Source organism: Clostridium saccharoperbutylacetonicum N1-4(HMT), assembly GCF_000340885.1.
GTDB classification, from domain to species: Bacteria; Bacillota; Clostridia; order Clostridiales; family Clostridiaceae; genus Clostridium; species Clostridium saccharoperbutylacetonicum.
Map to the genome: position 1 here is coordinate 5,649,403 of NC_020291.1, position 113,098 is coordinate 5,762,500.

94 protein-coding genes, 2 rRNA genes, 2 pseudogenes and 1 other annotated feature (1 of these 99 cut by a window edge) are annotated in these 113,098 nt (G+C 29.8%); of the genes and pseudogenes, 19 read left to right on the forward strand and 79 right to left on the reverse strand.

Features of this window, described 5'->3' with window-relative positions:
• Positions 1–59: 59 nt before the first annotated feature.
• From tpiA to CSPA_RS24890, 11 genes are all read right to left on the reverse strand, one after another.
• Positions 60–806: a triose-phosphate isomerase gene (tpiA, locus tag CSPA_RS24840; RefSeq protein WP_015395169.1), complete on the reverse strand. Its 747-nt coding sequence runs from the start codon at positions 804–806 to the stop codon at positions 60–62.
• 154 nt (positions 807–960) lie between these two features.
• Entirely contained in the window at positions 961–2,136 is a 1,176-nt protein-coding gene (locus CSPA_RS24845) for a phosphoglycerate kinase (protein WP_015395170.1), read from the reverse strand.
• Between the two features lie 131 nt (positions 2,137–2,267).
• Positions 2,268–3,269, reverse strand: a complete 1,002-nt coding sequence (gap, locus tag CSPA_RS24850) for a type I glyceraldehyde-3-phosphate dehydrogenase (protein WP_015395171.1) — start codon at positions 3,267–3,269, stop codon at positions 2,268–2,270.
• 77 nt (positions 3,270–3,346) lie between these two features.
• Complete coding sequence (locus CSPA_RS24855; protein ID WP_077366232.1) at positions 3,347–4,408, reverse strand: sugar-binding transcriptional regulator; 1,062 nt, start codon at positions 4,406–4,408, stop codon at positions 3,347–3,349.
• 328 nt (positions 4,409–4,736) lie between these two features.
• Entirely contained in the window at positions 4,737–6,125 is a 1,389-nt protein-coding gene (gene rpoN, locus CSPA_RS24860; RefSeq protein WP_015395173.1) for an RNA polymerase factor sigma-54, read from the reverse strand.
• Positions 6,126–6,464: 339 nt separating this feature from the next.
• A complete protein-coding gene (locus tag CSPA_RS24865) occupies positions 6,465–7,301 on the reverse strand; it encodes a DegV family protein (RefSeq protein WP_015395174.1) in 837 nt (278 codons plus the stop codon).
• Between the two features lie 20 nt (positions 7,302–7,321).
• On the reverse strand, positions 7,322–7,783 hold the full coding sequence (locus CSPA_RS24870; RefSeq protein ID WP_015395175.1) for a tRNA (cytidine(34)-2'-O)-methyltransferase: 462 nt from the start codon (positions 7,781–7,783) through the stop codon (positions 7,322–7,324).
• Positions 7,784–7,945: 162 nt separating this feature from the next.
• Complete coding sequence (locus CSPA_RS24875; RefSeq protein WP_015395176.1) at positions 7,946–9,436, reverse strand: VanW family protein; 1,491 nt, start codon at positions 9,434–9,436, stop codon at positions 7,946–7,948.
• A 185-nt stretch (positions 9,437–9,621) separates the two neighbouring features.
• Complete coding sequence (locus CSPA_RS24880; protein WP_015395177.1) at positions 9,622–10,563, reverse strand: glycoside hydrolase family 25 protein; 942 nt, start codon at positions 10,561–10,563, stop codon at positions 9,622–9,624.
• A gap of 165 nt (positions 10,564–10,728) precedes the next feature.
• On the reverse strand, positions 10,729–11,901 hold the full coding sequence (locus CSPA_RS24885; protein ID WP_015395178.1) for an amidohydrolase: 1,173 nt from the start codon (positions 11,899–11,901) through the stop codon (positions 10,729–10,731).
• A gap of 590 nt (positions 11,902–12,491) precedes the next feature.
• Complete coding sequence (locus tag CSPA_RS24890; RefSeq protein WP_015395179.1) at positions 12,492–14,414, reverse strand: ABC-F family ATP-binding cassette domain-containing protein; 1,923 nt, start codon at positions 14,412–14,414, stop codon at positions 12,492–12,494.
• Positions 14,415–15,343: 929 nt separating this feature from the next.
• Between CSPA_RS24890 and CSPA_RS24895 the strand changes: the two genes are divergently transcribed.
• Complete coding sequence (locus tag CSPA_RS24895) at positions 15,344–15,967, forward strand: TetR/AcrR family transcriptional regulator (RefSeq protein WP_015395180.1); 624 nt, start codon at positions 15,344–15,346, stop codon at positions 15,965–15,967.
• 128 nt (positions 15,968–16,095) lie between these two features.
• On the opposite strand, the gene CSPA_RS24900 is transcribed toward CSPA_RS24895, so the two are convergent.
• Positions 16,096–16,548: a hypothetical protein gene (locus tag CSPA_RS24900; protein WP_015395181.1), complete on the reverse strand. Its 453-nt coding sequence runs from the start codon at positions 16,546–16,548 to the stop codon at positions 16,096–16,098.
• 158 nt (positions 16,549–16,706) lie between these two features.
• Between CSPA_RS24900 and CSPA_RS24905 the strand changes: the two genes are divergently transcribed.
• Entirely contained in the window at positions 16,707–18,011 is a 1,305-nt protein-coding gene (locus CSPA_RS24905) for an aminotransferase class V-fold PLP-dependent enzyme (RefSeq protein WP_015395182.1), read from the forward strand.
• Positions 18,012–18,178: 167 nt separating this feature from the next.
• Here the strand turns inward: CSPA_RS24905 and CSPA_RS24910 are convergent, their stop codons facing one another.
• The gene (locus tag CSPA_RS24910) at positions 18,179–19,396 is read right to left on the reverse strand and encodes a 6-phosphofructokinase (RefSeq protein WP_015395183.1); all 1,218 of its coding nucleotides are present in this window, start codon (positions 19,394–19,396) and stop codon (positions 18,179–18,181) included.
• Between the two features lie 577 nt (positions 19,397–19,973).
• Between CSPA_RS24910 and CSPA_RS24915 the strand changes: the two genes are divergently transcribed.
• Entirely contained in the window at positions 19,974–20,525 is a 552-nt protein-coding gene (locus tag CSPA_RS24915) for a manganese efflux pump MntP (protein WP_015395184.1), read from the forward strand.
• Between the two features lie 73 nt (positions 20,526–20,598).
• Positions 20,599–21,012 (forward strand): Fur family transcriptional regulator, encoded by a 414-nt coding sequence (locus tag CSPA_RS24920; RefSeq protein WP_015395185.1) that lies wholly within the window; start codon positions 20,599–20,601, stop codon positions 21,010–21,012.
• A gap of 75 nt (positions 21,013–21,087) precedes the next feature.
• On the opposite strand, the gene CSPA_RS24925 is transcribed toward CSPA_RS24920, so the two are convergent.
• From CSPA_RS24925 to cysK, 5 genes are all read right to left on the reverse strand, one after another.
• Positions 21,088–21,993: a D-alanine--D-alanine ligase gene (locus CSPA_RS24925; RefSeq protein WP_015395186.1), complete on the reverse strand. Its 906-nt coding sequence runs from the start codon at positions 21,991–21,993 to the stop codon at positions 21,088–21,090.
• A 461-nt stretch (positions 21,994–22,454) separates the two neighbouring features.
• A complete protein-coding gene (gene nth, locus CSPA_RS24930) occupies positions 22,455–23,081 on the reverse strand; it encodes an endonuclease III (RefSeq protein WP_026106316.1) in 627 nt (208 codons plus the stop codon).
• 17 nt (positions 23,082–23,098) lie between these two features.
• On the reverse strand, positions 23,099–23,803 hold the full coding sequence (locus tag CSPA_RS24935; protein WP_015395188.1) for a lysophospholipid acyltransferase family protein: 705 nt from the start codon (positions 23,801–23,803) through the stop codon (positions 23,099–23,101).
• Positions 23,804–24,005: 202 nt separating this feature from the next.
• Positions 24,006–24,593, reverse strand: a complete 588-nt coding sequence (gene epsC, locus CSPA_RS24940; RefSeq protein WP_015395189.1) for a serine O-acetyltransferase EpsC — start codon at positions 24,591–24,593, stop codon at positions 24,006–24,008.
• Positions 24,594–24,738: 145 nt separating this feature from the next.
• Entirely contained in the window at positions 24,739–25,650 is a 912-nt protein-coding gene (gene cysK / locus CSPA_RS24945; RefSeq protein ID WP_015395190.1) for a cysteine synthase A, read from the reverse strand.
• Between the two features lie 81 nt (positions 25,651–25,731).
• Positions 25,732–25,964 (reverse strand) — a binding site (T-box leader).
• Between the two features lie 214 nt (positions 25,965–26,178).
• On the opposite strand from cysK, the gene CSPA_RS24950 reads away from it, so the two are divergent.
• Positions 26,179–28,215, forward strand: coding sequence for a YgiQ family radical SAM protein (locus CSPA_RS24950; protein WP_015395191.1), 2,037 nt, complete (start codon positions 26,179–26,181; stop codon positions 28,213–28,215).
• Between the two features lie 128 nt (positions 28,216–28,343).
• Here CSPA_RS24950 and CSPA_RS24955 read toward each other — a convergent pair whose 3' ends face one another.
• From CSPA_RS24955 to CSPA_RS24965, 3 genes are all read right to left on the reverse strand, one after another.
• Positions 28,344–28,868 carry a GNAT family N-acetyltransferase gene (locus CSPA_RS24955; protein ID WP_015395192.1) on the reverse strand — a complete coding sequence of 175 codons (525 nt, stop codon included), beginning with the start codon at positions 28,866–28,868 and terminating at the stop codon, positions 28,344–28,346.
• Between the two features lie 223 nt (positions 28,869–29,091).
• Positions 29,092–29,748, reverse strand: a complete 657-nt coding sequence (locus tag CSPA_RS24960) for a hypothetical protein (protein ID WP_015395193.1) — start codon at positions 29,746–29,748, stop codon at positions 29,092–29,094.
• Between the two features lie 51 nt (positions 29,749–29,799).
• Positions 29,800–30,678, reverse strand: coding sequence for a YegS/Rv2252/BmrU family lipid kinase (locus tag CSPA_RS24965; RefSeq protein WP_015395194.1), 879 nt, complete (start codon positions 30,676–30,678; stop codon positions 29,800–29,802).
• Positions 30,679–31,052: 374 nt separating this feature from the next.
• Between CSPA_RS24965 and pssA the strand changes: the two genes are divergently transcribed.
• Positions 31,053–31,574: a CDP-diacylglycerol--serine O-phosphatidyltransferase gene (gene pssA / locus CSPA_RS24970; RefSeq protein ID WP_015395195.1), complete on the forward strand. Its 522-nt coding sequence runs from the start codon at positions 31,053–31,055 to the stop codon at positions 31,572–31,574.
• Between the two features lie 67 nt (positions 31,575–31,641).
• On the opposite strand, the gene CSPA_RS24975 is transcribed toward pssA, so the two are convergent.
• The 12 genes and pseudogenes from CSPA_RS24975 to CSPA_RS25020 form a co-directional block, all read right to left on the reverse strand.
• Positions 31,642–31,986, reverse strand: a complete 345-nt coding sequence (locus tag CSPA_RS24975) for a hypothetical protein (RefSeq protein WP_015395196.1) — start codon at positions 31,984–31,986, stop codon at positions 31,642–31,644.
• Between the two features lie 59 nt (positions 31,987–32,045).
• Positions 32,046–33,416, reverse strand: coding sequence for a SpoVR family protein (locus CSPA_RS24980; RefSeq protein ID WP_015395197.1), 1,371 nt, complete (start codon positions 33,414–33,416; stop codon positions 32,046–32,048).
• Positions 33,417–33,420: 4 nt separating this feature from the next.
• Positions 33,421–34,593 carry a sporulation protein YhbH gene (gene yhbH / locus CSPA_RS24985; RefSeq protein ID WP_015395198.1) on the reverse strand — a complete coding sequence of 391 codons (1,173 nt, stop codon included), beginning with the start codon at positions 34,591–34,593 and terminating at the stop codon, positions 33,421–33,423.
• Between the two features lie 8 nt (positions 34,594–34,601).
• A complete protein-coding gene (locus CSPA_RS24990; RefSeq protein ID WP_015395199.1) occupies positions 34,602–36,530 on the reverse strand; it encodes a PrkA family serine protein kinase in 1,929 nt (642 codons plus the stop codon).
• Positions 36,531–36,731: 201 nt separating this feature from the next.
• Positions 36,732–37,946: an EAL and HDOD domain-containing protein gene (locus CSPA_RS24995; protein WP_015395200.1), complete on the reverse strand. Its 1,215-nt coding sequence runs from the start codon at positions 37,944–37,946 to the stop codon at positions 36,732–36,734.
• Between the two features lie 273 nt (positions 37,947–38,219).
• On the reverse strand, positions 38,220–38,357 hold the full coding sequence (locus tag CSPA_RS30355; protein ID WP_015395201.1) for a CPC_1213 family protein: 138 nt from the start codon (positions 38,355–38,357) through the stop codon (positions 38,220–38,222).
• Positions 38,358–38,593: 236 nt separating this feature from the next.
• Positions 38,594–39,739 (reverse strand): RNA-guided endonuclease InsQ/TnpB family protein, encoded by a 1,146-nt coding sequence (locus CSPA_RS25000; protein ID WP_015395202.1) that lies wholly within the window; start codon positions 39,737–39,739, stop codon positions 38,594–38,596.
• Positions 39,717–40,041: pseudogene (locus tag CSPA_RS29620) on the reverse strand (MerR family DNA-binding transcriptional regulator). Before CSPA_RS29620 ends, CSPA_RS25000 begins: the two are co-directional and overlap by 23 nt.
• 69 nt (positions 40,042–40,110) lie before the next feature.
• Complete coding sequence (locus CSPA_RS25010) at positions 40,111–40,554, reverse strand: hypothetical protein (protein WP_015395204.1); 444 nt, start codon at positions 40,552–40,554, stop codon at positions 40,111–40,113.
• 179 nt (positions 40,555–40,733) lie between these two features.
• Positions 40,734–40,880, reverse strand: a complete 147-nt coding sequence (locus CSPA_RS30360; RefSeq protein ID WP_015395205.1) for a hypothetical protein — start codon at positions 40,878–40,880, stop codon at positions 40,734–40,736.
• A gap of 100 nt (positions 40,881–40,980) precedes the next feature.
• The gene (locus tag CSPA_RS25015; protein WP_015395206.1) at positions 40,981–41,655 is read right to left on the reverse strand and encodes an HAD family hydrolase; all 675 of its coding nucleotides are present in this window, start codon (positions 41,653–41,655) and stop codon (positions 40,981–40,983) included.
• Between the two features lie 45 nt (positions 41,656–41,700).
• Positions 41,701–42,318 carry a TetR/AcrR family transcriptional regulator gene (locus CSPA_RS25020; protein WP_015395207.1) on the reverse strand — a complete coding sequence of 206 codons (618 nt, stop codon included), beginning with the start codon at positions 42,316–42,318 and terminating at the stop codon, positions 41,701–41,703.
• A 176-nt stretch (positions 42,319–42,494) separates the two neighbouring features.
• Between CSPA_RS25020 and CSPA_RS25025 the strand changes: the two genes are divergently transcribed.
• Genes CSPA_RS25025 through CSPA_RS25040 form a run of 4 tightly spaced genes read left to right on the forward strand, consistent with a single transcriptional unit; the run spans position 42,495 to position 48,144 of the window.
• Positions 42,495–44,222 (forward strand): ABC transporter ATP-binding protein, encoded by a 1,728-nt coding sequence (locus tag CSPA_RS25025; RefSeq protein WP_015395208.1) that lies wholly within the window; start codon positions 42,495–42,497, stop codon positions 44,220–44,222.
• Positions 44,222–46,075 (forward strand): ABC transporter ATP-binding protein, encoded by a 1,854-nt coding sequence (locus CSPA_RS25030; protein ID WP_015395209.1) that lies wholly within the window; start codon positions 44,222–44,224, stop codon positions 46,073–46,075. The genes CSPA_RS25025 and CSPA_RS25030 overlap by 1 nt, the downstream gene beginning before the upstream one ends.
• 43 nt (positions 46,076–46,118) lie before the next feature.
• On the forward strand, positions 46,119–46,781 hold the full coding sequence (locus CSPA_RS25035) for an efflux RND transporter periplasmic adaptor subunit (RefSeq protein WP_015395210.1): 663 nt from the start codon (positions 46,119–46,121) through the stop codon (positions 46,779–46,781).
• Between the two features lie 34 nt (positions 46,782–46,815).
• Positions 46,816–48,144 (forward strand): efflux RND transporter periplasmic adaptor subunit, encoded by a 1,329-nt coding sequence (locus CSPA_RS25040; RefSeq protein ID WP_015395211.1) that lies wholly within the window; start codon positions 46,816–46,818, stop codon positions 48,142–48,144.
• Between the two features lie 211 nt (positions 48,145–48,355).
• On the opposite strand, the gene CSPA_RS25045 is transcribed toward CSPA_RS25040, so the two are convergent.
• Genes CSPA_RS25045 through CSPA_RS25055 form a run of 3 tightly spaced genes read right to left on the reverse strand, consistent with a single transcriptional unit; the run spans position 48,356 to position 51,608 of the window.
• Entirely contained in the window at positions 48,356–49,903 is a 1,548-nt protein-coding gene (locus tag CSPA_RS25045; protein WP_015395212.1) for a DHA2 family efflux MFS transporter permease subunit, read from the reverse strand.
• Positions 49,904–49,917: 14 nt separating this feature from the next.
• On the reverse strand, positions 49,918–50,571 hold the full coding sequence (locus CSPA_RS25050) for an HlyD family secretion protein (RefSeq protein WP_015395213.1): 654 nt from the start codon (positions 50,569–50,571) through the stop codon (positions 49,918–49,920).
• Between the two features lie 47 nt (positions 50,572–50,618).
• Entirely contained in the window at positions 50,619–51,608 is a 990-nt protein-coding gene (locus CSPA_RS25055) for an HlyD family secretion protein (RefSeq protein WP_015395214.1), read from the reverse strand.
• Between the two features lie 293 nt (positions 51,609–51,901).
• Between CSPA_RS25055 and CSPA_RS25060 the strand changes: the two genes are divergently transcribed.
• Positions 51,902–52,477 carry a TetR/AcrR family transcriptional regulator gene (locus CSPA_RS25060; RefSeq protein WP_015395215.1) on the forward strand — a complete coding sequence of 192 codons (576 nt, stop codon included), beginning with the start codon at positions 51,902–51,904 and terminating at the stop codon, positions 52,475–52,477.
• Between the two features lie 168 nt (positions 52,478–52,645).
• Here CSPA_RS25060 and CSPA_RS25065 read toward each other — a convergent pair whose 3' ends face one another.
• Positions 52,646–53,323 carry a peptidylprolyl isomerase gene (locus tag CSPA_RS25065; RefSeq protein WP_015395216.1) on the reverse strand — a complete coding sequence of 226 codons (678 nt, stop codon included), beginning with the start codon at positions 53,321–53,323 and terminating at the stop codon, positions 52,646–52,648.
• 372 nt (positions 53,324–53,695) lie between these two features.
• On the opposite strand from CSPA_RS25065, the gene CSPA_RS25070 reads away from it, so the two are divergent.
• Entirely contained in the window at positions 53,696–55,423 is a 1,728-nt protein-coding gene (locus tag CSPA_RS25070; RefSeq protein ID WP_015395217.1) for a methyl-accepting chemotaxis protein, read from the forward strand.
• Between the two features lie 81 nt (positions 55,424–55,504).
• On the opposite strand, the gene CSPA_RS25075 is transcribed toward CSPA_RS25070, so the two are convergent.
• From CSPA_RS25075 to CSPA_RS25100, 6 genes are all read right to left on the reverse strand, one after another.
• A complete protein-coding gene (locus tag CSPA_RS25075) occupies positions 55,505–56,485 on the reverse strand; it encodes a DUF5692 family protein (protein ID WP_015395218.1) in 981 nt (326 codons plus the stop codon).
• A 129-nt stretch (positions 56,486–56,614) separates the two neighbouring features.
• Complete coding sequence (locus CSPA_RS25080; RefSeq protein WP_015395219.1) at positions 56,615–57,181, reverse strand: TetR/AcrR family transcriptional regulator; 567 nt, start codon at positions 57,179–57,181, stop codon at positions 56,615–56,617.
• 64 nt (positions 57,182–57,245) lie between these two features.
• Positions 57,246–57,674 carry an HD domain-containing protein gene (locus tag CSPA_RS25085; RefSeq protein WP_015395220.1) on the reverse strand — a complete coding sequence of 143 codons (429 nt, stop codon included), beginning with the start codon at positions 57,672–57,674 and terminating at the stop codon, positions 57,246–57,248.
• A gap of 24 nt (positions 57,675–57,698) precedes the next feature.
• Entirely contained in the window at positions 57,699–57,986 is a 288-nt protein-coding gene (locus tag CSPA_RS25090) for a GNAT family N-acetyltransferase (protein ID WP_015395221.1), read from the reverse strand.
• Positions 57,987–58,659: 673 nt separating this feature from the next.
• Entirely contained in the window at positions 58,660–59,055 is a 396-nt protein-coding gene (locus tag CSPA_RS25095; protein ID WP_015395222.1) for a YmaF family protein, read from the reverse strand.
• 168 nt (positions 59,056–59,223) lie between these two features.
• A complete protein-coding gene (locus tag CSPA_RS25100; protein WP_015395223.1) occupies positions 59,224–60,156 on the reverse strand; it encodes a DUF2935 domain-containing protein in 933 nt (310 codons plus the stop codon).
• A gap of 203 nt (positions 60,157–60,359) precedes the next feature.
• On the opposite strand from CSPA_RS25100, the gene CSPA_RS25105 reads away from it, so the two are divergent.
• Positions 60,360–60,635: a metal-sensing transcriptional repressor gene (locus tag CSPA_RS25105; RefSeq protein WP_015395224.1), complete on the forward strand. Its 276-nt coding sequence runs from the start codon at positions 60,360–60,362 to the stop codon at positions 60,633–60,635.
• Positions 60,636–60,643: 8 nt separating this feature from the next.
• Complete coding sequence (locus tag CSPA_RS25110; RefSeq protein ID WP_015395225.1) at positions 60,644–62,509, forward strand: heavy metal translocating P-type ATPase; 1,866 nt, start codon at positions 60,644–60,646, stop codon at positions 62,507–62,509.
• 207 nt (positions 62,510–62,716) lie between these two features.
• On the opposite strand, the gene CSPA_RS25115 is transcribed toward CSPA_RS25110, so the two are convergent.
• The 9 genes from CSPA_RS25115 to CSPA_RS25150 all read right to left on the reverse strand — a co-directional run bounded on the left by CSPA_RS25115 (position 62,717) and on the right by CSPA_RS25150 (position 75,714).
• A complete protein-coding gene (locus tag CSPA_RS25115) occupies positions 62,717–63,571 on the reverse strand; it encodes a phage replisome organizer N-terminal domain-containing protein (protein ID WP_015395226.1) in 855 nt (284 codons plus the stop codon).
• Between the two features lie 483 nt (positions 63,572–64,054).
• Positions 64,055–66,070: an amylo-alpha-1,6-glucosidase gene (locus CSPA_RS25120; RefSeq protein ID WP_015395227.1), complete on the reverse strand. Its 2,016-nt coding sequence runs from the start codon at positions 66,068–66,070 to the stop codon at positions 64,055–64,057.
• A gap of 161 nt (positions 66,071–66,231) precedes the next feature.
• A complete protein-coding gene (locus CSPA_RS25125; RefSeq protein ID WP_015395228.1) occupies positions 66,232–67,992 on the reverse strand; it encodes a glycoside hydrolase family 13 protein in 1,761 nt (586 codons plus the stop codon).
• Positions 67,993–68,027: 35 nt separating this feature from the next.
• Entirely contained in the window at positions 68,028–68,204 is a 177-nt protein-coding gene (locus tag CSPA_RS29865; RefSeq protein ID WP_156875947.1) for a hypothetical protein, read from the reverse strand.
• A gap of 267 nt (positions 68,205–68,471) precedes the next feature.
• Positions 68,472–69,392 carry a sugar ABC transporter permease gene (locus CSPA_RS25130; protein ID WP_015395229.1) on the reverse strand — a complete coding sequence of 307 codons (921 nt, stop codon included), beginning with the start codon at positions 69,390–69,392 and terminating at the stop codon, positions 68,472–68,474.
• A gap of 1 nt (position 69,393) precedes the next feature.
• Complete coding sequence (locus CSPA_RS25135) at positions 69,394–70,326, reverse strand: carbohydrate ABC transporter permease (protein WP_015395230.1); 933 nt, start codon at positions 70,324–70,326, stop codon at positions 69,394–69,396.
• Between the two features lie 315 nt (positions 70,327–70,641).
• Positions 70,642–71,892 (reverse strand): glycoside hydrolase family 13 protein, encoded by a 1,251-nt coding sequence (locus tag CSPA_RS25140; protein ID WP_015395231.1) that lies wholly within the window; start codon positions 71,890–71,892, stop codon positions 70,642–70,644.
• Between the two features lie 192 nt (positions 71,893–72,084).
• Entirely contained in the window at positions 72,085–74,109 is a 2,025-nt protein-coding gene (locus CSPA_RS25145) for an alpha-amylase family glycosyl hydrolase (protein WP_015395232.1), read from the reverse strand.
• A 393-nt stretch (positions 74,110–74,502) separates the two neighbouring features.
• The gene (locus tag CSPA_RS25150) at positions 74,503–75,714 is read right to left on the reverse strand and encodes a sugar ABC transporter substrate-binding protein (RefSeq protein ID WP_015395233.1); all 1,212 of its coding nucleotides are present in this window, start codon (positions 75,712–75,714) and stop codon (positions 74,503–74,505) included.
• A 658-nt stretch (positions 75,715–76,372) separates the two neighbouring features.
• Between CSPA_RS25150 and CSPA_RS25155 the strand changes: the two genes are divergently transcribed.
• Entirely contained in the window at positions 76,373–77,398 is a 1,026-nt protein-coding gene (locus CSPA_RS25155) for a LacI family DNA-binding transcriptional regulator (RefSeq protein WP_015395234.1), read from the forward strand.
• Positions 77,399–77,949: 551 nt separating this feature from the next.
• Here CSPA_RS25155 and CSPA_RS25160 read toward each other — a convergent pair.
• Entirely contained in the window at positions 77,950–78,498 is a 549-nt protein-coding gene (locus tag CSPA_RS25160; RefSeq protein WP_026106313.1) for a TetR/AcrR family transcriptional regulator, read from the reverse strand.
• 162 nt (positions 78,499–78,660) lie between these two features.
• Between CSPA_RS25160 and CSPA_RS25165 the strand changes: the two genes are divergently transcribed.
• Complete coding sequence (locus tag CSPA_RS25165; protein WP_015395236.1) at positions 78,661–79,647, forward strand: NADP-dependent oxidoreductase; 987 nt, start codon at positions 78,661–78,663, stop codon at positions 79,645–79,647.
• Between the two features lie 386 nt (positions 79,648–80,033).
• Here CSPA_RS25165 and CSPA_RS25170 read toward each other — a convergent pair whose 3' ends face one another.
• The 7 genes and pseudogenes from CSPA_RS25170 to CSPA_RS25200 form a co-directional block, all read right to left on the reverse strand.
• Positions 80,034–80,225, reverse strand: a complete 192-nt coding sequence (locus tag CSPA_RS25170) for a YwbE family protein (RefSeq protein WP_015395237.1) — start codon at positions 80,223–80,225, stop codon at positions 80,034–80,036.
• Positions 80,226–80,352: 127 nt separating this feature from the next.
• Complete coding sequence (locus tag CSPA_RS25175; protein ID WP_015395238.1) at positions 80,353–80,811, reverse strand: recombinase family protein; 459 nt, start codon at positions 80,809–80,811, stop codon at positions 80,353–80,355.
• Positions 80,784–81,107, reverse strand: a pseudogene (locus CSPA_RS25180) (recombinase family protein); the annotation flags it as partial. The pseudogene CSPA_RS25180 and the gene CSPA_RS25175, both read right to left, overlap by 28 nt.
• 400 nt (positions 81,108–81,507) lie before the next feature.
• Positions 81,508–82,866, reverse strand: a complete 1,359-nt coding sequence (gene rlmD / locus CSPA_RS25185; RefSeq protein ID WP_015395240.1) for a 23S rRNA (uracil(1939)-C(5))-methyltransferase RlmD — start codon at positions 82,864–82,866, stop codon at positions 81,508–81,510.
• A gap of 177 nt (positions 82,867–83,043) precedes the next feature.
• Positions 83,044–83,448, reverse strand: coding sequence for an RDD family (locus tag CSPA_RS25190; protein ID WP_015395241.1), 405 nt, complete (start codon positions 83,446–83,448; stop codon positions 83,044–83,046).
• 19 nt (positions 83,449–83,467) lie between these two features.
• Positions 83,468–84,169, reverse strand: a complete 702-nt coding sequence (locus CSPA_RS25195) for a hypothetical protein (protein WP_015395242.1) — start codon at positions 84,167–84,169, stop codon at positions 83,468–83,470.
• Between the two features lie 245 nt (positions 84,170–84,414).
• Entirely contained in the window at positions 84,415–85,122 is a 708-nt protein-coding gene (locus CSPA_RS25200; RefSeq protein WP_015395243.1) for a helix-hairpin-helix domain-containing protein, read from the reverse strand.
• A 166-nt stretch (positions 85,123–85,288) separates the two neighbouring features.
• Between CSPA_RS25200 and CSPA_RS25205 the strand changes: the two genes are divergently transcribed.
• Positions 85,289–86,518: a D-alanyl-D-alanine carboxypeptidase family protein gene (locus CSPA_RS25205; RefSeq protein ID WP_015395244.1), complete on the forward strand. Its 1,230-nt coding sequence runs from the start codon at positions 85,289–85,291 to the stop codon at positions 86,516–86,518.
• A gap of 201 nt (positions 86,519–86,719) precedes the next feature.
• On the opposite strand, the gene asd is transcribed toward CSPA_RS25205, so the two are convergent.
• Positions 86,720–87,805 carry an aspartate-semialdehyde dehydrogenase gene (gene asd / locus CSPA_RS25210; RefSeq protein ID WP_015395245.1) on the reverse strand — a complete coding sequence of 362 codons (1,086 nt, stop codon included), beginning with the start codon at positions 87,803–87,805 and terminating at the stop codon, positions 86,720–86,722.
• 121 nt (positions 87,806–87,926) lie between these two features.
• On the opposite strand from asd, the gene CSPA_RS25215 reads away from it, so the two are divergent.
• Positions 87,927–88,823, forward strand: coding sequence for a LysR family transcriptional regulator (locus tag CSPA_RS25215; RefSeq protein WP_015395246.1), 897 nt, complete (start codon positions 87,927–87,929; stop codon positions 88,821–88,823).
• A gap of 82 nt (positions 88,824–88,905) precedes the next feature.
• On the opposite strand, the gene CSPA_RS25220 is transcribed toward CSPA_RS25215, so the two are convergent.
• The 11 genes from CSPA_RS25220 to rplU all read right to left on the reverse strand — a co-directional run bounded on the left by CSPA_RS25220 (position 88,906) and on the right by rplU (position 98,487).
• Positions 88,906–90,675 carry a sensor histidine kinase gene (locus tag CSPA_RS25220; RefSeq protein ID WP_015395247.1) on the reverse strand — a complete coding sequence of 590 codons (1,770 nt, stop codon included), beginning with the start codon at positions 90,673–90,675 and terminating at the stop codon, positions 88,906–88,908.
• Entirely contained in the window at positions 90,665–91,372 is a 708-nt protein-coding gene (locus CSPA_RS25225; protein WP_015395248.1) for a response regulator transcription factor, read from the reverse strand. Before CSPA_RS25225 ends, CSPA_RS25220 begins: the two co-directional genes overlap by 11 nt.
• A gap of 199 nt (positions 91,373–91,571) precedes the next feature.
• Positions 91,572–92,474 carry an RluA family pseudouridine synthase gene (locus CSPA_RS25230; RefSeq protein ID WP_015395249.1) on the reverse strand — a complete coding sequence of 301 codons (903 nt, stop codon included), beginning with the start codon at positions 92,472–92,474 and terminating at the stop codon, positions 91,572–91,574.
• 31 nt (positions 92,475–92,505) lie between these two features.
• On the reverse strand, positions 92,506–93,798 hold the full coding sequence (locus CSPA_RS25235; RefSeq protein WP_015395250.1) for an LCP family protein: 1,293 nt from the start codon (positions 93,796–93,798) through the stop codon (positions 92,506–92,508).
• Positions 93,799–93,848: 50 nt separating this feature from the next.
• Positions 93,849–94,427, reverse strand: coding sequence for a bis(5'-nucleosyl)-tetraphosphatase (symmetrical) YqeK (yqeK, locus tag CSPA_RS25240; protein ID WP_015395251.1), 579 nt, complete (start codon positions 94,425–94,427; stop codon positions 93,849–93,851).
• Between the two features lie 157 nt (positions 94,428–94,584).
• Positions 94,585–95,202: a nicotinate-nucleotide adenylyltransferase gene (gene nadD, locus CSPA_RS25245; RefSeq protein WP_015395252.1), complete on the reverse strand. Its 618-nt coding sequence runs from the start codon at positions 95,200–95,202 to the stop codon at positions 94,585–94,587.
• Between the two features lie 155 nt (positions 95,203–95,357).
• A complete protein-coding gene (gene yhbY / locus CSPA_RS25250) occupies positions 95,358–95,660 on the reverse strand; it encodes a ribosome assembly RNA-binding protein YhbY (RefSeq protein ID WP_015395253.1) in 303 nt (100 codons plus the stop codon).
• 196 nt (positions 95,661–95,856) lie between these two features.
• Positions 95,857–97,149 carry a GTPase ObgE gene (obgE, locus tag CSPA_RS25255; RefSeq protein WP_015395254.1) on the reverse strand — a complete coding sequence of 431 codons (1,293 nt, stop codon included), beginning with the start codon at positions 97,147–97,149 and terminating at the stop codon, positions 95,857–95,859.
• A gap of 331 nt (positions 97,150–97,480) precedes the next feature.
• A complete protein-coding gene (gene rpmA, locus CSPA_RS25260; RefSeq protein WP_015395255.1) occupies positions 97,481–97,780 on the reverse strand; it encodes a 50S ribosomal protein L27 in 300 nt (99 codons plus the stop codon).
• A 4-nt stretch (positions 97,781–97,784) separates the two neighbouring features.
• Complete coding sequence (locus tag CSPA_RS25265) at positions 97,785–98,171, reverse strand: ribosomal-processing cysteine protease Prp (RefSeq protein WP_015395256.1); 387 nt, start codon at positions 98,169–98,171, stop codon at positions 97,785–97,787.
• Between the two features lie 4 nt (positions 98,172–98,175).
• Complete coding sequence (rplU, locus tag CSPA_RS25270; RefSeq protein WP_015395257.1) at positions 98,176–98,487, reverse strand: 50S ribosomal protein L21; 312 nt, start codon at positions 98,485–98,487, stop codon at positions 98,176–98,178.
• A 457-nt stretch (positions 98,488–98,944) separates the two neighbouring features.
• Between rplU and CSPA_RS25275 the strand changes: the two genes are divergently transcribed.
• Positions 98,945–99,883, forward strand: a complete 939-nt coding sequence (locus tag CSPA_RS25275) for a lysozyme inhibitor LprI family protein (protein ID WP_015395258.1) — start codon at positions 98,945–98,947, stop codon at positions 99,881–99,883.
• Positions 99,884–100,525: 642 nt separating this feature from the next.
• On the opposite strand, the gene CSPA_RS25280 is transcribed toward CSPA_RS25275, so the two are convergent.
• The 7 genes from CSPA_RS25280 to CSPA_RS25310 all read right to left on the reverse strand — a co-directional run.
• Complete coding sequence (locus CSPA_RS25280; RefSeq protein ID WP_017810344.1) at positions 100,526–101,980, reverse strand: Rne/Rng family ribonuclease; 1,455 nt, start codon at positions 101,978–101,980, stop codon at positions 100,526–100,528.
• Positions 101,981–102,002: 22 nt separating this feature from the next.
• The gene (locus tag CSPA_RS25285) at positions 102,003–102,713 is read right to left on the reverse strand and encodes a TIGR03936 family radical SAM-associated protein (protein ID WP_015395261.1); all 711 of its coding nucleotides are present in this window, start codon (positions 102,711–102,713) and stop codon (positions 102,003–102,005) included.
• Complete coding sequence (locus CSPA_RS25290) at positions 102,697–104,553, reverse strand: TIGR03960 family B12-binding radical SAM protein (RefSeq protein ID WP_015395262.1); 1,857 nt, start codon at positions 104,551–104,553, stop codon at positions 102,697–102,699. Before CSPA_RS25290 ends, CSPA_RS25285 begins: the two co-directional genes overlap by 17 nt.
• A gap of 209 nt (positions 104,554–104,762) precedes the next feature.
• The gene (locus tag CSPA_RS25295; RefSeq protein WP_015395263.1) at positions 104,763–108,986 is read right to left on the reverse strand and encodes a DUF445 family protein; all 4,224 of its coding nucleotides are present in this window, start codon (positions 108,984–108,986) and stop codon (positions 104,763–104,765) included.
• Between the two features lie 194 nt (positions 108,987–109,180).
• Entirely contained in the window at positions 109,181–110,071 is an 891-nt protein-coding gene (locus CSPA_RS25300; RefSeq protein WP_015395264.1) for an AraC family transcriptional regulator, read from the reverse strand.
• A 228-nt stretch (positions 110,072–110,299) separates the two neighbouring features.
• A 5S ribosomal RNA gene (rrf, locus tag CSPA_RS25305) occupies positions 110,300–110,416 on the reverse strand.
• A gap of 107 nt (positions 110,417–110,523) precedes the next feature.
• Positions 110,524–113,098: ribosomal RNA gene (locus tag CSPA_RS25310) — 23S ribosomal RNA — on the reverse strand; it runs 335 nt beyond the window's last position.

Consider the following 113,098-nt stretch of genomic DNA (forward strand, 5'->3'; position numbering starts at 1 on the left):
TAGCATTAAAAGGACTATGAACCCATTGTTGTTCATAGTCCATATATTACACTAATATATTAATAGTTAACAATAGCAGAGAAATCAGCTGGTACTAAACTAGCTCCACCAACTAATGCTCCATCTATATCAGACATAGCCATTTGTGCTTTTATTGTATTTGGTTTAACTGATCCACCATATTGAATTCTTGTCTTTTCAGCAGCTTCTGTTCCATACATTTCAGCAACCATAGCTCTTATAGCTTTAATTGTTTCATTTGCTTGTTCATCTGTAGCAGTTTTTCCTGTTCCAATTGCCCAGATTGGTTCATAAGCTATAACAAGTCTTTCAACTTGGTCATTAGTTAATCCAGCTATATCAACTTTAATTTGAGCTTCAATAACTTGATTTGTAGTTCCATTTTCTCTTTGTTCTAATGATTCTCCACAACAAAGAATTGGAGTTATGTTATGTTCGAAAGCTTTTTTAACTTTCTTGTTTAAAGCTTCATCAGTTTCATTAAAGTATTCTCTTCTTTCACTGTGTCCTAAAACAACATATTCAACACCTAAAGTTTCTAACATGCTTGGAGAAACTTCTCCTGTGAAAGCTCCACTTTCTTCAAAGTGCATATTTTGTGCAGCTACCTTTATGTTTGATCCAGCTGCTGCTTTCTTTACAGCATCTAAGCATACAAAAGTAGGGCATACTACTACATCACATGAAGCATCTTTTACTAATGGTTTTAATTCTTCAACCATTTTAACTGCTTCTTCAACAGTTTTATTCATTTTCCAGTTACCTGCGATAATTGCTTTTCTCATCATATCCACCTCATAGTCAAAATTTTTAGAAGAAGCTTTGGCCAAAAGCTTCTTCAAATATAACTTTTTCTTTATGATATTTTTAGTAATTACTAAATTCTAATCTTTAAATAAGATATACTTATTTGTTCTATTACTAACAAACTATTTAAAATTAGTCATTTAATGCAGCAATTCCTGGTAATACTTTACCTTCTAAGAATTCTAATGATGCTCCACCACCAGTTGAGATGTGAGTCATCTTATCTCCAAAGCCTAAGATATTAACAGCTGCAGCTGAATCTCCACCACCGATTATAGTAGTTGCATCTGCATCCGCCATAGCTTTAGCTACTGCAATTGTTCCCTTGTTATAGTTTTCGAATTCAAATACTCCCATAGGTCCGTTCCAAATTACAGTTTTAGCATCCTTAATAGCATCAGCATATATAGCTTCTGTCTTTGGTCCGATATCTAATCCCATGTTTCCAGCTGGAATGTTTTGATCACCTGTAACTGTAGCTTCAACATCTTTGAATTCTGCAGCAACTCTATGGTCTACTGGCAATAAGAATTTAACACCCTTTTCTGCTGCCTTAGCAACCATTTCTTTAGCATAATCAAGTCTATCTGCTTCAACTAAAGAAGTTCCGATTTCATATCCTTGAGCTTTTAAGAATGTGTAAGCCATTCCACCACCAATGATGATTGTGTTAACTTTGTCTAAAAGATTGTTTATAACAGCAATCTTATCAGAAACCTTAGCTCCACCTAAAATAGCTACGAAAGGTCTTACTGGACTTTCAACTGCATCTCCTAAGAATTTTAATTCTTTTTGAATTAAATATCCACATACAGCAGTATCTAAGTATTCAGTTACTCCAACAGTTGAGCAGTGAGCTCTGTGAGCAGTACCAAATGCATCATTTACAAATACATCAGCTAATGAAGCTAATTCCTTAGAGAATGTTTCAATGTTCTTAGTTTCTTCTTTTCTGCATCTAGTGTTTTCTAATAAAACGATGTCTCCATCTTTCATTTCTGCAACTGCTTTTTTAGCGTTTTCACCAACAACTTCTTCATCTCTAGCAAAAACAACTTCTTTTCCTAGCATTTCAGTTAATCTTGTAGCAACTGGTGCTAATGATTTAGAAGCATCTTTTCCTAAATGTGAGCAAAGGATAACCTTTGCATTGTGTTCAACTAAATATTTAATTGTTGGAAGTGCTCCAACTAATCTATTTTCATCTGTTATAACACCATCTTTTAATGGTACGTTAAAATCACATCTTACTAATACTTTTTTACCGTTAACATCGATATCTTCAATTGTCTTCTTATTAAAATTCATGATTTTCACCTCTTAAAAAATATTTTCTGAGTATTTTAAAATAGTCTGGCTTTATAGCCTTATACTACAAAACCAGACTTATTCATTTCAACATAAATTTGCGCGTTATGTTTAAATTAGATCAATTCAAATTACTTTAAGTTAGCGAAGTATCCTAAAGTTCTGATTAATTGGTTAGTGTATGACATTTCGTTATCGTACCAAGCAGCTACTTTAACTAATTGTTCTCCATTAACTTCCATAACCTTAGTTTGAGTTCCATCGAATAATGATCCGAAGCTGCTTCCGATGATATCGCAAGAAACTATTTCGTCTTCAGTGTATCCGAAAGATTCAGTTGCAGCAGCTGCCATAGCAGCATTAATTTCATCTGCAGTAACTTTCTTAGATAAAGTACAAACTAATTCAGTTAATGAACCAGTGATTGTTGGAACTCTTTGAGCTCCTCCATCTAATTTTCCAGCTAATTCTGGGATAACTAATCCGATTGCTTTAGCAGCACCAGTTGAGTTAGGAATGATAGAAGCTGCAGCAGCTCTAGCTCTTCTTAAATCACCTTTTCTGTGTGGAGCATCTAAAGTATTTTGATCGTTAGTGTATGAGTGAATTGTAGTCATGAAACCTTTAGTTAATCCAAATTTATCACTTAATACTTTAGCCATTGGAGCTAAACAGTTAGTAGTACATGAAGCACCTGAAATAACTGTATCTTCTGCCTTTAAGATGTCGTGGTTTACATTGTAAACTACTGTTGGTAGATCATTTCCTGCTGGAGCTGAAATAACAACTCTCTTAGCACCTGCTGCAATATGAGCTGAAGCTGATTTCTTTGATGCAAAGAATCCTGTACATTCTAAAACGATATCTACTTTTAATTCTCCCCATGGTAAGTTTTCTGGCTTAGCATCAGCAGTAACTTTGATTTCTTTTCCGTTTACTACGAAAGCGCCTTCTTTAACTTCGATTTCTCCATCGAATCTTCCTTGAGCTGAATCATATTTGAATAAGTGTGCTAACATTTTAGCATCTGTTAAGTCATTGATTGCAACCACGTTAAATTCAGGGTTGTTAATCATTAATCTTAAAGCTAATCTTCCTATTCTTCCAAAACCATTAATTGCTACGTTTACCATATACAATTACCTCCTAATATAATGCTTTTTTTATTTTTATAAAAATAAATTTTTACAAACTAATTTAATAACTGAATTTAACCTTCTAGTATATTTATTATTCCTTCAGCGACTGCTTCATCTGTGACTAATACACCATCAACATCGTTATATTCAGTTGCAATAATAGATTCTATTTTATCTTTACCTCCAGCAACGGCAATATGTGTTTTAATTTTTCTTGCCTCGTTAATTTTTATGCCAATTGCAGTGGTTTCCGATATAATTTGAGAATCCTTATTGAAATAACATCCAAACGCTTCCCCAACAGCACCATTGTTAATTAAATTATCAATTTCTTGCTGCGGAACTCCTCTTTTTCTTGCCATTTGTACAGCATTACCAATTCCATAAATCAATACATCTGCTTTATGAATTGTATCTATTACAGCTTTTACGGCTTCTTCCTTAAGAACAGTATCTATTATATCTAAACTTAAGTTATCTGAGATATGAAGCATCTTATAAGTACCATTTAATTTTTTGGCTAAGGTAGCAGCCAAAGTACTTGCTTGGGTTTCAACTTTCTTGCCCATGCCACCTCTTGCTGGTACTACTTGAATTTTTGACAAATTTGTAATTTTAGGAAATGCTTCTACCACTTCTTTTAAAGTACTTCCTCCTGTTAACGCTATTATAGAATCATCTTTTAAGACATCTTTCACATAATTAGCACAGGCCTTCCCTAAATCTTTTAGAACTAGTGGATTTTCATCTACATTTCCAGGGACAATGATTACTTTTTTTAGTTTAAGAAAAGTTTCAATTTTCTTTTCAACTTCTGAAAGTCCTTTTATTTCATGAATAAAATCATTTAATTTATAAATAATATCTACGCCTTCACTTGTAACTGTCATTCCAGAAGTATTTATCTCAATTAATCCTTGTTCCTTTAAAAAACCTATTTCGGTTCTGACTATTCTCTCTCCAACATTTAAAATGTCAGCAAGAACTCTTCTTCCTATAGGTTGATTATGACAGATCGTTCTGAGTACGTTATACCTTTTCTCTAATGTATTTACAAGCTCAGGAACTATCTTTTTTTGTAATTCTAATATTTCCTGCAACTCAAACACTCCCTTGGTCACTACGTGTCCCATATTATTTCATTGTGTCCCACATATATTATTATAAAACACCTTTTCAAATTTTTAAAGCCTTTAAGTAAATTTTTTTTATAATATTTCAAAAAAAGCAAAAAAACTCTAACAAATTTAATAACTAGAAAGTTTTTTTGTAGCTTTCTACAATATTTCATAAATACACTAATCTATCATTAAATAAACGTTTTTCTTAGGCTAATAATAATATTTTATATCCATTATTATCTGTAAATTTCATAAAGCTTAAAATTTACAACCATAATAATTGAAAATTAGCTATTATGGTTGCTTAATATTATTTCATTATAACGTCAAAACTTTACTTCTATAATCTTTTTCTCATAGATGAAGATTTAATTCCTAACTCTTCTCTATATTTTGCAACTGTTCTACGTGAAATATTCATATTTTTTTCTGCTAACATAGAACTTATTGCTTGATCAGAAAGAGGTTTGCTCTTATTCTCCTCGTTTATAATTTCTTTTATTTCATTTTTTATTTTTATTGTTGCCATATCCTCATTATTATTTGAAGACATACCACTTTGGAACAAATCTTTTATTTTAATTGTTCCATAACTTGTCAATACGTACTTATCTCTAACAGCTCTACTCACTGTCGATTCATGAACATTGATTTTTTCAGCAACTTCTTTTAATGTTAAAGGTTTTATGTGCTGTTTTCCATGAATGAAAAATTCTTTTTGCTTATCAACAAGGCATTCTAATACTTTATATAAAGTATTTTTTCTTTGTTCTATAGACTTAATTAAAAACAATGCTTGATTAATTTTTTCCTTTACATATGCGTTTGTTTCTGAGTCTTTATTGTTTTGTAATACATCTTTGTAAGTCTTATTCACCATAAGGCGAGGTAACACACTTTCATTCATTAATATGAAGAATTCACCATCAACATTTTTCACTTCTGCATCGGGAATTATATAATTTACTTCTTCTCCTGTATAAAATCCTCTTGAAGGTTTAGGTTCAAGTCTCTTAATCAAGTCACCATATCTTTGAGCTTCTCTTGGTGATATATTAAGTGCCTTTCCAACTGCTTCATATTTATTTTCTGCAATATTCTCTAAATGATTTAAAATCATTTTCTCTATTATATTATCAAAAACATTAAGTTTTATACTTTGAATAAGAAGACATTCCTGAATGTTTCTAGCTCCTATTCCATAAGGCTCCAGACCTTGAACTACTGTTAATGCCTTTTCAACTATCTCTTCAGATATAGTTAATTCCTCTGCTAACTCTTTTGTAGATATTTCTAGATATCCCCTATAATCTAGAGATTCAATAATATACTTACATATGCTTAGAGTATATTGATCTATATCTGTTCCGACCAATTGCTCTTGTAAATATTCCTTTAATGACATCTTTTTTTCAATAAAATTAAGTGGCGAAACATCTTCATTAGAATAATTTGTCTCTGATCTATCTCTATAATTATCTGAATACAACTCTTCTGTTATTTTTTTTGCATCATATTCATTCCGTGTACTCATTTCATCGTTTATTACATCATCCTGCGAATTTACTTCTTCATTTATTTCTATAACTGGATTTTCTGAATACTCATTATCTATATATTCTCTTAAATCATGAAGGGACATCTGCAAAAGCTTTATAGATTGCTGCATATTTTGAGTTAATATCATTCTCTGTTCTTGAGTCATCTTCATGCCATAATCCAAATTCATATTTTGCCTCCTTATAAATTCTGTGTAATCCTTCGATTAAACGTATTCATTGCAATTAAATCTATATTATTATACACCTCATCAATATCATTAATATTTGAATTTTATGATATAATTTCATTAACAACTGTATTATACCATAAACTTTGTATTTTATAGGTATATTTTATTAAATTAATCACTTTCCTAAGTCTATCTTTTGTGTTTATTGAATTTTTTATAATAAAAAACATGTTAAATATTATTTATTTATGCTAATTTCAATTTAATCATACAAACTAAAATTAGCATAATAAAAAAATAAAAACATGTTATTTTAATATAATATATATAATTCCATTATTTAGTTAACAATACCAATCCACAACAACCCGGACCCGAATGTATAGATACCGTTGATCCCACTGGGCATTCGATATAATTTACCTTATTGCTATCCATATACTCTTTTAGTGCTTCCTTAACTTCAATATTATTTACATCTATTAATATAACTGGCACATCATCATCTAAGGTTGCATTTTCCAAATCACTAATAATCTTTTTAATTGCCTTTTTATTTCCTCTAATTTTATCTTTTACCGACATAATACCATCTTTAATCTCAAGAATTAATTTAATCCCAAGTACTCCACCAACTACACCAGTAGTTTTAGAAATCCTTCCACCTCTTACAAGATATTCTAAAGAATCAAAGTATACTGACAGCATAACTTTTGATTTAACATCATTTAATTCTTTCTCAATTTCAACAATATTAAAACCTTTTTCTCTGAGTTTAGCTGCTTTTAAAACCAAAATCCCAAGTGCTGCTGTAACATTTTGAGAATCCACAACAAATATGTCTTTACTCTCTAATGTATCTCTTGCAATACATGCTGATTGATAAGTTCCACTCATCACAGAAGACATATGAATTGAAATAATTTTATAGCCTTCTTCCAAATATTTTTTATAAGCTTCAATGAATCTATTTGGAGTCACTTGAGCTGTAGTAGGTAATACATTACTTTTTTCTATTTTTTCAAATACCTTATCTGGATTTATTTCAACACCATCTAAGTAACTCTCTTCACCAAAGTTTATTAGTAATGGTAAAACTTCTATATCATATTTTTCATAGACACCCTTTGACAAATCAGCTGTACTATCCGTTATGATTTTTATCTTTTCCATATTTCTCCATTCCTCTTCAATTATTTCATATTAGGAAATCCTATCTGCCTTAATGCTTCATAAGCAACTATAGCTACTGTATTGGATAAATTCAAACTTCTAGTACTTGATTTTATCATAGGAATTCTAAATCCAATGTTTTCTTTATGAACTTCTTCAGGAACACCACATGTTTCTCTTCCAAACATTATAAAATCGCCTTCTTGAAAGCATATCTCATCAAAATGAGCTTCTGCATGAGTAGTTGATAAATAAATTTTTTTATCCCCATACTTCTTCATAAAGTCATCATAACTTTCATGTATTTCTAGATCTAGATCCTTCCAATAATCCAAGCCTGCCCTTTTAACCTGCTTCTCATTTATTTCAAACCCTAATGGCTTTATCAAATGCAACTTACTGTTTGTAAGAACGCAAGTTCTTGCAATATTTCCTGTATTTTGAGGTATTTCAGGCTGGTATAAAACTATATTTAAATTCAAAATTTCACCTTCTCCTATTTTGTACAAATAATTTCATCGTTTCATATTAGAAAATTATACTATATGGTTTAAAACAAGTCAAAACTATTTAAAGCATACTCCACTAATATATCAAATTGATTTTCTTAGAAAATATGCTTTAAATTTATTAAGACTCAAACTTTATTGAGCTGGTTGTGCTACTGGTGGTGGAGCTATTGGCTGAACGTCTGCTGGTGGCGGAGTCGCTGCAGCTGAATTTGCTGCTGGCTGGGTTCCTTTTCTAACCACAATCCCTACACTTGCATAAGTATCTGTTGCAACAATTTCACGATTAACTTCCACTCCATTTTCATAAGTAATTTGGTAAGATCTTGCTTGATATCCAGTCATCCCTACCCCATCCTTAACTTCTTTTCCTTCTGGAAGAGTATTATCTGGAACGACCTTTGTTTCTGGCGGTATTGTTGCCAAAATTTCATTAGCCATGTCATATGTTTTTCCATTTAATGCACTAGAATCTCCATATATACTATATGTAACAACTTTACCTACAGTAGTACCTTGAATATAAATTGGGAAATCATAAACATTTTTAAACTTGTAATCCAAATATCCATAGGAAACTGTTGCATCAAGCCCAGGTTGTGCATACCCTACTGTCATCGAATGATTTGTTCTTTCAACTGATCTTAAATTAGCTTTCATTACAGCTCTATAAAGTGTAGTAGAAACTTGACATATTCCTCCACCAATTCCTGGTTCAACTTTATTTCCAACATAAGTTCCAGCTTCTTGATAGCCTCTTTCAACCGTTCTAGGTCCGACAACATCATTAAAACTGAATACTTCTCCTGGCATAACTACTGTCCCATTTATGGCTGAAGTTGCTATTTCTATGTTATTACTTCTACCAGGTGCTGATGAACCATAATTTGTAGAAAAAGTCCCCATTAAATTCTTTATTTTAGATAAATCTTCTTTAGTTATCTTTGGTTTAGTTATTTCCACATCCACATTAACAGGGTCTCCAGCGTCTAATTTACCATTAATATTTTCCTTTAATTTAGAATCTAAGTTCTCTAAATTTATTGTTTTTCCTTCTGTTTCCGGTTTTACAACAATATTATTTTTATCAATACTAACCGTAGCATCTTTAGGTGCTTGACCAACCTCATTTTGTAATTTTTTCTCATAAGTTTTTAATTTCTCTTCATCATAAGAAAATCCTAGTGAAATTTCATTTTTTGAATTTTCACCATTTTTTATAGTCATATACTTTTTGAAAAGCCCATTTTCTTTTCCAATGCTATAAGCTTGCTCTACTGTTCCGTCTATATCATATTTAGGAATAATATCAGAATAAATAAGTTCGTAATGTTTGTCCCCTATTTCTATATTTAACTTTTTCTTACCTATAGCAGTTTCAAAAGTTTCAATAAGCTTATTTTTTGCTTCTTCTTTTGTCATGCCTCCAAGATCTGTCCCTTGCACCATCACTCCTGGATATATCTTATTTTCCCATTCCTTAACTGTCCCCTTTGCAACTAAGTTAAACCCAACCAGTGCAGCAATCCCTATAACTGCAAGAGCTGATATAGCTAGCATTACCTTCTTCTTTGCATTAGATTTTCTTCTAGAAGATTTTGCTCTTTTTCCAGTCCGTTTTTCCACTCTCTATTCTCCTTTCGAGGAATTAAGTTTTAAGCATTAATTCATTTTAAAATACTTTTAAAAACTATAATATTAATTTACATTAATATCAATTTGTTACTAACTTCATTATTATATCATACACCAACTGTCATATGATAGTAATATTATCACGGTACAGTTGGATTTATGATATAATTTTTTCTTTACAAATTTACTTTTGATCGCGTCTTTGAGGTCTCTCCGTCATAATCAAAAGCTTCTATCGAAACCTCTATAGGCACATTCTTTTGAACTTTTATTTTATTTGCAGGTATTGTATAGCTTGTAGCTTTTTCATCAACAGTTCCAACCCATTCTCTATTAACAAATAAATTATATCCTAACAAATCTATATCATTGTTTCTATTCCATGATACTCTTATGTTTCTTCCTTCAAAGCTTGCTTTTAATCCTGCTACAGCATCTGGTTGAATCAATAAATCTATATTATCTGGTCCCCAATTTGCATCTAATGGATTATCAACCCCTTGTACTTTTTGACTTTCACTATATTGCCATATTCTCCATCTTGTCCATCCCCCAACATTTGGTGGAAACTTAGGATTAATAGGTATTGCTGTATACATAGCAATCCATAGTGGCATATTTTTCAAAGGATATCCACGCCCAGGTATATAAAAATTATCATACAATTCTATGAAATTTGTTCCTGTATAAATCATAAGTCTACGCCTAGTTTTTTGTTCAAATCTCTTTCTAAATCTATCAATCCAGTTAATTAATGTTTTTGTAGATATAGATTTATCTAATGGTGCTTCAACGTCTATTACTGGAAATAAATCTCCGTAATCTTTATTTCCGAACCCCTGTTGTAATGTGTTTATAAAATCGTCACACTGTCTATCTGCATCAGTCAAATCATAGGATGGTAATGAAAAATGATATGCTCCAACTGGTATCCCATAACTTCTACTCGCCTTTGCATACTCAATAAATCTCCTATCTACTCTAAATCTTCCAGTTGCAGATCCAGAAGCTCTCAAATATAAAAAATCTATAGTTGTGGCTAGTACATTAAATTGAACATTTTGGCTATACTCATTTATGTCTATTCCAAAAAGACTTTTAGGATTCTTGTCTTGCATATTTCCTCCAAAAAAAATACTTCCTTAATATAAATATTAATTCATATATAAAAAAGTACCTATCTTGTTATTATTTTTCATTAAATGATTATGGAAGAAATTCGCTAGGAATTTCAACCACTATTATTAATTATTTATCACTATTTTATTTATTATAAAAATATGCTAGTATTCATTTGCTGTATATACAACTTTCCCATTTATTATTGTATTTGTAACCTTTGATTTTATATCAAGAGGATCACCATCATATACAGCAAGATCTGCATCATAACCCACTTCTATTTTTCCAATTCTATCTTCACAATTTAATATTTCTGCGGCATTTATTGTGATTGCTTTTATTGCATCCTTAAAGGATAGCCCTCTTGCTAAAGTTATAGCAGCAACTGTCCTTAAACAATCAATTGAATTATAAGGATGATCTGTTATTAATGCAGTCTTTACACCTGCTTCCACCAATTCTACAATAGAACTATAATTCCTAGACTTTAATTCCATTTTTATTCTTGGAGTAAGTAATGGTCCATAAGCTACTGGAACCTTTTTTTCTTTTAAATAAGATTTCACCAAGTGTGCTTCTGTACCATGTTCAATTACCATTTTGCAAATATTAAATTCTTCTGCAATTCTTATAGCTGTAACAATATCATCTGCTCTATGAGCATGTACTCGCAACGGTATTCGTCCTTTTAACACAGGGATTACTGCTTCTAATCTTATGTCTCTTTCCTTAAGTTTATTATTTTCTTTGCGTATTATATAGTCTTCCGTTCTCATAAATAATTCTCGTATTAAAGCTGCTGCTCCCATTCTTGTTACTGGGCATTTATCATTTATACCATAGGTACTTAATGGATTTTCCCCCAATGATATTTTAAAACCAGCCGGATTTTTAATTGTCATTTTATCTATAATTGTTCCATATGTTTTCAAAACAACATTTCGCCCTCCAACCACATTATTACTTCCAGGGCCACTCATAACACAAGTTACTCCTGCTCTTACAGCATCTTTAAATGCAATATCAAAGGGATTAATCCCATCAATTCCATTTAGATGAGGCGTAACTGGATTTGAAGTCTCATTATTATCAATTCCGATTTTACCAGTACATTCTTCAATAATTCCAAGATGCGTATGGCAATCAATACATCCTGGCAATACTAATTTTTCATTTAAATTAATAATCTCTGCCTCTTCATAGTTATTCTCTAATTTTTCACCTAGTTCTATTATTTTACCATCTTTAATAGCAACATCTTTCATATTGTATTTATCTTGTTCTAAATCATACAAAACACCATTTTTAAGTATAGTAATTTTCACAAAAATCATCCTTTCGAGCAACCTTCGATTTTAATATTTATATTTAATATAAACATTTCCATAAAAAACATACATCGTTACTCATAAGTGCTATTTTTTATAGATATCCAAGTTGAAAACTAAACTTAGAATGTAATATATATGTATTATTGAGAAATTATAACCGTAACACTACAGTAAAAATCAGATACATTTTTCTGGAAGCAGGCATGTGAAATTGAGCTGATGATGGTTCTTAAGCAGAGAACCCAAATCTGTGATTTGGTGTGAATCGCTTACTCAGCGAACGAACGTGAGTCGAGTTTCCTCTATGGCTTGTTTCATTTTAAGCTTTTCCAAAAAGTAAGTGTCCAAATTTTATATTTGGAAACATGAACTTTCTCCTTGGAGCTTTTACATCTGGAGCACGCTGAAATGACGACAAGCCGTCATTTAGAACCTTCCAGCGAAAATTTCACTAGTCCTGTGGAAGATAAATGTATCTGATTTCGGTAATTGTTGCATAATTCTAATTCTCATTTTAGATATATTTGGTAATAAAAATTAAGGCAATAGGTTATAAATAACTTTTACCTTAATCTTAATATATAATATTATCTTTATTCCTCTGAAAGTTCTTCCCATTTTTCATATAGTTTCTCTATAGTTTCTTCAAGAACTTTTATTTCTTTATTTACTCTTTCACTTTCTGCGGGATTAGAATAAATCTCTTCCTTACAAAGCTCCTCTTGTAGCTTTCCAAGCTTCTCTTCATTTACACTTATGTCATTTTCTATAGTTTTAATTTCATTTTGCTTTGCTTTAGCTTCCTTATCTAATGCTTTCTTCTTTTTCTTTTCTTCATTTATTTGAGTTTTTGTTTTCCCTGCTGATATACCTTCATAAGCTTCAAATCTTTGTGGATTTTTTTTCTTTTCTATATAGTAACTATAATTTCCTAGGTATTCATTAACACCATTCTCTTGTAATTCTAAAATCCTGTGTATTACTTTATTTAAGAAATATCTATCATGAGAAATTACAATCAATGTTCCATCATAGCTCAATATTGAATCTTCAAGGGCTTCCCTAGATGGTATATCTAAATGGTTAGTGGGCTCATCTAAAAGAAGTAAATTGGATTTAGATAACATTAATTTTAACAAGTTTATCCTACACTTCTCTCCACCACTTAACTTATTTATTTCCTTAAATACGTCATCTCCTCTAAAAAGGAACGAACCAAGATATCCTCTAAGTTCACTTGTAGTTAATTCAGGAAAATCATCCCATACTTCATCTAAAATTGTCTTATCCATATTTAAATTAGATTGTTCTTGATCATAATAGCCGACATTAACATTTACGCCTAATACCTTAACCCCTGAATCACTTTTTATTTGATCCATTATTATCTTAAATAAAGTAGTTTTTCCACGTCCATTTTCTCCAATTAGTGCAATCTTTTCTCCTCTTTTTAAATCAAAAGACAAATCTGAGAATAATTTTTTATCACCATAACTTTTTGCTAACTTTTCAATATGAAGAACATCATATCCACTTTTAACGGATGCTTCAAATTTGATTTTAGATGCAGCTTTTTCCTTGTCAGGTGCATCTACAAGCTCCATTTTATCAAGAGCTTTTTCTCTACTTTCAGCAGCTTTAATACTTTTTTCTCTATTAAAAGATCTAAATTTTTCTATTATTGCTTCCTGTCTTTTAATTTCTGCTTGTTGTAAATTATATGCTTTTAGTTTTGCTTCATGATCCTTTTTCATTAATTCTAAAGCCTTAGTATAAGGTGCATTATAGCAATTTACATGTCCATTTATCACTTGATATGTAGCCGTTGTTACAGAATCCAAGAAAAATCTATCATGGGAAATTACTATTACAGTTCCTTTATATGTTTTTAAATATTCTTCTAACCACTCAATAGCTTCTAAATCTAAATGGTTAGTAGGCTCATCAAGTAATAAAATATCTGGATTCAATAACAATAGTTTACAAAGGGCTACTCTAGTTTTTTGACCTCCACTTAAAGTTGAAATTATTTTTTCAAAATCATCTTCTACAAATCCAAGACCTTTAACTACACGTGATATTTCTCCTTTATAAGTATACCCACCTCTATTTTGATATAAGTCCTGAGCTGTTCCATAATCTTTAATAATTTTTTCATGATATGAAGCATTTTTTTCATCATATGGTTCATTCATTTTTACTTCTAAATCTATAATTTTTTTCTCTAACCTTATTAGATCTTCAAAAACAAGAAGCATTTCATCATAAATTGTATTACTTGAATCTAATGCTAAATGTTGAGCTAGATAACCTAAAGACTTGTTTTTATCTATAAAAATTTCTCCATCATCTTGGGCTAATTCTTTAGAAAGTATTTTAAATAAAGTTGTTTTTCCTTCTCCATTTGAACCTATTATACCAACTTTATCTCCTTCATTTATTGAAAATGTTACATCTTTTAAAATTGTGCTTATTCCGTAACTTTTACCTATATTCTTACAACTTAATACAATCATTATTTATCCTCCAGTAATTTAACTGAAAATCCACAAACCTATCTAATCTTATTTAGTAAATTTTCTTTAATTCTATACGTTCTAATTAATATTTTATTCTTCAATTTTAGATATTCTGAAAAAGTAAAGTGCAAATCTTATATTTTGTTACATAAATTTTCACCTGTGGAACTTTTATTTTTCGTTCCCCAAACTTTCTCATTGAATCATTCATCATTAATTGATAATTAGAACAGATATATTATACTATTTAATCATTAGTATAGCAATTTTGATAAATATAGATATCCAAATTAATAATCAAGCTTATAAATGGAATATACATACATCATTGAGAAATTATAATCGTAACACTACACTAGAAATTAGATACATATTTGGGTAAGCGGCATATGAAATTAAGCTATGATGGTTATTAGTGGAATATTATTCCATTTTCTGCTTGTCATAAATTTACTTTAGGAACATGCAGAAATGGGTGCAACCTTCCACTTAGAACCTATATATATATCCAATTTAATAATCAAACTTATAAATTGAATATATATGTATTATTGAGAAATTATAATCATAACACTACACTAGAAATCAGATACATTTTTCTGGAAGCAGGCATGTGAAATTGAGCTGCTGATGGTTCTTAATGGGGGCTTGTTTCATTTCAGCTTGTCCAAAAGTGAATGTCCAAATTTTATATTTGGAAACATGAACTTTCTCCTTGGGGATTTTACATCTGGAACACGCTGAAATGATGGCAAGCCCACATTTAGAACCTTCCAGTGAAAATTTCACTAGTCCTGTGGAAGACAAATGTATTGGATTTCGGTAATTTTCGCGTAAGTCTAATTCTTACGTTGTGTATCTATAAAATTTGGATTATTCCTCAATTTGTTTTATAATAAAATGAAACTATTATTTGGAGGGAAAACATGACTTTAAAAAATGATGGAATAAATTTCATTCAAAAGAAAAAGCTATTAAAGGAAAAGGAATTACTTTCATCAGCTTATGATTTATTTACAAAAAACAGCATAGAGAAAACTTCAATAGATGATATAGCCAAAAATGCTGGAGTTGCAAAAGGAACTTTTTATTTATATTTTACTGATAAATATGATATTTTAAATAAAATAATTCTACAAAAAAGCAATGAAATCATAAAATGCGCATTGGATAAGACTAATTCCTTCGGGAGTAATGATTTTAGGGAAAGAACCTTATTTTTTATAGATTACATAATAAATTATTTAAAGCATAATGAATCTTTGCTAAAACTCATAAACAAAAATATTTCCTGGGGATTATATAGGAAAGCAATAATGAAACCAGAAGCATACAATGAAGTAAAAATGGTCCTTGATACTTTTACCAAAAACCTTGTAAATGAAGGAATGGAAATAGAAGAAGCTGAAATGACATTATTCATGATTTTTGAATTAGTTGGCAGCGTATGCTTTACAACTATCATCCTAAAGGAACCAACAGATATTGAAAGTATAAAGCCAGTATTATTCAAAAAGATTCTGGCTATGCTAAAAGTAGACATCAGTTAAAAGTGATAAGTGAAAAGCTTTGGATTTTTCTTTTCAGAACTTCTCTTCTTTCACTTTTAACTAATTCCTAATATTCACTACTAAAACAAATTTAACTATTTATGTTCAATATAAGCTAATTTCAAGTATCATTTATTATTACAGTATGATAATGTTAATCTAATTAATCTCTTAATAATTACCCTAGCTATTGGACGTGGAATTCTATAAGCATAAAGCGTTGCAAATATTCCTGGATGCTTTTGCTCAATTTTTAAATATATTTTATTTATATCATTTTCAGAGTTTACTCTTTCCAAATCTTCTGATTCATCCAAATCAAGATCAATATTTCTTAATATATCAAAAGTAGTTGGTACTGAATTTTCTGCAACATTTATACCAAAATCTTTTTTAAGAGAATCTTCTGGATCATCTGAGTAAGTACATAATTCTGGTAAACCATCTCTTGACGAGAATAAGTCTAAACTTCTATTATAATCATTCGAAAGTGATTTATCATAAATAAATGCTGGTGGAACAAATCTAATTTCACTGTCATCTGAGCTTACTTGAGACATATATTTCTTATCTGGATTCATTTATAATTCCCCCTTAAAAATATTATTTATCCTTTTAAATAATATGCATCCTAAATACATATAGTACATAATTTAATAGAGAAAGATATGAATTTTACTCCATTGTTCTGTGAACAATAAATATATTCTTAGAATAATATATATTGGAGGAGATGCATATGAAGATAAATTATGAGAACAACATTCAAGATTTATTTATTGGATTAGATGAAAAAGTATGTGATTCAAATGGTGATTGTATAGATGGTATAAACTTTGATAATGCTGCTACAACTCCGCCTCTTAAATCAAGTATTAAATATATAGAAGAATTAAGCAAGAATTATGCTTCTATCGGAAGAGGAACAGGACAAAAAGCAGAAATAACAACTAACTTATATAAGGAATCAAAAAATTTTTTAATGAAATTTTTTAATATAAAATCTATAGAAAAATATGTAGTTATTTATGTTAATAATTCAACTGAAGGAATAAACAAACTTGCAAATACTTTAAAAACAAAAGAAGATGAAATTGTATTAACCTCTAGAATGGAACATCACTCAAATGATTTACCCTGGAGAAAAAGAGGAAAAGTAGATTATATTGAAGTTGATAAAAAAGGAAGACTTAAGCTTGAAGAGTTAGAAGAAAAACTAAAGGTACACTGTGGAAAAATAAAATATGTATCTCTCACAGGAGCTTCTAATGTTACAGGCTATATAAATGATATTCATTTTATAGCTAAAATAGTTCATAAATACAATGCTAAGCTAATAGTTGATGGAGCACAGCTTGTACCTCACAAAAAAGTTAATATCAGTGGAGATTCAGATGATGAACAAATAGATTTTTTAGTTTTTTCCTCTCACAAAATTTATTCTCCTTTTGGCGTTGGTGTAATTATAGGCTTAAAAGAAGATTTTATAAATTCTGATCCAGATTATTTAGGTGGTGGAACTGTTGAATTAGTCCTAGATAATAAAATCAACTTTCTTCTTCCACCTGATAAAAATGAAGCTGGCACTCCAAATTTTATAGGAGTAATGAGTTTAATTAATTCCTTAAAATTTATAGATAATATTGGATATGATTATATTGAGGAACATGAAAAACAACTTCTACAGCATACAATTGAAGGGTTTAAAAGAATTCCTAATATAATAAACTACGGAGATACAGAAAATATATCTGATAGACTTGGTATTGCAACTTTTAACATTAATAATATGTATCATCATGATGTGGCAAATATTTTAGCAAAGAAGAAAGGAATTTCCGTAAGACATGGATGGTTTTGCGCTCATCCTTATTGTAGAAGGCTTATGAACGTAGGGGAAGATGAAGCTAAGGAATTCCTAGAAAATCCTGCAAAAAAAATGCTAGGAATGGTAAGGGTAAGCTTCGCACTATATAATTCAATAGGTGAAGTTGATTTATTTTTAAATGTGTTAGAAGACATTTCCCTAAGAAAAATCAAATAACTAATTGTCATCTATTAACTAATATCATGAAAACTAAGAATATGACTAACAGCTTTAAGTTAACCCTTACTTTAAAAATATTATTAGTTTTTTATCCGGGATGCAATAATAAATTTTTTTAATTATTACATCCCACTATAGTTATATTATATAGGAAGCTTTTTATATTATTGATTAAACACTTTATACTTTGGAAGATTACCCTCAAATGTTAATTTAGGAGACTTATTTATTAATGGTTCAAAATAAGCACATGCCTCTTCATTTATAAAATTTCCTTCCTTATTAATCCACTCTGTTGGGAAGTATCTTACATTATTTGCTACCTTTTCAGCTTCAACTAAGGAATAATATGCATTATATAATTCGTTATCTTCTCTATTAATGCTCACCATTTTTCCTGTTTCACCTTGAACTGCAAATTTTAAAGCTATTTTTCCTGCATTAAATGCTTCTGTTATATCTGTATCTGAGGCACAATGCATTGCACATCGCTGTAATACACTTAATTCTAGTGATTTAACTCTCTTAGTGATTCCTGCTTCAAGAATTAATCTTTTCAAATAATCTGAAACTCCTCCCAATTGAGCATGACCAAAATTATCCTGTGCTGAACAATTTAATTCTGAAATAAACTTACCGTCTTTATCTTTAATCCCCTCTGATACTACTATATATACCTTATTCTGCTCTTCAAATTTCTTTCTAACATCCTTTAAAAATTTATATCTATCAAAAGAAGCTTCTGGAAGATAAATGAAATCTGCAACAGGTTTATCATGTAATCTTGCAATACATGTTGAAGCTGCAAGCCATCCAGTATCTCTTCCCATTGTTTCTAATATAAATATCCCATTATTAATATATACAGAGGCATCTAAATATGTCTCAATTGCTGTTGTACCAATAAACTTTGCAGCACTTCCAAAACCTGGGGTATGATCTGTAAACATCAAATCATTATCAATAGTTTTAGGAATTCCCATAAATGTTATTCCGACATTATTTTTCTTTGCATATTTTGAAAGTTTAGCAATGGTATCCATTGAATCATTTCCACCAACATAAAAAAATGATGTTATATTATATTCTTTAAGAATTTCTATTAATCTTTCATATTCTTCACTAGAATTCTCTAAATCTTTTAATTTATATCTGCAAGACCCAAGACCAGAAGATGGAGTAAATCTAAAATGATTTATCTCTTCATCTGAAACTGCTGACAAATCAATTATGTTTCTATTTAATATCCCTTCAATACCATTTAATCCACCATATACTTTTTCAAAAGCTTTTGATTCCTTATTAGCATGTAAAAGTCCCACTACACTTGAATTAATTACTGCAGTTGGACCTCCTGATTGGGCTATTATACAATTTGACATAAATGTTCCTCCTTATTTGCTACACCAAATGTTTTAATTGTGATATACTATTTAACTATCGTTATACACTATTTAATAATATACAATAAAAAATGTATTAAATAAAGACTTTTTTTTATTTTTTTGCATATATTTAAAAAAAGTTAACTATATATATTGCAAAAAGAATTGTTCAACACTTAAAGATTTCCATTGGAAATCAATATTTAATGATCATTTATAATTGCAATATAGATGTCCAATTTAAAAGTTTAACTTATAAATGGAATATACATGCATCATTAAGAAATTATAATCGTAACACTACACTAGAAATTAGATACATATTTGTGCAAGCGGCATATGAAATTAAGCTGTGATGGTTATTAGTGGAAGGTTGTTCCACTTTCTGCTTGTCATAAATTTACTTTAGGAACATGCAGAAATGGGCGCAACCTTCCACTTAGAACCCATCCAGCGAAAATTTCATTAGTCCGCTGTAATAAATATGTGTTTAATTTCGGTTAGTTCCGCATATGTCTAGTTCTCGCTTTGGATATCTATATAAAATAGTCTATTATTTTAAGGAGAAGGTTAAATGAATTTATTTGATGTTACTTTAATAGGAATTGCACTTGCTATGGATGCTTTTGGCATAACTCTAGGAATTGGTTTAAATTCATTAATTAACAAAAAGCATAAATTGAAATTTATATTATCTTTTGCATTTTTTCAATTTTTACTTACATATCTAGGTGGAAGCTTAGGCTATTTATTCGATACTTATATTGCCACTATTCCTTCCATTGCTGGTGGTATAATAATGGGTATTGTAGGTATACTTATTATCGTAGATAGCTTTAAAGCAAAGGAAAATGAAATTTTAACGAAAAATAGCACTTGTGTAATTCTTGGATTATCTGTTAGTATAGATGCTTTAGTTATTGGTTTTACAGCATTTCATGAAATTGCAAGTAATTTATTGCTTTGCGTTGATTCCATTTTAATTGGATTAATAACCTTATTTATTTGCACCTTAGGATTTTTTATCTGCAGATATATTAAAAAGTTGAAATTTATAACTACATATGCTAATTTTTTCGCAGGAATTGTTCTTATATTTTTTGGTTTTAAAATGATATTTTTTTAGTTTTATATTTTTGAACAGCTATATTTATATGTGATATAATGTAATTAATATTTACTTGTTAGGAGATATAAAAATGGAACCAAATGAAATTCTAAAAAGGAATGGGATTAAAATCACCCAAGGAAGAGTTGAAATTTTAAATATTCTAACAAATTCTGAAAATAGCTTGTCTGCTGAAAAAATATATCATATTTACAGAAACAATAACATAAATATTAATTTAAGCACGGTCTACCGAACATTAGAATTATTCGAAGAAAAAGGACTTACAGAAAAGATAACTCTTAATGATGGAGTATTTTCATATAAATTAAAAAAAGAAACCCATAGACATCATTTGCAATGTGATATATGCCATAAAGAAGTTGAAATTCCATGCCCAATGCTTCAAATACAGGAAATGGTTCAAAATTCAACAGGCTTTACTTTAACAGATCATGATTTAGTTATGAAAGGTGTTTGTAAAGATTGTAAAAAGAAACTCTGATTAAATAAAACTTAAAGGTGATCTTTTATGTTGCAGTAACATAAAAGATCACCTTTTACTTTAAATTTTATCCTATTATCTTACTATTTTCATCGAATCTTGTATAATCATATCAATAAGCTTAGAAAAATCTATATTTAGTGCAGCTGCACTTTTAGGAATCAAACTATTTTTAGTCATTCCTGGAAGTGTATTTACTTCTAGTATATATGGAACTCCTTCTTCTGTAACTATCATATCTACTCTAGAATAAACCTCGCATTTCGATGCTTTATAGGTTGCTAGTGCCATCTTCTCAACTTCTTCATGTAGTTTTCTTTCTAACTCGACTACAACTTCCTGTGCTCCGCCATCCTCATATTTTGATGTAAAATCAAAAAATTCTGCATTTGGCCTTATAGCAATTACCGGAAACATCTTATCCCCATACACAGGACAAGTTATTTCATCACCTTTAATGAATTTTTCTATCATAACTTCATTGTCCCATTTAAAGGCTTCTTCTACACTTTTTTCTATATCTTTCTCTTCTTTTACAATAAATGTAGCTACACTTGATCCCCCATGAGTTGGCTTAACCACAACAGGATACCCTAATTTATTTATTTGATTATAATCTATAGAATCATTTTTCCTCAAATTAATCCATGGTGCAGTTCTAATTCCAGCAGCCACTAAAATAGACTTAGATACATCCTTATCCATACACATAGCACTGCTTAATGGTCCACATCCTGAATATGGTATTCCCAAAGTTTGAAGTACTGATTGAACAGTTCCATCCTCACCAAATTGACCATGTAATGCTAAAAGTGCAAAATCAATTTCTTTAGTTTTGTTTATAATATCTTCTTTTTTATCTATGACAATAGGTAATACCTCATATTTATTCTTATCTATATTTTCTATTATAGAATTTCCACTTTTTAATGATATTTCTCTTTCTGATGATATACCACCCATTATAACTCCAATTTTCATTGATTCCCTCCAAAAATAATTAATTCTAATTTATAATAAGATTATTTAGCTTACTTGCTAACTTATACTTTAATTTTAATAAATTAATTTTCAAAATAAAAGAACCACAAAGCCTTTTAATTTCACTCTATGTGGTTCACTTTAATACATAATTATTTACCTTCATATAGATATCCAAAGCGAGAATTAGACTTATGCAACAATTACTAAATCAGATACATTTATCTTCCACAGGACTAGTGAAATTTTCGCTGGAAGGTTCTAAGTGGAAGGTTGCACCCATTTCTGCATGTTCCTAAAGTAAATTTATGACAAGCAGAAATGAAACAACCTTCCACTAATAACCATCATCAGCTCAATTTCACATGCCTGCTTCCAGAAAAATGTATCTAATTTCTAGTGTAGTGTTACAATTATAATTTCTCGATAATGCATACATATTTCATTTATAAGTTTGAGTATTAATTTGGATATCTATACTTACATAATGTATTTAACGGACATTCACTACATTTCGGGTTTCTAGCAACGCAACATCTTCTTCCATGAAAAATTAAAAGATGATGCATTAAAGTCCATTCTTTTTTAGGTAGCTCTTTTTGTAGTTGTTTTTCCACCTCTAAAACATTATTTGAATTAGCCAAATCTAATCTATTAGATACTCGAAATACATGAGTATCTACTGCTATAGAGGGCACATTAAATGCATTTGAAAGTACAACATTTGCTGTCTTTCTTCCTGCACCTGCAAGAGATGTGATTTCTTCCATAGTTTTTGGAACTTCTCCATTAAATTTTTCTTTTAATTGATTAAACATTAATATTAAATTCTTGGACTTATTTCTATATAATCCTATTTGTTTTATACGTTCTTCAAGTTCATCATTTGTAATAGTTAAAAAAGCATCTAAATCTGGATAATCCTTAAATAAATCCTTTGTAACTTCATTTACTTTTTTATCAGTAGTTTGAGCAGACAATATTGTAGCTACAAGTAATTGGAGTGGTGTTTCATAGTTCAATTCACATTTTGCATCAGGATATGCTTTTTTTAAAATATCTACAATTTTTTTCGTCCTTGCCTTCATAACCATTTATAGTCTCCTTATTTATAAACTCCTCTATATCTTTCTGGTAGAAGATTTGCTATACCTCTCATTAAGATATCCATACATCTATTATCATATTCATGTTTATCTTCTTCTTTTTCTTTTTCAGGAAATACTATTTTATCACCTATATTTATAACAATATCTGCTTCATGCCACTTTTCAGAACCCATATTTCCATTTTCACTAATAGGAAGTAATATATCTGTACCCGACATGCCAATTGGAATTATTTCTGCTTTCGCCATTCTTGCAAAAAGTAAAATTCCTTTTCTTCCTTCAATCATAGCACCTGTCCTACTCCTAGTTCCTTCTGGAAATATCAAAATATCATTTCCAGCTTTAAGTGCTTTAACAACCTTAGTTATTGCTTCTTTATCAGCTGAGTTAGGCTTAATTGGTATATTTTTAACTATCTTAGTTCCTAATTGTGTTATTGGATCATCTGATAATTTTACACCTGCAACAAAATAAGGATCACTTTTTTCTTTTAATACACGCTCTAAAACTAATCCATCTGAATTGCTTAAGTGATTACATACAAATATTCTTGGCTTATTAACCTTATCAATCTTTTCCATTCCATTTATTTTTATATTCGCATATTTCTTTATATAATTATCAACTATTATATTGGCAATTTTTATTACAAAACTTTCTGGTAACATCTTAATTATAGCAACTGTAATTGGTGATAACATCTTTTCGACCTCTCTTCAAGTGCAAATATTTAATGATCAATTGTCAATGATCAATTGTCAACTTTCAATTATTATCAATATACATTATATATTTTTTAATATATCTATGCAAATGCCAATAAATATTTATATTTTTCAAAAGAAAAGGTGTGAAAATAAACCTTTATAGTTTCTCCTTTCACACCTCAATCTTCTCCATTATTTAAATAACCATTTCATTAAAAATCTTCTTCTTACGTCCTTTTATATCATTAATTTCAATTATAGTTGAAGTTGGAAATCTCTCTATATTTTTAGCTGCATTTCCTATTGCTGTAGCTTTAGGAGGAACATTTTTTACTACAACCGCATTAGCTCCTATTTTGGCTCCTTTTCCTATAGTAATAGGTCCAAGAACTTTGGCTCCTGTTCCTATTAACACATCATCTTCAACCGTTGGATGCCTTTTACCTTTATCTTTTCCAGTCCCACCTAATGTTACTCCATGATAAATAGTAACATTATCTCCAATCTCAGCTGTTTCACCGATTACTACTCCCATTCCATGATCTATAAATAGCCCCTTTCCTATTTGGGCTCCTGGATGAATTTCTATTCCAGTTGTAAATCTTGATAATTGAGAAAGCAATCTAGCTAAAAAGTATCTTTTTTTCAAATAAAGGAAATGAGCCATCCTATATGATATTAATGCATGAATGCATGGATATAATAACAGTACTTCTAATTTACTTTTAGCTGCTGGATCTTCCTTTAATACTCTTTCTAAATCATAATTTAGTTTCTTAAACACAGCTTATTCTCCTTTTTAGTAGTTTTTAATAAAGTCTTTCACAATCTAAAATCATTGATTGATAAATTCTTCTAAAACCCTAACTAAACTTCTACTCACGACTCTCATATTTATTATAGAGAATATTCTATTATATGTGAGTTAATTAATCATATAATCCCATTGATATATATTTTTCTCCACCATCTGGAGCAACAGCTAATACTTTTTTACCTTTTCCAAGTTTCTTTGCTACTTCTATAGCTGCGTATATTGCTGCTCCTGAAGATATTCCTACCAATATTCCTTCTTTTTCAGCTACTGCCTTTGCAGTGGTAAATGCATCTTCATCTTTTACGGGAATTATTTCATCGGTATAATCATTTTCATAAACACCTGGAACAAACCCTGCACCAATTCCTTGAATTTTGTGGCCACCTGGATTTCCCCCACTTAAAACTGGTGAATTAGCCGGTTCAACTGCAATTATTTTAATGTTAGAATTTTTCTTCTTTAAATTCTTCCCAACACCAACAATTGTTCCACCACTTCCAACTCCTGCTATAAATACATCTAGATCTGGTATATCCTTAAATATTTCTTCAGCTGTTGTTGCAAAATGTTTTTCTGGATTTGCAATATTTTCAAATTGTTGTGGAATAAAGAATCCATCTTCACTTCCTATTTCTATCGCCTTTTCTATGGCACCCTTCATTCCTTTTGCTCCTTCTGTTAATACAAGGTTTGCACCATACGCTTTGATTAAATCTCTTCTCTCTTTACTCATTGTTTCTGGCATTACAATTGTTACATTATAACCTTTTAATTTACCAATAAGAGCAAGTGCTATTCCAGTATTTCCACTTGTAGGCTCTACTATTGTTGCTCCTGGCTTCAATACTCCTTCTTTTTCAGCTTTTTCAATCATTCCAAGAGCTGCTCTATCTTTAACACTTCCACCTGGATTGAATTTTTCAAGCTTTACATATATATCTGCAATATTTTCATCCTTAATCAAATTACTAAGCTTCAAAATAGGTGTATTTCCAATCAATTGTAATACTCCATCATAAATCATATTAATATCCTCCTCAAATTTACATAATCCATATTGTTCATTTAGTAAAAAAATATAAAAAAACTCCATCTTCTATAAACATATAGAGACGAAGTAACATTCGCGGTTCCACTCTAATTGGATTTTTACTAATCCCACTCAATTCAAGCACTTAAATATGCTATATCACTATAACGGGTGAATCCGGAGAATCTTACTATATTCAGACTTCAACTCCAAAGGGCACTTCACACAAATTACTGCTAAAAAGTTCTCATCTCTCTTTTCTCTCTGTAAACTTCCTTTATGCTACTTTCCTTTTTCATAGTTTTTAATTCTTACTGTTTTGATAGGGTTTATATAATAATTATAGTCTATATAAAAAAAAAGTCAACATTTTTTGATTGCTTATCAATAAAATGATTAATTTTTTATTAGAAATTTCTCCAGAATTTTATCCTTAAATTATTTATTATTAATTTGTAATGTATCTATGGTTATGATAATATACATTAAGAATAAAATTTGTAGAATTGGAGTTATTAATATATGAAACTTTGCAAGGAATTTTTACCTATTAGTAGAGAGGACTTAGAAAAAAGAAAAATTGAACAGTTGGATTTTATTATTGTTTCCGGTGATGCTTATGTGGATCATCCCTCTTTTGGTACTGCTATAATAGGTAGAACCCTTGAAGCCCAAGGTTTTACTGTTGGTATTATAGCTCAGCCAAATTGGCATGACTGTGAAGATTTTAAGAGACTAGGTAAGCCCAAGTATGGCTTTTTAGTTAATTCAGGAAATATAGATTCAATGGTTAATCACTACACTGCTGCAAAGAGAATAAGACACGAAGATTTATACTCTCCTGGTGGTGAAGCTGGCCATAGACCCGATAGAGCACTTATTGTTTATTGTAATAGAATAAGAGAAGCCTACAAAGACACTGCTATAGCAATTGGTGGTATAGAAGCAAGTCTTAGACGTTTTGCTCACTATGACTACTGGGATAACAAAGTTAGGAGAAGTATTCTTGTAGATGCAAAATCTGATTTATTAATGTATGGTATGGGTGAAAAAACTATAATTCAAATTGCTGATTTATTAAGATATGGAGCTAATATTAAAAATGTCACTACTGTGCGTGGTACCTGTTACTTAACTAAAGACATTTCTAATATTAAAGATGCAGTTACAGTTCCTTCTTTTGAAGAAGTGTCTACTGATAAAAAAGCTTATGGAAAAGCTTATAAGTTAGAATACTATGAACAAGATTCTATAAATGGTAGAACTATAATTCAACAATATGGAGATAGATACTTAGTTCAAAACCCACCTCAAGAGGATTTAACTCAAGCTGAAATGGATATGACCTACGATTTACCGTATACAAGAACCTATCATCCAATATATGAAGCAAAAGGTGGGATTCCGGCAATAACAGAAGTTGAATTTTCAATAACAAGCCATAGAGGCTGCTTTGGTTCCTGTTCTTTCTGTGCCTTAACCTTTCACCAAGGAAGAGTTATTCAAAACAGAGGACAGGAATCAATTATTGAAGAAGCAAAACTATTAACAACTCTGCCCAACTTTAAAGGATATATACATGATGTTGGGGGACCTACTGCAAACTTTAGGCATAGAGCCTGCAAAAAGCAAATAGAGCATGGTACCTGTAAAAATAAGCAATGTATGTTCCCTAGTCCTTGTAAAAATTTAATAATAGATCATACTGAATATCTTTCATTATTAAAGAAAGTAAGAAAACTTCCTGGAATAAAAAAAGTTTTTGTCCGTTCCGGAATTAGATATGATTATCTTATACATGATAAAAATGATTCTTTCTTCAAAGAACTATGCGAACATCACATTAGTGGTCAATTAAAAGTTGCTCCTGAGCATGTTGTTCCAAGAGTATTAAATCAAATGGGTAAACCTACAAGAGATGTTTATGATAGATTTGTTAATAAGTATTTTCAAATAAATGAAAAGCTTGATAAGAAACAATTTTTAGTTCCTTATTTAATGTCTTCTCATCCTGGTTCAGATTTAAATGCTGCAATAGAACTTGCACAGTATATAAAGCAAATGGGATATACTCCAGAGCAGGTACAAGATTTCTATCCTACTCCTGGAAGTCTTTCAACTACAATTTATTATACTGGAGTTAATCCTCTAACTGGAGAAGAAGTTTATGTGCCAAAAACTCCAGAAGAAAAAGAAATGCAAAGAGCTTTAATTCAATTTGCTGTACCAAAAAATCACCAAAAAGTAAAAAAAGCTTTAGTTAAAGCTCATAGAGAAGATTTAATAGGTAATGGAAAAGATTGTTTGATAGGTCTTACTCCTGGTAAGCTTGGCTATCAAGGGAAGAATAAAAATACTAGTAAAACAAATAATAATTCTGATAAAAATAGTACTAGAACTTCAAATAAAAAATCAGATAGTATTAAAAATAGTAAATCTAAAAATGCATCAAGTATTCAAACAAGCAATTCAAAGAGTAATTTGAATAGAAATGATAGAACTACAAAGAGCCAAAATTCTTCGCATAAAAATGGAAATGGCAAAAAAAGAGTCCATTAGTTCAAAGATTTTGATTTAACTCTAAAACTAAAATAGCCCTCTTAGTAATTAGTATTTATAAAGGGCTATTTTACAATTTTCTGTTTATTTTTATTGATTCATAATATATCAATGATATGTGTTCATTCTTAAAATTGTTGTCCCATCTTCGCACTACTTAATGATGATAATTCATACAAACAGGCATTTAGATCATTTTCTATATTAATTTCTCGCATTAAATTAAATCCACATTCACTATATAATTGCTTTAAATATTCTCTATCACCATAACAATCAAGTCTAAGGTAGTTTTTACACTTTGATATTGAGTACTTTTTAATCCATTCTATTACATCTTTAGCGTACCCTTTTCCCGTATATCTATCTTTGATTACAAGTTTATGTATATAATATGCCGGATCACTATTTTCATTACTATTCCAAAATAAATAGTCATTATCTACTAATACAAATCCACCTACTACCTCTTTATTTTCCTGTACTATAAACATTTCGCAGTTGGTATACTTCTTTAAAAACTCATCCTTAGATAAATATTTAGGATTCCACATTGGTTTTCCAATTTTAATAAGCCAATTTGCTTTCTCACGTAATAATTCCAGTAATATTTCGATTTTATCTTCTTTAATTTCTTTTACACATAGATTCATTTATATTTTCTCCTTTTTGGGTATCAAGTCTTAATTTAACACCATAAATAGATTGTAACATAATTTGTAAATATCACATTATCAATTTTCAACTAACAAACTCAATAGCTTTTCTAAATTTATTCATATTTTTATTGAATCAAAAAAATAAGACTATAAATAAAATTACAGTCTTATTTTACCATTCACTTTTTACAATATGGTGACTAAAAATAATAATAAGTTATTTTTTTAAAGCCGTAGGTTTAAAGCTACTCAATACAAAATTCATAATCATTAAAAACAACATTTCCCCTATAACCGAATATGGGAAAATTTTAACTCCACCTAGAATAATAATATCTTCAATCATAACTATTGAAATTGCAATAATTATAAACCATATACCTTTTTTGTTAGCGTAAGGCCTATCTAACAAGATTACATTTAAAATAAGTAATATTCCAAGTAAAATTAAAGAAAATAAAAATAAATTTGTACTTTTATCTATTTCCAATATAAAACCATAGGAATAACTTACTTGTACAGTTACCTTTGATATATAAATTATTACTCCATAAATAACACTAACTAATGCTGCAATAACATAACTGCCTCCAAAATTTAAAGTTTCTGATCTCAGATATACATAGGTTATTGCAAGTACAATAAGTGGAATTGTTAAATGATTTAAAAATATTATTGATTTTAAATAATATGTTATATTACTGTTCTTAAGTATGCATAAAAGAAATAATGCTATATGTCTTAACAAAAATAATGTAACTACTATAGTTAAGTAAATTTTTATTTTCTTTGGTGAAACTTCTAAATTCTTTTTAATAATTGAAATTGCTAAAAAAATTATAAGTAACAAAAACAAATAATATGCAAAGTTCACAACGCCCTCTCCAATCCACAGTTCTGTTACTTATATTTATTATAATTTATCCTATTTTATACCTAAAAGTTTAATTCCACCTTTAATACATTGAATTCTTACAGGGAAATCTGGTCCTCTTTCTCCATCTATATCTGTAACAATATCTTCAGATGATTCAATGTATACATCATCTGTTCTAAAGTAAACAACCTTATCTGAATCTAAATGTTCTCCTCTTAAAAGCTTTATAAATAGAGGTAAAATTTCTATTACTTGTATTGCCTTAAATACTATTACATCTAGCTTTCCATCTGTAATCTCAGCTTCTGTAGCCAAATTAAGATTTCCAGCAGTTTTTCCATTAAAAACTAACAGCAAATACATTTCACCATCATATTCACATTCTTTTGAAGATACTTTTACTTTTAATTTTCTAAAGTTAGGAAGTTCCTCTATTCCCTTTAAATAATATGCTATTTTCCCCATTGTGTTTTTCAAGTTTTCATCTATTTTTTGAGATATATCAGTAAAAAGTCCTGAACTTGCTACATTTATGAAATACTTATCATTTATCTTACCAATATCTACAGCAACTGGTTTTGATTCTAATATTTGTTTACATGCTTCTTCAATATCTTTAGGCATGTTTATAAATTTTCCAAAGTCATTAGCTGTTCCAACTGGTAATATTCCTATTGGTATATTTATATCTTTGTTCTTCATAGCATTTACTACAGAATCAACAGTTCCATCACCACCAGCAACTAAAACATAGTTATAAGTTTCATCAATTATATCTAGGGCTTCTTCTAAATCTCTCCCTTTTTGAATTCTATATGGAACAATTGTTAAGCCTGCTTCCTGATGTAATCTAATAACATTATCCAGTTCACCTATTATGCTATTTTCTCCTGAGTATGGGTTGTATATGAATCTTACCTTTTTCATAAATAAACCTACCTCCACTAAATTTCTTAATTAATATTATATATATTGCAATTAACAATTTACAGTTTACAATTTACAGTTATGGTTGAAATCCTTACAGGATTTCTTGAATTAATAATGTGGAATTACTATTGCAGCATATATAATAAAATTAGTTTATTAATAATTATCTTATAAATCGAGTTATAATATTATTTCAAAAAAATTACACATATACTACTTATGTGCTAAATTTGATTATAGCATTCTACTAATTTAATGTCGATACAAAACACACTAAAATTTGCTAAAATTAATTTATGTCTTATATTATTTATATTTTTATGCTATAATAAATATTTGTAAGTATTTTTTATAATTTTAGGAGTGATATTATGAGGAAAAGTTGTATTCCTAATGTATTTACCTTTATTAATTTGTCTTGCGGAATTATATCTATATTATCAGCAATGAATGATAACTATCCATTAGCAGGTGCTTTTATCTTATTAGCTGGATTAGTTGATAGATATGATGGAAGAATAGCTCGTTTTTTAGATGTATCTAGTGATTTGGGAAAAGAATTGGATTCATTGGCTGACTTGGTTTCTTTTGGTGTAGCACCATCTATATTAGTATATATATTATTTAATCTTAATACCTTTGGTCCTAATGGATTATTAGGTTATATAGTTTTACTATTATTCCCAATCTGTGGTGCATATAGGTTGGCAAGATTTAATACTACTGATTTTGATGGTTCTTTTACAGGCGTTCCTATAACAATTGTAGGGTGTTTTATGGCACTTTTTTCATTACTTAACTTAAATACAAAAGCACCAGTTTATCTTGTTGTAATTTTAATGTTAATAGGTTCGTATTTAATGGTATCTAAACTTAAATTGAAGAAATTCTAAATATTAGATTTTTTCTTCAAAAAAACTCTGTCCTTAACCAGGCAGAGTTTTTTATTTTCTAATTATTCTACTCTTCTCTTTGAGAATTTTGAAAATTCAATTCATTATCTATCTCAGTAAATATCTTATCCTTTTCTGTGCTACTGATAATATAATCATTTTTAATATTACAGTATTTCAAATAAGATACCTCACACTTATCTAATGTATCTATTAATTTATCTATTAATTCTCCAACTTCTTCAACTCTATCCAACGCTTTTTTGACATCACTTTTTTTTGCCAAATTAATACCATATAGTTCTGACGCACTGGCTATAAGCAATCTATAGGAGTCTACATAGTTCTTCAATAATCCACTTATATTATCTATATCTTCATATTGCTTTTTTACTAAATCATCAAATTTCATAATTAATTCCTTATAAATTTATTACAATTTTGTTTTCTAGTTAGGTTCCTCTTTCTCTCCTAAGAAATGCTTATTTTCTTTTCTTGATTACAGGTTAAAATCACTTCCTGCTTATCAGTCGATTTTGTAATTAATGTAACATCATGCCCCCATAATTCTTGTATATATTTTAATGTTTCCTTTGCATAAGAAAGTTCTAGGGCCCTTCCATCAAAGACATTTTCTAAGGTTAACATGTGATTTTTCTTATTTAGATCCACAACTCTAATGTAAGGTATATTCCCCATGCCAGCTGTATAACTCAAGGTATCTCTTATTGTTTTCCATCCAATATCATCTGATATTTCTTCAATAACAACATCAAAAGTCCTTTCATTATACTGGAATAAATTTAGTTCTTCACACAATTCCTTTGTTAAATAGCGCCTTAAGAAAGAAGAATCTCTCTCAACTTCTCTTACCTCAAATATTTTTTCCTTTCCATATCTCTTTTCAATATCTTCAAATATTTTGAATCCTATATAATATGGATTTAATCCACCAATAGCAGGCGCTATTACATCATTATGCCTCTTTAAAAATTCAAGATGTAGTTCTTGAGGAAGTTCTAAATCCTTTAAAATATTATAATGTGTATAGCTTGCCCATCCTTCATTCATTACTTTAGTTTCAATTTGAGGCATAAAATATTCCGTTTCCCTTTTGACGATTCTCATGATAGTTTTCTGCCAATCTTCTAAGGGACCATATTCTAGTATAAATCCCATAATATCATCAACAGGTTCTAAAGGGATTTTATCCAAATCCGGCAAACTTATTTTGTTATTAGAATCTAGAATGCCTCTATTTTCTCTTTTATTTTCATAATCCTTTAATATATTATCTTTTATTTCGTCATTAGATAATTCCCTCACACCTATATTCCTTTTAGCTTGATATCTTATAGCATGAGCTGCATCTAATATTCTCTCTACCTCTGAGTATCCTATACTTGGATCATCAATATATTCTCTTATAATCTTAGAATCTAAATTAAACATTTCTAAGGTATATTTTGCATTAGTACCTTGCTTAAATAATCTATTATTTTTAAAGAAATCATTATGTCCATACACATGGGCCATTGTCAATATTTGCAGTAGCAAGGTATTATCTTTCATTAAGTATGCTAAGCAAGGATCTGAATTAATAACCATTTCATAAGGAAGACCAGTAAGATTGAAAGAATATAGTGTTTTATTTTTTTCATATGACTTTCCAAAACTCCAATGAGGATATCTTGACGGCATTCCAACATAAGCCTCATATCCTATCATCTCATTAAAATTTATCATTTCAAATTCCTGAGGATAAAAATCCAATCCATATTCTTTAACTTTTTTCTCAATTTTTTCATTCCAAATTTCAAGATCTCTAAAACTATACTCCACTTTCTTATTCCTCCTTTAACTCCTTCCTAAGCATAATCTTAAGTGCATCCCATAAATCCTTCTTTTCTTTAATAATTACAGACACAAAATTCGCATTGGTTATATCTTTTGTGAACTTATGATACATGGTTGTTGTATATGTTGATGGTAAAAGTTCTGCATATCCAAACATATTGCTGACTTCACATATGCTTTTAACTGCAACAATGGCTCTTTCATTGTCTTCTGACCAATTATCTCCATCACTTGCATATATACTATATATATTCCATGCTGCTGGAGGATATTTTTCTTCAATAACCTTTAATGCTTCATTAATTCCACTTGAAATATAAGTTCCTCCCGATTCTGATTTATGAAAAAATTCATATTCATCAACTCTTTTTGCAACAGTAGTATGATATATAAATTCAAAAGCTATATTGTTATACTTTCTCTTCAAAAAAGCAGCTAATACAAAAAAATATGATCTAGCTAAATATTTTTTAGTTACATCCATTGAACCTGATGCATCCATAATAAATATCATAACCGCATTACTATCTTTTTTAGGTTTTAATTTAACTCTATAATATCTTAAATCTTCTTCCCTAAATGGAAATCTCTCAATTTCTTCGTCAGATTCTAGTTCATGAAGTGCTCTTTTCTTTCCTTGCTTTCGTGCAATTTTTGACATTACAGTTTTCTTTTTTGCAAGTCTTGGTCTTATTCCATGCGTTTGATATCCTCTCTTTTTACCACTAGTTTCAGTAATTATTTCAGAGTACTTTTTTTGATCTAAATTTGGTAGATTTAAATCCTCTGATATATAATCCATCAACTCTTCGAGAGTGATTTCTGTTTCATAAACATCATCACCCTCTTCATTTCCTGCACCTTGATTTCCTTTAGCTAATTTTTTACTACCAGTTCCTAATTTATCACCTCTTTTTTCATCTCCAACTCCACTTGCAACGCCTTTAGAGTTTTTCCCATAGACAAATTGATATTCCTTAATTCCTTTAATAGGTATTTTAAATTTTTTATTTTTGCTCTCACCAACAATACTTTCTTCCGATAATATATCCCCTAAATTTTCTTTTATAGATTTTTCTACTAGTTGCCTATGTCTTCTTCTATCTTCTATGGATCTGTCGTGATCAATTTGATTGTTAGTATAATCTCTAAATATTGCCATAACTTAGCTTAATCTCTCCATAAATTATTAGCAGCATACTTCAAGATTACATCACAACAATGAAGACAATATCCATTTCTTTTCATTTCTTCAACCATAGAACCATATTTTTCTGCTTGTTCCTTATCTCTTACTTTTGACTTGGTAATAATTCTTGATAAATCTTTAACTGAGGCAGTTAATTTCTTTTCTATTGCTTCTTTTAATGGTTCATAAGATGTATAATCTAATTTTCCACCTTTTCTAACTATATAAAACATATACGAAGTTACATCTGATCTAAACCCTTTAGAAGATGCAGCATACACACCTATTTGCTCCTCTATACTCCTCATAAATTCTTCATCTGGATTGAGTTCTTCTCCAGTTGAAAGATCTTTTATCTTACTCTTATTAACAAAGGCTTCTGCATTATCTATATAATTATTGAATAAACTTTCAGCTTGTTCTCTAAAAGAATGAATAAATGCTTTTGTAATTTCTTTCTCAAGAATTTTATTATATTCTTTTCTTATATTATCTTGAATAAATCCTAAGTACTTTTTCTTATCATCTGTTGCAATATCAAGTTCTTTGACAGACTTTATCATGCTTTCCATTATACTAAGTGGATTTATACAATCATGCTCTGATTCTGAAAGTGCGTTATCTATTGCCTTTATAATGAATCTTGTACTTATTCCCTTCATTCCTTCATATTGTCCTGCTTCCTCTCTAAGCTCTCCAATATCAATTTTCTTTGTAGTTCCCTTTTCAACAATTTCTTCTCCGTTATATATTTTAAGCTTTGTCATAGAATCCACCTTCGCTGAAGGTGTTAATCTTGAAAGTATTGCAAACATTGCTGCCATTTCAATAGTATGCGGTGCAATATGCGCTTTAAAATTACTCTTCTTTAAAATCTTCTCATAAATTTTTACTTCTTCATCAAGTTCTAAACAATATGGTACTTCAACCTTAACTATTCTATCTAATATTGCCTCATTGGTATGATCAGATTTAAACTTATTCCATTCAGCTTCATTAGAATGTGCAACTATGACTCCATCAAAATAAATCATAGAGCCCTTACCAGGTGAAGGTATGGATTTTTCTTGAGTCGCAGTTATTATTGTATGAAGATATTCAACATCATTTTTAAATACCTCTATAAATTCTACAAGTCCACGATTACCAACATTAAAAGCTCCATTTAAAGAAAATATTCTTGGATCATCTTCTGAATATAAATCCATTTTGGAAATATCAACGGCCCCTGTTAAAATTGAAGTATCTTGATTATTAGGATCTACTGGTGGAACCACGCCTACCCCTTTTCTTGATCTTATAGAAAATTCTGTTCTTTCAACTGGGAAATCTTCATACATGCCTTTAAGTTCATTAATAAGCCTATACTTACATATAGGACAAAGATCACCTTCAATTTGAACTCCTAACATTTCTTGAAATTTTGGTCTTAAGTGTTTTGGAATCAAATGAAGAGGTTCCTCATGCATAGGGCATCCCTTAAGTGAATATACTGGTTCACAATCTTCTAATGCAGATTTTAAGCTTTCAACTATTGAAGATTTACCGGCTCCAACTGGACCAACAAGATATAAAACCTGTCTGGCTTCTTCTCCCTTCATAGCAGCAGATTTAAAATAACTAACAAGTTTCATAATGACTTTATCAATACCAAAAAAGTCCTCTTTAAAGAAACCATACCTTCTTATTAAATCATTCCCATAAATTTTTCTTACTCTTGGATTTTCATCAGCTTTTAATTCTTCTACACCTTTCTCAACTATCATTTCATAAATTCTTTTATGTGCAAGCCTAACCACCTCTGGATTTTCCTTAACTATATTTAAATAATTTAAGAAATTACCTTCAAATCTTTGGGTGTTATACTTATCTCTATCTGTCTCTATAAATTCCTTAAAATTTATACTCATAAACACTCCTCCTCCCTTATACCTAAAATATATTCAATTAATCAAAGACATTATGACTACTTTTTTTAAATACTTACTTTTTCAACATTTAATATATGAATTAAACTAGAAAATAAAATAAGACTATTGAAATAGTTACTCGTTTAACAACAGAGTTTTTTCAATAGTCTCTTTTTAATTAATATAAATTTAAATATAATTTTATTCATACTGTATGTTATCTACCCATGCGATAACATCAAAATATACTCCTGAAATCTGATTTATATCTGCCTCAATCTTCTCAGCATAAGCCTCAGAATCTTCCCACTCTCCTCTTCCAAAACTAACAGCTAGTTTCAGTATTGTATTTAGTTCATTTTCCTCACCAAGTAATGCATCTTTCACTTCATCAAATACATTTAAATCTTGTATAACTTTATCCATAGAACAATTTAAAATAGCATCCATAACAGAAAACATACCAGTCATATATGCTAGAAAAGCTTTTTGTTTATACTTGCTCATGTTGCATATAAGTTCACAAAATCTTGCTCTCTGCAGAGAAACTCTAATCAATTCCTCTGGATTTCTTTCTTTTAGGTCATGCAATAAAACAACATACAGCCATTTTACAATTTCTTTTTCTCCAAGAAATGCTATGGCATATTTAATCGATGTTATTTTATTTTTTATATAGTATGCAGAAGAATTAATAAGTTTAGTTAATTTATATGATAAACTTACATCTTGTAAAATCAGAGTTTCTAAATCTGCATAATTAAAATCTTTATCATTTATTAATTTCATAATTTTTAATGCTGTATTTTTGTTTGGTGAAACTGTTTGAGTAGATAAAATAACTGGTTTACTAAAATAATATCCTTGAAAATATGTGTATCCGAAATAGATTGCTTCATTATATTCCTCTACATTTTCAACTTTTTCAGCCAAAAACTTAATATTTTTATTTACTTCTAATAAATCAAATATTTTTTTTCTTTCAAAACCTTTAGTAATTAGGAAATCTACTTTTATTATATCAACTATTTCTACTAATTTTCTATATTTCTTATCATATACAAAATCATCTAATGCTAAAGTAAATCCTTTTTCCTTAAGCTTCTTACATGCATCTATAATCTCTTCAGTTGGTTCGACAGTTTCTAAAATTTCTATTACAACGTTCTCAGTGGGAAGGATTGTTGCTATTTCTTCCTTTATTAATTTTTCAGTAAAATTTATATAAGCTTTTTTATTATCTGTAACAGCCTTGAAATCGAATTCATAAAACGAATTTGCTATTACTTGCAGTGTTGCTTCATTCCCATCAACACTATTATAAGCATTTTCATAACCATTTCTAAATAATAATTCATAACCAATAACATTATTCTTTTTATCGAATATTGGTTGTCTCGCCATAAAAACATGCATATACGTCTTTCCCCCTCTCATAATCACCATGCTGCTGCAACTATTCCCTAATATTAATTTTATACATGAATACTTCTAAATTCAACATTTTTATATACATTAATATTATTAATTTGGATATCTATATATTCTTCAAAAAAATAAAAGAATTCTCAGCTATTAAGAGAATTCTTTTATTTTTTAACTACTATAAATTTTAGCCATAAAAACTTATATAAGTTTTTATTACTAATCATCTACTATATGATATTAAAGTATAAAATTTCAAATTTACTACTCAAAAGTCTTCGGAACAAATTCAGAATCCTTAGCTTTTGGTTCACCAAAAACTGCATTTACGCTTTCTGCTTGCGGATTATGATTTAAACTCTTATGTTTATTTGTATGTTTTCTTTTCATACTATTGTCCATTTTCATCACACTCCTACTATCATAGTTTCTATAATAGTATTTGTAATTGCTATTGTTTTATTCAGTTATTATTTTAACCGTTACATAAAATCTATTAAAATCTAATATTTAGAGATTTATTCCTTATTCAATGCAACCTGTTTTGTCAGAAGACTACTCCAGTTTGATATGTTGCTCCAAAGGCTTAAATTCCTGCGTAACGAACAGTACACATCAGCATTATCTTGAATGTGATACTATGCTGATTGTTTGTATCTTGAAAGATTTATTGATGCATTTTTATCTCTATCAATACTACTATTGCATGATGGGCAGATAAAAATCCTATCTTTAAGTTTTAAATCTTTCTTTATTTCTCCACAGCAAGAACAAGTTTTTCTTGAAGGATAAAACCTATCTGCTTTTAAAAACTCAATGCCATTAAATTTACTTTTGTATTCTAAAATACTAATAAACTTATGGAAACATTGTTCTTGTATAGCCTTTGATAAGTGTTTATTTTTAAGCATACCTTTTACATTTAAATCTTCAACAACTATTCTACTAGGCTTGGTTTTCACTATTGCAGTTGTTGTTTGATGAATATGATTTAAGCGTATATTTGAAAGCCTTCTTTGAATAAGTTTTATTTCTCTTTCCATTTTTTTTATATTATTAGTCTTAGTAAATTTATAACTGTTTTCACCTTCCTTTCCTATTTCAATTTTTGAATCTTCATATTTCCTTGAAACTTGTTTCTGCTTTCTTTTTAACTTCTTTTTTAATCTTTTGACTTCTTTAGTTTTATTGATATTTTTAAATGGTTTATCTATATTTGAAACTATTGCTAAATTTTTCAATCCCAAATCTATACCTATTGATATCTCTGTATTTTTTGATATAGGCTCCTCTTTTTCTATACCAACAGATATATACCAATACTTACCGTCAAAGCTTATTCTTGGATTTGTGTATTTAACACTAATTGGTATTTGCTCGGCTGTTTTAATCCATCCTACCTTTTCAATTAAAACCATTTTAAATTTAACTTTTAATTTTATATTGTCATTGTAAAATGATGGTTTAGATTTTCTTCGGCTCTTAAATTTTGGCTTATCTGAGAATCCTTTAAAAAATCTTTCAAAAGCTTCACAAGCATCTTTTACAGCCTGTTTTGCCACATTATTAGATACTTCATTAAGCCAATTAAGTTCTGATTTCTTTAGAATAGTTAACTCTTTTCTCAACCCTCCATCTTTTATAAACTTACCACCATTTTTATAGTTTTCTTCTTGTCTTGCTAAAGTCCAATTATATATAAATCTTGCAGTTCCAACAGATTGCCATAATCTTTGCTCTTGTTCTACATTTGGAATAATTCTAACTTTCTTCGCAAGTATCATTCTTAAGCAACTCCTTAATTATTTTCTTTGCCTTATTGGCTCTTTTTCCTTGTAATCTACAACTAAAAACTGTAATCGTCTTTTTGTTTATTACTTGATACTCTACAATATCCAATTACTTTTTTAGTTCTCTTAACAAGTGGCACTTGCAAAATTTTATTAATTTGTTATTCAGAATAATATCAGTGTCTACCTTCTGTTATATGATCTGGTTTTAATTTTCCTTCATTATCCCACAATCTTAAAGTTTGAATACTTTTCCCTACTAATTTTGATAATTGACCAATTGTATAATACTTCATGCTATCACCTCGTTATACATATTATGACAACATAAAGCTAATAATATTCAATATATTCTAGTATTTATTTTAAGACTGTTCATCCCCCTCTATAATTTGTATGACTTCATCTGCAGGTGCTTTTATTGAAAATATTATGTTTTCGTCTATCCTTAACTTACTTTCATTTTCATTGATTTTTGTTTGATTTATTGATAAATTATTAGGACGTATTTCTTTATACCTAGCACTTGCTACATCAATTATAAATTTTTTATTTTTAGCCCCTGTTATTTTCACAATAAGTCCATCTTCATTATTTTCAGTTTTAATTTTTATATCTATAATATTGTCCCCGTTTCCTCCACCACAACTTGTCTTTTTATCTTTTGGAACTTTTTCTATTATAGCTTCTCCTGTAATTGTCATCCAACCACCACTTAGATTTGACTTTATTAATACCTCTAATTTATATTTTTCTTCTATTTTTCTTAATGCTTCTCCTAATTCACATATATTTAACTCTAATGACATCTTCTTTCTCTCCTCACATTCCAATTTTCAATGCTCAATGCTCAATGCTCAATGCTCAATGCTCAATTTCATTTTTTAATATTCACGTTCATTCGTCAATTATTATAAAATTTTTTTTAATTTATAAAAGAGAATATATTAAACTAAGACAAACTTTTCTTAATATATTCTCCATATTACTATAGATGATCCTTTTCTTTGTGTGGAGGCGCTCCTATTTTTTTACCATCAATAATTCCTAGATCTGCATTTCCTTTCGGATCAACTTTTCTCCACTCTGCATTAGATTTAGGTCTATCTTTTTTTCTATTTTTATTATTATCCACTTGTATCACCTCATATGTTAGGGTGTACATTTTGAATTAATTTTATTCTTTTTATTACTTTATTAAATGCTTTATGTATGTCTCTTCCAAATATCAATAATCATTGAATATTGATATTTGATATTTGGGCGATGTATTCTTTAATTTCAAATAAATCCTTAAAACTCTTTTTGCAATATTTCAATATTTCCTCATCTGGCTTTTTTAAATCTTCAACATGTAATGCCAACATTTCAGCCTTATATGCAGCGTCAATGCCTGCAGAGGAATCCTCCACAACAGCACAATTTTCTGGAGCAATACCAATGCTTTGCGCTGCCTTTAAAAATATTTCTGGATTTGGTTTAGACTTTGTTATATCATCTCCGCAAATAACAGCATCAAATTCAGCTTCTATGTTAGCCATCTTTAACTGCATAATCATTCTATCTCTTTTAGCTGAAGTCGCAAGTGCTATTTTAAAATTATTATTTTTAAGAAATCCCAATATTTCTTTTGCGCCAGGCTTCATAGGAACCTTGCCTTCTTCTACTGCCTGTTTTAACATTTTATCTTTTTCCTTATACATTTCTAGTATAGGCAAATCTTGACCATACACTTCTTTAAATATTTTCATTACATTTTCTCGGCCACGCCCCATTACAGATGCATAAACTTCTTGTGTCATTGTATATCCATGCTTTTGAAATATCTCTATCCAGTGTTCTAAATAAATTCTTTCAGTATCAAATATTACTCCATCCATATCAAATAATACGGCTTTAATTTTTTTCATCTTGTTCCTCCTACCAATCCCCAATACTTTTGAAGCTTTATTAATCTAAAATATTCCTAATATATCATATTCTTTAACGCTTCTTAATTCTGGTGCAACATTAAACATCGATTCATACATATATCTTGCTGCTGTCTTAAAATCAAAACCGCCATTTTTAAGACTCCAGGTAACAGCTGTTGAATGAGTTATTTGTTTCAGTAATATAGCCAATACTTCTGGTTCTGCTTTATTTAAAAACTCTCCACTTTCTTGTCCTTTTCTTATTATCTCACATTCAACTTTAATCATTTCTTTTCTCTCTTCACTTATTTTAAAAGTTCCCACATCATCTTTTAAATTTTTTATAATTAATTGTTTCACAATATTTACACCTGAATTTTCAACAAAATCTAAAAAATTCTTATTTAAAAGCCATAATTGTTCAACATAAGAATCGGCAGTCAAAATTGTAGTAAGATCATAAGGAGTTACTTTACTTGGAATCTTATAATAGTCCCTTAAAAGTTCATCCTTAGATTTAAAGTAATAATAAAAGGTATGCTTGTTAATACCGCTTGCAGCACAAATTTCATTTAAAGTAACTGTTTCAAAAGTCTTCTCATTAAATAAATTAAGGGCAACTTCTCTTATTCGCTTCTTAGTTGAATTTTCATATTCCACAATATTTCACCTCCATCTCCAAGTCATTACAATTCAGGTCAATAGTATCAACTACTTTTTAATATGTCAACCTTGAATTATACTAACATTATATACTTTAACAACCGTATTTACAAACCTATTATACCGTAGTATCATAAAATCTATACAGTAGTTTAAAGAGGTGATGATTTTATATGACCAGATTAATGAAATACTTTGAACCCTATATTCTATTTATTCTACTTGCAGTTATGTTGTTATTTGGACAAGCAATTTGTGATCTTTCCTTGCCTGACTATATGTCTGACATTGTTAATAAAGGAATAGCTAATAATAATTCACTTTATATAATAAAAACAGGCTTTAAAATGATTGGAATATCTCTTGTAAGTGCAATCTTCAGTGTTGCTGTAGGTTTTTTTGCTGCTAAAGTTGCTGCTGGACTGTCTCAAACTTTAAGAATTGATTTATTCAAAAAAGTAGAAAGCTTTTCCAGTGCCGAATTCGATAAATTTTCAACATCTTCTCTTATAACCAGAACAACCAATGATATTACCCAAATACAAACCCTTATTGTTATGGTTATAAGAATTGTTTTTTATGCACCAATTCTAGGTATTGGTGGTGTTATACACGCACTAGCAAATAGTAAATCCATGTCGTGGATTGTTGTGCTTTCTATAGTGGTGCTTTTATGTATCATTTTAACTATGTTCGTTTTAGTAATGCCAAAATTCAAAATAGTTCAAAGCTTAATTGATAAGCTTAATTTAGTAGTTCGTGAAAATCTAGATGGTATGCTTGTAATTAGAGCTTTTAATACTCAAAAATTCGAAGAAAATAGATTTGATAAAGCTAATAAAAATTTAACAGATACTAATCTTTTTATTAATAGAGTCACCTCGGGGATGATGCCTGCTATGATGTTATTAATGAATTTAGTTACAGTTTTAATTGTTTGGGTTGGAGCTAAGCAGGTATCCGCTTTTAAGATGGATGTTGGAGAAATGATGGCATATATGCAATATGTTATGCAAATAATAATGGCATTTTTAATGATGGCAATGATGTTTATCATGATTCCAAGAGCTTCTGTTTCTGCAGCTCGTATTGCAGATGTTCTTGAAACAGACCCATCAATAAAAGATCCTATTTCTCCAGTAAATATTAAAGCTTCCTTAAAAGGGCTTATAGAATTTAAAAATGTCTGCTTTAGTTATCCTGGTGCAGAAGAAGATGTTCTTCATGATATTAATTTTATTGCAAAACCAGGTGAAACAACTGCTTTTATAGGTTCAACAGGAAGTGGTAAATCCTCTTTGGTTAATTTAATTCCAAGATTTTATGATGCAACCAAAGGTGAAGTTTTAATAGATGGTATTAATGTAAATGACTTATCTCTTTATGATTTAAGAAATAACTTAGGCTATGTACCACAAAAAGGAATTTTATTTTCTGGAACTATAAACAGCAACATTGCTTATGGTGGCAAAAACTCAACTGAAGCTGATATTTTAAAAGCAGCTGAAATAGCTCAAGCAATGGAATTTATAGATTCAAAAGAAGATCGATTTGAAACTTCAATAGCACAAGGTGGTAATAATGTTTCCGGTGGTCAAAAGCAACGTTTGTCAATTGCTCGTGCCTTGGTTAAAAAACCTCAAATATGTATTTTTGATGACAGTTTTTCAGCCTTAGATTTTAAAACAGATGCTGCCCTTAGAAGAGCAATAAAGAATGAAACTGGTTCAAGTACAGTTTTACTAGTAGCCCAAAGAATAAGCACAATAATGACTGCAGACCAAATAATAGTTTTAGATAAAGGTCATATTGTTGGGAAAGGTACACACAATGAACTTATGGAAACTTGTGAAGTCTATAAGGAAATTGCTTTATCTCAGCTTAGCAAGGAGGAATTATAATGAGTGAAAAAAAGCCAGCTTCACGTGGAAGAGGTCCTATGGGCATGGGCGGCGGTATGGGAGCAATGGCTGGAGGAGAAAAAGCAAAAAACTTTAAAAGTACAATGCTTACTTTATTTTCATATATGTCAGAATTCAAAGGAAGAATAATTGTAGTTATAATTTTTGCTATATTTTCATCTATTTTTTCCATTGTAGGACCTAAAATTCTAGGTAAAGCAACAACAAAACTTTTTGAAGGTTTAATTGCCTGGAGTATGGGTTTAAATCTTTTAACAGATTTCGATTATATAAGAAATTGCATTTTATTACTTGTATTTTTATATATTATTTCTTCAGTTTTTGCATATGTTCAAGCTTATATAATGTCTGGAGTATCCATGAAAATAACTTACAGATTCAGAAAAGATATTTCAGAAAAAATAAATAAGCTTCCATTAAAATATTTTGATACAAGAACTCATGGAGAAGTATTATCTAGAATAACTAATGATGTTGATACCTTAAGTCAAACTTTAAATCAAAGTTTAACTCAATTAATAACTTCTACAACAACTGTTATTGGTGTACTAGTAATGATGCTTAGCATAAGCCCTCTATTAACCCTTGTTGCATTTTTGACAATACCATTATCAGGTGGTCTCATTGTATCTGTTGCAAAGAAATCACAAAAGTATTTCAAAACTCAACAAGAATATATTGGACATATGAATGGACATATTGAAGAAATATATTCTGGTCACAATGTGGTTCAAGTATTCAATGGTGAAGAAGAGGCTATATCTAAATTCGAAAAATTAAATGAGGAAGTATATGATTCAGCTTGGAAATCTCAATTTCTTTCAGGAATGATGATGCCAATTATGACCTTTGTAGGTAATATTGGTTATGTTTTAGTCTGTATCTTAGGTGGATATTTGGCTGCTAAAAAAACCATAGATGTTGGTGATGTTCAAGCCTTTATTCAATATATACGTTCTTTTAATCAGCCAATTGCTCAATTAGCTAATATCTCCAATACTTTACAATCAACGGCTGCTGCTGCTGAACGTGTATTTGAATTTTTAGGTGAAGAAGAACAAACTCCTGAAGCTGAAAGTCCTATAAAACTTGATAAAGTAATTGGGAATGTTGAATTTAAAAATGTAAAATTTGGTTATAACGATGATAAAATCATTATTAATAATTTTTCTTCTATAATAAAAGCAGGACAAAAGGTTGCCATAGTTGGTCCTACTGGTGCTGGAAAATCTACAATAATAAAACTATTAATGCGTTTCTATGATATTAATTCTGGCGCAATTTTAGTTGATAATCATAATATTAATGATTTTACCAGAAATGATCTGCGAAGTATGTTTGGTATGGTACTTCAAGATACTTGGCTGTACAATGCAAGCATTTTAGATAATATTAAGTATGGAAATTTTGATGCTACTCATGAGCAGATAATTAAGGCTTCAAAGGCTGCTCATTGTGATGAATTTATACGAGCTCTACCTGATGGATATGACTTAATCCTAAATGAAGAAGCAAGCAATATATCTCAGGGACAAAAACAGCTTTTAACTATTGCTCGTACAATTCTAGCAGATCCTAAAATACTTATTTTAGATGAAGCAACAAGTTCTGTAGACACTAGAACAGAAGTCCTTATTCAAAAAGCAATGGATAATCTTATGTCTAATAGAACAAGCTTTGTAATTGCTCATAGATTATCGACTATAAAAAATGCCGATGTAATTCTAGTAATGAAGGATGGCGATATTATAGAGCAAGGTAATCATGAAACTTTACTTAAAGCCAATGGCTTCTATTCTGGACTTTATAAGAGTCAGTTTGAAAATAGTTAATCAATGATCATTTAACATTTCTAATATAAAGGAGAAGTGAGTTATGGAACAATCAAAGAAAGCTAAATTAAAAAAAGTTTTTTCTAAAAAAACACTTTATTCAATTATTATTGTACTTGTAATCCTTGCTGGTAGCGTAGGCTATTATTTTTATAGTAAAAGTATTAATTATTTCACTACTGATAATGCTAAAGTTACAGCAAAAATGTATCCAATTACTCCAGTGACTTCTGGAAAAATTTTAGAATGGAATGTAAGTGCTGGTGATTTAGTAAAGAAAGATGAAGTATTGGGGAGACAGGAAGTCTTACCATACATTACGTCTCCTATAGACGGCACTGTAGTAAAAAGTGATGCTATCAAAAACCAAACTGTTGCTGCAACAAACCAGCTTGCTGTGGTTGCTGATACAGCTAACATGTATATAGGCGTTAATGTTGAGGAAACAGATATAATGAAAATCAAGGTTGGACAACAAACAGAAGTTGAAATAGATGCCTACCCTGGTAAAACTTTTAAAGGCAAAGTAACTGACATAGACGATACAACACAAACTTACTTTTCAGCTTCAGCTACAAGTCTTACAACTAGTGGAACCTACACAAAAGTTACTCAGCTTATACCAATTAAAATAACTATCGATAATAATGAAAAACTGCCTATGACCTTAGGGATGAATGCAGTAGTTTCAATAAAACTCAGATAACTAATTCTAAATAATACGAAAGGATTGGATAGATATGAAGAAAGTAATTTTAGGTGCTTTATGTTTAATATGTACAAGTACATTATTAATAAGCTGCAATAATAATTCAGATATAGCCAATGTAACTATCACTAAAGTAAAAATGTCTAATTCAATAAGTGATAATACTTATACTGCAAATGTTGAATCTGGAGATAAAATTTCTATAATTCCAAGTGCCGCAGGTAAGATTCAAACAATAAATGTTGATGTTGGACAATCTGTAAAAAAAGGCGATACTCTTTTTACTATTGATAATACAGAATTAACCTATAAAGTAAATCAAGCGCAAGCAAACTATGATGCTGCTAATATAGCATATGACAAAACTGCTGGTGGTTCAGCTAAACAAGCTCAAAATGATGCTGCAACTGCTTTAGAAAAAGCAAAGAATGAGTTAAAGGATGCACAAAATCAATACCAAAATAATACTGCCATTGCTTCTGCTCAAACTGCTTATAATGATGCAAAAGCAAATTATGACCGTACTAATACCCTTTATCAAGCTGCCGCAGCTACAAAGGTTGATTTAGATACTGCAAAAAGTAAATTGGATACTGCTTCAGCTGCTTTAGATATAGCAAAAGCTACTGCTGAAACAAGGCTAAATAATGCAAAGACTAGTTTTGCTGCTGCAAGCCAAAATGCTTCAATTACAAGTTCAGTTTTAAATCCTGATAATATTGCTGCTGCAAAAGCTCAAGTGGATAGTGCTAAAGCTGCCTTAGATATAGCAAATCATCAGCTTGAAAATGCAACTGTAACTGCTCCTATTGATGGGAAAATAAGTGCAAAAAATATTTCAGTTGGGGAATTAGCTCCTACACAAACCCCTTCACTTGTTTTAGAAAATGAAGCTGCCCTTAATGTTCTCATTAAAGTTACTGAAACCAATATAAATTCAATAGCTGTAGGAATGGCTGCAAAAATATCTGTACCATCTACTGGAATATCTTACGATGGAGCCATAACTACAATTTCACCTTCAGCAGATCAAAAAACAGGTATGTTTGATGTTAAGATAAATATTACTAATCCAGACGATAAAATAAAAATAGGTATGGTAACTAATATTTCACTTGTAGATTCAAAGTCAGATAATTCTTTATTAGTTCCAAATGAATCTGTAATTAATGAAGATGGCAGCTCCTATATATATGTTATTAATGGTGATAAATTAACTAAACGAGCTGTAACGCTTGGACAAGCAAAAAATCAATATATTGAAGTTAAAGATGGCGTATCAGCTGATGATCAAGTAGTAGTTGAAGGTAGTTCAAATATGAAAGATAACGGAAAATTTAATATAGTTAAAAGTAATTAATATATTTCAATTGTCAATGAGCAATACTCAATTATCATTGAACATTGATTGATGACTTTCTTTGGAAATCATTAAATTTTGAACAATTATTTTTACAACTATACATCATAATAAAACTCCTCACAATATATTTTATATATTACTGAGGAGTTTTACTTTATGCTTATTGTAGTCTACAAATTTTAATATTTCAAAAAACCTTCCTAGTCATTTATTCTTGCAAAGCTGGTTCCGCTTTATACTTTTTCTTATCTGTAATAAGGAATACTAAAATTAGTGCTATAACTGCTGCAACAGCAGCTCCAGCTAATGCATATTCAATTCCTTCAATATACGACTGCCTATAAATTAGTTGAGTAATTGTATATGTTACTACATTATTTGAATCACTTTGTGAATATCCATTCTGCATATATAAGGCTTGGAGCTGACTGATAATAGAACTTGTAGTTGTATTAAAGGATGTTACCTGCTCAGATAACCTTGCATAATTTAAATCACATTTGCTTTGTATCATATTTGTCATAATTGTTACGCCTAATGATCCTGCAATTTGCTTAATTGTATTGTTTATTGAAGAACCTTGTCCTGCTAATTTATAAGAAACAGCATTAAGTCCTGCAGTTGTTATAGGCATAAAAGAAAGCCCAAGTCCTATTCCACGAATAATCATCACTAACTGTATATAAAACTTACTTGTATCTATATTTATAAATGCTAATTTATATGAACTTAGAATTAACAAACATAAACCAATAACACATGGAATTTTAGCTCCAATCTTATCAAAGAGCTTACCACTAATAGGCATTACAAATGCTTGTGCTATTGCTGGTATAAATAAAATTTCCCCTGTCTCCATTGCTGAGTACCCTCTTATATTCTCTAAAAACAATGGCATTACATACATTCCTCCCATGAAGGCAAACATCAATATTGATTGTATTATTTGACTTATGGTAAAAGTGAAATTATTCAATACGCGCAATTCCATTAACGGATTCTCAATACTTAATTCATTAATAATAAATAATATAAAACAAAATAAACTGAGTATTATTAAAATAGGATTTTTTATATCTTCAAAATTTAAGTTTGTTCCTTCTCCCAAAACATATAATAAACTTACTATTGCTAGTGTTGAAGTTATCAATCCAATATAATCAAATTTTGAAGCCACATTTGTCTCATCATTTTCAAGCAAAATTATAGCTAGAAGTGTGCCCAATATTCCTATTGGCACATTTATATAAAATATTATTCTCCAATCTAATTTTTCTATGATATATCCACCAAGAGTTGGTCCTATTGCTGGAGCTGATAATGCTGCAATCCCCCAAATTCCAATAGCAGTACCACGCTCATTTTTAGGAATTCTTTGCATCATCATAGTCATGCTAATAGGCATTATCATTCCACCACCTATTGCCTGTATAATTCGGAAGAATATCATAGTTCCATTGCTCCAAGAAATCCCACATAGAAATGATCCAATTGTAAAAGTTGCAATAGCAAAAATAAACATTTTTTTCGTTCCAGCAACGTCACTAAGATATCCTGTAACAGGAACTATAGCACCTAAAGTAAGAGTATATGCTGTTAATACCCATTTAACATCATCTAGTGAAGCCCCAAAGACTGACATTATTTTGGGAATTGCAATATTAACAATACTACTATCTAATGCAGACATAAAAGATCCAATTACAAGTACAAATAGCATTGACCATTTTGATGAAGTACTCATATTCTTCTTCATTTCTTTGCCCTCCACTATTTTATATGAATTTTAATAACTGCATTTGTTCCTGGTAAAAACTGATCATTAATTTTATCAAATTCAATTTTAACAGGTATTTTTTGCACAACTTTTGTAAATGTACCTCCTGTTGAGGTTGGAAGAATTGAAAAAGTTGAATTTGAAGCTTTTCCTACATACTTTACTTTCCCTGTGAAAACTTTCCCATCAATTTGATCTACTTTTATGTCAACACTTTGTCCTTGTTTCACTTTTCCAAGCTTAGTTTCCTCTATATTTGCAGTAATATATAATTTATTAGGATCAACAATCATAGCCACAGATTGACCTGCTGCCTCAATTTCTCCGACATTTCCAACCTTTTTGAGTATAATTCCACTAATTGGTGCTCTTATTACAGATTGATCAATATTAGCATCTGGTAAGCTCCCCATATCCTGTCTACCAATTATTTGATCTTGTTTTACACTTTCTCCTTCCTCAACATTAAATTCAAGAAGCTTTCCTGAAATCTGAGGACTTACCTTAATGAGATCTCCTGTGATCTTTGCATCTTCTGTTGAAACAAAGTGATTACTATCATACCAATAATAGAACCCAACACTTACAAGTGCTCCAATCATAACTGTAAATACAATCCCCATTAACATTTTACGTTTTCTATTCATATTATTTTCTCCCTTCATTCATGTCGTTTTTCATACCCAGCTTTACACTATCCTTCACTTATTCCTATTTCAGCAAACATTCCAGGTTTTAGAAGTGGATCTTTATCGTCAAACTTAATCTTCACAAGGATATTCTTATTTTTTGAATCTATTGTAGAATCTATTACTGATACCTTTCCTTTGAACTCTTTTCCTTGTATTTCTGAAACCTTAATTACGACTTCCTGATCAACATATACTTTATTGATATATGTTGATGGAATATAAGCATTTATGCTAATAGTATCCAAATTAACAATTGTAAGTAGTGGTGCACCTGCTGAAGCTAATTCACCAGAATTAATATTCCTTGAAGTTACAATTCCTGAAATCGGAGATATAATTTTCTCATTCTGTAACTGAACCTGAGCTGTATTTAACGCTGCTTCTGCACTTTTCACTTGTGCTTCTGCTACTGCTATAGTTTCATCTGTTTCTCCTTTGTTTAGCATATCTAGAGCTGCCTGGGCAGATTTTACTGTTGATTCTGCTGATACATAAGCTGTCTCACTTTGCTCAAGTTGAGATTTAGGAATTTCACCAGCTTCATAAAGACTTTTATTTCTTTCATTATTAACTTTAGTATTTTCATAATTTGCTTTAGCTGCATAAAGAGCTGCTGTAGCTTGCTCTATTTGTTCAGGCCTTGACCCACTTTTTATTTTGTTTAAACTTGCTTGCGCCGCATCGACACCTGCTTGAGCTTGCGCTACTTGAGCCTGAAGATCCTTTGAATCTAAAGTAATTATATAATCACCTTTGTTTACAGTTGAACCAACATCTATATCTAAATTTGCAATTCTTGCATTAATTTTTGATGTTATGACTACACTTTCATCTGCTTGTACCTTACCAGATATACAATAGTTAATCTTATTATCCTGAACACTAACAGTTTCATCTGTATTAATATTCTCATCTTTATTATTTGAACATCCAAATAATGTAGCATTAGTTAATAGTAAAATAATCATTATCCACAATACATTCTTCTTCATAAGACTTTACTCCCTTAATTAAATTAATAATTTGTATTTCTAAATTTCCCTCATTATTTTGAAAACACAGTCCAAGGCTTTTGAATTTCTTCATTCTATATATTAATTTCTTTAGCCTTCTTATTCAATACACAATGATAATCATTATCGTTAGTTATCCTACAATCCATACTCTATTTGTTTGATAACATACAATTTTATGCATATTAATTGCTACTATTAGGATATTATTGTATATTGGTATTAATGGAAATTTCTTCACTACACGTTTAAGAAAAGGTCTGAGGTGACTTATGAATAAAAAAACTGATTTACGAATATTAAAAACACGTGAAAATATAAGAACTTCTTTTATAAATTTATTATTGGTTAAAAATTTTAAAGACATCACTGTTCAAAACATCATAGATGAAGCATTAATAGGCAGGTCAACTTTTTATGATCATTATTATGATAAATATGATTTACTTGAACACCTTGTAAATGAAATTCTAAATGAATTTAATTTATTCATTAAAGATAGGTTTAATCTAAATTCCCATGAGGATTTTATAAACTTTTTTTCAAGCGTTTTGGAATACTATTCTAAAAAACGGAATGTATTTTTGGCATTGCTTAACGTTCATACTGAAGCTATTGATTTATATAATAGCTTACAAAATATCCTAAAGGAAGGTTGTTCTTATTATTGGGATAATATGAATATCGACACAAAATTTACTCTTCCTAAAGAATACTTTTGCAGGATATATGCCTCAACTGCAATGATTTCACTTCAATGGTACATGGAAAATAATGAAGATTGTAGTCCCCAATACCTTATGGAGACTTTTGGTGCTTTAAAACTTCTAGTATCTGGATTACTTTAAGTTTAGCAATTTCTAATTTACAAATATTAAACATAAATTTATAAAATATAAAACCATGTAAGTAATATGAATTTATCAATTCACGTTACCTACATGGTTTTATTAATATCTTTATAAAATAATATCCTAATCTAAATCCACATAATTTTCATTAATTACTATCTTAAGTTATTTTTTCTTTGGCTCACTATATTGCACGCCTCTTGTGTCTACAGTAATTGATGTAATAACTACATCTTCTTTAGGTGCATCAGCTGAATTAGTTGATACATTTTGTATTTTATCTACTACATCCAAGCCTGAAATCACTTTACCAAAAGCTGCATACTCACCATCAAGATTTGCTGCATCTCCTGACATTATAAAAAATTGGCTTCCAGCACTATTAGGATCACTAGTCCTTGCCATTGAAAGGACTCCTTTTGTATGTTTTAAACTGTTTGCAAATCCATTAGAAGTAAATTCGCCTTCAATTGAGTATCCAGGTCCCCCAGTTCCGTCACCCTTCGGATCTCCACCTTGAATCATAAAATTCTTTATCACTCTATGAAATTTTAAATTGTTATAAAAATTCTTATTAGCTAGATCTATAAAATTATTAACTGTATTTGGAGCAATCTCAGGATATAATTCTGCTTTAATAACACCATATCCATTTACTGTTATAGTTGCTATTGGCAAATTTTTATTTTCTTCTATAGAACTTTTCTCACTAGTTTCACTAGCTTTTGATTCAGTATTAGACTTTTCTTTCGCAATGGACACATTATTTCCACAACCCATTAACATAAATAAGCTTGTTAATATTGTTATGAAAAATAAACTTAAATATCTTTTTGTTTTCATACTTTTTCCACCTTATTTATTTTTTAATTTCTCAAGATCATCTTAGTTTTTCATTACTATATAATATCAGAAATCTCTTCAACCGTCTAATTTAATTAAAATTATCTATTTAAATATAAAATTACCATTAATAATTATATCCTTTAAAATAATTTTTATTTATCAAATAAAAATTATTTATATAAATATCCATAGCCTATTTTAGAAGTATAAGCTTAACTTGCAAGTCTAAAGATAAAACTTTCTTATTCGATTATAGTATGGTATAACCAATTATTCTATTCTTATAATTAATTACCATATTTTCTTAGAACATATGGCTAAAATACACATTCATAAGTAATTATTGTATATGAGAGGAGCTAATAATAAATGTTAAAAAATCTAAAAATTTTTCATAAAGTAACACTTTTATCTGTGATACTTTTAATTTTCACCTGTATTGTTGGATTTACAGGTTATTCCTTCACTAAAAATTCTAATGAAAATTTATCAACAATGTATAATAGCGATATGAAAGCTATAAATATACTTGATGATATTAGAATTCAGGCAAGAACCTGTCAATATGATTTAGTTAACCTTATTATGTACAAAGGTGATACTGACAATCAAGCTGCCTATTTAAAAGAAATGAATGAAAAAATTGATGGCATAACAAATGCTATAGCCAAATATAAAGCTTTGGATTTAACTGATGATGAAAAAGATGATATAAACAAACTTGAAAGCAATCTGCCTCAATATAAAAGTCTATGTTATAAAATAAAAGATATGGCTTATTCTGAAAATATAAAAACTCAAGAAATAACTAGTTTTATGGCTGAAAATAAAGACCTTCTAGATGTTTTTCGTAGTAGCGCTAATGCACTTTTAAAATCTAATATTCAAAACGCTGACGATATATATACAAAAACACAAAGTGCTAATGCTCAATCTATAAAAACACTTTCAATTATTATTATACTATCAATAATTCTAGGAATAATAATTACTTATCTGATAGTAAAACCAATTACTTCTGCACTAAGTATAGCAACAAATTATCTTGGAATACTTGCAACTGGTGATTTTACCAGCAATATTTCACCAAAATTATTGAATGTTAAAGATGAAATTGGACAAATGCTAAGAGCCGTTGACAAGATGCAAAAATCCATCAAAGAATTGTTAAGCTCAGTAATTAATGAATCCTCAAATATTGTAAATATGATTGGTACTACTAATAGTAATATAGAAAGATTATCAAATGAAATGCAAGATGTCTCATCAACTACTGAAGAGCTTTCTGCAGGAATGCAGGAAACCGCTGCTTCAACTGAAAAAATGAATTCTGTTTCAACAGAAATACAGGCTACTGTCAAAATAATTGCTACAAAGGCAACTGAAAGCTCAAATGTATCAACAGATATAAGTAATAGAGCTAATAAGGTAAAAACAGATGCTATTTCTTCTCAAAAGAGTGCAGATGAAATCTATGCTTCAACTAATAAAAATTTAAGAGAAGCTATAGAACAATCTAAAGCTGTTGAACAAATTAGAACGTTATCTAATTCTATATTAGAAATTACTTCACAAACAAATCTACTTGCACTTAACGCATCAATTGAGGCTGCAAGAGCTGGTGAAGCTGGAAAAGGCTTTGCAGTTGTAGCTGCCGAAATAGGAAAGCTTGCTGAAGATTCTGAAAGTGTTGTAAATGAAATACAAAATGTAACCCAAACAGTATTAACTTCTGTAGAAAATCTTGCTGCTAGTTCTAATGAACTATTAGAATTTGTTGATAAAAGTGTTAAACAAGATTATAGTTCTATGGTCAAAACAGGTGAAACATATAACAAAGATGCTGAAAATATTTATAGTTTATCTAATGATTTTAGTACTGCAACTACACAGATAAGTAAGTTAATGCAAAATATTGCAGCTTCTCTTGAAGGCATAAATATGGCTACAAATGAAGGAGCTGAAGGAACTATTAGTATAGCTGAGAAAACTACTACTGTAGTAGAAATGATTTCAGATATCACAAAGCAAACTAATTCAATGAAGGAAAGTATTAATACTTTATCCTTATTAGTATCTAAATTTAAGATTTCTTAAGTATTTTTTACAATTTATCTTTGAGTATATCAACCAAGTATTTTTAACCAAATGAGCTTAGTTGATATACTCTTTTAATTTTTATTGTGCAAGAGTTTCCACTTCTCTATATTTAACTAAATCTGTATATAATTCACCAAGATACGGATTTCTTCTTGTCTTAACTATTTTCCAAATCATATATACAAATACTGCTACATTAGAAATTAATGCTGCAAAACTAAATGCAAAAAGTGGAACTGCATTATATGTGGAAGAAACTGCAAAGGTTCCTTTATCCATAAATGCTGGGAAAGTTTGTGCAAACATACACCATAAGGCTAAAGTTTGTGCACGATGTTGTAGCCACGCTCCTTTTCCTATTGTAAAAGCGCAAACTGTAGGTGCTAATAATAATGCAAACCCACAATACCAAGCATGACCTGGTAAACAATTATAAGTGTATGCAAAATTCCAAAGATCATAGGCTACGATCCAAAACCATAACATGTCTGGCCATAACATATCCATACTTCCATCCTTTGAAGTCTTTTTTCTAATGCAAATTCCAAACCATCCAGTTATAGTAATAATATTCAAAATTCCTGCAATTCCATTCATGAAATTCCAAGGGCCTCCAAGCACATACATTGCCTCATCTGCTAAGATTCCGCCTCCAGCATATTGCATCCCAACTTGAAAGTCACGACTTACAGCTTCAACAATATTAATGGCAAGAATTAGTGGAGGAAAGATTAATGCCCATTTCATATCAGCCAATTTCCATTCCTTACCAGTTAATTTATTTTTGCCTTTAACATGTCTAATACACCAAAAACCTATACATCCCGCTGTTGAAGAATATACTTTTGCTAAATGAAACCAATCCGTATACGTTGTATCTTTTAACACTGTAAACCACAAAATCGAAAGACCTATTGGTAAAATAACAAAACAAAAAAATCCAACATATTTCGATCTACGAGTAACCTCATTTAACCCAAACAGTGCAACAAAAACTAATACCCAAACACCCCATACACTCAATACGGATGCTCCTTCTGCATAATTGAAAGTAAACATTTAAGATCCCCCTTATTATGAAATTTTTACCATCTACATATTAATTATAGGTTCTCGAAAACGTTTCATTCAATAGACAAATCAGCTAATCTGTATGAATTGCATGTATTAACTATTAAATTATCTTTTCTATGCTTCTTTAGCAAAGGAAGCTACAGATCGAGGAATACTTCCTGTTATCATTATTAATAACTTCTTAAGTATAATTTGTGGTTCTACCACCATATCTTTATCTATCCAATCTATAATTAGACCATTAAATATATGTCTATAAAAATTGATAATAAAAATCCTATCATCCTTAGGTAATTTCACTTTCATTTTATTTACACACTCTGTAATAACATCACCAAGCAACTTATTAGTAAAATCAGTAAAATAAATATTAGCTTCTGACCAATATGAAGAGTGATAAACATGAAGAATCATTTTTGAATTGTTCTTTAAATAATTAAGGGTAGCAAGAAAGCCTCCCTCCCAATTTTCAAAGGTTCTATTTTGTGCTATTTCTTTAGTTACTTCTTCTAAAACTATAGATTTAAAAATATCCATTATATCAGTAAAATAATAATAAAAAGTCTGTCTATTTACATTACAGTGATTGCAAATTTCCTTAATGGTTATTTTGTCTATGAATTGCTTAGATAATAACTCTTTAAATGAATTAATAATTGCAATTTTGGCATTTTGTTTCATAAGCTTTTCCTCCTATTAGCCAAATGTCATTTATTCATAATTGCTAAAATTTAGAAATTTTATTTTACTCTTTCTCAAGAACATTACTTATTCTATCTGCCGCTTTCCGATATTTTTCTGCCCTTCGATAATCCCTTTCTGTTGGAACTTCAATTCTTGATAAATCCATATTATCTTTTAAATCAGCTAATTTTATATAACAGGCTAACTTATTATCAAGAATTCTACTTATAAAATCATCATAGCTTTCATTTTCTCTCCTTGATAATGCATCTATGGCAGTTATCACTTCTTCTGAAAACCCTTGATTTCTTAAGTTATCTAATGTAATATCTGTGTCTTCAATTACATCATGAAGTACTGCACATATTCTTTCTGGTTCATTTTTCCTTGAAAGCATTAGTCTTAGTGGATGTAATATATATGGTTCACCGGCTTTATCTACTTGGCCTTTATGCGCATTTGCAGCTAATGCTATAGCTTTTTCAAGCATTTAATAACACCTCCAAAAAAATAATTATTGTTCTAATGAGTTATATAAAACACTAGTATATTCCTCATTCTTATCAAATTCTTTTTTGGCATAGTCGCATACTGGTATTATCTTTTTATTATTTAAAAGCGCAAAATCTACAACTTTCTTTACTAATATTTTTCCTACGCCTTTACCTTTTAACTCTTCGTAAACATAAGTATGCTCTATTTTTATTATTTCCTTTTCCATATCAGTTAATATTATCTGAGCTAAAGGCTTTTCTTCTGAATCTCCAATATAAAATTTATTTGTCCCTTTTTTTATCTCCATAATCCAATCCCCTTACTAACATAAATTAATTTACATATTTTTCTTACACTTCTATTATAACCAAATATAGTTTATATAACAAAAAATAATAAAAGAAATGCTTTAAGCTCTTTTTACTCAAAGTATTTCTTCTATTCATTATATAATTATTTATATATTAGTTTAGTCCTTACCATATAGGTATCCAACGCGAGAATTAGATTTATGCGAAAAATTACCGAAATCAGATACATTTATCTTCCACAGGACTAGTGAAATTTTCGCTGGAAGGTTCTAAATGGCGGCTTGTAGTAATTTCAGCGTGTTCCAGATGTAAAATCTGGACAAGCTGAAATGAAACAAGCCCCCATTAACAACCTTCAACAGCTCAATTTCACATGCCTGCTTCCAGAAAAATGTATCTGATTTCTAGTGTAGTGTTATGATTATAATTTCTCAATAATGCATGTATATTTCATTTATAAGTTTGATTATTAATTTGGACATCTATACCATTTACATATTAAAAAGTTCATTTATTATTTATTTCTAGCAACTTCATATACATCCCTTATAGCATACATAATGCTTTGTACTTGGCTTACATCTCCTATTATTTAATATAAATTCAGTGTTAATTGCCCCAAATACAAATGTATTTAATCTTAAATCAATATGATTAAATATAACATCTTTAGTAATTATTTTCCTTTGGCATGCTTGTAGGATCTTCCACTTGAGTTATAAGATAATAATTATGCTCATGCCCATCATCATAAGTTGTTGTTCCTCTCAATAAATGAACATGTTTTCTTCCATTAAGATAAAGGGCTGGACCAGTAGTTTCACTTATTTCATGATAATGATGAGCAGATGTATCTATAAATACATTTACTTTGTGAACATGAGATTGACCATACCTAATTGATGGCCCAGTAATACCTGCAATGTGATGACTATGTTCTATTCCCTCATCATCCTTTACATAATCTACACTTGACTGGAATTCATGATTATGAGTTTCTCTTTTACTGTTTTGATTCTGATTTTGATCATTATAACTCCCGTAGTTGTTATAATTATTTTCCATTAAAATATCCTCCAAATAATTTCAATACTATATACTATTCATTGAATTTTAAAAAGTGAAATATATAATTTAAAATAAGTGCATATGCTAATCATATACACCCATTCTTCTCTATTATATAAAATTCTCACCTTAAGCTATACCTTCTAAATCTATTAGAATTTACAATCAATCTTCAGCTTTTCTAAATATTTTTAATAATCTTAAATAGTGACTTGCTTCACGTAATGTATGATCTCCTAACAATGGTATTATTATAGACTTAATCTTACATTCCACTAACCCTTGAGTCCCTTGTGCCTTAAAACTTCTTATCGACTTGGTTGCCTCCAAACTTTCATCTGTAACTTTAGAAATTGGTATTGATTGATTCATAGCTTCTTTTGCTTCTCTAGTTAATATATCAAACTGATGCCCGAAGTTATTTGCAGTATTTATTAGTTCATCTTCAGTTGGATCTAGTAATCCTCGTATAAATTTTGAATGTTCAGCCATAATTCTATTCCAGAAAGTTTCTTGTTCATAAGCTTCTCTCTCTATATGAATTTCTTCACGATTTTGAAGTCTTTGAACTAGCATAAAATAAAACTTTGCTTCTCTTAAAATATGATCTATAAGCAATGGATAATTAACCGTAAATATCCTGCAAGATAAAACTTCTGATAATAATACAGTCTTAAATCTTATTAAGCCTCTAGTTAATTCCATTGCCCTGTTGTTAATGGCAAATACTTTTTTCTCAAGCTCTTCATGATTATGTCTGCTAAAAGAACTACTCATTAATTCAGCTTCTACCTTAGTAAGATCAGTCGCAATTTTCACTCCTGTAAAATATGCTGATGCCTTTTCAGCTTCAAGGGTAAAAGGAGTTACTACTTCACCAGACTGTAATACATCACTGCTTACAACGCCTTCAGACATAGTAATTACATCATATAAAAGGTTATCGAAGCCCATTCTAAAAGCATCTGCTTCATCTATATAATTTGAATTCTTTGGTGTAAACCCTATTTCCAAAAAAAATGAATGTTCCTTCATAATTCTTGCAAAGAAAAGATGTAATTCTAATGATTGTCGTATAAATTTATTACTAGATAACATGTTAATTTCTCCCAATACAATGATTCAATAACAATTCCATTATATTAATTTTCTCTGCTAACTGTTACTCTCTCATCATAAATTCCAAAGTTAAAAAATTGTTTGTCATAAGTAATTGACAAAAATAATTTCCATCAGTATTATATACCTATACCCCCTATGGGTATATGTATATAATAAAAAATTATTAGGAGGCTGTGAATATGCGTCAATGTATGGATGTTCCAAAAATTCAAACTAGAATAAAAAAAATTGAAGGTCAACTCAGAGCTATATCAGAAATGATAAACAAAGATGTGCCCTGCGAAGATGTTTTAATACAAATTAATGCTGCTAAAAGTGCCTTACACAAAGTTGGTCAAGTCGTATTAGAAGGACATTTACAACACTGTGTTCGTGATGGTATAGAACATGGTGATGCTGATAAGACAATTGCTGACTTTGCAAAAGCAGTAGATCTTTTTTCAAGAATGGTATAGGTGACAAAATGGATAAAATGAAAGAATTTCTTGAAGATGAAGATAAGCGTACTGTTATATTTTTGATACTATCTGCTTTCTCACTACTTATTAGTTTCTTACATATATGGAATTTTAAAATTGATATAGCTTGGCTGGCAATTATATTATGCGGTGCACCTATTGTAAAAGGCGCAATTGTAGGACTTGTAACTGAATTTGATATTAAGGCAGATGTTTTAGTTGCCGTTGCACTTGTTGCATCTGTTCTAATTGGTGAAACTTTTGCAGCTGGTGAAGTTGCATTTATTATGACATTAGGAGCATTATTAGAAGAACGAACTGTTGCTAAAGCACGTGAGGGAATTGAAAAATTAGTAACGCTTACTCCTAGAACTGCTAGAATTGTACGTGATGGAATTGAAAGTATAATACCAGCTGAAGAAGTTAAAATTTCTGATATTCTACGTGTACTTCCTGGTGAAACTATTGCTGTAGATGGTATTATTACATCTGGTCAAACATCTATTAATCAATCTGTAATGACAGGTGAATCTATGCCAGTTGATAAAGGTGTAGGTGATGAAGTTTTTAGTGGAACAGTTAATCAATTTGGTGCCTTTGATATGAAAGCTACAAAGGTTGATGAAGATAGTTCTCTTAAGAGAATGATTAAACTTGTTGAATCTGCTGATGCAAGTAAAGCTAAAATTGTTGGAATGGCTGATAAATGGGCTACTTGGATAGTTGTAATAGCCCTTGTATCCGCTGCTGGCACTTGGTTTGTTACAGGTGAAATTATTCGTGCTGTTACAATACTTGTTGTATTCTGCCCATGTTCTTTAGTTCTTGCAACACCTACAGCTATTATGGCTGGTATTGGAAATGCTACGAAACATGGTATTCTTGTTCATGAAGGTGACACACTTGAAAGATTAGCAAAAGTAAGAAGAATTGCATTTGATAAAACTGGTACTTTAACATATGGGAAACCTGATGTAGTTGCAATTGAAAGTTTTGATACTAGCATAAGTTCAGAAAAATTATTAGCAATAACAGCTTCTGCAGAACTTCGTTCTGAGCATCCTCTAGGCAAATCTATAGTTTCACATTTTAAAACTATATCAAGCCACACTCTTGAGGATCCTCAAGAATTTGAACTTATTGCCGGCCGTGGTGTTAAATCTATAGTTAGCGGTAATACAATTCTTGCAGGAAATACTGAATTATTGACTGAAAATTCTATAGAAATTTCTAAAGAAATATTGGACAAATCATCAACCTTTATAAAAGAAGGTTGTACAGTTATCTACATAGCTGTTAATTCTCAAACTTCAGGTTTTATAGTTTTATCTGATACCTTACGTGAAGATTCTAAATCCATGATAAAAAAACTAAATTCTATCAATGTTGAAAGTATCTTATTAACTGGCGATAATCCACAAGCTGCTTCTCATATTGCTAAAAACGTTGGTATTACAAATGTTCATGCTGAATGCTTGCCAGAAGATAAAATGTCTGCAATTGAAGCGTATCAAAACAATAATGAAATGATATGCATGATTGGAGATGGAATTAATGATGCCCCTGCACTAAAGAAAGCATACGTAGGTATCGCAATGGGGGGCATTGGAAGTGATATTGCTGTTGATGCAGCAGATATTGCCCTAGTTAGTGATGATATAAAATCTATTCCTCATTTGCTTAGTCTAGCACAAAAGACTATGAATACAATAAAATGGAATTTATCTCTTTCTATGTTATTAAACTTTGTAGCTATAATACTTGCAATGACAGGTATATTAAATCCAATACTTGGAGCATTAGTACATAACTTAGGTTCAGTTGCAGTTATAATAAATTCAGCATTACTATTGAACTTTAAAGATAAATAAATGTCTATTTTCATATTATATATAGATATCCAAAGCAAGAATTATACTTATGCAAAACTTACCGAAATCAGATACATGTATATTCCATTTATAAGTTTGATTATTAAATTGGATATCTATATGTTCCAATCATCCCCATTCAATTATCACTTCTCATTAGTCACTAAATCCATCCATGATTTAGTGATGTGAGATGTAAAATCTTACTCAAAACGTCCATGTAGAGATAATTTTCTCACCTTTACCCAGGACAAATTCACCACTTGTCAGTGTACATATTTCTCTATCATCATTTTCTTCATCTATAATATTATAGATACTATCTTTCTTCTTTTTCCTGGTTTTCTTATTAGTCTCTCTATCTAAAGGTATTACAATATTATCTTTTAAATTATTAACTGTAGTAATTGCAACTTCATCAGCACTAACTTGATTTTTAGGCTCATTAATTTCATTGTCTTTTATAGTCTCGACGTTATCTTTATCGTTGTAAACTTGGATAATTTGAGTTTCAGCTGTATTAACTTGATTTTTAGGTTCATTGCTTTTATTATCTTTTACAGTTTCCACGTTATCTTTTTCATTGTTAACTGGAACGATTGGAGTTTCATTTGTATTAACTCGATTTGGATATTTGTTATTATCATTCTCCTTAATTTCGTCTTTTATATTATCAACTGCTTGTACATTGTTATTTACAATGACTTCATTATTCCCTGTTTCAGTTTTTTCCTTAACTTTTATATTTTGATGCTTAGCGAAGTTTTTTACACAATAAACCTTATGTTCAGTAAGTTCAACCATTTCTAACCCAATTAATACATCTAATGCCAATTCAACCTGGTTAATCTCTCTATTAAACTCTATTGCTAAAGTTTCTGTAGTGTATGGAATATTTTTTGACATATATAATTCTCCATCTAAATTAACTTTACCGCATAAAAGCACAAGTCTATACCATATATAATGAATAAGATCTCTTTCTGGTTTCATATCTATTATTTTTAATTTAGTATCATCTGGCATGTCTACTCTGAATTTTACAAACTTTCTTTCTCTCATCTTAATCATTCTCCTTCAACTTTATATATTAAATAAATCCATACTCAAATGATCGATATTGCAAATAGTTCCGGATTGCAGCATAGCTGCTCTTTTTATAGGTGTCTATTTAATATATATGAATAATTGAAGGAAATCACATGAAATTTTAAAAATTCTTTTAGTAATTCAGCCAACTTAATTCCCCAGACAGTGTCTGGCAATTTAGATAACACAAATATAAATTTCTCATATTCTGAAGATTTGAACGCGAAAAACCCTTATCAAGTTCATTCTATAATTCTTTAGATAATATTTTCAATATTCTTCTCTTTTAATATTTCCATCACTAATTTTAACCCTGTTTTGATTCCTTCTTTCTAAAATCACTTGTGCCTTTTCAAAAGTTTCTTCATTTATCTAATTTTTATATTTAAATAATTGAACTTCTTTAACGATTTATTTTTCTTATAAAATTATTTTTCTAATACTATGCAAAGTAGATCAAATAAATGGCAGTACATCGTTAGTATATGCTCTTAAAACTTCGCCTACACTCCAGGCTTGACTATAGCATCCCCTGCCTGTAGCTGAAAATTTTCCATCAAATACTTCAGCTATTCCATTTATGCATCCATCTTTCATATGATCCTGAAATACTTCACACATTTCTTTTGCTCTACTTACTGCTTCTTTAGAGTGATTATTTACCTTACAATATGCTGATATAAAGCTCCCTATTAAGAATGCCCATGTTGTCCCCATATGATATGCTAAATCCCTTTTCATAAGTGGTCCTATATATTCGCTCTTAAAATCTTTATCTAAGTATGACAGCGATCTCAATCCATAAGTCGAATATAATTCTTTATATACTTTATTCACAACTTTCGCTTCCTTTTCTTTTTCTAACATAGTAAATGGCAATGATACTGCCCATATTTGATTTGGCCTAACTTTCCCATCATAATCATCAACAACATCAAATAAACACTGTTCTTTTTCATTCCAGAATTTTTTGTTAAAGGAGTTTTTAACTTTTCTCGCTAAACTTTCATATTTTGATCCATTCATTTCATACTTTCTACATAACCAATCCATTATGCAAAGGGCATTATACCAAAGAGCATTTATTTCTACTGGTTTACCATGCCTTGGAGTAACAACCATTTCGTCTACTCTTACATCCATCCACGTTACTTGATCCAATCCGCTGCCAGCATGAATAAGACAATCATCATCCATACCTATTGAAAAATGTGTGCCATTTGAATAAGCATCAATAATTTCAATTAACTTGTCGAATAATTTATCATTAACAAACTTAAAATCACTTTTCTTTCCAGTATATTTTAAATACTTATATACAGCTTGTATATACCATAATGATGCATCTGCAGTATTGTAAAACGCTTGTGTTCCTTTATCCGCAAAAACATTTGGAACAAGTCCATCTTTTATATATTCTGCAAAAGACTTTAATATTTCTCTTGCATCCTCAAATCTCTTTGTACACAGCGTTAAACCTTCAAAAGCTATCATAGTGTCTCTCCCCCAATCAACAAACCAAGGAAATCCTGCAAGTATTGTTTTCAATCCAGTACTTTTTCTATCTACAATAAAATGGTCAGCTGCTTTTACTAAATTTAATGCAAAAAAATCTTTATAGCCTGATCTATTCAATAATTCATTTGTTCTTTCCTTATATTCTTTAACAATATCAAATCCGTCTTTATCACCTAACTCTTCTACTGTACATTTTAAATAAAACTTTTTAGTTTCAAAAGGCTCTAATTCAATTTCAATATCATATGGCGTATAATGATTATTTAACCCAATAAATCCATTTCTATTTTCAAATTCATAGTAATGATTCTCTTCAATTAATGGATTATAATTAAAATCATTCTGTACTTTTATAAGACTTCTGTCCTTAAATATGCCTGCTGATGACATAAAACTTATTATCTTCTTATCATCTTCATTAGGATACAATTTTAATATATCGTCTTGTAATTCAGTTTTAAAATCCAGCTGCTCAGAAGCCTTAAATGTACCAGCTTCCTTAAAATTAAACAGTGGTGTAATATCAATTTTAGCCTTAGAACTTCCATTTTCAATCTCATAACATATAGCTACAGTATTATATCCATATTCCATAGCTATAGTTTTTTTTACATTTATATCTTCTATTTGATAAATATATTGAGGCACTGAATCAAATATAAAACTTTTGAGATACTCATAACCATTCTTCGTATAATCCTTATATTCCTGACAAGTCAAATCATATGTTCTTCCATCTGTGACGATTTTTTCCTGAGTTCTATATAATATTGAATAACGTTCTACTGGCGGATTCATTGCTGCTATTAAATACCCATTATGACATCTAAATCCACTATTAATGATAGTTTGACTGCTATACCCGCCAATACCATTGCCTATCATCCATTCTCTCTCGTTTCCTTCCTTTATATTTCTCCAGTATCCTCTTCCGAACCTATATGTTAATTCCATGACTACTCCTCTTCAAAATTATTTTTTCATTTATAATTAATAAGTACATATTGCTGATTTAATTAAATATCTTTTTCATTTATAAATAAAATCAAATCGCAAAATGGATATTTTTTATCAGCCCATGATGTAAACGGACTTGTTATTTATTTGATTGAACCTTATATAGAATCAACCTTCCTAATTAATACACCTTTTTTAAGCAGTCTATTATTAGAATATAAATTACTAAACAAAACACTACCATTATTCTCTATTAAAACATCTATATTTGAACAATTTAGTAAAATTTCTAACCTATTCCCATTTTCATCTATTTTAATATATTCTATTACCCTGCTATTTTTAATTGTATTTGGAAAATGAAAATTACGGCTTCTAAATAATTTTTGCTCTTTTCTTAAATTAATCAACGCCTTCATTATATTAATCTTATCATCATAAATTCCACTTTTTATTTCATCCCATGGCATACATCTTCGGCAATCGGGATCATACTTTCCTTCAAGTGCAACTTCTGTACCATAAAATATGCATGGACTTCCTGGCATCGTAAATAGTACAGCTAGCTGTTGATAAAATACGTTAATGTCTTTTACTCTTGAAATTAAGCGTTCTGTATCATGAGAATCCAACAAATTAAATAACACATCATTATTTTGCTGCATATATATTGTATAGCATCTATTTATTGTGTACTCAAAATCATCCTTAGTTAAACTCTTATCTATCCAGAAGTCTGATATACTACTAGTTAGTGAATAATTCATAATAGCATCAAATTCATCACCTCTAAGCCAAGGAATAGAATCATGCCATATTTCACCTAAAATATAGAAGTCTGGATTTAACGATTTCATTTTTTCTCTAAGCTTCTTACAGAACTTATGCGAAATTTCATTTGCAACATCTAATCTTAATCCATCAATCTTATAATTTTTTACCCAATACTCACATACCTTAATTAAATAATCAATTACTTCTGGATTATTTGTATTTAATTTTGGCATTTTCTGATTAAAGGCAAAAGAATAAAATCGTCCATCCTTTGTATCGTGATTATTATCATCAAAAGGCCACTTATTTACCATAAACCAACTATAATATTTGGAACTAGGACCATTTTCAAGTACATCTAACCATGGTCCAAACTTAGCTCCACAATGATTAAACACTCCATCAAGCATAATCCTAATCCCTTTTTCATGTGCTTTATTTACAAGCTTTCTAAATACATTTTCATCTCCAAAATTAGGATCTATTTTCATATAATCAGTTGTATCATATTTATGTGCTGACGGAGATTCGAATATTGGATTTAAATATATGCCTGTAATTCCTATTTCTTTTAAATAATTTAATTTATTTATTATCCCCTGCAAATCCCCACCATAAAACTCTTCATTTGTAACGCCTCCTTTATGCCAAGGCTGGACCCCTTTGGGATTAATTGAAGGATTTCCATTACAAAAACGCTCTGGGAATATCTGATACCAAACCATATCATTTACCCATGCTGGTGTTTTATTTATATCAGCTTCATTCATCCATGGAAATGTAAAACATTGCAACATTTTTCCGTCCAATTGCATTTGTTTTTCACTTAAAAAACAATCTTCAAAATAAAACCAGGTTTCTTCATTCCCCGTTAATTCAAAATAGTATTTACATCTTTTATACTTCAGTTTCAAAGTAGTTGTCCACCATATTTGGTGCTTTAATCTCTTTTTAAATGGAATTTCTTCTCTTTTTCCTTTCCATTTCCATTCGCCACCTAAAATTCCTCCATCAAATGGATCACCATAATATATAAACACTTTTTCTACATCATAACCAGTCTTTATATTTACAATTAAATTGTCTTTATCAATTGAATAACATAAGTTATCTGAGGCTCTATGATATACAGCTTCGAATCTCATAAGAATTCCTTCCCCTTTTCACTTATATATAACTATTACGCTACTTTGATCATTGGATTTGATACCTCCTCCATATTTAACACTAAAGATTCCAAATTATTTGTAGAATCTATAGTTCCAAGATCAATCTTGCCTAAAGTCTCATTTACATTAGATATAGCTAACGATAATTCCTTACTTTTATCATTTAAAATCAATGATTCTGAATTCACATCTTCAGCTTATGAATTAACATTACTTAATAAAATTAATTTTAATAAAAGTAACGCTGCAAATAATTATTATTGGAATAATTGAAATACAGAACATACTTTCCAATAATTTAAAATGCAAACTTTTAGATTTTTTAATAGTTACATCATTGTTTTTTGAATTTTCTTTAGTTGAAAGATTTTTATAGAAAAACTTTTTAATTTTATTAAAATTGCTACTTATTTTCTAATCCTTAGTTGGCTTCATTATATACTCACGTCCCCACTTTAGCCTTTTACTGATCCAGCAGTTAATCCTTTTGCAAAGAATTTTTGTGAAAATACTGATATCAAAACAACTGGTAATGATGCCATTATTGCAGCCGCTGAATATTGAGTCCAGTTAGCTGAAAAATGATCTTTAATGAATCCTTGCATACCTGTTGCTAGAGTTTCTGTATATTGATCTTTTATAAGAGCTGATGTAAATAAAAATTCGCTATAAGCTCCAACAAAAGCAAATATAAATATTACTATTATCATATTCTTTATTAGTGGCAATACTACCTTAATGAAAGCTTGAAAAGTTGTTGCTCCATCTATATATGCAGTTTCAGTTAATTCTTTTGGAATTCCATCCATGTATCCCTTCATAAGCCAGATGTTATATGCACTACCTACTGATATAATTAATATTAATGGTAATAAATTATCCATTCCACCCCGAATATTATATGCAACACTTAAAATTGCTGGTAATGCCATTGTATTTGGAAACATCTGTAATATCAAAAGTGTCATAAGTCCAAATTTTCTACCTTTAAACCTAAGCTTAGAAAACGCAAAAGCTGCTGGAATTGTCATGATTAGCTGCATCATAGCAACGCTAAAACAAACAACTAATGAATTTCTTGCCCATATTAAAAACTTAGTTTGAGTTATTACTTTTACATAATTCTCTAAAGTAAATGATTTAGGAAAAATAGAGGTTTGCGTAAATGAATTACCTTTAGCCATAGATGCTGAAACAACTGCCATGATTGGAATAAGAACTATTACAATCATAATCCAAAGTACTATCCTTGAAATCCATGCAGTTCTTATTTCTGCTGGTCTTAATTTTTTTACATATTTTAATTTTATGTTTTGTATTTCTTCACTTTGTCCTTCTGTATTATTTAATTTCAAATTCCCTGCATTTGATGTCATTTTAATCAACCTCCTCAAATTGTCCTGATGCTTTCATTTGTATGTATGAAATTGTAGCTAAAATTATAAATATAATAATGCTTATAGTGGAAGCAATTTCATATCTTCCAAATGTTATTGACAATTTATAATTTACTGAAGCCAATATATCTGTGAAACCTGCAAATTGTGTTCCAGGTCTTGCCGGATTACCATTAGTAATTAAATATGCTTGACCAAAATTATTAAAGTTAAATGCAAAGGATGAAATAACTAATGGATATGCTGTTTGTGCAAGCGAAGGTAAAGTTATTTTAATAAATTTTACAAACTTGCTGGCTCCATCAACGTCAGCTGCTTCATAATATGTTTTAGGTATCGATTGAAGTGAACCCAAACAAATATTCATGGCATATGGAAATCCTAGCCATATAGTTACTATGATTATTGCAATTCTTGCCCATAATGGATTAGTTAACCATGGAATAGGCGCTGAAATAGCATGTACACTTATAAGTAAATTATTAATTGCCCCATAACTTCCATTTAATAAACCTTGCCATGAAAGTATTGCAACAGTAGCTGGTAATGCCCATGGAATAATTAAAATTGCTTTATAAAGCCCTCGTTCTTTTATATTTTCATTATTTACAAGAATTGCCATAATTAGTCCTAACAAAAATGTTCCTGCAGTTGCCAATGTAGCAAAGACACATGTCCATATAAATACCGGAAAAAATACTTCTTTAAATGGACCAGCAAATACTTCTTTAAAATTTGCAATTCCTACAAAATTAATTTTTCCTTGTGAATACATAGTATAGTCTGTAAATGCCAAATATATTGTATTAAGTATTGGTAATATTGAAAATATAATTATTGAAATAATGGCTGGTAATAAATACGGCACTGATTTCAAAGTATGTGTTATTTTTTTTGTTTTGGCTTGTTTCATAATTGCCCACCTCTTTGATATAAAAAAATTTAAATCTAGTATTTCTTAATCTTACTTTTTTTATATAAATAATTTATTTAATCTCTTATGTCAATATCACTAAAATATATTATACTAATTGAATTTACTAATAAAGCCAAATTTAAATATATGCCTTTTTCTCTATGATTTTTATCATGGAAAAAAATAAAATTAATGAAATTTATTCATATATTTATCCAAACAGATAAACATATTGTGATAACCAATGTCCAATTAAAGAACATTGATTGTTTAAAGTTGCTATTTTATAACTTGCAAAGTTATCCTTGAATGCTAAACTATAACTTTATAACTAAGACCATCTAGTTCAAATCCATCAATAGACTGTTTGCTATGTCCAAAATTCATAAATACTTTAACTCTTTTTTCTGCATACACTCTTTCAAATGCAAACATCATTTCTTTATGTCCAACAAATTGTATAGTCCCTTTTTGCAATGCTTCACTACTATTTCTAAGTTCTATTAAACCTTTTACATGATTATATATATCATAATTCCATTTACTTTCATTCCATTCCATAGTTCCTCTACAATAAGGGTCATTTTCTCCTTTCATACCTATTTCATCTCCATAATATACAAGAGGCATTCCTGGGAATAAAAATAAAAATGCATAGAATAATTTTTCTCTCTTTATATCTCCTCTGCAGAAATTAAAAATCCTTTCTGTATCATGACTTCCAGACATATTAAAGCAGCAATGTATATTCTGCCCGTATGTTTCTTCTATGAAATTCCATTCATCTATGAATATTGATGCATCAATGCTTTGTCTTATAACTGCTTTTTGCACTAAATCTCTAAATGAATAATTCATTACTCCATCAAAATATTGAGGCACAAATTTCTTGCCACACCCCCATATTTCACCTACTATATATAAGCTAGTAGATTTTCTTATTTTTTCTAACATAGAGTCTTCAATATAATATGGTACATCTAGTCTTAATCCATCTATTTTCATCCCTTCCCAATACTTAATAACATCAACTATATACTTTTGAACTTCAACATTTTCAGTATTAAGACGCGGCATATCTATACATCCTCCAAAATTTCTATAATTAGGTGGACTTTCCACTTTAACTGGATAACTAAAAATAGTATACCAATCCTTATATTTTGATCTTTCTTGATTTTCTAATATATCTTTGAAAGCAAAAAAATCTGGGCTAGTATGGTTAAAAACTCCATCAATAATAACTTTTATATTTTTTTTATGACATGAATCTACTAATTCTCTAAAATCATCTAAAGTTCCAAAAGAACTATCTATATTATAATAGTTAACAGTATCATACTTATGATTAGAATTTGCCTGAAAAATTGGATTTAAATAAATTGCACTAACACCGAGTTTTGATAGATAATCAAGTTTCTCTTTAATTCCAATTAAATCACCTCCCATAACACATTGTCCATCAACTTCACTTTCCCATTCTTTTAAACCTTCAACATTATTATTTTGTCTTGATTTATTAAATCTGTCTGGAAAAATTTGATATATTATTTCACCTTTCATCAATTATTCCTCCTAATTTATACATTATTATCTACCTATATTTCGCTTCAATTATGGAAACATGGATTTTATAAGGCTTTAGGATCTAACCATGCGGTTTTTCCATTTAGAAGCGAAAAGTAGATATTTAATATTTTTGTGTGCCAAATATAATATGCATGATGAAATTTTTCTTTAAATTAACATTTATATTTAACGATTTACAGTACTATCAATCCCAGAGTCTATAGCTGCTGATGTAGTTGTATTAACGCTCTTCAAATTACTCTTTACACCATCATTTATATAATCTTCTGCCTTAGTCACTTTTACATTCCAATTCTGTCCACCATTATTATCCCAATAGTCTGTTGGTGAAATAATATGAATACAGTAATTTAGAATATCATTATTATTTACTGTAATAGTTGCTTCAAATTCTCCATTGGAATTCTTAGTCATATTTACATCTTGAATGTTTTTCCATCCATTAGTTCCATAATGAAGTGTTACTTTTTGTGCATTAGTATTCTTATATGAAACTTTATATTGTACGTTCTTTTGATCTGGATTTGGTGTTTCATTATTAACAACATAAATCTTCCCACTATTTTCTCCTAAATTCACTGATATTTGTTTTCCTGTAACACCTCCTTGTTGAACTGTGATCGAATCATTTACATCAAAAAGATTTACAAATTTATCTCCAACTTTTATAGTACTTTCAGCTCTAATTGGAATGGTCGCACTTTGATCTCCATCTGAATTATTAAATACATTTACAACTTCTTGTCCAACATTTTCTCCTGAATCCATCCTTCTTGAGAATGCATATAAATGTGGTGAAGACCACATTTCTCTTTGAGTACCTTCTCTTAAGGCTTCATATTTTTGCCTAAATGAATTCAATTTGTTAATTAGTTTATAAGTATCTGTATTCTCATTAAAATAATCTGTAATTACATTTCCATTGTAATCCTTTTTAACCATTGACCAACGATTCCATGTATCTGCAATACCATTTATACTTGCTCCATTTGCATTACCTTTGTTTTGTTCTGTACCTTGAAATACTGTTGGTACCCCTCTTACAGTAAACATGAAAACAAGTGCATTTTGAAGTTTTTTTACATTACCATTTGCTACTGTTAAAAATCTATTACGATCATGATTATCTATAAAAGTCACCATATGATTTGCATAACCATTATATTTATTGTCTTGTGCTAAAATATTTTTAATAGAGCAAGTACCTGATGATGACATGTCATCAAAAGATTGTCCTGATGCAAAATCATTATTTATTGCTTGATATAATGGAAAATCTAGCATTCCCCATTCTGCATCGGATCCAACCCACTTCTTCACAAAATCTACATTCATATCAAAATTTTCTCCAAAAGTATTAACTCCTATATACTTTTGTAACTCGTTAATATAAGATGGTTTCATACATTTTGCTGCGTCAACCCTTGCTGCATCAGCTCCAGTATAATCAAACCATGACTTAATAGCATTATTCATAGCTGCCTTAGCATCAGAATTATCTTGATTTAAATCATCTAAACCGCCCAAATCATGATCATCTAACATTTGGGGATCAGAGTGTTCTCTTGACCAATCAATATCGCCATTATGATGATACCAATTTGGATTATTAAAAGGTGCTGCCGGCTCAAACCCCTTGATGTCATAATAAGCTTGTTTTCCTAACATATAATCCCCAACATGATTTGGAACTATATCTATTATTACTTTAATCCCCTTTTCGTGAGCTTTATCTACTAACTCCTTTAGCTTTTCTTTTGTTCCAAAATAAGGATTTGCCTTATTGGGATCTTTCACATTATATCCATGATAAGCTGTAGGCCATACTTTTCCTGTGCCATCAGCTCTAGACCACATTTGTGGTTCCGCAACCGGTGATATCCAAATGGCTGAGTATCCCATGCCCTTAATATAATCTAACTTATCAATAACACCTTGCCAATCTCCGCCGTGCATATATCTAAAATCATCTTCAAGATTTTCTGTATTACGAAATGCATCTCCTGTAGCATTATTTGTTTTATCTCCATCATAAAATCTGTCTACCATAATTTGATAAATAGTATCGTTTTCACTTAGATTTCCAATTGCCGCTTGTGCCTTGCTTCCACTCATAAACATGTTAGTGCTTGAAACAATTGTTGCAACTAAGATAGATAATATTACCTTGTTAAATTTTCTTCTAAACATAACTTTCCCCCACTATTATATATTTTTATTAGTCATTCACATAATTATGAAAAACTAATAAATGATTTTATAAAATTACCTTGTCATAATTTCATCAAAATAAGCACATAAAAATCAAAAATATCGTCGTCTTCGCATTCCTTTATTTCTTTAAATGTATTACATTAGGTAAACCGGTTTCCCTATTTAGTATACTACCATCTTAAATGGATTTCAATACATTTCTGAAAACATTTACCAATATAATTACATAGAATGTACACTAAACTCCACTATATAGCTAGAGAACTTCTTTTGGCTTGTGTATTTTGAAAATATTAATATTAAAAAGATGCTAAAGTTAATTGTTTTCAATCACTTTAGCACTACATGTTATTTTCTTAATTTACTTTTTTATTTTTGTTGCTTTATACCTTCTTTAATTTGATCTACTATTTGTTTTGCAGTTTCTTTCGAATCCATTGATCCGCTTATTAAAGATATTATATTATTTTTTACCGGAGTCCAAGTAGTTTGAATTTCTGGAATATTAGGCATTGCTGTAGCAACTTCTAATTGTTTAGCAAATACATCCATGTTTCCGGCCGCTTTAAACGCATCACTTTCTATACCTGCTTTTGAAACTGGAATTCTATTTCCTTGCTTAATCATTAGGTCATCACTATTTTCCATAAGATACTTCATTAACTCCCATGATAAGTCTTGATTAGGTGACTTTGAACTTACAAATGCAGTTTGAACTCCCATCAATGTTGAAACAGTTTTCCCACCTAATGTTGGCATTGGAGCTATACCAAAATTAATTCCTGAATCTTTAAATGCTTCTATATCCCATGGTCCTGAAATATAAAATGCTGATTTACCTGATTGGAAATCTGCTTTAGCTATATCATCAGTAATATCTTGAGACATTAATTTGTCTTTAACAATTAAATCTTGAATGAATTGATATCCTTTTATCGCACCTTCATTGCCTAATCCAATATCGTTTGAATCAACAGTTCCATTATTATTTTTAAAAATATAGCTACCTTGCGATGCTAAAAATCCATAACTTCTGTATAAATCAGTTACATCGTATTCAAATCCTACTTTTTTGCCTAATTCAACAACTTCTTCCATAGTTTTTGGTACTTCTGAAACTTTATCTTTATTATAAAATAGAGCACTAGTTTCAGCTGCTAATGGAACTGCATATTTTTTTCCTTCTATAGTCACTGAATCTATTACTTGTTTAGATGTATATTTACTCTCATCTATAAAACCACTTGGCACTTCTGAAAGTAAACCAGCTTTTTGAAATGTTCCTAAGTTATCATTAGGTACACCAAAAAGTATATCTGGACCTTTAGAACTATTAGCGGCTTGTATATATGCTTGCATCTCCCCTTTATCATCTACAACATTAACCTTAACTCCCTTTTCACTTCCCCATTTTTCCGCTACTTTAGTAAGCTCTGTAATCTCTTTTTCTTTCAAATGTGACCAAACTGTAATTTCTTTAGCATTATTACTTGTAGCTGTTGTTCCTCCACATCCTACAAATGTTCCTGCAACTAAAGTTGCTGCCACGATTGATGCTAATACTTTATTTTTTTTTACCATTTTTCAATTCTCCCTCCTAATTTATAATCTTTTACAGAAAATATTTACTTCTTGTAACTACTAGGCTTATAAACAAAATACTAAAAATCATCTTTTTATTAATTCATTCAAATAAGCATATTATAAAGTTGAAAATTATATTCTTCTGTCTTACAAATTCTTTAAATACATTGAAAATTTAAGAAACCGGTTTACTCATTTTAGTATACTGCAATATTGAATCAATTTCAATATATTGTATTAACTTCCACCAGATATATTGTTTTATTAAGGCATATGCTAAAAGACTTATGAAAAAATTAAAATATAAGTTTATAACACTTAATACCTACATTTTAGGTAATAGTCTTTATGCTTGTGAACAAATCTATAAATTATGCAATGAGTACAATTGGAAATTCATTTTTCAATTTAGAGAAGGAACTTTAAATGAGTTTAAGAGGATTTAGATGATATAAATAAATTTAATCTTTAGCACTGAAATGTGCAACTATATATGTATTTTTAGATTATTATGCTAAACTTATAGAAGTATAAAAAATTTCTAAAATACTTTACAATAAATAGTAATATTATTAATAACAATGTACATATCGAAAAAAATCAAATAATGTTTTATAATATTTAAATAATCAATTTCACACATAAGGAGTTAAAAATGAAAGTTACTATAAATGATATAGCTCACGCAGCAAATGTATCTAAATCAACGGTATCCAAAGTTATAAATAATCATAAATCTATTTCTGAAAGTACAAAGCTCAAAGTAAGAAACATTATGAAAGAGCTTAACTATATTCCAAATAATTCGGCAAGGCAGCTAGCTCGCCAGAATAGTTTTAATATAGGTCTTCTAGTAGATATTAGCAGAAAGGAATATTTTCTTGATTTCTTTTTCTATAATATTATTGGTGGAGTTGAAAGTATAGTTGGAATCAATAACTATGAGTTAACCCTATCAAACATAAATTCACTAGAATGCAAAGCAGAATTTCTAAATCGATTGATATATAGTAAAAAAGTAGATGGAATCATAATACCTACCTCAATAGTCAATTCGGAAATTATTAGTAAGCTCAACGGTTTAAACTTTCCTTATGTCCTTATTGGTCAGCCAAAGGAATTTAAGAATAGTACCAGCTGGGTTGATGTTAATAATACTGTAGGAGGAGAACTGGCCACATGTCATTTAATAGAACAAGGTTATAAAAATATAGCCTTTATTGGTGGCAAATCAAATGAAATAATATCTTTCAATCGGCTTCTTGGTTATAAAAACATACTTTCTAAATTAAATTTTACTAAAAATAATTTATACATAAAAGAAGGCAACTCAGACAAGGAAAGTGGTTATGAACTTACACTTCAATTATTATCAGATTTTCCTGAAATAGATGCCATACTATGCATAAATAATTATGTTGCATTTGGTGTACTTAAAGCACTTAAAGAAAAGGGCTTAAATAGCCCCACAGATATTGGAATTGTGACTTTTGACAATGAACCATTTTCTGCTTACACCACTCCATCCTTAACTTGTCTAGATGTAGATACATTTAAACTTGGTGAAGTGGCAGCTGAAATTTTAATGAAAAAAATTCAAAATCCAAATTCTCAGAATGAAATAACCCTAATATCACCTAAATTACTTATACGTGAATCTAGCCTATTGAAAAAACCATGAACCTGAGCAATTTCATGGTTTTTCTATACAAAAACATTTTAAATTAATCTTGATTAACTCTATATAAATTCCTATACTCTAAAAAATACTCTGTTGCAGAACTGTTCAACTGTAGCACGACATGCAAAATATAATTATCTCCTTATTCTACAAAATTGCTAAAATGCCTTTGTTTTCAAAATATAACGAGGATTTTGAGAAAGGAAGCAAAACGTAAGTATTATTTAAATTTATCATTTATAAAGGAACTTTCATAAAATTTATAAAAAGCGTTTAAACCTAGATAAATGTAACCTTTAACTCTTTATTTGCTATATATTTATATCATCTCTTTTATAATAAACATTAGTCATGACTACTTCTAAATCTGCAAGGTCTGCATTCTTAGAATCAAGGACATAAAGTATGTAATTAGTACGCAACAAAGTTTCAATTAGTGTGAGAATAAATTAATCCTATGTTTCTGTTTTTTACCATTCATAGTGAATATCCTTCTAATTATTATTTTTAAGAAATATATCAAAGAAAATGTCAACTGAACTAAGTTATCTTTACAAGCTATCACATTCTATGCTGCTAAAAAGTTGCCAAAGTTGTTCCGCAATTATTGGTGCAGGGTATGGCTTAGAGTTATATATCCACCATTCTAATACGCCAACACCAGCTGATACTAAAAATTCTACAGAAATCTCTTTATTGACTTTTTGTTCAGATAAATCTATACGGTTGATCAATCCGTCTTTAAATATTTCTTTCATACGCTTTCGAAAGACAGAACTTTCTTTATTTGATAACATAGCGGAATAAATTTCATAATTGACTTCAAGATGTTCAAAAACACGTATAAGGCTAGACTTAGATGTTATTTTTTCTACTTTATGGTCTTGGATACACGCCTTTGTTAATTGCGTTAAATAATTGTCCAAACACTTGTCCCTTAAATCATATTTATCAGTAAAATGGAGGTAAACTGTTCCTCTATTAACATTAGCTTTTTCTGCGATTTCGCCAATGGTAATACTTTCCAAATCTTTTTTTAAAATAAGTATCATAAAAGCATCCATGATTGCCTGTTTAGATTTTTCAATTCGTCTATCCATCTTAATACTTCCTTTCACCATAATAATTAACATATTAAACGTAATTGTTGATTTTTCAACAAATCCCATACTATTACTTATTGAACCACCTAATTGTATCTGATAATATAAAATTATTCAACACACGTTGAATAAAAAACAATGTTAAGAAGGAGATAAATTATGAAAGCAATCGGTTTAACAGTTTTCGGTAACCCAGGTACATTTGAAGAAATAGATGTGAATTTACCAGATTTAAAAGACAACCAAGTACTTGTTGAAGTGAAGGCCTCATCAATTAATCCCGGCGACGAACCTTTACGTACTGGAGAAATATTTAAAAGCTCTGTTGGAGGACAATGGTCTGAGAAATTACCAATATTTCTTGGAAGTGAAGTCGCTGGTATTATAAAAGCTGTTGGAAAAAAGGTTACTCGGTTTAAAGTCCATGACCGTGTTATGGGATTAGCCATCCATTCAGGAGTATATCAGGATTTCGTTGCAGTAGATGAGGATCATCTTACAAAATTTTCAGAAAATATATCATATGAGATTGCAGGTGCTGCGCCAACAATTGCGTTAACAGCAAAGCAAGCATTATTTGATCACGGGAACCTTTTAAAAGGACAAAGAGTTTTAATTCAAGGTGGTGCCGGCGGTGTCGGTCATGTAGCTATACAATTAGCAAAAAATCATGGTGCTTATGTTATAACGACTGCAAGAAAAAACAATTATGATTTTGTAAAAGCTTTAGGAGCAGATGAAGTATACGATTATACTGAATTTGATATTGCAGATATAATCCACGAAAAAGTTGATCTGGTAATTGATACTGTTATGGAGACATCCATTATTAAAAATAATGGTGCGTTAGGTGAAGTTGGAAAGAAAAGCCTCTCGGTTATTAAAGATAATGGGAAATATGTATCAATTGTTTCTTTTGGATTAAATAGCTATCCGATGAAACGTAATATTGATGCACACTTTTTCCAATCTAAACCAAACCACTCAGACTTTGAAAAAATCATGAATTGGATTGAAATGAAAGAACTGCACATTCATATAGATAAAATTTTTCCTTTATCTCCTCAAGGAATTGAAGAAGCTTACATTCATAGTAAAAAGCAACCTAAAAAGGGGCGAATCTCAGTATCAAAAATTCAAAAATAAGTTAAATGGAGTAGCGGAGCATATTATTGGAGAAATGCTCCCTTCCACTTTTTGTATTCACTTTTGAAACAACTCAACTCCTTTAAAATCAAGTTTTCTGAGCTAGCATATTGACTAACTCCAAGTGTATACTTAACGAACATAAAAATACATAACTAACTCAAATAAAAATCCCCCCAAACCATCAGTCTGAGGGAACATAAAACGCACTTCAATATTTATCTAAAATCCTTGAAAGTCTTTCATACCAACCTATTTCTTCACTATCTTTACCACTGTTTCAACGTGTAATAGGTACTCTAAATAAATCCGCAAAATTGTACCAATTCCTAGTTGTACTCTCTATATTTTTTAGCAATATTCCATACTTTTATATATAATAACTGTTACTTTATCTCTTTCACTCTACCAACAATACCATTATCAAGCATCACTTTTATACCATGATGATGCTCTGATGAATTGGTAAGTATCTTTGCCACTATTCCTTCTGTTAATTTTCCTGTACGTTGATCTTGCTTTTGAACAACTAGAACTGTCGCTCCTATTTTAATATTACTTCTCTTTGTTCCGTTCATTTCGATTTCCTCTCATCTATGCTTAATATTTATCTCATTTTACACTAAACTAATTATTATTTAAATCTTTCACATAATAATTCTTACCTTAGAACAGTTAATCTATTCTACGCACTTATTTCTATACCTAATTAGTATCCTGCCTCTCTATATCCTTTGAACTGTAATGCGTACCCTTTCTTTTTGTTTTCCCATTCACTACTTCAATATTACTCCTAGATTTCATCTCTTCTTGAACCTTCTGAAATACCTCGTTAATAATAATGGGTTCATGAGAATCTTTCATTAAATATTGTTCCTGTTCTCCATAATTTATTTTTTGCTGGGTATTAGGAAACTGTCCAGTATATGTTTTTCCTAAAATTACATTACCTATGTACTTTTCATTTGTAAGCATTTTCTGAATAGTACGTTTGGACCATATATCTTTTCCTGTAGAAGACTTTATATTGTTAAATGCTAATTCCTTCATAATCATGTTTATACTATATCCACTTAAATACAAATCAAAAACTTTTCTTACCACCTCAGCCTGTTCCTCATTAATAACTAATTCACCTATTTCTGACTGGCCATAGCCATACACTTTCGAGTATAAAGCTTTGATTCTCCAGATTCAAATCCACACTTTAATCCCCATTTAATTGCTACACTTAATGACTCACTTTCTGATTGAGCAAGTGAAGCTGATAGTGCCATAACTAAGTCACTATCTCTATCTTTGCTACTTACATTTTCCTGATTAAATATCACTTCAATTCCTAAAGATCTGAGCTTATTAACTGTATCTATTAAATCAACAGTATTTCTGCTAAAGCGGCTAATTGACTTGACTAGAATAATATCAAAATAATTTTCATAACTATCAAAGATCATTTCTTGGAAACCAGATCTTTAATACCATCACCAAATTTTTTTAGCCTTTAAGTGACCTTTCAATGTTCTAAATCTATTTTCTGGCCAACACCAGTACCATCTAACTATATTATACTTATTGAAACTACACAGCTACTTAGGAGTTTAACAATACATTATTTATATTAAACAATTTCGCAAAACTCATACAAATACTCAAAACCATTAATTCTGCGTAAAAGTTAGACCCCCTAAAGCAAAAATTCCCCAACGCCGAAGTCTTGGAGAACATAAAACACACTATGAAATTTTCTTAAAAACCTTGAAACCCTTTGATATCAGCAATTGTTACAAGGAACACATACCTCAGGCAAGCTTCGGTATGCGGGCTTTCACACTAAATTCAATCTGCGCTTGCTTGATTTCATTAAGTGTTCAATGCCAGCTTAACAACTGTCTCAACGTGAGGTGTATTTGGGAACATGTCTTTCACCTTAGTCTGAATCACCTTATATCCTCTCTCAGTTAATACCTTTAAATCAGTAACTAATGTCTTTGGATTACAAGAAACGTAAATTATTTCAGGTGCATTGAATTTAATTACATAATCTAAAGCCTTAGGATGCACTCCTGTTCTTGGTGGGTCTAGAATTATTATTTCTGGTTTATCTTTTATTGTTTTAATTATTTCAGCTACATCTCCTGCTAAGAATTCACAATTATTTAGTCCATTTAACTTAGCATTTTCTTTTGCAGCCTCAACTGCTTCTTCTATAAGTTCTATTCCTACCACTTTTTTAGCATTTGGGGCTACTATTTGGCCGATAGTTCCAGTACCACAATAAAGATCAAATACAACTTTATCTTGGCTATCTCCCATAAAATCTTTAACTATTGAATAAAGACTTTCTGCTCCTTTTGTGTTTGTTTGAAAAAAAGAAAATGGTGATATATTAAATTGTAATCCTAATAAGGTTTCTCTAATGTAATCTTTTCCGTGCAATACATTAACCTTTTCTGGGATTACAGCATCAGATCTTGAATCATTTTCTGTATGTAATATTGATACTAAATTTCCTTTATAACTTTGATCCTTTAGTAATTTAACATATTCACCCAAATCAAAATCTATTTGAGTTGTCGTAACAAGATTAACTAAGATTTCACCTGTATTTTGTGCTTTTCTTATTACTAAATGCCTTAAATATCCTTCTGCCTTCATTACTCTATAATAAGGCAAATCTGTTCCTCTGAAATATTCTACTGTTAATTTTATTATTTTTCTATAATCTTCATCAACAAGTTTGCAATCATCAACTGTTACTATTCCAAAAGATTTTCCTCTCATATGCATTCCAAGAGAAAGTGGTGCACCTTTAGCTTCATCTCCAAAAGTGAATTCCATCTTGTTTCTGTATTCCCATTGATCAGGACTTCCCATTATTCCTAAATATTCGCCCATATCAACATCAGCTTCTTTGAATAAGCTCTTAACTTCTTCACCTAAAAATTCTAATTGCTTTTCATAAGGTATAGTTTGTGAAGAACACCCTCCACAAAGTCCAAAATGAGAGCATACTGATTCAACTTCATAATCAGCCTTTTCTTCAACACTTAATAATTTAAGTTCTGCATACTCTTCTTTTTTCTTTTTAACTCTTCCAGTAATAGTTTGACCTGGGAAAGCATTCTTAACATATATTATTTTATCCTCAGCATATCCCATTCCTGTCGATGGAAATTGTGTTTTTTCTATTTTAACGCTTAATTCGCTTCCTTTTTTCATCATCTACTCCTATAATATATATTCTTTAATGTATATTTCAATTATCAATGCTCAACTATCAATTGTCAATTGGATTGAAAAGTTTTACTTTAAACTTATATACTATTTTTTCTCTTAATAAAACTATAGAATATAAAATAGTATTTTATATTCTATAGTTTTATTAAAAATTCTTAATTAATTTAAATTTAATATTTTCTTTGCAAAAGTGTTTTCTAGCTTTGTTCTTTCTAATATTGGAGCATATATACAGTTTAAAACAAAATATATTATTCCGCCTGCCAAAATTAGCGCTCCATTATCTCTAACAAACATATATCCAGAAGCAGTTCTCATTATTAAATCAATTAAATATACTAAAACAGCAGACGCGGCAGTCATTATTAATTGATCTAGTAAATTTGCAGCAAACAATGCTCCAATTGAATTTTTTTCATTACTTTTATCTTCTGCATTAACTTCTATATCTTGTTGATCTTCTATAACTGAAGTTATATTCGTTTCCTCAACATTTAATGAAGTTTCTTCTGTTCCTTCTTCATTGTTTACAATTTGATTTTCTTTTATTTCATCTTTTTCCAACAAAGTTTCCCCCTCATTTCTACTCCATACTTGCATCACTTACATTGCTGTCAGCAAATTTGTATTTTTTAGTAGATAATATATATATAATACACTCTTTAGTGGCCAAAACTTGTTCTTTTAAACCATCAACAGTGTTATTTATCTCGACTTGTTTGTCTCCATTTTTTAATTTCTCAATTATTTGCTTGTTTATGTCTGAATAATCTTTATCTTTTTGACCTGTAAAAGCTTCTATGTATTTTTTGAAAGAGGTCTTACCTAAATCAAAATCATTATTTTTTATAGCATTTTCACCATCAAATTTCAAACTCAACTTTAAGGTTATGTCTCCTGTCGCTAAATCATCTCCATAAGTCTTCATACCAAAGTACATACTTTCAATCTTATTAGCTTCTGGTTTAGGATTATCAAAATATATTGAATTATCATTTACTGACTGACCGTTATCCTTTTTTACTTTTTCATCCTTTGAATATTTTAATCCTGATTCCTTAGTTATGCTTTCAATTTTAGCTAATCTATCTTTATAAAGCTTTTGTGTCTGCTCTAAAGAATAATTCTTTGCCCATGTTCCTTCTAAAGCTTTATCCTTCTCATCAGACTGGCTTTCTGTTGTTGTCTCAGCTTTCTTTTCTGTATTACTAGTTGTATTTGTACATGCTGCCAATGATGCTGCTACTACTATACTCATGAATATACTTATTAATTTTTTAGACATGAAATTTCCCCCTTAAATTTGATAGCTGTTACTTTTATGTCTAATGCCTGGCAAATCAATAATACAATTTTATAACTTTTGTATTACAATTCTGTGTCAATATTATACTTTTTTTGTTAATCTTCTATATTATAATTGTTTTAATTTATTAACATTAATTAAACGTGCATGTTTATTATATATTTTTTTGCTCTCCCTTGCAATTATTATCACAGGAGTGACACATTAAAATAACCTTGATACTTTTAAACTTCTAATTGTTCTTTTATTTTTTCAAATATTTTTTCCGTAATTCCAGTGACATTTTTTATATCTTCTATTGAATTAAAATTGCCATTTTTCTGCCTATAATCAAGTATATTCTTTGCTTTAACCTCTCCAATACCACTTAATTTCTTTAATTCCTCAGCTGTAGCAGTATTTATATTTACCTTTCCATTGGAATTAACTACATTTCCAATACTAGTATTTGTATTTTGTAAATCTCTTTTTGCTCCACTTTTGTTTTCTATATAAATCAAATCATGATTTTGTAATTTCTTAGCTCTATTTATATTAGTTAAATCAGCATTTTCTGTAAGTCCACCTGCCATTTCAATAAGATCTCTTACTATAGCATCTTCATGCAATGTATAAACATCAGGTTTTCTGACTTCTCCTTTGATTTCCACTACTATATTTTTGTCTTCATTATTTTTATCCACATTTGAAACTGATTCTGCTTTACTTTGCTTTATATTATTCTTTGAACTACTATTTTTATTGCTTCCTTGCTTATTATCATTCATATTTGAATTAGCTGCAGTATCTTCTGTAAAAATACTTTCTGTATCATTTTTTCTTAATTCTTTATATCCTGAATTAATGTATACAATTCCTATTATGACAATAGTAATAACTAGCAATATTAGTATTCCAACCTTTTTCTTATCTTTTAGTAATTCTTCTATCATTGCATTTCTCACTTCCAAACTTACTTTATAATTATTCTCCCCTATTTTTTCACAATTTATACTATTATTGTATAAGCCTTAAAATTTATATAGCGTAATTTTATTTTTTTTGGTAAAATAACATTTGAATGTAATTTAAATATTTTAATTAAATGCGGAGAATTTTATGAAACGAATTTTAAAAAGAATTAATATATTATTTTTATTTTTATTTTGCTTCGTCTATACAACTGCACAAGCGGAAACTACTCCACCTGAAATAAATGCTCAAGGTTGTGCCTTACTTGACGCATCTACTGGTCAAGTACTATTTGGTAAAAATGAAGAGTCTACTTTTGAACCTGCCTCAACAACTAAGGTAATGACTGCTCTAATTGCTTTACAAAAGTGTAAGCTTGATGACGAAGTCACTGTTCAAGAGGATTATCTAAAGGTAGGCGGAACAGGTGTAGGTTTATTAAAAGGCGATGTATTAACTGTTCGTGATTTACTTTATGGTCTTATTTTGCATTCTGATAATACTTGTGCAAATGCTTTGGCTGATCATATTTCAGGAAATGTAGATGAATTTGCTAAACTTATGAATGAAAAAGCTAAAGAACTTGGTGCTACACATACAAACTTTAAGAATCCTAGTGGTATGCCTGATCCTGAACACATAACTACAGCACATGATTTAGCTCTATTTTTAAGAGAAGCTATGAATAATAAAATATATATGGAAATCTCTCAGACTCCTTCTTACACCCTAACATTAAAAAATGCTCCAACTAGAACATATCCAGTAAATAATAAGAATTACTTGATTAATAAAAATTCTAGATATTTTTATCAATTTGCTATCTGCGGAAAAGATGGGTATACTACAAAGTCAAACCACACTTATGTAGCCGCTGCTGAAAAAGATGGGCATGTACTTGTAGCTGCTTTTTTAAATGCACTTGACAAAGATCAAAATTTCCATGACATGCAATCTGTTTTTAATTATGGATTTAATAATTATTCTTTAGTTCATCTTTATAAACAGGGTGATGAAGTTTCTCAATATAAAATAACAAATAATCTCACTATACCAGTTTTGAGTTCAAAAAATATAGATTATGTTGTTCCTAAAGGAAAAGAAAATTCAGTAACTTCTGAAATGAAAATTGATGATAAAGATTTGAGTAAAGAATCCTTTGAAAAAAATGATAATATTTTAAAGGGAACTGTATTGGTTAATGGGAAAAACTATATGACTGTTGATTTGCAGGCAGGAGCTTCACATCATTATGATTTATCTGTGAAGGCTTTAACTGAAAACGCTTCTCCTACTGTATATATCGGCAGTGCAGCAGTCATTTTAGCAGGATTATTTGGAATAAAAAAACTCGTAGATATTAAATCTAAAAAATAGTTAATTATATATAAATCAAGGGAAGCAAATTTATGCTTCCCTTAATTTATATATAAGATCTAATTAATATGGTACATCTCAATTAGTGAAGATTCTCTGAAGGAAAAGTGAATATCCAATATGCGAGAATCAAAAAGTTCATATACCCAGCTTTTATATTTTGAAACATGAACCCGCTTCATTAATTGACAACTAATCACTTTATTTTGAAGTCAAATATCCACAAGCTGTTAAATATTCAGCAGATAAAACTCCTCCACCTGCTGCTCCTCTTAAGGTATTATGAGAAAGACATACAAACTTGTAATCAAATATCTTATCTTCTCTTAATCTTCCCATACATATTCCCATTCCATTTTCATAATCTCTATCTAAATTAGTTTGAGGTCTATTTTCCTCAGTAAAATATTTCAAAAACTTTTTAGGAGCACTTGGTAGATTTAAAACTACTTCTGGTGCTTTAAAATTTTCCCATAACTCTATTATTTTATCTTTTGAAGGCTTTTTCTTAAAGCTTACATAAACTGCTGCTAAATGCCCATTTGTTACTGGTACTCTTATGCATTGAGTTGTAATAATAGGATTTTTAGCATTTACAACTTTTCCATTTTCTATTTGTCCCCATATTTTTAATGGTTCATTTTCACTTTTTTCTTCTTCACCACCAATGAAAGGAATAACATTGTCCAAAATTTCTGGACATTCTTTAAATGTCTTTCCAGCACCGGAAATTGCTTGATAGGTGCAGGCAAGAATTGTTTGTGGTTCATATTCTATAAGAGCGTTTATTGGAGGCACATAACTTTGTATTGAACAATTAGGCTTTACTGCTATAAATCCTCTCTTAGTACCCAAACGCTTCTTCTGGCTTTCAATAATTCGTGCATGGTCACCATTAATTTCTGGAATCAACACTGGCACATCTTCAACATTTCTATTAGCTGAATTATTAGAAATAACAGGAGTTTCATACTTTGCATAGTCTTCTTCAAGTAATTTTGTATGCTCTTTATCTAATGAAATTGCACAAAAAACAAAATCAACCATATTACTGATTTCTTCAACTTCAAAGGCATCCTTTACTATCATGTTTTTATATTTTTCAGGCAAAGCAATATTCATCTTCCATCTGTTTTCAACCGCTTTTTCATAAGTTATCCCTGCTGAATTTTTACTTGCAGCAAGTACAGTTACTTCAAACCAAGGATGATTTTCCAATAGACACGCAAATCTCTGTCCAACCATACCTGTTGCTCCTATTATTCCAACCTTTAATTTCTTGTTCATTAAAAACACCCCTCAAAATTAATTTTGCTTATCACTTATAGATATGATATCATTTATACATATATTAGTAAAATTGATAATTTCTATTATTATAATCAATTTTTTTGATGGAGATGATTATATGGATTTTAAACAACTTAATGCCTTCTTGGCAATAAGCAAGTTTCAAAGTTTCACTAAAGCTGCTGAATCCTTAGGTTATGCTCAATCTAGTGTAACTACTCAAATTAAACTTCTAGAAAATGAACTTGAAGTAAAACTTTTTGAAAGAATAGGTAAAAACGTAACTCTAACACATGAAGGCAAAAAACTTTTGCCTTATGCAAAGCAAATGTTAAAATTATCAAATGATGTAAAAAATACTGTTTTCAACAAAGAAACTCCAAGTGGAACTTTAACTATTGGAGCTGCTGAATCTTTATGTGTATTGAGACTGCCTGAAATACTTAAAGAATATAAAAGACTTTATCCGGAAGTCGAAGTTTCCTTAAAATTCGGAAGTTGCTCAGATTTCAGGTATTTTTTAACTGACAATATCATTGATGTGGCATTTTCTTTAGGGATAAAAATAGATTCAGATGAGTTTATATCAGAAGTTGAAATTCCTGAACCCATGCTTTTATTAGCTTATCCAGGACATCCACTTATAAATAAGAAAGCAATATTACCAGCGGATATTGAAAATGAACCTCTTATCTTAACAGAAACAGGTTGTAGTTATAGAGCTGCTTTAGAAAATATCCTAACTAACTGCAATGTGAAACCAAACGTAGCATTAGAAACTGGCAGTGTGCAAGCTATTAAACAATTTACAATGAGTGGCCTTGGCATAACACTCCTTCCAAAGGTTGCAGTTGAAGATGAAATAAATAGTGGAAAGCTTATTCCATTAAATTGGTCAGGTCCAGATTTCCAAATAATTTCTCAAGTTCTTTACCATAAGGATAAATGGATTTCTCCTGCCTTAAGCGAATTTCTTAAGTTATCAAAAAATTTTATGGAATCTTATTTTAAATAAAAACGATCAAGAAAATAGTAGATCAATTCAATTTCAAACTACTATCTTCTTGATTTATTTTGCTTCAATAATGTTTTCTTAACTAAACACTAGAAAATTTGAACCAAAACTTTACTCCAATCTCTGAGTTTTCTAAACCATAACTTAAACTATGAAGCTGTAAAATATTTTTAACTATAGCTAATCCAATACCTGTTCTTCTTTCACTTCTATCCCTTGAGCTATCAGCTCTATAAAAAGTATCCCATATTAAATTTATTTTATCTTTTGGAATATGCTGACCTTCATTTTCAATATTAAAAGTATTATTATTTAATATTATACTTATTGTTTTGTTTTCTTCCGTATGATATACAGCATTAGAAATCAGATTATTTACAACTCTCTCTATAAGCATATAGTCAGCACTTAAATTATATACTTTATCTGCCGAATAATTTATATGAATGTTCTTCTCATCAAATATCTTTTCATGCTTTTTTAAAATTTCTTCTATCAGCTTATTTATACAAAACTCTTCTATTTTTAGCTCATATGCTTTAGCTTCCATTTTAGATAAATCCAGCATTTCTAAAACTATCTTATCCATCTTATAGGTTTCATCTATTATTACATCTAAATACTTGTCCCTTTTATCTTCTGCTATCTTTTCTTTAAGACCTTCTCCATAAGTCCTTATAATTCCCAGAGGAGTTTTTAATTCATGAGCTATAGCACTTGTAAGTTCTCGTCTATTTTTCTCTATCATTTCCTGCTTTTCATATGTCTTGTATAAAGCCTTTGTTAAAATTATTGTCATAGCGAGAACCATTATAAATGAAACTAAATACAATGGTATAGCTTTTGGAATTATATCCTCCCATGGGTAATAGTCTGCCTTTAATCCCAAATAATAATTATGATTATTAATGTTTAAGTTATTAATATAATCGTAATTAACTTTCCAGAATGTTTTATTAATATTATTCCTAACATTAAGATGTCCATTCTCATCAACTAGAGCTTTTATTTCCGCTCCTTTTGGCTCTTTTAAATTGTTATATCTTTGAAAAATTTTCTTATATAAATCACTGCTATTTGCTGTATTATAAATATCACTATTATAATGAATCTCCCAATTAGGATTAAAATAATCACTTATATCTACTTTTTTTAATCCCTGTACTCCTTCTACATTAAAATTATATGTTTTAATTTTTTCTCCATTTTCTATCCCTTCATCTGCAGTTACTGGACCATCATTGCTTCCTTTATAAATCTCTAACACTTCTGGTATAATTTCAGTCCCATTAATATACCCCTGACCTTTAATAAAATATCCTTGAGAATTATTTGGGTTTTGATATTTGAATAATTCTATTTCTTCATCCTCTGAAAAATACTTATCTAAATCAATATATCTACTTACATAACAATGATCGCTCTTAGATTTTTCAATTTCTTCTCTTCCTATCCACAACAAATTTCTTGAATCAGCTATTATATTAAAATCTTCATTATATAAATCCGTTCTAGAAAACATCTCCTTACTAAAACCTGATGTAAAATGTGATACTTCTCCATTTATTATAGCTAGATTATTTATATCTTTATTTAAAGCATTTTCACTTTTTCCATCATTCCACCAAAGTCCATTTCTATTTTCTGATAATCTTTCATATTCAATATTATTTATATTATCAGATATTCTATCTTGCAAAACACTTTGCATATACGCAAATTTTGTATTATTTTCATCTACTTTCGATTTATAGTATATTCCAGTAAACACGATTGCAACAATAAAGTAAAACGTAAAAAACATAAGAGCTGTCTTTAAAAATATACTTTTAAATGCCTTTTTAGTTTTCATCCTTCCTCACCTCAAATTTATATCCAACTTTTATGATCGTATGTAAATGATGTGCACTTTCTCCCAATGCCCTTCTTAGCTTTTTAATATGTGTATCCAGTACTCTATCATTTCCATCAAAATCATATCCCCAAAACTTAATTAATAGCTGTTCCCTTTCTATAATCCTATTTTTATTCACAATGAAATAATAAAGTAAATCATATTCCATCTTAGGAAGCGAGATTTCTTCGTTATCTACATAAACTCTATGAGTTTTGCATTCCAAACAAATCTCATCTGCATAAAGCTTGTCCTCTAACATTATTCCTTTTGATCTTTTAATCAAAGAAATGCATTTAGCATACAATACCTTTAATGAGAATGGTTTAGTAATATAATCATCAGCTCCTAGTTTATAGCCATAAAGATTGTCATCTTCATCACTTTTTGCTGTGATAAAAATAATAGGTATATCACTGCTATTTAAAGAACCTTCCAACTTCTCTTTTCGAATTCTTTCACAAACTGAAAAACCATCTAGCTTAGGCATCATAATATCTAGTAACACTAAATCAAAACTCTCACTTTCCATTACTTCCAAAGCTTCAATTCCATCATTTGCACAAACCACCTCACATTCTTTTATTTCAAAATAGTCTTTGATTATCTCTTGCATCCTTTTTTCATCTTCCACCAATAGAATCTTATAAGCCAATTTGTTTCCCCCTTCCTCTTACATGATAATAGTGCTATGTGTATTTTTTCTGTCCTCTATAAAAAAATCACATTATTCATTTGAACAATGTGACTTTTGATTCTTTACAATTTAAAAATAAGGCAATTGTGCCTAATGTTTAATATTAAAAATTTTGTATCTTTCATAGATAATAACTAACATAGAACTATTATATTATCTATCTTAATTTGCTAATCAATTCTTTCATATCCTCTGGAAGTTCTGCTCTAAGTGCCAGTTCTTCTCCACTTCTTGGTGATTTGAAGTTTAAGCCATATGCATGTAATGCCTGCCTCTTAATTAAATCTCCTTCATTATCTCCATCTCCATATAACACATCCCCATATATAGAGTGTCCTAAATGGCCTAAATGAACTCTTATCTGATGAGTTCTTCCAGTTTCAAGCTTGCATTCCACTAAGCTTGCAGCTTTAAATTCTTCTACAACTTTATAGTGAGTTATGCTTCTTTGACCTCTTTCATCTATAACCCTGCGAGTCCCCATTTCAATTCCTTCTGGTTTATATATAGGGAGATCAATTGTCCCTTGCTTTTCTTTCATTATTCCATGGACTATTGCTAAATATCTTTTCTCCACTTTATTTTCAGTCATCTCTTTTGATAACATTCCATGAGAAAATTGATTTTTTGCAATAATTATAAGACCTGAAGTATTCATATCTAATCTAGAAACTAGTCGAACTATATAGTTTTGGCCACTTTCCATAAAATAATTAATAACTCCATTAGCAAGCGTTCCACTTTGATAGCTTTTTGTAGGATGAACCACCATAAAAGGCTTCTTATTAACCACCAATATATCTTCATCTTCATACACTATATCTATATCCATTTTTTCTGGAGCTATATCTTGACTTTCATCTTTTGCTAAATCAATTTTTATTATTTCTCCAGGATTTAGCACTCTATTCATCTTTACAACTTTATCATTAACAAATATCTTTTGATTAATAGATGCACTTCTAATTAATCTTGTAGATAATCCAAGTTCTGTTTTTAAATATTCTCTTATTTTAGTTCCTTGTTCTATTTTATCAACATGCTTTTCTAAAATACTCATTCAGCTTATCTGCTCCTTGCATAATTTTTACTTAATTATTTTTCTTTCCTAAAACTATAATCACATCGTAATCATTATATTCAGCCTTGTTTTCCTTCTTATCAACTTCATTAATGTTTAAAACTTGCTTTATTTCATTTACATTTTCGCTATCATTTGAAAGTACAACGCTTTTTTCACTTGCTTCGCCATTTCCAGTATCAACCTTTGTATATCCAGCATTCTTTAACTTTTCTGCCGCCTTAGCAGCTAAACCACTAGTTTTAGTTCCATTTATTATTTTTATCTTAATATCACTCTTTGATTCACTTGAAGTTAAATTCTTTAAAGATGATGGTACTTCTGATGATGCAAGTGATGATAATAAACTTTTATTTGCATTCTTATCAAAAATCAAATATGATTGTCCATTTAGAGTCTTTGGTGTTCCTGCAATTGTACTCATTATCACATTATCTTTTTTTAACCCCATAAATTTAGTACCATAGCTTAACACCTCAAAAGATGACATATTAGTTTCTACATTATTACCTATCGCTGACATTATGCCTGGCATTCTGAATATTATTAGAGGACTTGTACACTTACTAACAACGCTTGATATAAATTTATGCTGATTTTCTATTCTATCTAAATCACCATTGGCAAATCCACTTCCATCATTATTCTTTCTCCACCTAAAGAATTCTTCTGCTTTCTTTCCATCTAAATGAGCTGTTTCTCCTGCTTTAAAATTAATATGTAAATTTTGAGCTTCATCATCATAAATCATATTTCTATCAATTTCCATATCAACCCCTCCAATGGCATCAATAATTTCATCAAAGGCATTGTAATCAATTTTAACCATATAATTTATATTTACATTCAATATGTTTTCGACTTCTGATTTAATCTTTTGATACCCTCCAATTTCATAAGCCGCATTTATTTTAGCATTTTTGCCATTTACATTTATTAAAGTATCTCTTGGAATTGATACAATATGTAAGGTTTTATTTTGTGGATTATAATTAGCAACCATTATAGTATCTGTCCGCTTGTCTCCTTGATTATCAACCTGCTTTACGTTTCCTATATCTGTTCCTAAAATCAAAATATTTACTGGTTTATCTGATGCTGCCTTTGTACTGCTTGGCATTGATTTACTACCAATCTTCATTAGTGCATATGCACCTGACAGCATTGAGAATATAATAAATGTTATTATAAGTGATATTACTCCAAGAGCTATTTTTTCTTTTACTGACACAGAATCATTGTCTTTTCTAAATATATTTAAAAACCATAAAATTTTATTTTTACTTTTCTGTCTTCTCCTCATATTTTCACCTCTTGAAACACATTATGACTAACATAATATAGTATTTCACTCTATGCTTTGACATTGCTATTAAATAAGAAATAATTTCTTGCCTTTATAGTATTGTCATCTATTAATAGGTTACTTACTAACAAAACCTTTAAACTTCCATTTAATCCAGCATAAACGCCTTTATCTAAATCTTCAAAAGTAACTTTTCTAAGTTCTTCTACTCCTTCAAACTTCCTGCCTGGTTCAATCATATCTGCTATGTATATAATTTTAGTTAAGGTTGACATATTTTCTTTTCCTGTAGTATGCCATCTTATTGCATCTAAAATTTCTTCATCTTCAATTTTCAACTTATCTTTTGCTTCTATGTGAGCTATTATACTATGCCATAAGCTAGGATTATTCTCTTCTATTTTTGATAAAATAATTCCATTCTGTTCTATTATATTTTTCATTTTTTCTATAGATAAATTTTTTGCAACATCATGTGCAAGACCTGCAATTTCAGCTTTTTCTTCAGAAACGCCATTTAATTTTGCTAATTTTTTTGCTGTCTCTGCTACTCCTAAAGTATGAATATAACGTTTCTCCATTAAATTTTCCTTAAGATATATTTTCATTTCTTCTATAGATAACAAATGCCTCTCCTCCTATATCTAGTAATTTAATTAAATATATATTCCAATTATAAATGATTGGCGATTTCCTTCAGAAATCCTTAAGTCTTTAACATTTTTACAATATAAATATCTTAATAATTTCTTTCTCACTGTTATTTACGCCATTAAAATATTCTTATTTGGTATATAAACTATTTTCTGAAATAATATCCATTACCTTTTTAGGTACAAAAAAATCAATTCTCTTATTTTGACTTACTCTTTCTCTTATTTCTGTTGAAGATATTTCTAATTTATTAAGCTCCAAATAAATTATCTTTTTATTAAATTTATCTTCTATTATTTTTTTTCTATTTACTATTTCTGTTTGACTCATGCTTTCCCTTGAAAATACAACAAGAGTTGCCAATGAAAATATTTTTTCAACCTCTTTCCATTCCTCAATATTAAGCAGACAATCAGCTCCTGTTATAAAAAACAATTCACTTTCTTCATCTTCATTAATACTTTTTTTCTTAAAATATTCTAGGGTTTCATAAGTAAAACTAATTCCACCTTTATCTATTTCATATTTAGAAACAGAAAAATTATCAAAAGGCTCTATAGCAGCTTTAACCATATCATATCTCAATTCTGAATCTGTAACTATATTATTAAGTTTAAATGGTTGTTTTCCTGCTGGCATAAAAATAACTTCATCTAAATCTAATTGTTCTTTAGCTTCATAAGCTATATATAAATGTGCATAATGAATAGGATCAAATGTCCCACCTATTATACCATAACGTTTCATAAGCTTTCCTCCAAAAGTTAATTCATTTTTAGATTAAATTTCCTTTTTCATTATATCATGAAGGACTTAAAATATTATTTATATTATCTTAAATTTTAAAAAAGAAGCTATTTTTATCTAGCTTCTTTTATTAGTTGTTCCCAACAATATTAAATTTATTTAGTTGGTAATTCAATTTTTCTTTTTTTAAGATTACTTGATTGCTTATATAAAACTATTTTATTTCCAATTGCTTGAATTCCTTCACATTTAATTGCTTTACAAATCATATCTGAAGTTTCTCTAGTATCTAAGCCACTATTTTCTAGAACTTTTATTTTTATTAATTCTCTAGCTTCTAATGCCTGCTTAAGTTGTATTAAAAAGTTTTCTTCAACACCATTTTTACCAATTTGAAATATAGGTGTTAAATTATTAGCCAAGCCTCTTAAATAAGCTCTTTGTTTTCCTGTTATCATTTTTATGTTCCTCCTAAATTCTTTCTCAACATATTATGTTGTATTAATTTAATTATCCCAGGGGGTTTGAGACAGTTATGAGTTTTGAGTTATGAGTTCAGAGTTGTGGATGAAATTACTTCGTAATTTCTAAATTATATTTTTGAAACGCCTTAGGCGTTTCTACCATGACTCCTAACTCTTAACTCTTAACTGACTAAAGTACGTATTCAAATTCAAAGTCGTTTAATCTTACCATATCTCCATCTTTAATTCCCATTTCTCTAAGTTCATCAAAGATACCTTTATTTCTAAGAACTTTATGGAAATATCTTAATGAGTCAGCATCATTTACATTAACAGCGCTTAATAATCTGTCTACAAATGTACCTTCAACTACGTAAACATCATAACCTTCTTCTGCATTGTTTTCAACGGTAATCTCATAAGTAAATCTCTTTTCTTCTGGGATATACATTTCATCTTCTGCAATTTCTAATTCTTTAACTGGAATTTCTTTAAGCATTCTTGCTGCTTCTTTCATTACAGCTTCAACACCTTCATTTGTAGCTGCTGACATTTTAAACACTTTATCAAAGCCCATTTCTTGAACTTTCTTTTTAAAGTCTTCAAATACGCTTTCATCATAAAGCATATCACTCTTATTAGCTACTACTATTTGTGGTCTATCCCAAAGCTTAACAGAGTACTTTTTCAATTCTTCATTGATCTTTACAAAGTCTTCAAAAGGTTCTCTTCCTTCAATTCCTGAAATATCAACTACATGAATTAAAAGTCTTGTTCTTTCAATATGTCTTAAAAATTGTATTCCAAGACCAACACCTTCTGCTGCTCCTTCTATTATTCCTGGAATATCTGCCATTACAAATGGTTCAATGCCATTTACAGCAACTACTCCTAAATTAGGATTTAATGTTGTGAAGTGGTAATTTGCAATCTTTGGTTTTGCCTTTGTTGTCATAGAAAGAAATGTTGATTTTCCAACGTTAGGGAAGCCTAAAAGTCCAACGTCAGCAAGTAACTTTAATTCTAATACTATGTTTAATTCGTCTCCTGGCATTCCTGGTTCAGCATAATGAGGTGCTTGCTTTGTAGGTGTAGCAAATTTAACATTACCCTTTCCACCTTTTCCACCTCTAAGTAGAACTAATTCTTGACCTTTATGAGAAAGGTCTGCAATTATTTTATTGCTTTCAGCTTCTCTTATGATAGTTCCCATTGGTACTTTAATGTAAAGACTTTGACCATCTTTACCATAGCACTTTTGGCCTCCACCATTTTCACCTGGTTCTGCAATAAATCTCTTTTTATATTTAAAATCCATCAATGTAGTTATACCTGTCTCAACTTGGAAAATTATGCTTCCGCCTTTTCCTCCATCACCACCATCAGGACCGCCTAATGGTACATATTTTTCTCTTCTAAATGAAATAGCACCATCGCCGCCTTTTCCTGATTTAACAAAAACCTTGGCTTTATCTATAAACATATATAATCACCTTTCTTTATATATTTTTCCTATTAATAATTACTACAATAATTAAAGTCTTCCTAATCACAATATAATATATTCTCTCTACAACGTAATATATATTCCAATTATCATTGTTCAATTATCAATCAATAAAGAACCCCTTCAGGATTTCTTGAATTGAGATGTATAATCTTAATTAGAACTTATATATCAAAAAATTAATTATTATGTAAATACGCTTCTAATAATCATTGTATAACTTTTTTATATGTATAATATTATATCTCATTATATCATATCATATAAAAAAGCACTCTTAAATTAAGAGTGCTTTATTTCTTAATAATTATTCAGCTATTGCTTCAACGTCTACTGGGTAAACACTTGCTTTCTTCTTATCTCTACCAAGTCTTTCGAATTTAACAATTCCATCGATCTTAGCAAATAAAGTATCATCTTTACCTCTTCCAACATTTTCACCTGGGTGGATCTTAGTTCCTCTTTGTCTATAAAGAATGTTTCCAGCTAGAACAAATTCTCCATCAGCAGATTTAGCTCCTAATCTCTTAGATTCAGAGTCTCTACCATTCTTAGAACTACCAACCCCTTTTTTATGAGCGAATAATTGAAGGTTCATAATTAGCATGTGACTACACCTCCTCTTTCATTAAAGTTATATATTCTCTACGTCTTTTGCATCCAAAAGTTTCATCCAAACTTAAAATAACACTTTCCAAGCTTTTTTCAAAAGTTTTTAGTAAAACTTGCGCTTGTTCTATTTCTTCTTGATTAAAATCTTGAAGATCTAGTTTTAAGTATCCATCACTGATTTCATATGTTGAATTAAGCATTAAAACTTCATCCAAACCAATAACCACACTTTGAGAAAGTACTGATACAGAATTGCATACCATATCAAACGCCTCACCTACTAATGCAACATCATTTTGAAAGTCACGATCAGCTGGCATAGCATGATTATCTATTATAAAACCAACAATATTATCTTTGTGTTGATTAATTTTGACACTAATCATAATATTAAGCTTCGATTTTTTCGATTACTAGCTTAGTGTAAGGTTGTCTATGTCCATTTTTTCTTCTATAGTCTTTTTTAGACTTATACTTGAAAACTATAACCTTCTTTGCCTTACCTTGTGCTGCAACCTTAGCTACAACTTTAGCTCCTTCAACAACTGGTGTACCAACTTTGATACCTTCTTCAGTTCCTACAGCTAAAACTTCATTTAATTCTACTGTTGAGTCAACATCAGCGCTTAATTTTTCAACGTATATTACGTCTCCTTCTTGAACTCTGTATTGTTTTCCTCCTGTTGCTAATACTGCGTACATTAAAACACCTCCTCATAACGGTCTCGCCACTTTTGGTACAAAGATTTAACTTTGTTCTCTAAAAAAACCTTACGTGTGCGGTTCACAAAATCCAGTTTACCACATTTCTTTCATTGTGTAAAGAAGAAATCATATATTATTTTTTAGCCAATTAATAGCGTTACAATAAGAAATCCTTTATCCTGCAGATTTATTTTTTATAATTAACATATTATCGTCGTGAAAAAACAAAAAAGAGAAACCTCATAAGCGCTATATTAAATTTAGATGATATATCTAACATCATACACGAGTTAATTCTTTCATATATGAGTTATAATATAACATATGAGGATTTAGAGGCAATAAAAAGTAATGCGTTTAATAAAGAAGAAAAATCCTTGATAATATTTTACTTTTTTAATTATACTTATATGAATTATAAATAAACAGAGTATTCTGAAGGAGAATAATAATAATGAAATATAAAAAAACTGTAATTATTGTCTCAATAGTATTATCACTTAATACATTAGTTGGATGCACTAGTAATAATACTAAAATAGCTCAAAATAATTCAGATAAAGTAGAACAAAATGAGCAAGTAACTGGCAGCACAAGTAATACTGAGTCATCATTACCAACAACAGCAGATAAAATAGATGGTAGACGTGAAGAATTTCTAGGAAGATTAGATTTCATACAAAAGCAATTAGATAATTTACCAGAAAAGAAAGCTTCAGATGAAGGAATAACAAATGCTATGCGAAGTTATTATGGTGAAGCCTATGAAAAGTATGATGAAGCATTAAATGAAATTTATAATTTATTAAAAGAGCAATTACCTCAAAACACAATGAAAAATCTACAAGGCGAAGAAACTAAGTGGATAAATCAAAAAGAAGCTTCAGCAAATAAATCAGCATCAGATTATAAAGGTGGAACATTTGAACTTGTTGCATACAATTCATCTTTATACCAGTCAACCAAAGATAGATGTTACGAATTAGTGAATAATTACATGACAGATTCAAAGATTAAAATAAATGCTAATAAGCAAGACTATAAGAATAAATTAGATAGCATAGAAAAAGAAATACAGTCATCTCAAGAATATAAAAATGCAGAGTCTGGTGTAACTCATGATATGTTAGTCCTAACAGATAAGGAATATAATGAATGGGATAAAGAATTAAATGAAATCTATGATTTATTAAGACAAGAATTATCATCTGATGAAATGAAAAGATTAAACAAAGAAGAAACTCTATGGATAGCACAAAAAGAAAATAGGGCTAAAAAATCTGAAGAATTACAAGGCGTTGGAAGCCAACTAGGAAAAATAGAATACCAAGCATCTTTGTCGCATTCAACTCAAAGCAGATGTTATGAATTGGTATATAGATATATGAAATAATTAAAAATTAGAGCATTCAATATTAACAGATATTAAGCAATTACCAACTTACAAAAAAGTAGCACATATTTTTGTAAGTTGGTAATTGCTTACAAATTATGTGCTAAAAATCTATATTATAAATATAATTAAAATTTAAATTATTTAATATCATTTGTTTGATTTTGATTTAATCTCAGTCATATTTTGCTGAGTTGTATCTGTATCGTAGAAAGCATTACAAGCAACTAATACAAGACATAAAAGAATAACTATACCTAACATATTTATTCCTCCCTTAATTATATACTTGTTTATATATATATTATAACACCGTTGATGTAAACGTTGTATCTTTTTTAAAAAATTTTGCAAAAAAAATTTGGAGCTGTATTAATAACTCCTTTTTATAAATGATCCTAATTGCAGCATAGCTGCTCTTTTTAAAGAGATGATCCTAATTGCAGCAGAGCTGCTCTTTTTAAAGGTGTGTATCTTTTTTTAAAAATTTTTGCAAAAAAATTGGAGCTGTATTAACAACTCCTTTTTATAAATGATCCTAATTGCAGAATAGTTCTGTATCGCAGCATAGCTGCTCTTTTTATATGTGCATAGCTGCTCTTTTTTAAGAAATGATCTTAATTGCAGCATAGCTGCTCTTTTTTAATGTGTGTATTTTTCAATAACAGAAACTTTATAATCTTTTAAATTATCTTTTTGACCTTGGAAGATTAACGGTTCAATCTTATATCCTTCTATATTATCTACATAAGTTAAATATATTTCTTTATCTAAAGCTTCTATTTCTTTAATAAAATTAAACATATCTTCATTAACTCTATCTTTATAAAGATTATCTAATTCTATATGAAAGCAGCCTATAGAATTTTCTTCTTTCATTCTTACTATGTCATTTTTAATTAAACCAGCAATATACGATAACTTTAAAATCATTCCTCTTCCCTTACACAAGGTACACTTTTCTTCCATATACTCATATACACTTTTTCCTTGTCTTTTTCTTGCGATTTGAACTAGATCCAATTGGGTAAAAGGAAATATCTTTATATTACCCTTATCTGATTTTAAACTTTCCTTAAGCGCATCCATTACAATATCTTTTTGACTTTTATCCCTCATATCAATAAAATCTATAACTATAATTCCACTTAAATTTCTAAGTCGTATTTGCTTTCCTATTTCTTTAGCCGCTTCTAAATTAGTTTCTAAAATTGTTTTATTAAAATTTCTTTCCTTTATATTCTTTCCTGTATTAATGTCAATTACATACATAGCTTCTGTTTTATCTATTACTATGTATCCTCCACAAGGTAGATTCACTTTATTGTGTCTTAATTTTAATAATTCCTTTTCTAATCCATAGAAGTCAAAAAGATTTCTAAAATTATCATGTTTTTCTAATTTGATATTTTCTTTCCCTCTTACAAACATTTCTATTTTTTCAAAGTCAATATCAGTATCTACATAAATTTTAGTAGTCTCATTTTTATCTGAATTGTTTAATATCTTTATTAAACTTAAGTCTTCTCCATAAAGTTTTTTCTGACCTAGAGAATGCTTCATTTTATTATCTATATTTTCAAATTCCTTATAAAGCTTATTTATTTCATCATTAAGCTCTACTAAATCTACATTTATGCCTTCAGTTCTTATTGTTATACTAGCATTTTCTAAAGGTTTAATGTTGTTTAAAATAATATTCTTTTTTTCATTATCTTCTATTCTTTTAGAAAAATTTATTCCTTTTTCATAGCAATTTAATACAACATATTTCCCGGGAATTGAAACTTTCGAAGTTAATTTAGCACCTTTATCATTAATAGGTTCTTTAATTACTTCAACTAATATTTCTTCACCTTTCTTGATACCTTTAGCTTTTAATTCTTCACTATAATACATGTAACCTTCTTTATCTAATCCAATATCCACAAAAATAGAATTTATAGCTGGGAGAATATTTTTTATTTTTCCTTTATAAATCTCACCAATTATTGGCTCATTATTATTTTCCTCAACAATACTTTCAATCAATTCATTATTAGATTTAATAGCTATTCTTAAAATCTTTTCTCTTCTCTCAATAAAAATTTCTTTCACTCTTAAACACCAGCCTTTCAGTTTACAGTGAGCTCTTAACTGAACTAAGTGGAGCAAGTTTATCATTTTTATAGAAATACATTTCTTCTCTTTTTATATTAATAAAAGAATCTAACATAGCATTTGATGTTTTTTCTTGAATATAACTTACTAGTAAATCTGCACTTAAGTGTTCTCTACTTCCTGTGCTTAATACTACATTTAAAACTAAATACTCATCTTTTATCCAAAAGCTTATTTCCTTAACAAAAGCTCTTATATCAACTTCTTTTTCGCCTTTTTTAGTTTTCTTTATTGTTATCCATTCTTTAACTTCTAATAACTTATTCATTTCTTCTTCTAATTTAGTATTATCCGAATACTTAACTTTTATAATATATCTAGCTGCATCAATTAATGCCATAGCTTGTGGCACTTTCTTTTCTCCTTCTTTGTAAGAAATTGCAGTAGCACTTATATACTTTATTCCACTTGGTGCTGTTTCATTTAATTTATCTATAATTTCTTTTTCATCCACTTCAGTTGTAAGCACCATATCCATATATTCACCATTTGAATATACTCCTACAGATAATGGTTGTGCTATTGAAGTATTCATATGTGGATTAAAACCTTGTGAATATTCTATGGGTAGTCCTGCTCTTCTAATATTTTTTTGAATAGTTTTAAGCACATCTAAATGTGATATGAACTTAATATTTTCTTCTTTAGTAAATTTAGTTAAGTATCGCACCTTCAAAACACTTCCCATCTTTAAAGTTTACATCGAATCCACAACCTGTACAGCCTTCTCTACAGTTTTGTGTTAATTCAACTTTTTTAGCCTTTTCATTTTCTATTTCTAAATATTTTCTATTAACTCCAATATCAATGAAATCCCAAGGCAATACTTCATCATAGCTTCTTTCTCTATATGCATAGAAATCAGGACTTAAATTACATTCTTCCATTGATTCCATCCATATATCGAATTTGAAATATTGATTCCAACCATCAAATCTTGCACCTTTTTCAAATGCTTTTATTAATACATCACATAATCTTCTGTCTCCTCTTGCGAAGACAGATTCCATTACTGATGTCTTTTGCTCATGATAATTATAAACTATACACTTAGACTTAATTGAAGCTTTAACCGCCTTAATCTTTTCAGTAACATCTTCAAACTTAGCCATTGGTGCCCATTGGAATGGAGTAAATGGTTTAGGTATTAGTATTGATGTACTAACTGTAAGTCTTAGCCCTTTATTATTATTTACCTTATTAGGAACTTGCTTATATGTATATACAATTTTTTCTGCTAATTCTCCAATGCCTTTGCAGTCTTCTAACTCTTCATATGGAAGACCAACCATAAAGTAAAGCTTTAAAGTCTTCCAACCTGCTTCAAATGCACTTGAAGCCGCTTCTAAAATTTTTTCTTCTGTAAGCCCTTTATTTATTATGTCTCTCATTCTTTGAGATCCAGCTTCTGGAGCAAAAGTTAATCCAGTTTTTCTTACCTTTTGAATATCTTTAAGTAAGTCAACTGAAAAAGCATCAACTCTAATTGAAGGAAGTGCTATACCAACCCTATTATCTTCATGTTCATTTATTAAATCTGTTATTAAACCTTTTATATCTGAATAGTCACAAGTACTTAAAGATGAAAGAGAAATTTCTTCATATCCAGTGCTCTTAACTAATTTTCTTGCAAGTTCTTTTAAATCTTCTCTGGATTTTTCTCTAACTGGTCTATAAATCATACCTGCTTGGCAGAATCTACATCCATTTGTACATCCTCTAAATAATTCTAATACTACTCTATCATGTACAATTTCAGTATAAGGAACTATTATTTCTGTAGGAAAATCTACCTTAGTATAGTTATTAATAATTCTCTTTCTTACAGTCTTCGGAACATCTTCATACTTTGGCTTAAATTCTTTTATTGTATTATCTTCATTATAAATAACATCATATAATGAAGGCACATATATCCCTTGAATTTTAGATATTTCTCTTAAGAATTCTTTCTTATTCCATTTATCTTTATAATTCTTATAAACCTCTAAAACATCGTCCATCATTTCTTCACCTTCACCAATTTCAAAGAAATCAACGATGTCATAAAGTGGCTCTGGATTATATGCACAAGGTCCTCCAGCCATAACTAAAGGTTCATCTTCTCCTCTTTCTGATGCTCTTAAGGTAACCCCTGATAAGTCAAGCATATTTAAAATGTTTGTATAGCTCATTTCATATTGAAGAGTGAACCCTAAAATATCAAATTCTTTTAAAGAATCTTTAGTCTCCAATGTAAATAATGGGATATTATTTTTTCTCATTTGCTCTTCCATATCTGGCCATGGTGCAAATGCTCTTTCACAATATGTATCTTGTCTTTGATTTATAGTATGATAAAGTATTCTGCTCCCTAAATGAGACATTCCAACTTCATAAACGTCTGGAAAGCAAAATGCAAATCTTATGTCAACTTCTTTTGGGTCTTTAACAACTTCATTTAATTCCCCACCTGTATATCTACTTGGCTTTTCAACCTTAAATAAGATATCGTCTGAAATTTTGTTCATCAGTAAATTTCCTCCTTAATAATAAAGGAAGTATAAAACTAATTGTTATACTTCCTTATTTACTCTCACTATTCTAACACAATTAATTGTTATTGTGAATTTCTTCGTTGAAATTCTTAGTTATTTTAGTCAGTTTACAGTTAGTGTAGAAATTCCTTTAAGAATATCTACACTAACTTAATTCAAGAAAAGCCAGAGGCTTTTCATCCTCAGCTCTTAACTCCTAACTCCTTCACACTGCTGTGCTTAATATCAAGCGCCAATAAAATTATTGAAAGCCATACATTAATTCCAAATACAAAACCGAATACTCCATAAAGCTTAAGTTTATAGAAAAGATCTCCAGCAAAAGAATTAAACAATACATCAATTTCTTTTGGGTTAAGTAAATCCATTTGTCTAAGTGTTATATCCCTTAGATCAACTTCCTGCACTACTGGTATAATGTGTTCATTTGTTGAATATAAACCTATTTCTATTGTCTTATTTAATAAATAATCCTTAGTTTCATCTGAAATAAAATCAAAGCCATCATCTACTGCATTATTGATAATTTGATTAATAATAAGCATATTTCTTTCCTTAATTTCATTATTGCCAAAAATATTTTTAATAACATTATTAATATCCTTATTTAATAAATCCATATTAACGAACTCTTCAATTGATAATTTTGAAATTGTATTTTTATGAATATTTTCTAGAAGTCTATTTAGATACTTCTTAGTTTCTTTACTTAAAGTAACTAAATTTAAAATGTTACCCATACTTTTTTCAATTTCTATTGCTTTTATTTCATTAAAAATTATGGAATTATCACAGTTTAATAATGGTACAATAATTTCTTCCTTTAAAAATCCACTTAATTCTTTCGATAATACTGTATTATTATTTTTAATATTATTGTAAATATCCTCTTCGATAATTCTAAATTCATTATTAAATTTATTATATATTAATTCTAAACTATTTAAATTGCATGGCTTAAGGTAATCAACAATAGGTGTTGAACTTATAGACTCTAGTATTAGTTTTACACCCCTACTAATATATTCTTTTGATTCAATATTTCTATTTAGCTTATCAGAAATATTATCCATTATTATAGCTATATTAAAATCATCCGCTTTAATTTTTAAACTACTCATTTTCACAAGATATATACTGTTTTTAAATGCAGCCTTTGCTACCTCTACCATACTATCAGTTTCATACTTAAACATTATTGGTAGTTTTTCACTCAATATTATTTCTACAACTCTTCCTGCTATTTCATCTCCACCAAAACTTGCATAAGCTATCTTTTCAAAGAAATTTAATCCATCTTTAATTGTTTCTTGAACCTCTAGTGTGATTTCAAATTTATATTTTTGTAAATAAGTTAATACTTTATTGGAAGCTAAATTAGTTAATGGATATAAATTGTCCTCGATTAAAGTTTTTATTTTCCCATCAAACATTGATCCAATATCCTTATTTCCATCTAATTCGTTAGATAAAAATTCTTTTACTGAACTAGCTGCTTGATATTTAAAATCATTATAAAAGTAGTTACAAACTTTTTCAGACATCTGATTTTTAATATTAACTAATAATTCTTTATCAAAAATTTCTTCACAGGATTTTTCAATAGTTGTATTATATTTATCTTCATATTGTTCATAAATATATTGTTTTACAAAACTTAGATTTCCAACAGCTTCAATTTTCTCATTAATAACTTTTGAAGTTTCACCTTCAACATATTCATCTAATTGAGAAACAAGTGCCTTTGGTATAAGAATATTTACTTTATTATTAGAAGATATTTTATTTTGTACTAACTTAACTAAATCATCTTTCAACTTAATTATATTATTAATTACCTTCTCTGATAAATCAAAAACACTTTCTTCTTTTAAGATTTTATTAACTTTAACCTCACCCAATAATTTCGATAGTTTTCTTGATAAATCTGAATTTTCATCACTATATTTTAATATTTTTTTGTAAACATAATTTGTTATAGATGATTTTTTATTTCTAACATACTCAATTAATATTTGGTAACCATTGTTTTTAACCAAATGCATTAATGAAGTTTGGATCTTATGCTTTTGTAATTCAAAAGTCTTATTGATCTCTTCTTTATTTAATAATTGCTCATCTATCAATTTTGCCATACCAAGTGCAAATTCATTTTTATGTGCTGGAATATATCCTGTAGCAAAATTCTTTATAAATGGCATTTTAGCTGCTATCTTGTTTTCTTTATATGGATGGAATATCATCCACAAAGCAATAACATTTGTAATAATACCAATAAAGGCCATAACCCCACAAGATATTAATCCATCTACAATATTATTAGGGAATCCAAAGTTTCCTAATGTACTTATAGGATATATTAATTGCCACACTACTCCTACTATTACCCCTAAAAATGCTCCAAAAACAGAAAGAGGTTTTAGCTGATTTCCCATAAAATCTTGAACTATATCACAAATTTCATCTTCATTGTATTTATTTAAATTATTCTTAACAAATTCTTTAATCTTTCCATCAACTAATCCTGGCAACTTATTAATCAATAGTGGATAACCTTCATTGATTAATATATCTGATAATTGTTTTTTAGTGAAATTCATATTAACAAATTGTTTTAATTCATAGTTTTTATAATTATCCACAGTTTTGCTCATAAGCCCTATAGACTTATCCACAATAAACCCAGAGATATCCACTTTATACTCCTTAAGCTTTAATGATAAATCTACTTTTTTAACTTCAGACCTTATATAATCACTAATTTGTCTTTCAATAATACTATTATCAGTATTTATGTATTTGTGAGTTAATTTCCCAATGTCTTTAGAATAGTTTTTAACAGAATCCTCTGATATTAGATTACTCAACTTAGTATTAAAGATTTTATCTATTTTTGAATTAACGAAATTATCAATTAAATAATTTAATTTTTCTGCTATATTGTTTTTATTATCAAATATGTTTTTGTATAATGTTGGTTTAAACTTTTCATTAAATAATTTCACTAAATCTACATTGAAAACTTTATGTATCTTTTTAGTAAATTGCAATTTTATTATTTTACCTATTAACTTTTCACCATGTAATTCAAATTCCTTTATAATAAACTTCACTAATTTATCTAAATCAATTAAATTTTTATTTTCAAGATTAATAATAATATCTTTAACTTTTGTTTCCTTTAAATATGCTATTATGTAATCAGCTAATTTACTATAGGATTCCTCATTAAAATTATTATTAAGATAATCAATAACTTTACTTACAATATTATTCTTTGACGAGATATCCCCCATAAGTGCAGTTCTAACTTTTGATATAATGAGTTTCTTTATATTCTCATCAACACCTTGAATAGCTTCATCAATAGCTTCTTCAATCATTTCATCTAGATTATCCTTATTGCTAGAAATCCATTCTGAAATGTATGGCATAACTTTAGGAATTATTATTCTTATGAATTCTGTAAGAGATTCTTCAATTTCACTTGGAAGTATTTCATATAAAGTAAATTCTATATCTTTACCAATTAGTATTATGTCATTTGTTAAACTTTCTAATAAGTTTTTCCCATTCTCAGATTTAATAAATTCATTAATTTTCTTAAATAAACTTACTGAAAACTCCTTTTCATCAGATTTATTAAAAATTTGATTGAGTTCATAATCTCCTATTAATCCCTGTACTTTTATAAGAGTTAAATCAACATTTGCACTTAAAAGAAGCTTATCAACAAACATTTTACATTTTTCTTCATTGTTTAAAATATTCTCTTTTATAATAGACTTAACTTCATTAATAATATTTGTAGTAAGTTTTTCCTGCATATCATCTGAAAAAACATTAGAAAGTGTTATGTCTTCATTTTCTTTATAAAGACTATATAGAAAGTCATCTACAGAACTATTAGTTTCAATTTCCTCTGTTAATAAATCATAACAAGCTTCTGCTATTTTAGAAACTTGCTCATCAGTTATAATATTGTCTAACTTAATGTTGTTAGCAATATTATCAAGTATCTCTGGTATGAATAAATTAAGATTTTTTATAGCAAACTCTTCACTTTTAGCTACAGTAGTACTAAAACCAGGTATTTCACTAATTTTAATGTTTTCAAGATTACTTTTTAACCCTTTTTCAAAAACAGTTTCTGCTATCTTTTCAATATATGTATTAAAATTTTTGCTTGAGATTTGTGCTTTTAATGTCTGAGAATTTATCACATCTCTTTCAACTAATTCACTCATCTCTTCTATAAATTTTTCTTTTTTCTTTTTAATTACTCCACCTAACTTTAATGGTGTATATTCCTTAAAAAGCATATCTACTGCATATTTATTTGTAATATATCCTGAGACTCCACCTGAAATCCCTTGAAATATCAACAAAAAAATTGATGTCAACATTTGTACTAATCTCCTTTTACTTAAAAGTATTTTTAAATATATCTTATACTCCACAATACACGCTTAATTTGGTGAATGTGACTTATCTCTATCAATTTAACCACATTACATTTAAAAAATCAATTTTCGATTACTTTTCTGTATGCCTAAAATAAGACCCAAGCTTTTGCCTGAGTCTTACCTAAATCAATTTTCTATTTTTTTACTACTGGTATCCACACTTCTGAATAGCATCTATCTTTACCTAAAGAATAATATAATTCAAGTTCTGGACCTTCTGCATGCTCATATCCTGAATTGGGAAACCATTCTGGAAAAATACGCTTCCATATATCTTGAATCTTTTCAGTAGTTTCTTCTTCTTTATGCTCTTCAGTTTTAAATATAGCCCAAGTTAATGCAGGTACAGAAATTGAAGTGAACTCTTCTGGAACTTCTGCATCTCCCTTAAAATCAATTGCACCTATCATATAAGGAAAAGTATCTGTATCAGTACAACGATAGCACATTATTGCATTCACACTGCATAATCCTTGAATTTGTCCTTTTGGAGCTGCATCCTCTAAACGCTTGTATGTCCCATTTTCAAAAGATTCACTCCACATCCTAGGTATTCTAACAAGATTATTTCCTCCTGTAGTATCAATTATCTCTTCTACTCCAAATACCTTAAACGAATCCTTTTCTTCAATTTTATAATTCATTTCTACATCTCCTTTTATTGAAATATGAAAGGACATTCTTGGATAAGCTTTTAGTTGAATTCCTTTTTCTCGTGCTAAACTAGGAGTAACTCCATGCATATTTTGAAAAGCTCTACTAAAAGATTCTGGAGATTCATATCCATACTTTACAGCTAGATCAATCACTTTTATTTTACTATTCTGAAGCTCAAAAGCAGCCAAAGTCAACCTTCTTCGTCTCACATATTCTGCCATTGTAACATCAGTAATAAAAGAAAACATTCTCTGAAAATGATAGGATGAACAGCAGGCAATTTTTGCTATTTTGCTATAATCAATATCCTCTGTGAGATTATCTTCAATATAGTTCATAGCACCATTTATTCTTTGAAGCCAATCCATTTATCTCCCTCCCTTTTAATATAAGGATATCAAAATATAAATCATATTACCCTACATTTTTTGCTCTTATATGTAAGTATTATATCTATACTTTCCTCATAACTCATAACTCATAACTCATAACTCATAACTCATAACTCATAACTCATAACTCATAACTCATAACTCATATAATTATACCTTTTTTAACACAAAAAAAGATAGCCTAAACGACTATCTTTTTATCTTACCTCGCAACGTCCTACTCTGCCACACAGTCTCCCATGCAGTACCATCGGCGCTATAGACCTTAACTTTCCTGTTCGGAATGGGAAGGAGTGTTACCTCTATGCCATCACCACGAGATCTTATACAGTTAACAGTTTACAATTCACAGTTAACAGTTTTTGAAAGAGATTGTTCTTTCAAAATTGCACATAGTTTTTTAATGTATTGTTTTACAACTTAACTTATTGGTCAAGCCCTCGACCTATTAGTATCAGTCAGCTAAATATGTTACCACACTTACACCTCTGACCTATCAACCTTGTAGTCTTCAAGGGGTCTTACTAGCTTATGCTATGGGAAATCTCATCTTGAGGGGGGCTTCACACTTAGATGCTTTCAGCGTTTATCCCTTCCCGACTTAGCTACCCAGCTATGCTTCTGGCGAAACAACTGGTACACCATAGGTCAGTCCATCCCGGTCCTCTCGTACTAAGGACAGCTCCTCTCAAATTTCCTACGCCCGCGACGGATAGGGACCGAACTGTCTCACGACGTTCTGAACCCAGCTCGCGTGCCGCTTTAATGGGCGAACAGCCCAACCCTTGGGACCTACTTCAGCCCCAGGATGCGACGAGCCGACATCGAGGTGCCAAACCTCCCCGTCGATGTGAACTCTTGGGGGAGATCAGCCTGTTATCCCCGAGGTAGCTTTTATCCGTTGAGCGATGGCCCTCCCACGAGGTACCACCGGATCACTAAGCCCGACTTTCGTCCCTGCTCCACTTGTAGGTGTCGCAGTCAGGCTCCCTTCTGCCTTTGCACTCTTCGAACGATTTCCGACCGTTCTGAGGGAACCTTTGGGCGCCTCCGTTACATTTTAGGAGGCGACCGCCCCAGTCAAACTGCCCACCTAACAATGTCCTGTCACCAGTTTCATGGCATCCAGTTAGAACTTCAATACTATCAGGGTGGTATCCCAACAACGACTCCACTAAAGCTGACGCCCTAGTTTCCCAGTCTCCCACCTATCCTGTACAGACAATACCGAAATTCAATGCTAAGCTACAGTAAAGCTCTACGGGGTCTTTCCGTCCAATCGCGGGTAGCGAGCATCTTCACTCGCACTACAACTTCGCCGGATTTGCAGTTGAGACAGTGCACAAGTCATTACGCCATTCGTGCGGGTCAGAACTTACCTGACAAGGAATTTCGCTACCTTAGGACCGTTATAGTTACGGCCGCCGTTTACTGGGGCTTAAGTTCATACCTTCGCATTACTGCTAAGTATTCCCCTTAACCTTCCAGCACCGGGCAGGCGTCAGCCCCTATACATCAGCTTTCGCTTTAGCAGAGACCTGTGTTTTTGTTAAACAGTTGCTTGTGCCTATTCTCTGCGACCTGCTTTCGCAGGCACCCCTTCTCCCGAAGTTACGGGGTCAATTTGCCTAGTTCCTTAACTGCAATTCTTCCGTCGGCCTTAGGATTCTCTCCTCATCTACCTGTGTCGGTTTGCGGTACGGGCACTACTTCTCTCTCTAGATGCTTTTCTTGGAAGCATGGAATCAGATACTTCGGTTCCGTGGAACCTTCCCCATCACGCCTCAGAATTGTTGGAACGGATTTGCCAATTCCAACTCCCTAAACGCTTAGACTAGCATCCAATAGCTAGCACATCCTATCCTTCTCCGTCACACCCTCGATATTAACGATGATAGTGGTATTGGAATATCAACCAATTGTCCATCGACTACGCCTTTCGGCCTCGCCTTAGGTCCCGACTAACCCTGAGAAGACAAACTTTACTCAGGAAACCTTAGATATTCGGCCTGTAGGATTCTCACCTACATCTCGCTACTAATGCCAACATTCTCACTCGTAATCAGTCCACCGCTCCTTTCGGTACGACTTCAGCCCGATTACGACGCTCCTCTACCGCTCACGTATAAACGTGAACCCGTAGCTTCGGTGGTAAGTTTGAGCCCCGGACATTTTCGGCGCAGGATCTCTTGACTAGTGAGCTATTACGCACTCTTTTAATGAGTGGCTGCTTCTAAGCCAACATCCTAGTTGTCTTAGAAATCCCACATCCTTTTCCACTTAACTTACACTTTGGGACCTTAGCTGACGATCTGGGCTGTTTCCCTTTTGACCATGGAACTTATCTTTCACAGTCTGACTGCCGGACTGATAGTATATGGCATTCGGAGTTTGATAAGGTTCGGTAAGCGCTATGCCCCCTAGCCTATTCAGTGCTCTACCTCCACTACTCACATTTTCCGACGCTAGCCCTAAAGCTATTTCGAGGAGAACCAGCTATATCCGAGTTCGATTGGAATTTCTCCGCTATCCACAGCTCATCCCATGCTTTTTCAACAGCAACGTGGTTCGGTCCTCCACGAGGTTTTACCCTCGCTTCAACCTGGCCATGGATAGGTCACCCGGTTTCGGGTCTACAGCATGCAACTAATCGCCCTATTAAGACTCGGTTTCCCTTCGGCTCCGTACCTTAAGTACTTAACCTCGCTACATACCGTAACTCGTTGGCTCGTTCTACAAAAAGCACATCATCACACACGTAAGGTGCTCTGATCGGTTGTAGGCATATGGTTTCAGGTTCTATTTCACTCCCCTCCCGGGGTTCTTTTCACCTTTCCCTCACGGTACTGCTTCACTATCGGTCATCAGGTAGTATTTAGCCTTGGGAGGTGGTCCTCCCTGCTTCCCACAAGGTTTCACGTGTCTCGTGGTACTCTGGTGCAGAACTGTTCATTATTATTTTCACCTACAGGACTATTACCCCCTATGGTCCAACTTTCCAGT

Bases quoted from the DNA above. Each gene is read 5' to 3' on its own strand.
- tpiA (WP_015395169.1), bottom strand. From the start codon at position 806: ATGAGAAAAGCAATTATCGCAGGTAACTGGAAAATGAATAAAACTGTT.
- CSPA_RS24845 (WP_015395170.1), bottom strand. From the start codon at position 2,136: ATGAATTTTAATAAGAAGACAATTGAAGATATCGATGTTAACGGTAAA.
- gap (WP_015395171.1), bottom strand. From the start codon at position 3,269: ATGGTAAACGTAGCAATTAATGGTTTTGGAAGAATAGGAAGATTAGCT.
- CSPA_RS24855 (WP_077366232.1), bottom strand. From the start codon at position 4,408: ATGGGACACGTAGTGACCAAGGGAGTGTTTGAGTTGCAGGAAATATTA.
- rpoN (WP_015395173.1), bottom strand. From the start codon at position 6,125: ATGAATTTGGATTATGGCATGAAGATGACTCAAGAACAGAGAATGATA.
- CSPA_RS24865 (WP_015395174.1), bottom strand. From the start codon at position 7,301: ATGGAAAAGATAAAAATCATAACGGATAGTACAGCTGATTTGTCAAAG.
- CSPA_RS24880 (WP_015395177.1), bottom strand. From the start codon at position 10,563: ATGCAAGACAAGAATCCTAAAAGTCTTTTTGGAATAGACATAAATGAG.
- CSPA_RS24885 (WP_015395178.1), bottom strand. From the start codon at position 11,901: ATGATTTTTGTGAAAATTACTATACTTAAAAATGGTGTTTTGTATGAT.
- CSPA_RS24890 (WP_015395179.1), bottom strand. From the start codon at position 14,414: ATGATTGTATTAAGTTGTAAGAATATAGGTAAAAGTTACGGAATAAGC.
- CSPA_RS24895 (WP_015395180.1), top strand. From the start codon at position 15,344: ATGACTTTAAAAAATGATGGAATAAATTTCATTCAAAAGAAAAAGCTA.
- CSPA_RS24900 (WP_015395181.1), bottom strand. From the start codon at position 16,548: ATGAATCCAGATAAGAAATATATGTCTCAAGTAAGCTCAGATGACAGT.
- CSPA_RS24905 (WP_015395182.1), top strand. From the start codon at position 16,707: ATGAAGATAAATTATGAGAACAACATTCAAGATTTATTTATTGGATTA.
- CSPA_RS24910 (WP_015395183.1), bottom strand. From the start codon at position 19,396: ATGTCAAATTGTATAATAGCCCAATCAGGAGGTCCAACTGCAGTAATT.
- CSPA_RS24915 (WP_015395184.1), top strand. From the start codon at position 19,974: ATGAATTTATTTGATGTTACTTTAATAGGAATTGCACTTGCTATGGAT.
- CSPA_RS24920 (WP_015395185.1), top strand. From the start codon at position 20,599: ATGGAACCAAATGAAATTCTAAAAAGGAATGGGATTAAAATCACCCAA.
- CSPA_RS24925 (WP_015395186.1), bottom strand. From the start codon at position 21,993: ATGAAAATTGGAGTTATAATGGGTGGTATATCATCAGAAAGAGAAATA.
- nth (WP_026106316.1), bottom strand. From the start codon at position 23,081: ATGAAGGCAAGGACGAAAAAAATTGTAGATATTTTAAAAAAAGCATAT.
- CSPA_RS24935 (WP_015395188.1), bottom strand. From the start codon at position 23,803: ATGTTATCACCAATTACAGTTGCTATAATTAAGATGTTACCAGAAAGT.
- cysK (WP_015395190.1), bottom strand. From the start codon at position 25,650: ATGATTTATGATGGAGTATTACAATTGATTGGAAATACACCTATTTTG.
- CSPA_RS24950 (WP_015395191.1), top strand. From the start codon at position 26,179: ATGAAACTTTGCAAGGAATTTTTACCTATTAGTAGAGAGGACTTAGAA.
- CSPA_RS24955 (WP_015395192.1), bottom strand. From the start codon at position 28,868: ATGAATCTATGTGTAAAAGAAATTAAAGAAGATAAAATCGAAATATTA.
- CSPA_RS24965 (WP_015395194.1), bottom strand. From the start codon at position 30,678: ATGAAAAAGGTAAGATTCATATACAACCCATACTCAGGAGAAAATAGC.
- pssA (WP_015395195.1), top strand. From the start codon at position 31,053: ATGAGGAAAAGTTGTATTCCTAATGTATTTACCTTTATTAATTTGTCT.
- CSPA_RS24975 (WP_015395196.1), bottom strand. From the start codon at position 31,986: ATGAAATTTGATGATTTAGTAAAAAAGCAATATGAAGATATAGATAAT.
- yhbH (WP_015395198.1), bottom strand. From the start codon at position 34,593: ATGGCAATATTTAGAGATTATACTAACAATCAAATTGATCACGACAGA.
- CSPA_RS24990 (WP_015395199.1), bottom strand. From the start codon at position 36,530: ATGAGTATAAATTTTAAGGAATTTATAGAGACAGATAGAGATAAGTAT.
- CSPA_RS24995 (WP_015395200.1), bottom strand. From the start codon at position 37,946: ATGCATGTTTTTATGGCGAGACAACCAATATTCGATAAAAAGAATAAT.
- CSPA_RS30355 (WP_015395201.1), bottom strand. From the start codon at position 38,357: ATGGACAATAGTATGAAAAGAAAACATACAAATAAACATAAGAGTTTA.
- CSPA_RS25000 (WP_015395202.1), bottom strand. From the start codon at position 39,739: ATGATACTTGCGAAGAAAGTTAGAATTATTCCAAATGTAGAACAAGAG.
- CSPA_RS25010 (WP_015395204.1), bottom strand. From the start codon at position 40,554: ATGTCATTAGAGTTAAATATATGTGAATTAGGAGAAGCATTAAGAAAA.
- CSPA_RS25015 (WP_015395206.1), bottom strand. From the start codon at position 41,655: ATGAAAAAAATTAAAGCCGTATTATTTGATATGGATGGAGTAATATTT.
- CSPA_RS25025 (WP_015395208.1), top strand. From the start codon at position 42,495: ATGACCAGATTAATGAAATACTTTGAACCCTATATTCTATTTATTCTA.
- CSPA_RS25030 (WP_015395209.1), top strand. From the start codon at position 44,222: ATGAGTGAAAAAAAGCCAGCTTCACGTGGAAGAGGTCCTATGGGCATG.
- CSPA_RS25035 (WP_015395210.1), top strand. From the start codon at position 46,119: ATGGAACAATCAAAGAAAGCTAAATTAAAAAAAGTTTTTTCTAAAAAA.
- CSPA_RS25040 (WP_015395211.1), top strand. From the start codon at position 46,816: ATGAAGAAAGTAATTTTAGGTGCTTTATGTTTAATATGTACAAGTACA.
- CSPA_RS25045 (WP_015395212.1), bottom strand. From the start codon at position 49,903: ATGAAGAAGAATATGAGTACTTCATCAAAATGGTCAATGCTATTTGTA.
- CSPA_RS25050 (WP_015395213.1), bottom strand. From the start codon at position 50,571: ATGAATAGAAAACGTAAAATGTTAATGGGGATTGTATTTACAGTTATG.
- CSPA_RS25055 (WP_015395214.1), bottom strand. From the start codon at position 51,608: ATGAAGAAGAATGTATTGTGGATAATGATTATTTTACTATTAACTAAT.
- CSPA_RS25060 (WP_015395215.1), top strand. From the start codon at position 51,902: ATGAATAAAAAAACTGATTTACGAATATTAAAAACACGTGAAAATATA.
- CSPA_RS25065 (WP_015395216.1), bottom strand. From the start codon at position 53,323: ATGAAAACAAAAAGATATTTAAGTTTATTTTTCATAACAATATTAACA.
- CSPA_RS25070 (WP_015395217.1), top strand. From the start codon at position 53,696: ATGTTAAAAAATCTAAAAATTTTTCATAAAGTAACACTTTTATCTGTG.
- CSPA_RS25075 (WP_015395218.1), bottom strand. From the start codon at position 56,485: ATGTTTACTTTCAATTATGCAGAAGGAGCATCCGTATTGAGTGTATGG.
- CSPA_RS25080 (WP_015395219.1), bottom strand. From the start codon at position 57,181: ATGAAACAAAATGCCAAAATTGCAATTATTAATTCATTTAAAGAGTTA.
- CSPA_RS25085 (WP_015395220.1), bottom strand. From the start codon at position 57,674: ATGCTTGAAAAAGCTATAGCATTAGCTGCAAATGCGCATAAAGGCCAA.
- CSPA_RS25090 (WP_015395221.1), bottom strand. From the start codon at position 57,986: ATGGAGATAAAAAAAGGGACAAATAAATTTTATATTGGAGATTCAGAA.
- CSPA_RS25095 (WP_015395222.1), bottom strand. From the start codon at position 59,055: ATGGAAAATAATTATAACAACTACGGGAGTTATAATGATCAAAATCAG.
- CSPA_RS25100 (WP_015395223.1), bottom strand. From the start codon at position 60,156: ATGTTATCTAGTAATAAATTTATACGACAATCATTAGAATTACATCTT.
- CSPA_RS25105 (WP_015395224.1), top strand. From the start codon at position 60,360: ATGCGTCAATGTATGGATGTTCCAAAAATTCAAACTAGAATAAAAAAA.
- CSPA_RS25110 (WP_015395225.1), top strand. From the start codon at position 60,644: ATGGATAAAATGAAAGAATTTCTTGAAGATGAAGATAAGCGTACTGTT.
- CSPA_RS25115 (WP_015395226.1), bottom strand. From the start codon at position 63,571: ATGAGAGAAAGAAAGTTTGTAAAATTCAGAGTAGACATGCCAGATGAT.
- CSPA_RS25120 (WP_015395227.1), bottom strand. From the start codon at position 66,070: ATGGAATTAACATATAGGTTCGGAAGAGGATACTGGAGAAATATAAAG.
- CSPA_RS25125 (WP_015395228.1), bottom strand. From the start codon at position 67,992: ATGAGATTCGAAGCTGTATATCATAGAGCCTCAGATAACTTATGTTAT.
- CSPA_RS25130 (WP_015395229.1), bottom strand. From the start codon at position 69,392: ATGACATCAAATGCAGGGAATTTGAAATTAAATAATACAGAAGGACAA.
- CSPA_RS25135 (WP_015395230.1), bottom strand. From the start codon at position 70,326: ATGAAACAAGCCAAAACAAAAAAAATAACACATACTTTGAAATCAGTG.
- CSPA_RS25140 (WP_015395231.1), bottom strand. From the start codon at position 71,892: ATGAAAGGTGAAATAATATATCAAATTTTTCCAGACAGATTTAATAAA.
- CSPA_RS25145 (WP_015395232.1), bottom strand. From the start codon at position 74,109: ATGTTTAGAAGAAAATTTAACAAGGTAATATTATCTATCTTAGTTGCA.
- CSPA_RS25150 (WP_015395233.1), bottom strand. From the start codon at position 75,714: ATGGTAAAAAAAAATAAAGTATTAGCATCAATCGTGGCAGCAACTTTA.
- CSPA_RS25155 (WP_015395234.1), top strand. From the start codon at position 76,373: ATGAAAGTTACTATAAATGATATAGCTCACGCAGCAAATGTATCTAAA.
- CSPA_RS25160 (WP_026106313.1), bottom strand. From the start codon at position 78,498: ATGGATAGACGAATTGAAAAATCTAAACAGGCAATCATGGATGCTTTT.
- CSPA_RS25165 (WP_015395236.1), top strand. From the start codon at position 78,661: ATGAAAGCAATCGGTTTAACAGTTTTCGGTAACCCAGGTACATTTGAA.
- CSPA_RS25170 (WP_015395237.1), bottom strand. From the start codon at position 80,225: ATGAACGGAACAAAGAGAAGTAATATTAAAATAGGAGCGACAGTTCTA.
- rlmD (WP_015395240.1), bottom strand. From the start codon at position 82,866: ATGAAAAAAGGAAGCGAATTAAGCGTTAAAATAGAAAAAACACAATTT.
- CSPA_RS25195 (WP_015395242.1), bottom strand. From the start codon at position 84,169: ATGTCTAAAAAATTAATAAGTATATTCATGAGTATAGTAGTAGCAGCA.
- CSPA_RS25200 (WP_015395243.1), bottom strand. From the start codon at position 85,122: ATGATAGAAGAATTACTAAAAGATAAGAAAAAGGTTGGAATACTAATA.
- CSPA_RS25205 (WP_015395244.1), top strand. From the start codon at position 85,289: ATGAAACGAATTTTAAAAAGAATTAATATATTATTTTTATTTTTATTT.
- asd (WP_015395245.1), bottom strand. From the start codon at position 87,805: ATGAACAAGAAATTAAAGGTTGGAATAATAGGAGCAACAGGTATGGTT.
- CSPA_RS25215 (WP_015395246.1), top strand. From the start codon at position 87,927: ATGGATTTTAAACAACTTAATGCCTTCTTGGCAATAAGCAAGTTTCAA.
- CSPA_RS25220 (WP_015395247.1), bottom strand. From the start codon at position 90,675: ATGAAAACTAAAAAGGCATTTAAAAGTATATTTTTAAAGACAGCTCTT.
- CSPA_RS25230 (WP_015395249.1), bottom strand. From the start codon at position 92,474: ATGAGTATTTTAGAAAAGCATGTTGATAAAATAGAACAAGGAACTAAA.
- CSPA_RS25235 (WP_015395250.1), bottom strand. From the start codon at position 93,798: ATGAGGAGAAGACAGAAAAGTAAAAATAAAATTTTATGGTTTTTAAAT.
- nadD (WP_015395252.1), bottom strand. From the start codon at position 95,202: ATGAAACGTTATGGTATAATAGGTGGGACATTTGATCCTATTCATTAT.
- yhbY (WP_015395253.1), bottom strand. From the start codon at position 95,660: ATGATAACAGGAAAACAAAGAGCTTATTTAAGAGGCTTGGCTAATAAT.
- obgE (WP_015395254.1), bottom strand. From the start codon at position 97,149: ATGTTTATAGATAAAGCCAAGGTTTTTGTTAAATCAGGAAAAGGCGGC.
- rpmA (WP_015395255.1), bottom strand. From the start codon at position 97,780: ATGCTAATTATGAACCTTCAATTATTCGCTCATAAAAAAGGGGTTGGT.
- CSPA_RS25265 (WP_015395256.1), bottom strand. From the start codon at position 98,171: ATGATTAGTGTCAAAATTAATCAACACAAAGATAATATTGTTGGTTTT.
- rplU (WP_015395257.1), bottom strand. From the start codon at position 98,487: ATGTACGCAGTATTAGCAACAGGAGGAAAACAATACAGAGTTCAAGAA.
- CSPA_RS25275 (WP_015395258.1), top strand. From the start codon at position 98,945: ATGAAATATAAAAAAACTGTAATTATTGTCTCAATAGTATTATCACTT.
- CSPA_RS25290 (WP_015395262.1), bottom strand. From the start codon at position 104,553: ATGAACAAAATTTCAGACGATATCTTATTTAAGGTTGAAAAGCCAAGT.
- CSPA_RS25295 (WP_015395263.1), bottom strand. From the start codon at position 108,986: ATGTTGACATCAATTTTTTTGTTGATATTTCAAGGGATTTCAGGTGGA.
- CSPA_RS25300 (WP_015395264.1), bottom strand. From the start codon at position 110,071: ATGGATTGGCTTCAAAGAATAAATGGTGCTATGAACTATATTGAAGAT.